At 66.8% G+C, this 113,222-nt stretch carries 112 protein-coding genes; 55 read left to right on the top strand and 57 right to left on the bottom strand.

Features of this window, described 5'->3' with window-relative positions:
- Positions 1–106 precede the first annotated feature (106 nt).
- The gene (locus ACNJ7K_RS24780; protein WP_487042367.1) at positions 107–727 is read left to right on the top strand and encodes a TetR/AcrR family transcriptional regulator; all 621 of its coding nucleotides are present in this window, start codon (positions 107–109) and stop codon (positions 725–727) included.
- 99 nt (positions 728–826) lie between these two features.
- Positions 827–1,996: an LLM class flavin-dependent oxidoreductase gene (locus ACNJ7K_RS24775; RefSeq protein WP_447816840.1), complete on the top strand. Its 1,170-nt coding sequence runs from the start codon at positions 827–829 to the stop codon at positions 1,994–1,996.
- Between the two features lie 355 nt (positions 1,997–2,351).
- Here ACNJ7K_RS24775 and ACNJ7K_RS24770 read toward each other — a convergent pair whose 3' ends face one another.
- Together ACNJ7K_RS24770 and ACNJ7K_RS24765 are read right to left on the bottom strand one after the other, a co-directional pair.
- Positions 2,352–3,155, bottom strand: a complete 804-nt coding sequence (locus ACNJ7K_RS24770) for a helix-turn-helix transcriptional regulator (RefSeq protein ID WP_487042366.1) — start codon at positions 3,153–3,155, stop codon at positions 2,352–2,354.
- Between the two features lie 104 nt (positions 3,156–3,259).
- On the bottom strand, positions 3,260–4,585 hold the full coding sequence (locus ACNJ7K_RS24765; protein WP_487042365.1) for an MFS transporter: 1,326 nt from the start codon (positions 4,583–4,585) through the stop codon (positions 3,260–3,262).
- Between the two features lie 264 nt (positions 4,586–4,849).
- On the opposite strand from ACNJ7K_RS24765, the gene ACNJ7K_RS24760 reads away from it, so the two are divergent.
- The 6 genes from ACNJ7K_RS24760 to ACNJ7K_RS24735 are packed head-to-tail and all read left to right on the top strand — an operon-like array spanning position 4,850 to position 11,171.
- Positions 4,850–6,514, top strand: coding sequence for a class I adenylate-forming enzyme family protein (locus ACNJ7K_RS24760; RefSeq protein WP_487042364.1), 1,665 nt, complete (start codon positions 4,850–4,852; stop codon positions 6,512–6,514).
- The gene (locus ACNJ7K_RS24755; protein ID WP_487042363.1) at positions 6,507–7,223 is read left to right on the top strand and encodes a TetR/AcrR family transcriptional regulator; all 717 of its coding nucleotides are present in this window, start codon (positions 6,507–6,509) and stop codon (positions 7,221–7,223) included. The genes ACNJ7K_RS24760 and ACNJ7K_RS24755 overlap by 8 nt, the downstream gene beginning before the upstream one ends.
- Positions 7,220–8,314, top strand: a complete 1,095-nt coding sequence (locus ACNJ7K_RS24750) for a phosphotransferase family protein (RefSeq protein WP_487042362.1) — start codon at positions 7,220–7,222, stop codon at positions 8,312–8,314. Before ACNJ7K_RS24755 ends, ACNJ7K_RS24750 begins: the two co-directional genes overlap by 4 nt.
- Before the next feature lie 57 nt (positions 8,315–8,371).
- The gene (locus ACNJ7K_RS24745; RefSeq protein WP_487042361.1) at positions 8,372–9,625 is read left to right on the top strand and encodes an acyl-CoA dehydrogenase family protein; all 1,254 of its coding nucleotides are present in this window, start codon (positions 8,372–8,374) and stop codon (positions 9,623–9,625) included.
- A gap of 38 nt (positions 9,626–9,663) precedes the next feature.
- Positions 9,664–10,125, top strand: coding sequence for a MaoC family dehydratase (locus ACNJ7K_RS24740; RefSeq protein WP_487042360.1), 462 nt, complete (start codon positions 9,664–9,666; stop codon positions 10,123–10,125).
- A gap of 50 nt (positions 10,126–10,175) precedes the next feature.
- Positions 10,176–11,171 (top strand): NADPH:quinone oxidoreductase family protein, encoded by a 996-nt coding sequence (locus ACNJ7K_RS24735; RefSeq protein ID WP_487042359.1) that lies wholly within the window; start codon positions 10,176–10,178, stop codon positions 11,169–11,171.
- Here the strand turns inward: ACNJ7K_RS24735 and ACNJ7K_RS24730 are convergent.
- Genes ACNJ7K_RS24730 through ACNJ7K_RS24720 form a run of 3 tightly spaced genes read right to left on the bottom strand, consistent with a single transcriptional unit; the run spans position 11,152 to position 14,675 of the window.
- Positions 11,152–12,693, bottom strand: coding sequence for an AMP-binding protein (locus ACNJ7K_RS24730; RefSeq protein ID WP_487042358.1), 1,542 nt, complete (start codon positions 12,691–12,693; stop codon positions 11,152–11,154). The genes ACNJ7K_RS24735 and ACNJ7K_RS24730 overlap by 20 nt on opposite strands.
- Positions 12,694–12,721: 28 nt before the next feature.
- Entirely contained in the window at positions 12,722–13,861 is a 1,140-nt protein-coding gene (locus ACNJ7K_RS24725; protein WP_487042357.1) for a DUF5938 domain-containing protein, read from the bottom strand.
- A 10-nt stretch (positions 13,862–13,871) separates the two neighbouring features.
- Positions 13,872–14,675 carry an SDR family NAD(P)-dependent oxidoreductase gene (locus ACNJ7K_RS24720; protein WP_487042356.1) on the bottom strand — a complete coding sequence of 268 codons (804 nt, stop codon included), beginning with the start codon at positions 14,673–14,675 and terminating at the stop codon, positions 13,872–13,874.
- Positions 14,676–14,886: 211 nt separating this feature from the next.
- Here ACNJ7K_RS24720 and ACNJ7K_RS24715 point away from each other — a divergent pair, with 211 nt between their 5' ends.
- Positions 14,887–15,558, top strand: a complete 672-nt coding sequence (locus ACNJ7K_RS24715; protein WP_487042355.1) for a TetR/AcrR family transcriptional regulator — start codon at positions 14,887–14,889, stop codon at positions 15,556–15,558.
- 16 nt (positions 15,559–15,574) lie between these two features.
- Here ACNJ7K_RS24715 and ACNJ7K_RS24710 read toward each other — a convergent pair whose 3' ends face one another.
- Complete coding sequence (locus ACNJ7K_RS24710; RefSeq protein WP_487042354.1) at positions 15,575–16,297, bottom strand: enoyl-CoA hydratase/isomerase family protein; 723 nt, start codon at positions 16,295–16,297, stop codon at positions 15,575–15,577.
- 135 nt (positions 16,298–16,432) lie between these two features.
- Here ACNJ7K_RS24710 and ACNJ7K_RS24705 point away from each other — a divergent pair, with 135 nt between their 5' ends.
- The 5 genes from ACNJ7K_RS24705 to ACNJ7K_RS24685 all read left to right on the top strand — a co-directional run bounded on the left by ACNJ7K_RS24705 (position 16,433) and on the right by ACNJ7K_RS24685 (position 22,407).
- Positions 16,433–17,974 carry an AMP-binding protein gene (locus ACNJ7K_RS24705; protein ID WP_487042353.1) on the top strand — a complete coding sequence of 514 codons (1,542 nt, stop codon included), beginning with the start codon at positions 16,433–16,435 and terminating at the stop codon, positions 17,972–17,974.
- Between the two features lie 35 nt (positions 17,975–18,009).
- Positions 18,010–19,191, top strand: coding sequence for an amidohydrolase family protein (locus ACNJ7K_RS24700; protein ID WP_159417451.1), 1,182 nt, complete (start codon positions 18,010–18,012; stop codon positions 19,189–19,191).
- Positions 19,188–20,621, top strand: a complete 1,434-nt coding sequence (locus ACNJ7K_RS24695) for a FadD3 family acyl-CoA ligase (protein WP_487042352.1) — start codon at positions 19,188–19,190, stop codon at positions 20,619–20,621. Before ACNJ7K_RS24700 ends, ACNJ7K_RS24695 begins: the two co-directional genes overlap by 4 nt.
- 29 nt (positions 20,622–20,650) lie before the next feature.
- Positions 20,651–20,944 (top strand): DUF3263 domain-containing protein, encoded by a 294-nt coding sequence (locus ACNJ7K_RS24690; RefSeq protein ID WP_487042351.1) that lies wholly within the window; start codon positions 20,651–20,653, stop codon positions 20,942–20,944.
- A 176-nt stretch (positions 20,945–21,120) separates the two neighbouring features.
- Positions 21,121–22,407, top strand: coding sequence for an MFS transporter (locus ACNJ7K_RS24685; RefSeq protein WP_487042570.1), 1,287 nt, complete (start codon positions 21,121–21,123; stop codon positions 22,405–22,407).
- 26 nt (positions 22,408–22,433) lie between these two features.
- Here ACNJ7K_RS24685 and ACNJ7K_RS24680 read toward each other — a convergent pair whose 3' ends face one another.
- From ACNJ7K_RS24680 to ACNJ7K_RS24625, 12 genes are all read right to left on the bottom strand, one after another.
- Positions 22,434–23,873 carry an MFS transporter gene (locus ACNJ7K_RS24680; RefSeq protein WP_268654654.1) on the bottom strand — a complete coding sequence of 480 codons (1,440 nt, stop codon included), beginning with the start codon at positions 23,871–23,873 and terminating at the stop codon, positions 22,434–22,436.
- A 103-nt stretch (positions 23,874–23,976) separates the two neighbouring features.
- Positions 23,977–25,548, bottom strand: a complete 1,572-nt coding sequence (locus tag ACNJ7K_RS24675) for an ABC transporter substrate-binding protein (RefSeq protein ID WP_230790516.1) — start codon at positions 25,546–25,548, stop codon at positions 23,977–23,979.
- A gap of 77 nt (positions 25,549–25,625) precedes the next feature.
- Positions 25,626–26,462 (bottom strand): SDR family NAD(P)-dependent oxidoreductase, encoded by an 837-nt coding sequence (locus ACNJ7K_RS24670; RefSeq protein WP_487042350.1) that lies wholly within the window; start codon positions 26,460–26,462, stop codon positions 25,626–25,628.
- 19 nt (positions 26,463–26,481) lie between these two features.
- Complete coding sequence (locus ACNJ7K_RS24665; RefSeq protein ID WP_120280474.1) at positions 26,482–27,519, bottom strand: ABC transporter ATP-binding protein; 1,038 nt, start codon at positions 27,517–27,519, stop codon at positions 26,482–26,484.
- Positions 27,509–28,447 (bottom strand): ABC transporter ATP-binding protein, encoded by a 939-nt coding sequence (locus tag ACNJ7K_RS24660; RefSeq protein WP_230790514.1) that lies wholly within the window; start codon positions 28,445–28,447, stop codon positions 27,509–27,511. The genes ACNJ7K_RS24665 and ACNJ7K_RS24660 overlap by 11 nt, the downstream gene beginning before the upstream one ends.
- A gap of 112 nt (positions 28,448–28,559) precedes the next feature.
- Positions 28,560–30,140, bottom strand: a complete 1,581-nt coding sequence (locus ACNJ7K_RS24655; protein WP_230790513.1) for an ABC transporter substrate-binding protein — start codon at positions 30,138–30,140, stop codon at positions 28,560–28,562.
- Positions 30,141–30,188: 48 nt separating this feature from the next.
- Entirely contained in the window at positions 30,189–31,091 is a 903-nt protein-coding gene (locus tag ACNJ7K_RS24650) for an ABC transporter permease (RefSeq protein WP_120280477.1), read from the bottom strand.
- Positions 31,088–32,041, bottom strand: coding sequence for an ABC transporter permease (locus ACNJ7K_RS24645; RefSeq protein ID WP_120280478.1), 954 nt, complete (start codon positions 32,039–32,041; stop codon positions 31,088–31,090). The genes ACNJ7K_RS24650 and ACNJ7K_RS24645 overlap by 4 nt, the downstream gene beginning before the upstream one ends.
- Before the next feature lie 300 nt (positions 32,042–32,341).
- Positions 32,342–33,499: a thiolase family protein gene (locus ACNJ7K_RS24640; protein ID WP_088898322.1), complete on the bottom strand. Its 1,158-nt coding sequence runs from the start codon at positions 33,497–33,499 to the stop codon at positions 32,342–32,344.
- Positions 33,496–34,689: an OB-fold domain-containing protein gene (locus tag ACNJ7K_RS24635; protein WP_088898323.1), complete on the bottom strand. Its 1,194-nt coding sequence runs from the start codon at positions 34,687–34,689 to the stop codon at positions 33,496–33,498. Before ACNJ7K_RS24635 ends, ACNJ7K_RS24640 begins: the two co-directional genes overlap by 4 nt.
- A gap of 31 nt (positions 34,690–34,720) precedes the next feature.
- The gene (locus tag ACNJ7K_RS24630; protein WP_120280481.1) at positions 34,721–35,926 is read right to left on the bottom strand and encodes a CaiB/BaiF CoA transferase family protein; all 1,206 of its coding nucleotides are present in this window, start codon (positions 35,924–35,926) and stop codon (positions 34,721–34,723) included.
- Positions 35,923–37,419 carry an aldehyde dehydrogenase family protein gene (locus ACNJ7K_RS24625; protein WP_487042349.1) on the bottom strand — a complete coding sequence of 499 codons (1,497 nt, stop codon included), beginning with the start codon at positions 37,417–37,419 and terminating at the stop codon, positions 35,923–35,925. Before ACNJ7K_RS24625 ends, ACNJ7K_RS24630 begins: the two co-directional genes overlap by 4 nt.
- A gap of 210 nt (positions 37,420–37,629) precedes the next feature.
- Here ACNJ7K_RS24625 and ACNJ7K_RS24620 point away from each other — a divergent pair, with 210 nt between their 5' ends.
- The 12 genes from ACNJ7K_RS24620 (at position 37,630) to ACNJ7K_RS24565 (ending at position 48,864) form a co-directional block, all read left to right on the top strand.
- A complete protein-coding gene (locus tag ACNJ7K_RS24620) occupies positions 37,630–38,439 on the top strand; it encodes a TauD/TfdA dioxygenase family protein (protein WP_487042348.1) in 810 nt (269 codons plus the stop codon).
- Entirely contained in the window at positions 38,436–39,140 is a 705-nt protein-coding gene (locus tag ACNJ7K_RS24615) for an SDR family NAD(P)-dependent oxidoreductase (RefSeq protein ID WP_088898326.1), read from the top strand. Before ACNJ7K_RS24620 ends, ACNJ7K_RS24615 begins: the two co-directional genes overlap by 4 nt.
- A gap of 41 nt (positions 39,141–39,181) precedes the next feature.
- The gene (locus ACNJ7K_RS24610) at positions 39,182–40,042 is read left to right on the top strand and encodes a mycofactocin-coupled SDR family oxidoreductase (RefSeq protein ID WP_230790507.1); all 861 of its coding nucleotides are present in this window, start codon (positions 39,182–39,184) and stop codon (positions 40,040–40,042) included.
- A gap of 82 nt (positions 40,043–40,124) precedes the next feature.
- Complete coding sequence (locus tag ACNJ7K_RS24605; RefSeq protein WP_088898328.1) at positions 40,125–40,316, top strand: ferredoxin; 192 nt, start codon at positions 40,125–40,127, stop codon at positions 40,314–40,316.
- Between the two features lie 47 nt (positions 40,317–40,363).
- Positions 40,364–41,710, top strand: a complete 1,347-nt coding sequence (locus ACNJ7K_RS24600; protein ID WP_159417439.1) for a cytochrome P450 — start codon at positions 40,364–40,366, stop codon at positions 41,708–41,710.
- A 28-nt stretch (positions 41,711–41,738) separates the two neighbouring features.
- Positions 41,739–43,424, top strand: coding sequence for a thiolase C-terminal domain-containing protein (locus ACNJ7K_RS24595; protein WP_120280485.1), 1,686 nt, complete (start codon positions 41,739–41,741; stop codon positions 43,422–43,424).
- A complete protein-coding gene (locus ACNJ7K_RS24590; protein ID WP_487042347.1) occupies positions 43,421–44,350 on the top strand; it encodes an alpha/beta hydrolase in 930 nt (309 codons plus the stop codon). The genes ACNJ7K_RS24595 and ACNJ7K_RS24590 overlap by 4 nt, the downstream gene beginning before the upstream one ends.
- A 28-nt stretch (positions 44,351–44,378) precedes the next feature.
- Positions 44,379–45,197, top strand: a complete 819-nt coding sequence (locus ACNJ7K_RS24585) for an NAD(P)-dependent oxidoreductase (protein ID WP_487042346.1) — start codon at positions 44,379–44,381, stop codon at positions 45,195–45,197.
- Positions 45,194–45,991, top strand: a complete 798-nt coding sequence (locus tag ACNJ7K_RS24580; RefSeq protein ID WP_487042345.1) for an NAD(P)-dependent oxidoreductase — start codon at positions 45,194–45,196, stop codon at positions 45,989–45,991. Before ACNJ7K_RS24585 ends, ACNJ7K_RS24580 begins: the two co-directional genes overlap by 4 nt.
- 182 nt (positions 45,992–46,173) lie before the next feature.
- Positions 46,174–46,935, top strand: coding sequence for an SDR family NAD(P)-dependent oxidoreductase (locus ACNJ7K_RS24575; RefSeq protein WP_088898334.1), 762 nt, complete (start codon positions 46,174–46,176; stop codon positions 46,933–46,935).
- Between the two features lie 68 nt (positions 46,936–47,003).
- Positions 47,004–47,435, top strand: coding sequence for a MarR family winged helix-turn-helix transcriptional regulator (locus tag ACNJ7K_RS24570; RefSeq protein ID WP_487042344.1), 432 nt, complete (start codon positions 47,004–47,006; stop codon positions 47,433–47,435).
- Entirely contained in the window at positions 47,419–48,864 is a 1,446-nt protein-coding gene (locus ACNJ7K_RS24565) for an MFS transporter (RefSeq protein WP_487042343.1), read from the top strand. Before ACNJ7K_RS24570 ends, ACNJ7K_RS24565 begins: the two co-directional genes overlap by 17 nt.
- Before the next feature lie 11 nt (positions 48,865–48,875).
- On the opposite strand, the gene ACNJ7K_RS24560 is transcribed toward ACNJ7K_RS24565, so the two are convergent.
- The 6 genes from ACNJ7K_RS24560 to ACNJ7K_RS24535 are packed head-to-tail and all read right to left on the bottom strand — an operon-like array spanning position 48,876 to position 55,414.
- On the bottom strand, positions 48,876–49,796 hold the full coding sequence (locus tag ACNJ7K_RS24560; protein WP_487042342.1) for an NAD(P)-dependent oxidoreductase: 921 nt from the start codon (positions 49,794–49,796) through the stop codon (positions 48,876–48,878).
- A complete protein-coding gene (locus ACNJ7K_RS24555; protein WP_268654665.1) occupies positions 49,793–50,248 on the bottom strand; it encodes a carboxymuconolactone decarboxylase family protein in 456 nt (151 codons plus the stop codon). The genes ACNJ7K_RS24560 and ACNJ7K_RS24555 overlap by 4 nt, the downstream gene beginning before the upstream one ends.
- 10 nt (positions 50,249–50,258) lie before the next feature.
- Positions 50,259–51,695, bottom strand: a complete 1,437-nt coding sequence (locus tag ACNJ7K_RS24550) for an aldehyde dehydrogenase family protein (protein ID WP_420826447.1) — start codon at positions 51,693–51,695, stop codon at positions 50,259–50,261.
- 1 nt (position 51,696) lies between these two features.
- Positions 51,697–52,716: an aldo/keto reductase gene (locus ACNJ7K_RS24545; protein ID WP_230790488.1), complete on the bottom strand. Its 1,020-nt coding sequence runs from the start codon at positions 52,714–52,716 to the stop codon at positions 51,697–51,699.
- Entirely contained in the window at positions 52,709–54,112 is a 1,404-nt protein-coding gene (locus ACNJ7K_RS24540; RefSeq protein ID WP_487042341.1) for an acyl-CoA reductase, read from the bottom strand. The genes ACNJ7K_RS24545 and ACNJ7K_RS24540 overlap by 8 nt, the downstream gene beginning before the upstream one ends.
- Positions 54,113–54,115: 3 nt before the next feature.
- On the bottom strand, positions 54,116–55,414 hold the full coding sequence (locus ACNJ7K_RS24535) for a hypothetical protein (RefSeq protein WP_487042340.1): 1,299 nt from the start codon (positions 55,412–55,414) through the stop codon (positions 54,116–54,118).
- Positions 55,415–55,546: 132 nt separating this feature from the next.
- On the opposite strand from ACNJ7K_RS24535, the gene ACNJ7K_RS24530 reads away from it, so the two are divergent.
- Positions 55,547–56,200 carry a TetR/AcrR family transcriptional regulator gene (locus ACNJ7K_RS24530; RefSeq protein ID WP_487042339.1) on the top strand — a complete coding sequence of 218 codons (654 nt, stop codon included), beginning with the start codon at positions 55,547–55,549 and terminating at the stop codon, positions 56,198–56,200.
- Here the strand turns inward: ACNJ7K_RS24530 and ACNJ7K_RS24525 are convergent.
- Entirely contained in the window at positions 56,186–57,028 is an 843-nt protein-coding gene (locus ACNJ7K_RS24525; RefSeq protein ID WP_487042338.1) for an SDR family oxidoreductase, read from the bottom strand. The two genes, ACNJ7K_RS24530 and ACNJ7K_RS24525, sit on opposite strands and share 15 nt — an antisense overlap.
- Positions 57,029–57,050: 22 nt before the next feature.
- Complete coding sequence (locus tag ACNJ7K_RS24520; RefSeq protein ID WP_487042337.1) at positions 57,051–57,494, bottom strand: VOC family protein; 444 nt, start codon at positions 57,492–57,494, stop codon at positions 57,051–57,053.
- 103 nt (positions 57,495–57,597) lie between these two features.
- On the opposite strand from ACNJ7K_RS24520, the gene ACNJ7K_RS24515 reads away from it, so the two are divergent.
- From ACNJ7K_RS24515 to ACNJ7K_RS24500, 4 genes are read left to right on the top strand one after another with little or no spacing between them, the layout of a single operon-like run.
- Complete coding sequence (locus ACNJ7K_RS24515) at positions 57,598–58,899, top strand: acyl-CoA dehydrogenase family protein (RefSeq protein ID WP_159417424.1); 1,302 nt, start codon at positions 57,598–57,600, stop codon at positions 58,897–58,899.
- Positions 58,896–59,918 carry a phosphotransferase family protein gene (locus ACNJ7K_RS24510; protein WP_225623654.1) on the top strand — a complete coding sequence of 341 codons (1,023 nt, stop codon included), beginning with the start codon at positions 58,896–58,898 and terminating at the stop codon, positions 59,916–59,918. Before ACNJ7K_RS24515 ends, ACNJ7K_RS24510 begins: the two co-directional genes overlap by 4 nt.
- An 11-nt stretch (positions 59,919–59,929) precedes the next feature.
- Positions 59,930–60,709 carry an enoyl-CoA hydratase-related protein gene (locus ACNJ7K_RS24505; protein ID WP_016692294.1) on the top strand — a complete coding sequence of 260 codons (780 nt, stop codon included), beginning with the start codon at positions 59,930–59,932 and terminating at the stop codon, positions 60,707–60,709.
- Positions 60,710–60,735: 26 nt separating this feature from the next.
- Complete coding sequence (locus tag ACNJ7K_RS24500) at positions 60,736–61,704, top strand: NADPH:quinone oxidoreductase family protein (protein ID WP_487042569.1); 969 nt, start codon at positions 60,736–60,738, stop codon at positions 61,702–61,704.
- Positions 61,705–61,860: 156 nt separating this feature from the next.
- Here the strand turns inward: ACNJ7K_RS24500 and ACNJ7K_RS24495 are convergent, their stop codons facing one another.
- From ACNJ7K_RS24495 to ACNJ7K_RS24460, 8 genes are all read right to left on the bottom strand, one after another.
- Positions 61,861–62,460, bottom strand: coding sequence for a hypothetical protein (locus ACNJ7K_RS24495; RefSeq protein WP_308256989.1), 600 nt, complete (start codon positions 62,458–62,460; stop codon positions 61,861–61,863).
- Positions 62,367–62,972, bottom strand: a complete 606-nt coding sequence (locus ACNJ7K_RS24490; protein ID WP_026061153.1) for a TetR/AcrR family transcriptional regulator — start codon at positions 62,970–62,972, stop codon at positions 62,367–62,369. Before ACNJ7K_RS24490 ends, ACNJ7K_RS24495 begins: the two co-directional genes overlap by 94 nt.
- Positions 62,973–63,069: 97 nt before the next feature.
- Positions 63,070–64,212, bottom strand: coding sequence for a thiolase family protein (locus tag ACNJ7K_RS24485; RefSeq protein WP_277370403.1), 1,143 nt, complete (start codon positions 64,210–64,212; stop codon positions 63,070–63,072).
- Complete coding sequence (locus ACNJ7K_RS24480; protein ID WP_159417422.1) at positions 64,205–65,041, bottom strand: enoyl-CoA hydratase/isomerase family protein; 837 nt, start codon at positions 65,039–65,041, stop codon at positions 64,205–64,207. Before ACNJ7K_RS24480 ends, ACNJ7K_RS24485 begins: the two co-directional genes overlap by 8 nt.
- Entirely contained in the window at positions 65,038–66,303 is a 1,266-nt protein-coding gene (locus ACNJ7K_RS24475; RefSeq protein WP_159417421.1) for a CaiB/BaiF CoA transferase family protein, read from the bottom strand. Before ACNJ7K_RS24475 ends, ACNJ7K_RS24480 begins: the two co-directional genes overlap by 4 nt.
- Positions 66,303–67,070, bottom strand: coding sequence for an SDR family NAD(P)-dependent oxidoreductase (locus ACNJ7K_RS24470; protein ID WP_059384039.1), 768 nt, complete (start codon positions 67,068–67,070; stop codon positions 66,303–66,305). The genes ACNJ7K_RS24475 and ACNJ7K_RS24470 overlap by 1 nt, the downstream gene beginning before the upstream one ends.
- On the bottom strand, positions 67,070–68,236 hold the full coding sequence (locus tag ACNJ7K_RS24465; protein ID WP_085470198.1) for an acyl-CoA dehydrogenase family protein: 1,167 nt from the start codon (positions 68,234–68,236) through the stop codon (positions 67,070–67,072). The genes ACNJ7K_RS24470 and ACNJ7K_RS24465 overlap by 1 nt, the downstream gene beginning before the upstream one ends.
- Positions 68,237–68,316: 80 nt before the next feature.
- The gene (locus tag ACNJ7K_RS24460) at positions 68,317–68,628 is read right to left on the bottom strand and encodes a hypothetical protein (RefSeq protein ID WP_059384038.1); all 312 of its coding nucleotides are present in this window, start codon (positions 68,626–68,628) and stop codon (positions 68,317–68,319) included.
- 295 nt (positions 68,629–68,923) lie between these two features.
- Between ACNJ7K_RS24460 and ACNJ7K_RS24455 the strand changes: the two genes are divergently transcribed.
- The 9 genes from ACNJ7K_RS24455 (at position 68,924) to ACNJ7K_RS24415 (ending at position 76,551) form a co-directional block, all read left to right on the top strand.
- Positions 68,924–69,460: a carboxymuconolactone decarboxylase family protein gene (locus tag ACNJ7K_RS24455; RefSeq protein WP_159417420.1), complete on the top strand. Its 537-nt coding sequence runs from the start codon at positions 68,924–68,926 to the stop codon at positions 69,458–69,460.
- A gap of 4 nt (positions 69,461–69,464) precedes the next feature.
- Entirely contained in the window at positions 69,465–70,733 is a 1,269-nt protein-coding gene (locus ACNJ7K_RS24450; RefSeq protein ID WP_120280520.1) for an aromatic ring-hydroxylating oxygenase subunit alpha, read from the top strand.
- Positions 70,730–71,056, top strand: coding sequence for a hypothetical protein (locus ACNJ7K_RS24445; protein WP_059384037.1), 327 nt, complete (start codon positions 70,730–70,732; stop codon positions 71,054–71,056). The genes ACNJ7K_RS24450 and ACNJ7K_RS24445 overlap by 4 nt, the downstream gene beginning before the upstream one ends.
- Before the next feature lie 303 nt (positions 71,057–71,359).
- Positions 71,360–72,652 (top strand): cytochrome P450, encoded by a 1,293-nt coding sequence (locus tag ACNJ7K_RS24440; RefSeq protein WP_085470199.1) that lies wholly within the window; start codon positions 71,360–71,362, stop codon positions 72,650–72,652.
- Entirely contained in the window at positions 72,649–72,837 is a 189-nt protein-coding gene (locus tag ACNJ7K_RS24435; RefSeq protein WP_059384035.1) for a ferredoxin, read from the top strand. Before ACNJ7K_RS24440 ends, ACNJ7K_RS24435 begins: the two co-directional genes overlap by 4 nt.
- Before the next feature lie 178 nt (positions 72,838–73,015).
- A complete protein-coding gene (locus tag ACNJ7K_RS24430) occupies positions 73,016–74,251 on the top strand; it encodes a metal-dependent hydrolase family protein (RefSeq protein ID WP_085470200.1) in 1,236 nt (411 codons plus the stop codon).
- Positions 74,238–74,663 carry a nuclear transport factor 2 family protein gene (locus ACNJ7K_RS24425; RefSeq protein ID WP_060650211.1) on the top strand — a complete coding sequence of 142 codons (426 nt, stop codon included), beginning with the start codon at positions 74,238–74,240 and terminating at the stop codon, positions 74,661–74,663. Before ACNJ7K_RS24430 ends, ACNJ7K_RS24425 begins: the two co-directional genes overlap by 14 nt.
- Positions 74,660–75,748 (top strand): acyl-CoA dehydrogenase family protein, encoded by a 1,089-nt coding sequence (locus tag ACNJ7K_RS24420; protein ID WP_159417418.1) that lies wholly within the window; start codon positions 74,660–74,662, stop codon positions 75,746–75,748. Before ACNJ7K_RS24425 ends, ACNJ7K_RS24420 begins: the two co-directional genes overlap by 4 nt.
- A 68-nt stretch (positions 75,749–75,816) precedes the next feature.
- The gene (locus ACNJ7K_RS24415) at positions 75,817–76,551 is read left to right on the top strand and encodes an acyl-CoA dehydrogenase family protein (protein WP_487042568.1); all 735 of its coding nucleotides are present in this window, start codon (positions 75,817–75,819) and stop codon (positions 76,549–76,551) included.
- Positions 76,552–76,627: 76 nt separating this feature from the next.
- Here the strand turns inward: ACNJ7K_RS24415 and ACNJ7K_RS24410 are convergent, their stop codons facing one another.
- A complete protein-coding gene (locus ACNJ7K_RS24410) occupies positions 76,628–77,062 on the bottom strand; it encodes a nuclear transport factor 2 family protein (protein WP_487042336.1) in 435 nt (144 codons plus the stop codon).
- 86 nt (positions 77,063–77,148) lie between these two features.
- Here ACNJ7K_RS24410 and ACNJ7K_RS24405 point away from each other — a divergent pair, with 86 nt between their 5' ends.
- Positions 77,149–77,916 (top strand): SDR family NAD(P)-dependent oxidoreductase, encoded by a 768-nt coding sequence (locus ACNJ7K_RS24405; RefSeq protein WP_230790435.1) that lies wholly within the window; start codon positions 77,149–77,151, stop codon positions 77,914–77,916.
- Between the two features lie 139 nt (positions 77,917–78,055).
- Here ACNJ7K_RS24405 and ACNJ7K_RS24400 read toward each other — a convergent pair whose 3' ends face one another.
- The 3 genes from ACNJ7K_RS24400 to ACNJ7K_RS24390 are packed head-to-tail and all read right to left on the bottom strand — an operon-like array spanning position 78,056 to position 80,997.
- Positions 78,056–78,847: an enoyl-CoA hydratase gene (locus ACNJ7K_RS24400; RefSeq protein WP_016695483.1), complete on the bottom strand. Its 792-nt coding sequence runs from the start codon at positions 78,845–78,847 to the stop codon at positions 78,056–78,058.
- Positions 78,840–80,015, bottom strand: a complete 1,176-nt coding sequence (locus ACNJ7K_RS24395) for an acyl-CoA dehydrogenase family protein (protein ID WP_487042335.1) — start codon at positions 80,013–80,015, stop codon at positions 78,840–78,842. The genes ACNJ7K_RS24400 and ACNJ7K_RS24395 overlap by 8 nt, the downstream gene beginning before the upstream one ends.
- The gene (locus ACNJ7K_RS24390; protein ID WP_016695481.1) at positions 79,999–80,997 is read right to left on the bottom strand and encodes an acyl-CoA dehydrogenase family protein; all 999 of its coding nucleotides are present in this window, start codon (positions 80,995–80,997) and stop codon (positions 79,999–80,001) included. Before ACNJ7K_RS24390 ends, ACNJ7K_RS24395 begins: the two co-directional genes overlap by 17 nt.
- Before the next feature lie 179 nt (positions 80,998–81,176).
- On the opposite strand from ACNJ7K_RS24390, the gene ACNJ7K_RS24385 reads away from it, so the two are divergent.
- The 3 genes from ACNJ7K_RS24385 to ACNJ7K_RS24375 are packed head-to-tail and all read left to right on the top strand — an operon-like array spanning position 81,177 to position 83,807.
- Positions 81,177–81,827 (top strand): TetR/AcrR family transcriptional regulator, encoded by a 651-nt coding sequence (locus ACNJ7K_RS24385; protein ID WP_016695480.1) that lies wholly within the window; start codon positions 81,177–81,179, stop codon positions 81,825–81,827.
- Positions 81,828–81,873: 46 nt separating this feature from the next.
- Entirely contained in the window at positions 81,874–82,689 is an 816-nt protein-coding gene (locus ACNJ7K_RS24380) for an acyl-CoA thioesterase (protein WP_016695479.1), read from the top strand.
- A 38-nt stretch (positions 82,690–82,727) separates the two neighbouring features.
- Positions 82,728–83,807 (top strand): NAD(P)H-dependent amine dehydrogenase family protein, encoded by a 1,080-nt coding sequence (locus ACNJ7K_RS24375; protein WP_277370405.1) that lies wholly within the window; start codon positions 82,728–82,730, stop codon positions 83,805–83,807.
- Between the two features lie 16 nt (positions 83,808–83,823).
- Here the strand turns inward: ACNJ7K_RS24375 and ACNJ7K_RS24370 are convergent, their stop codons facing one another.
- The 4 genes from ACNJ7K_RS24370 to ACNJ7K_RS24355 form a co-directional block, all read right to left on the bottom strand.
- Positions 83,824–84,153, bottom strand: coding sequence for a PLD nuclease N-terminal domain-containing protein (locus tag ACNJ7K_RS24370; protein WP_225623655.1), 330 nt, complete (start codon positions 84,151–84,153; stop codon positions 83,824–83,826).
- A 136-nt stretch (positions 84,154–84,289) separates the two neighbouring features.
- On the bottom strand, positions 84,290–85,174 hold the full coding sequence (meaB, locus tag ACNJ7K_RS24365; RefSeq protein ID WP_268654684.1) for a methylmalonyl Co-A mutase-associated GTPase MeaB: 885 nt from the start codon (positions 85,172–85,174) through the stop codon (positions 84,290–84,292).
- 13 nt (positions 85,175–85,187) lie between these two features.
- On the bottom strand, positions 85,188–86,327 hold the full coding sequence (locus tag ACNJ7K_RS24360) for a thiolase family protein (RefSeq protein ID WP_268654685.1): 1,140 nt from the start codon (positions 86,325–86,327) through the stop codon (positions 85,188–85,190).
- Positions 86,320–87,759 carry a class I adenylate-forming enzyme family protein gene (locus ACNJ7K_RS24355; protein WP_268654686.1) on the bottom strand — a complete coding sequence of 480 codons (1,440 nt, stop codon included), beginning with the start codon at positions 87,757–87,759 and terminating at the stop codon, positions 86,320–86,322. The genes ACNJ7K_RS24360 and ACNJ7K_RS24355 overlap by 8 nt, the downstream gene beginning before the upstream one ends.
- Here ACNJ7K_RS24355 and ACNJ7K_RS24350 point away from each other — a divergent pair.
- Together ACNJ7K_RS24350 and ACNJ7K_RS24345 are read left to right on the top strand one after the other, a co-directional pair.
- Positions 87,758–88,591, top strand: coding sequence for an SDR family oxidoreductase (locus ACNJ7K_RS24350; protein WP_268654687.1), 834 nt, complete (start codon positions 87,758–87,760; stop codon positions 88,589–88,591). The genes ACNJ7K_RS24355 and ACNJ7K_RS24350 overlap by 2 nt on opposite strands.
- Positions 88,588–89,340, top strand: coding sequence for an SDR family NAD(P)-dependent oxidoreductase (locus ACNJ7K_RS24345; RefSeq protein ID WP_230790428.1), 753 nt, complete (start codon positions 88,588–88,590; stop codon positions 89,338–89,340). The genes ACNJ7K_RS24350 and ACNJ7K_RS24345 overlap by 4 nt, the downstream gene beginning before the upstream one ends.
- A gap of 72 nt (positions 89,341–89,412) precedes the next feature.
- On the opposite strand, the gene ACNJ7K_RS24340 is transcribed toward ACNJ7K_RS24345, so the two are convergent.
- Positions 89,413–90,348 (bottom strand): zinc-binding dehydrogenase, encoded by a 936-nt coding sequence (locus ACNJ7K_RS24340; RefSeq protein ID WP_085470213.1) that lies wholly within the window; start codon positions 90,346–90,348, stop codon positions 89,413–89,415.
- A 199-nt stretch (positions 90,349–90,547) separates the two neighbouring features.
- Here ACNJ7K_RS24340 and ACNJ7K_RS24335 point away from each other — a divergent pair, with 199 nt between their 5' ends.
- Genes ACNJ7K_RS24335 through ACNJ7K_RS24315 form a run of 5 tightly spaced genes read left to right on the top strand, consistent with a single transcriptional unit; the run spans position 90,548 to position 94,601 of the window.
- Positions 90,548–90,739, top strand: a complete 192-nt coding sequence (locus ACNJ7K_RS24335; RefSeq protein ID WP_230790423.1) for a ferredoxin — start codon at positions 90,548–90,550, stop codon at positions 90,737–90,739.
- A 49-nt stretch (positions 90,740–90,788) separates the two neighbouring features.
- Positions 90,789–92,135, top strand: coding sequence for a cytochrome P450 (locus ACNJ7K_RS24330; protein WP_230790420.1), 1,347 nt, complete (start codon positions 90,789–90,791; stop codon positions 92,133–92,135).
- A gap of 28 nt (positions 92,136–92,163) precedes the next feature.
- Complete coding sequence (locus tag ACNJ7K_RS24325; protein ID WP_085470215.1) at positions 92,164–93,435, top strand: amidohydrolase family protein; 1,272 nt, start codon at positions 92,164–92,166, stop codon at positions 93,433–93,435.
- Between the two features lie 37 nt (positions 93,436–93,472).
- A complete protein-coding gene (locus ACNJ7K_RS24320) occupies positions 93,473–94,234 on the top strand; it encodes an SDR family oxidoreductase (protein WP_085470216.1) in 762 nt (253 codons plus the stop codon).
- A gap of 40 nt (positions 94,235–94,274) precedes the next feature.
- Positions 94,275–94,601, top strand: a complete 327-nt coding sequence (locus ACNJ7K_RS24315) for a DUF4286 family protein (protein ID WP_059384015.1) — start codon at positions 94,275–94,277, stop codon at positions 94,599–94,601.
- A gap of 47 nt (positions 94,602–94,648) precedes the next feature.
- Here the strand turns inward: ACNJ7K_RS24315 and ACNJ7K_RS24310 are convergent, their stop codons facing one another.
- From ACNJ7K_RS24310 to ACNJ7K_RS24290, 5 genes are read right to left on the bottom strand one after another with little or no spacing between them, the layout of a single operon-like run.
- Entirely contained in the window at positions 94,649–95,551 is a 903-nt protein-coding gene (locus ACNJ7K_RS24310; RefSeq protein WP_159417406.1) for an alpha/beta hydrolase, read from the bottom strand.
- A gap of 30 nt (positions 95,552–95,581) precedes the next feature.
- A complete protein-coding gene (locus ACNJ7K_RS24305) occupies positions 95,582–96,349 on the bottom strand; it encodes an enoyl-CoA hydratase/isomerase family protein (protein WP_085470218.1) in 768 nt (255 codons plus the stop codon).
- Position 96,350: 1 nt separating this feature from the next.
- Complete coding sequence (locus tag ACNJ7K_RS24300) at positions 96,351–97,439, bottom strand: acyl-CoA dehydrogenase family protein (RefSeq protein ID WP_268654688.1); 1,089 nt, start codon at positions 97,437–97,439, stop codon at positions 96,351–96,353.
- Positions 97,426–98,331, bottom strand: coding sequence for an acyl-CoA dehydrogenase family protein (locus ACNJ7K_RS24295; protein WP_159417404.1), 906 nt, complete (start codon positions 98,329–98,331; stop codon positions 97,426–97,428). Before ACNJ7K_RS24295 ends, ACNJ7K_RS24300 begins: the two co-directional genes overlap by 14 nt.
- Entirely contained in the window at positions 98,309–99,718 is a 1,410-nt protein-coding gene (locus tag ACNJ7K_RS24290) for a class I adenylate-forming enzyme family protein (protein ID WP_159417403.1), read from the bottom strand. The genes ACNJ7K_RS24295 and ACNJ7K_RS24290 overlap by 23 nt, the downstream gene beginning before the upstream one ends.
- A 105-nt stretch (positions 99,719–99,823) precedes the next feature.
- On the opposite strand from ACNJ7K_RS24290, the gene ACNJ7K_RS24285 reads away from it, so the two are divergent.
- The gene (locus ACNJ7K_RS24285; RefSeq protein ID WP_268654689.1) at positions 99,824–100,843 is read left to right on the top strand and encodes a ferredoxin--NADP reductase; all 1,020 of its coding nucleotides are present in this window, start codon (positions 99,824–99,826) and stop codon (positions 100,841–100,843) included.
- A gap of 52 nt (positions 100,844–100,895) precedes the next feature.
- Here the strand turns inward: ACNJ7K_RS24285 and ACNJ7K_RS24280 are convergent, their stop codons facing one another.
- A complete protein-coding gene (locus ACNJ7K_RS24280) occupies positions 100,896–101,468 on the bottom strand; it encodes a TetR/AcrR family transcriptional regulator (protein ID WP_268654690.1) in 573 nt (190 codons plus the stop codon).
- 88 nt (positions 101,469–101,556) lie between these two features.
- On the opposite strand from ACNJ7K_RS24280, the gene ACNJ7K_RS24275 reads away from it, so the two are divergent.
- Positions 101,557–102,699, top strand: coding sequence for an MFS transporter (locus ACNJ7K_RS24275; protein ID WP_268654691.1), 1,143 nt, complete (start codon positions 101,557–101,559; stop codon positions 102,697–102,699).
- On the opposite strand, the gene ACNJ7K_RS24270 is transcribed toward ACNJ7K_RS24275, so the two are convergent.
- The 5 genes from ACNJ7K_RS24270 to ACNJ7K_RS24250 form a co-directional block, all read right to left on the bottom strand.
- Entirely contained in the window at positions 102,680–104,098 is a 1,419-nt protein-coding gene (locus ACNJ7K_RS24270; protein ID WP_268654692.1) for a glycoside hydrolase family 140 protein, read from the bottom strand. The two genes, ACNJ7K_RS24275 and ACNJ7K_RS24270, sit on opposite strands and share 20 nt — an antisense overlap.
- Positions 104,099–104,196: 98 nt before the next feature.
- Positions 104,197–105,258, bottom strand: coding sequence for a CaiB/BaiF CoA transferase family protein (locus tag ACNJ7K_RS24265; RefSeq protein WP_230790399.1), 1,062 nt, complete (start codon positions 105,256–105,258; stop codon positions 104,197–104,199).
- A complete protein-coding gene (locus tag ACNJ7K_RS24260) occupies positions 105,255–106,211 on the bottom strand; it encodes an LLM class F420-dependent oxidoreductase (protein ID WP_487042334.1) in 957 nt (318 codons plus the stop codon). Before ACNJ7K_RS24260 ends, ACNJ7K_RS24265 begins: the two co-directional genes overlap by 4 nt.
- A 46-nt stretch (positions 106,212–106,257) precedes the next feature.
- Entirely contained in the window at positions 106,258–106,659 is a 402-nt protein-coding gene (locus ACNJ7K_RS24255) for a cobalamin B12-binding domain-containing protein (protein WP_230790392.1), read from the bottom strand.
- Positions 106,659–108,278 (bottom strand): methylmalonyl-CoA mutase family protein, encoded by a 1,620-nt coding sequence (locus tag ACNJ7K_RS24250; protein ID WP_230790389.1) that lies wholly within the window; start codon positions 108,276–108,278, stop codon positions 106,659–106,661. The genes ACNJ7K_RS24255 and ACNJ7K_RS24250 overlap by 1 nt, the downstream gene beginning before the upstream one ends.
- A gap of 44 nt (positions 108,279–108,322) precedes the next feature.
- Between ACNJ7K_RS24250 and ACNJ7K_RS24245 the strand changes: the two genes are divergently transcribed.
- Positions 108,323–109,156, top strand: a complete 834-nt coding sequence (locus ACNJ7K_RS24245; RefSeq protein ID WP_268654697.1) for an SDR family oxidoreductase — start codon at positions 108,323–108,325, stop codon at positions 109,154–109,156.
- Positions 109,157–109,159: 3 nt separating this feature from the next.
- On the opposite strand, the gene ACNJ7K_RS24240 is transcribed toward ACNJ7K_RS24245, so the two are convergent.
- Positions 109,160–110,041, bottom strand: coding sequence for a DMT family transporter (locus ACNJ7K_RS24240; RefSeq protein WP_145692903.1), 882 nt, complete (start codon positions 110,039–110,041; stop codon positions 109,160–109,162).
- A 37-nt stretch (positions 110,042–110,078) separates the two neighbouring features.
- Here ACNJ7K_RS24240 and ACNJ7K_RS24235 point away from each other — a divergent pair, with 37 nt between their 5' ends.
- Entirely contained in the window at positions 110,079–111,482 is a 1,404-nt protein-coding gene (locus tag ACNJ7K_RS24235) for an aminotransferase-like domain-containing protein (RefSeq protein ID WP_487042333.1), read from the top strand.
- Between the two features lie 12 nt (positions 111,483–111,494).
- Here the strand turns inward: ACNJ7K_RS24235 and ACNJ7K_RS24230 are convergent, their stop codons facing one another.
- The gene (locus tag ACNJ7K_RS24230; protein ID WP_120280549.1) at positions 111,495–111,794 is read right to left on the bottom strand and encodes a WhiB family transcriptional regulator; all 300 of its coding nucleotides are present in this window, start codon (positions 111,792–111,794) and stop codon (positions 111,495–111,497) included.
- Positions 111,795–111,797: 3 nt separating this feature from the next.
- Positions 111,798–113,222, bottom strand: a 1,425-nt coding sequence (gene pgi / locus ACNJ7K_RS24225) for a glucose-6-phosphate isomerase (RefSeq protein ID WP_487042332.1), incomplete at its 5' end; no start/stop codon positions are given.

The following is a 113,222-nucleotide window of genomic DNA, read 5'->3' as shown; positions in this document are numbered from 1 at the left end:
CGCGGACCGGGTCCGGACGGACGACGCCGAAGGCGGACTCCGTCCGGTGGTGCCGGCGGGGACGACTACGCTGACACCGATTTCGGCAGGAAGGACAGATCCAAGCATGTGCGCAGCGAAGTCGGATTCGGCGGGTGCGGGTAACGGTCGGCAGGCGATCCTCGACTCGGCGCTGCGCCACATGAACGAGCGGGGGTACCACGGAACGTCCATGCGCGACATCGCGCGAGGGGCGGATATCACCGTGGCCTCGATCTACCACCATTTCGCGTCCAAGCAGGAGATCCTGCAGGACATCATGGTCCGGGCGTTGCACGACGCGATTTCGATGACTCGAGGTGCGTTGCTGCGGGCGGGCGGCGCCCCCGAAGCCCAATTGCAGACCCTGGTACGCGCCTGGGTCATGTTCCACACCACCCGCCAGCTCGACGCCCTGGTAGGGGCAACCGAGATGCGAAGTCTCGATGAGGCGGGACGCCGGCTCATCGTCGCCTTACGGGACGAACAGGAAGGGCTGTTCCGTGACGTGATCGACCGAGGCGTCGAAGAGGGCGCTTTCGCCGTGCGGTACCCGAGAGACGCGGTTCGCGCGATCGTGAACATGGGTCAGTCGGTGTGCACGTGGTGGCGGGCCGACGGACCGCTGACACCCGACGAGTTGGCGCATCGATACGCAGATCTCGCGTTGGCGATGGTGCAGAGGGAGCCCGTGCACTCCCCCTCCTAGTTCGTTCGTCGAATGTCTACTTTCGCGGACTACCCCGTGTGTGGCGTGAGTCATAGCTTTGCCTCGTATCACTCACGTCACCGACAAAGGGAGTGCCGCATGAGCCGGTTGAAGTTCGGAACCTTCCTCGCCCCGATCCACGAGCCAGGACAGAATCCCACGTTGCTCCTGCAGCGTGATCTGGAACTGGTGCAGTATCTCGAGCAGTTGGGGTACGACGAGGCGTGGTTCGGCGAGCACCACTCGGCCGGCGCCGAGATCTATGCGTCGCCCGAGATCATGATTGCGGCCGCCGGGGAACGCACGAGCCGGATCAAGCTCGGCACGGGCGTCACGTCGGTCTCGTATCACAACCCGTTGTGGGCGGCCGAGCGCATGGTCATGCTCGATCATCTCACCCGAGGCCGGGTGTTGTTCGGACTGGGCCCCGGTTCTCTGCCCACAGATGCGGCGATGCTCGGTCTGTCGCAGATCGACACCCGCGAACTGCTTGCGGAGAACACCGACATCATCATGCGGCTGCTCCGAGGCGAGACTGTTTCCGCCAAGACACGTACGCACGAGCTGTTCGATGCCAAGATCCAGATGGCACCGTATTCGGACCCGCTCTTCGACGTCGTAGTGGCTGCGATCGCTTCTCCGACCGGTGCGCGCCTGGCCGGCAAGTACGGAATCGGCCTGCTCTCCATCGCGGCAACGTTGACCGCCGACGGTTTCAGTGCTCTGCAACATCATTGGGGCTTGCTGGAAGAATTCGCAGCCCAGGCCGGCCGCAGCGGCGAAGTGGACCGGTCCACGTGGCGTCTGGTCGGCCCGTTCCACATCGCCGAGACCAAGGAACAGGCGTACAAGGACGTCGAACACGGAATCGAGTACTGGTTCAACTACCTCCAGCACGTAGCCGCCTTCCCACAGATGGACGTCCGGGGCACGAACAAGCACGAGATGATCGACTTCATCAACACCTCGGGTATCGGCGTCATCGGCACCGCGGAGGAAGCGCGCGGACAGGTGCAGCGTCTGATCGACCAGTCCGGTGGATTCGGCACCCTGCTCATCCAGGGACACGACTGGGCCGACCCTCAGGCCACACGTCGCTCCTACGAATTGTTCGCCCAGGATGTCATGCCGTACTTCCAGGGTCAGGCACAACCGATGATCGAAGCCGCCGAGCGCGCACAGGCCGTTCGCGAGGGACAGGCCGCCGAACACGTCAAGGCCGTCGAGCACATGACGAAGAAGTACGAAGCAGAACTCGGCCGCGGGTGACGAGGGTGGACGTCGAAGCACAACCCGCTCGGCAGGAAGCCGAGGGTTTCGGCACCTTGTTCGAGCGTGTGACAGTGATGCACTCGACCGATCGGTGGGCTGCGACCGCGGGCGACCTGTCCGCGGTCCTCGGCGAACCCGAGTTCTCCGATGGAACCGGTTGGGCTGCATGGCATGTCCTCAGCATCTCCGACGAGTCCGAGGGGCCGGCGTGGTCTCTGCTCGCCCGCACGGCCGACCTCGGTGCTGTCACCGAGCGGGCCCGATCACTCGGGTGGGAAGTCGGCGACGTTTCCCGGGGCAGTCACGAGGTCCGAGTGCCTCTGAGGTCCCCCAACGGACTGAGCGTCATCGCCTACAGGCCCGCATCGGCTTCATGATCGCGGTGCTGCGCATGTGACCGTCGGTCGCGGCGCAGCACCGCAATCGCCAGCTCCGACCGATTACGGTGGCCCGTCACTTCGAAGATGCGGCTGATGTACTTCTTGATCGACAACTCCGACAGGGACAACCTCTCCGCAATCTCGGCATTGCTCAACCCGTGACCGACCAACTCCGCGACGTCGAGTTGACGCCGAGTCAGGTTGCCCAACGGGTCCACCGATTCCTCGGCGATTGCGACCGTCACCGTCCGCGAGCGCAAGTGGCGTGCAAGCACCCGCATCGCGATCAGATCGGACCGCTCCCATGAACGCACCTTGTCGAACATTCCGATCAGTGCTTCACCATCGGCGAGAGGCAGGTGGATGGCCGAAGCAGTGCCGATATCGTTCGGGCGCAGATAATCGACGACATAGGAGCGCTGCGGCGACGGCAGTCTCGGCAGCTCGTCCAGAGTCGCGAATCCACAGGAGGACAGCGTGCGACGGGACCGAGGCAGCGCGAAGACATCCTTGTCCTGCCATCGATCCCGGTACGCAGTGAGCAGTGGTGCTGCCGCGCCCGTCAGTACCGGTGCCGGATCGTCGAAGATCTCCGCGTACGTCCTGCCGTGGAAGAACGTGACATCTCGCACGCCGAAGTGAGTAGATATCGCGCACACCAGCGCTTCTTTGAAAGCCTTTCCGCCCCGGGCTTCTTCGCACTGCTCCAGCACCGACAGTATTCCCAGCACCTGCTTTCTGGAGAGCTCGTCGTGCCACGCTCGCGGTTCCATCATCGTTCCCTCCTGCTCGATGCATTCACGACCTTCGACCCGGTGACGCCGATTCGGCGGTCACCGGGCCGGACATCGATATCCGCGAGCGAGCCCGAGTTCGCCACCTACCCGGTGACGCCGGCCTTGTCCTCGGTGTCGGTGGTGTGGTTCGTGCGGATCGTCATCACCGCGAGCAGGCCGACCAAGGCCAGGGCGATGACGAAGAACGACGGAGCCAGAATGTTCCCGGTCTGCTCGACGAGCCAGACGGCGAAGAACGGCGCAGTGCCCCCGGCGATGATGACTCCGAGATTCCATCCCATGGCGACACCGGTGTATCGGGAGTGCTTGTCGAAGAGCTGAGGGAGCAACGTGTAGGCACCCACCTGTGTGGCAACAGAATTCATCATGATCACGATGAATGCGACAGCTGCGACGAACAAACTGTGCTGCATGATGCCCATCATCGGATAGGTGAGCACCACGAAACCGACGAACCCCAGTGTCATCAGCCGGTTCAGTCCTACGCGATCGCCGAGCAGACCCCCGAGCGGCATGCTCAGTGCCGCGATGCCGATGGCCAGCGTGGTCACCCAGTAGACGGGTGCTGTGTCGTAGCCGAGTTGCTTGGAGAGGTGGATTGCCATGTAGGTCAAGCCTATGTAGGCAGTTCCGTTGACCGCGGCACTGATCGCGGTGGCCTGGAGAAGCGCTCGTGGCTGCCTCCGGAAGACCGATCCGACCGGACTGTGGGCCGCCTCGGTGCTCTCCGAGACGTCGTGGGTCTCCGCTACGCGGGTCCTAACCCACAGGCAGAACAACGTGAGAGGCAGGGCGAGGAGGAACGGGATGCGCCATCCCCACGATTCCATCTGCACGTCGGTGGTGAGAGCCGAAACGATGCCTGCCACGGCCGCGGCGAGTGCGAAACCACCTGTGGAACCGAGTGGCGTGAACGATCCGTAGGTGGCTTTGAGGTGGCGCGGTGCCGATTCCGAGATGAAAGTAGCGGATCCTCCGACTTCGCCGCCGGCCGAGAATCCTTGGATCACCCGCACCAGCACGAGAAGAACGGTTGCCCAGATCCCGATCTGAGCGGGCGTCGGAAGCAGACCCATCGCCGTGCTGCCGACACCCATGCAGATCAGCGTGGCCATCAACGCCTTCTTGCGGCCGAAACGATCACCGATGTGGCCGAACACGATTCCGCCGAGGGGTCGGATCAGATACGCCGTTCCGAAGACCGCCAGTGCGGACAGCAGCGACGTCACGGGATCGTCGCTGGGGAAGAACATGGGAGCGATGACGACTGCCATATAACCGTAGAGACTGAAATCGTAGTACTCGATCAGCGTGCCGACGCCGCCTGCGAGGGCGGCTCTGCGCGACTTCCGCCGGTCCTGATCAGTCGCGGTCCGCGAGGACCGCGCTCCCACGTCTTGTGCGGTCATAGGTCGGACCTCCAGATATGAAGTGTGATCCAGGTCATTGCCCGAGATAGTTCTATGCCTAACGATCGATTGTCAACCATTTCCTGAGGAAGTGAATGTTTTGCCTGTTGAAGACGATGACACTCCTAGAATGGCAGGCATTGACAAACGATCGTTCGGTTGTAAGCATGCGGTGAGCGGAAACGGACCTCCGCTTCGCTACGCCGGAGATCACGCAGCGGGTGACGCACTCGGACACAGTCGAGGTGAAGAATGGTGAATCGGATGGATGCAGCCGTAGCCCCATGGACGAAGCGCTACCCGGCATCCGTGCCTGCCGACCTGACCGGATCGCTCCCGACGATGCTCGACGCGTGGAACGAACACGTGACCGCCCGCCCCCATCACCCCGCAGTGCACTACTTCGATGCCACCTTGTCCTTCGCGGACATCGACAGCGCAGCCGACGCACTGGCTGCCGCTCTGCACCACGACGGGGTGACATCGGGCGAGCGCGTCGCGATCTACCTGCAGAACGATCCGCAGTGGCTGGTGGCACTCCTGGCGGCGTGGAAGCTGCGCGCCGTCCCTGTCGCGGTCAATCCGATGCTGCGGGCCGGGGAGCTTCTCCACATCCTCACGGACTCCGGAGCGACAGCCCTGATCTGCCTCGGCGAGCTCTACGAATCGGTGGTTGCCGACGTACGGCCCCGGACCTCACTGCGCACCGTGGTGACCACCCATCCCCTCGACATGACGCCGAACGCGGTCATGCCAGCGGCGATCGAACCACATGTGGCGCCTCGCAGGATCTTCGACGACACATCGGACTGGCAGTCCCTGTCGGCCGAGTATCATGATCACCGCCCGCCGCCCGCGACACTCGCCTCGACCGATATCGCTTCGCTCACTTACACTTCCGGTACGACAGGGCGTTCCAAGGGTGCGATGAACCTGCACAGCGCGATGGTGCACAGCTCCACGGTCTACACCCGTTGGTGGGATCTGCACCCCGAGCGCGATGTCGTCATCGGCCTGGCACCGGTCTTCCACATCACCGGCCTCGTCGCCAGCTTCGGTGTACACATCCTCAGTGGTGCCCCGCTCGTTCTGATGCATCGTTTCGACGCCGAAACCACGTTGCGGACCATCGAGAATCGGCGGGGAACCTTCATGATCGGTGCGAGCACCGCATTCATCGCACTGACCAACCATCCCTGCCTTCGCGAGGTCGACGTCTCCTCCCTCACCAAGACACCTTCCGGTGGAGCGCCTGTCAGCCAGGCGCTCGTCGATCGAATCCATGCGGCCTCGGGGTGGACCCTGCGCGGGGCTTACGGCATGACCGAGACGACCTCTCCGACCCATCTCGGTCCACCGGATATCAACCCGCCGACCGACCCGGAAAGTGGCGCACTGTCCGTCGGAATTCCCGTTCCCGGCACGCACATCCGCATCGTCGACCCGATCGGCGGCCGGGACGTGGCCCCGGGAGAGGCGGGTGAGATCGTCGTCGCCGGACCTATGGTCGTCCCGGGCTACTGGCAACTCCCCGAGGAATCCGCCCGTGCGATCCGTGACGGATGGCTGCACACCGGCGACCTCGGCAAGATGACCGAGGACGGATGGTTGTTCGTCGTGGACCGGATCAAGGACCTGATCAACGCGGGTGGATACAAGGTCGTGCCACGCGATGTCGAAGACGTCCTCTACCAGCACCCCGCAGTGCGCGAAGCCTGCGTGGTGGGCATACCGGACGAGTATCGCGGCGAGACCGTCAGAGCATTCGTCTCCCTCGTCGCCGGTGAGGCAGCAAGCGAAGAGGAACTGATCGCGTTCTGCCGAGACAGGATGGCCGCCTACAAGTATCCGCGGTCCGTTGTCGTTCTCGACGAACTCCCCAAGAACGCCAGTGGCAAACTGTTGCGCCGGGAACTGCGCAATGGGTGAGTCGAAGCCCGTACTCCCCGACCGCCGTAACGGACCTGCGCGCCCGCAGACGGACGGCGGAACCGGCCGCGCGAACATTCTGGACGCAGCAGTCGAGAACTTCCAACGCCTCGGCTACCACGGAACCTCCGTGCGGGACATCGCTCGGGACGCGGGCATCACCCCGGCCTCGATCTACCACCATTTCTCTTCCAAGCAGATCATCCTCCAGGAGATCATGGAGAAGGTGCTCGGTGACGTCATTTCTCTGACCAGAGCGGCCGTACTGCGAGCCGACGGAACCCCCGGGTCGCAGCTCGAAGCGCTCGTGCAGACCTGGGTACTGTTCCACACGAGCCGACGCGCGGAAGCACTGATCGGCGCGTCGGAGATCCGGAGTCTCGACGAGGTGGGACGTCGCCTGGTGATCACCCTGCGCGACCATCAGGAACAATTGTTCCGCGACGTCGTGGACCGCGGGATCGCCGAGGGATCGTTCACCACTCCGTATCCGCGCGAGGCCGCAAGAGCCATCATCAACATGGGTTATTCCATCGCAAGCTGGTACCGCCCCGGTGGTGAGCTCTCCCCCGACGAACTGGCCGATCGTTACGCCGCACTTGCGCTCGGAACGGTCGGCGCAGTCCCCACCGACACACCGCCGACGGACCGCACGCCCGGACGGCCGACTCCGGATCCGACACCGATTGCCGAAAGGCCGAACACATGAGTGTGCCCACAAAGCCGAACGCGACGCAGAACACTCCACCGCCGTCCGTCTCGACATCCACTCTCGACGGCGGGCGAGTACTTCCGTGGCTTGCCGAGAACGAAACCGCCACCGTCGGAGATCGACTCACGCCACGGCTGATCGCCGGCGGGCGCTCCAACCCGACCTACGAACTCACCGACGGCACCCGCCGATGGATTCTCCGCCGCCCCCCACTCGGGCACGTCCTGGCCACGGCCCACGACATGGGTCGCGAGTATCGGGCTCTCACCGCACTACACGACAGTGCCGTTCCGGTCCCCCGCACGGTCGGACTGTGTGAGGACACCACGCTCATCGGCGCTCCCTTCTACGTCATGGAGAAGCTCGAGGGCATCACGCTCCGCACGGCGGAGGACACCGCACGTCTCACTCCCGGGCAACGGTCCGCACTGGCCGACGCAATGATCGATACTCTCGTGGCCCTTCATGGGATCGACCCTTCCGAGGTCGGGCTCGGCGACTGGGGACGCCCTGACGGTTATCTCGAACGGCAGCTGCACAGGTGGCAGCGGCAGTGGACCTCGTCCATGACGGCTCCCCGCAGGGAGGTCGACGAGCTGCACTCCCGACTCCGCGCATCGATGCCCGAAAGCCATCATCCCGGAATCGTGCACGGTGACTTCAAGATCGACAATCTGATGGTCGATGCGGTCGACCCCACCCGCATCCTGGGTGTCCTGGACTGGGAGATGTCGACGCTCGGAGACACCCTCACCGATCTCGGCATCCTGTGCTCGTTCTGGGATCACGAAGGCGAATTCCACAACCCCATCACGGCGGGGGCCACCGCACTTCCGGGCTTCCCCACCCGTGACGACCTTGTCCACGCCTACGCACAGGCCCGAGGAATCGACGTATCGGGCATCGATTGGTACCTGGTGTTCGCGGACTTCAAGATCGCAGTCATCCTCGAAGGCATCCACGCCCGGCATCTGCAGGGACACACCGAGGGCGACGGCTTCGACGGCATCGGCGACATGGTCGGCCCACTGCTCGAACGCGCTCTGGAACGCGCATCCCGGTCGTCGATTCCGGGCCTGTCCGGCTGATCCGCTCGGCCACACGATCCACCGCGCCCATCGGGCACCCCATCACGAAGGAATCCCATGACTTCTCACCTCAGCGCCCTCGGACCCACACCGGTCGACCCGACTGCCCTCGATCTTCGCCCCTCCGACACCGCTCTGGAGCTTCGCGGCAGGCTCGTCGACTTCATGCACAGCCACGTCTTCCCCGCCGAACACACGTACGAGGAGTACCGCCGGCAGGCCGGACCCGACGACCACACCGTGCCGCCCGTCGTCGAGGAACTCAAGAAGGAAGCCCGCTCGCGCGGGCTGTGGAATCTCTTCCTCCCCGCCGAATCCGGCATCGGGCAACTCGACTACGCCTCACTCGCCGAAGTGACCGGATGGAGCCTGCATCTGGCCCCCGAAGCGACCAACGGCCAGGCACCCGACACCGGGAACATGGAACTGCTCCACCTCTTCGGCACCGATGAACAGAAGAAGCAGTGGCTCGAACCCCTCCTCGACGGGGAGATCCGGTCGGCGTTCTCGATGACCGAGGTGAACGTCGCGAGTTCCGATGCCACCAACATCGAGACCCGTATCGAACGCGACGGCGACCACTACGTCATCAACGGACGCAAGTGGTGGACCAGCGGTGCCGCCGACCCACGGTGCACGATCCTGATCGTCATGGGCAAGACCGATCCCAGCGCCCCACCACACCGCCAGCAGTCCATGATCCTCGTCCCCGTCGACACCCCCGGCGTCACCGTCGTCCGCGACGTCCCGGTCTTCGGCCGTTACGACCAGCACGGTCACTGCGAGGTCGTCTACGACGACGTCCGCGTCCCCGCCGAGAACCTGCTCGGAGAAGAAGGCGCCGGCTTCGCGGTCGCGCAAGCCCGCCTGGGCCCGGGACGCATCCATCACTGCATGCGCGCCCTCGGCGCCGCCGAACGCGCGCTGGCCTTGATGACCACCCGCGCCCGCGCGCGCGTCGCCTTCGGCAAGCCACTCGCCGACCAAGGCGTGATCCAACAGCAGATCGCCGAATCCCGCATCGCGCTCGACCAGGCACGTCTGCTGTGCCAGCTCGCCGCCAAGACGATCGACGAGCACGGCAACAAGGCGGCAGCGCCGTATGTGTCCGCAGCGAAGGTCGCAGTCCCCCGCGTCGCTCTCGAAGTCATCGATCGCGCCATCCAGGTGCACGGTGGCGCCGGGGTCAGCGACGACGTGCCGCTCGCCGCGATGTACGGCTGGCACCGGGCGATGCGGATCTTCGACGGTCCCGACGAAGTGCACCTCCGCACGATCGCCAAGACCGAACTCCGCAGGTACTCGAAGTAACTCGCACGCCACAGACCTGTCCGACGAAGGAATACACCGTGCCGACCTTGACGACCACCGTCGAAGAACTCGCCGCATCGAGCCGGTACGACTTCGGTTGTACCGATTGGATGACGGTCGAGCAGCAGCGTATCGACACCTTCGCCGACGCCACGGACGACCACCAGTGGATTCACGTCGATCCACACCGAGCGGCCTCCGGTCCGTTCGGGTCCACCATCGCCCACGGATATCTCACCCTGTCACTGGTCCCCCGCCTGCTCGATCGGCTACTGACGATCTCCGACCAGGTACGCGGCACGAACTACGGCATCGACCGCGTACGGTTCACGAATCCGGTGCCCGTCGGATCGGAGATCCGTCTGGCAGCGCAATTGACGGATGTATGCGTCCGTGGCGACGGAGGAGTCCGGTACACGATCGCCGTCCGAGTCGACATTCGTGGTGAGGAAAGACCCGCCATGGTGGGAGAGTCGATCTATCTCGCATACGCGGCGTGAGATTCGCGCAGGAACCGGCCATTTCCCACCCGACAACCTGGAGTGAAGCCATGCGAGCTTTCGAACTCGGCGACTACACCGGCCCCGGCGGCCTGACCCTGACACAAGCGGAGACCCCACATCCCGCCGACAACGAGGTCCTGTTGAAGGTCGAGGCCGTAGGGGTGAACTTCCCCGATCTGCTGATGACGAAGGGGCAGTATCAGCACAAGCCCGCGCTTCCTGTAGTTCCCGGTTGCGAGGTTGCCGGCACGATCGTCGAGGCGCCCGATGGTTCGGGATGGCGGGCCGGCGACCGCGCCGCAGCATTCGTCTGGCAGGGTGGGTTCGCCGAACAAGCAGTGGTGCCGGTGAACTCGCTCGTGCGGATCCCCGATTCGGTGGGTTTCGACACGGCCGCGGCCATGGTCGTGAACTACCACACCGTGCACTTCGCACTGTCACGACGAGGCGGTCTCGCTCCCGGCGAGACAGTGCTCGTCATGGGTGCAGCGGGGGGAATCGGCACGGCCGCAATCCAGGTCGCCAAAGGCCTCGGGGCGAGAGTCGTCGCCGGGGTGTCGGGCGCCCATCGCGCGCACATCGCCGAAGCCGCCGGTGCCGACGAAACCGTTGTCTTGGAAGGGGGATTCGCATCGGTTATCCGCGACAAGACCGGCGGGCGCGGCGTCGACGTAGTGCTCGATCCCGTGGGTGACTGGTTGTTCGAGGAAGCCGTCAGGAGCCTCGCTCCCGAAGGTCGTCTGCTCGTCGTGGGCTTCGCCGCAGGTAAGATCCCTGCGCTCAAGGTCAATCGGCTCCTGCTCCGGAACATCAGCGTCGTCGGTGCTGCCTTCGGAGCCTTCCTCGAGGTCGATCCCACTCTGATGAAAGAACAGGCAGAGTCCTTGGATCGAATGATCGCCGCCGGTGTCGTCGCCCCCTACATGGGTGCCCGATTCGAATTCGAGGATCTGCCCGGCGCCCTCGACCGCCTCGACCGAGGCGAGATCGAAGGCAAGGCCGTCGTGCTCACCGGACAGCAGGTCAGCCCAGGGTCGCCTTGATCTCGTTCTTCAGTACCTTCCCCACCTTCGAGCGGGGCAGGTCGGACCGGACCACGACCTGCTTCGGAGTCTTCACCGAGCCGATGCGGTCCTTGACGAAGGCGGTGAGTTCAGCGGGGGCGACCTCGGCTCCGGGGTGCGGTTGGACGACGGCCACCACTCGTTCGCCCCACTTCTCGTCGCGCAGACCGATCACCGCGCAGTCCTGGACGGCCGGATGGGCCAGGATCGCCTGCTCCACTTCGATCGAGTACACGTTGAATCCACCGGTGATGATCATGTCCTTGGCGCGATCGACGATGAACAGCAGGCCGGAGTCGTCCAGATATCCGATGTCGCCGGTGTGGTGCCAGCCGAACCGGCTCACCTCCTCGGTGGCGTCGGGGTTCTTGTAGTAGCCGGCCATCACGAGGGACGAGCGCACGACGATCTCGCCGCGCTCCCCCGGTGGCAACAGTTCACCGCCCTGACCCATGACCGCAACGGTCACGAGCGGCGTCGGCCGGCCGGCCGACATCAGGATCTCCTCGGCGATCGAACCGTCGGGGCGGCGGTGCTCGTCGGGTGGAAGCACGGAGATCATCATCGGTGCCTCGGTCTGCCCGAAGAGCTGGGCCATCGGCCCGATCCGTTCGAGCGCCTCCGCGAGCCGCGTGGGACTCATCGGCGCGGCCCCGTACCAGAAGCATTGCAGGCTCGACAGATCCGTCGAGTCCAGGTCGGGGTGCGCAAGGACCATGTAGATCAGGGTCGGGGGCAGAAAGGTGTGGGTGACGCGATGCGCCGGCACCAGTTCGAGGAAGCGCCCCACATCGGGGCTGCGCATGATGACGATCTCGCCACCCGTGGCCAGCACGGGAAAGCACAGCACTCCCGCAGCATGCGTCAGCGGCGCGAGCGCGAGATAGACCGGACGCTCGCCTCGACCCGGGAACGGATAGCTCATGAGCGTGAGTGCCGTCATCGTCTCGAGATTCGTACCGGTGAGCATCACGCCTTTCGGTCTGCCCGTGGTACCGCCCGTGCCGACGATCATCGCGAGATCCTCGGGTGCGGACCGGTCGATCGTCTCCCTCGATCCTGCAGCCGCAGAGACGAACTCACTCCACTTGAACGAACCCTCCGCAGGATCTCCGTCGAGTTGCACCCACGTGTGGATCGCAGGCAGGTCGGGACGGATCCGTTCGACGAGTTCCCGGTACCCAGAAGCATAGAGCAGCACCTCGCAGTCGAACCGGTCGAGCAGTTCCCGGTTCTCGGCCGCCTCGTTACGGGGGTTGATCGGACACCACACTGCACCGGCCCGACTGATCCCGAACACGCACGCGAAGGCGCGAGGATCGTTGCCGGACAGCACCGCAACCTTGCCGCCCGGACGCACACCACGCGCGTCCAGCGCCCGCGCGACATCGTCGGCCACCGATTGCACTGTGGCGTACGACCAGCTGTCCCCGTCCGTCGTGAAACACGGCCGGTCCGGTCCGAGTGATGCCCCCTTGTCGAGATAGTCGACGATCCGCATCGAACCCTCCTGCGATCAGGTTCGGATCTCAGTAGTCCTGCACCGTGAGAACCGGTTTCGACACCAGGCCGAAATTGCGCAGGATGCCGAGCAGTTCGTGGTGACCGAAGGCCTGGCAGGCACTCGCGAAACCGACCCGCTTCGGGGGTTGCTGCAACAGCCAGTTCGCGGAGAACGCCTGGAGCAGCCCTGTCTGTTTGTAGTTGCTGTTGCCGTGGACGACGCAGTGCGCCCGGGCGAGCGGGCCGGAGGCGTGCACCGAGTCGAGGGACTTGTTGACCCTCGGGTTCTCCCGCGGCGGCATGACATTCATGACCTGACGGGCGGTCGCGGTGAGCGCTTCGTCACGATCCTCCGGCGACATGTCCTTGGTCGCCTCGAGTGCCTGCGCGACGATCTGCGGAACCCCGTGCATCAGGGCGGCATTGAAGACACCACCCTGCGCCTTGACGTTCGCGACACGCGGGTCGCGGCGGAACCACACCGGATGGGAGGTACCGCCCCAGGGCAACGACTGCGCCAGTTCGTGCTGGCCGGGCACGACGAGCGGGACGAGTCCCTGAGCGGGGTCGAACGGGACGTACTCGTTCTGTTCGAGGTAATGCGCGGCCGAGGTGGCAGCGTTGACGAGAATCGTCCGCGTGGACGCGATGGTCGGACTGCCACCCCAGAAGACCGCGATGTCGAGCGTGTCGAGTCCCGGTGTCTCCAGGCACAATTGGGCAGCGATCTCACCGACGGTGTACATCTGCGCGGTTCCGGGTGCGAGCAGCAGTCCCGCGGCGGCGAAGTCGGCTCCGTACTTCTCGTCGCACGTGATGAGCCAGTCCTGCTCGCCGGTGGTGTCGGTGTAGTGCGCGCCGGCAGCGAGACAAGCCCGGACGACTTCGTTCCCGAGTGTGGAGAACGGTCCGACGGTGTTCAGGACGACGGCCGCTCCACTGAACAGATCGGTCAGCGCCTCGACGGTGTGCTCGACCTGCACCACCTCGAAGTCGGCCGTCTCGATGCCGGGTACGTGCGTACGGAGCGACTCGTCGAGCTTGTCCTTGTCGCGACCCGCGGCGACGAAGGGAATACGGAACTCGCGCAGATATTCGCAGACGAGTCGCCCGGTGTAACCCGATGCGCCGTAGACGACGACGCGACGTGTGGTCGGTGTGCTCACGGATCTTCCCTCACATTCCCATGCCGCCGTCGACCGGGAGACCGGCACCGGTGACGAATCGTGCCGCGTCGGAAGCGAGGAACACCACGGCGTCCGCGATGTCCTCGACCGTCCCGAGCCGGCCGGACGGGGTCTGCTCGACGACGGCGGCGACCGCGTCGTCGGGTGAACCGAACAGACCGATGGTCGCCATGTCGTTCGCCAGTCCCGCACCCATCGCCGTCGGGACGAGTCCCGGATAGACGCAGTTGACCCGCACTCCGTAACCTAGCTTCCCGCTCTCCATCGCGGCGACCCGCGTGAGACGGTCGACGGCCGACTTGGTGGCCGAGTAGACGGAGATGCCCGGGAACGCGATCGTCGCGGCGACCGAGGCGATGTTGACGATCACACCACCGTTCCCCGCCGCACCGTCCGGACGCATCGCCCGCAGACCGTGTTTGATTCCGAGCGCGGTACCGAGGATGTTCACCTCGAGCATGCGGCGGATGTCGTCGGGCGAGACCTCGGTGATCAGGCCGGTGATCTCGATACCGGCGTTGTTCACCAGGATGTCCAGACCACCGACGGCGGTGATCGTCTCGGTGATCGCCCGTTCCCAGTCGCTCTCGGAGGTGACGTCCAGACGGGTGAAGGCGTGCTTGCGATCTCCGTCGGAGGGAAGGTCCGCGGCGATCTGTTCACCGCTGTCCTGGATGTCGGCGACCACGACGCTCGTCCCGGCACCGGCGAGGGCGCGCGCCATTCCTTCGCCGAGGCCCTGTGCCCCTCCTGTGACGAGTGCGCGACGCCCGGTCAGATCGAAAACCGTCATCGGATGGCCTCCTGAAGTGGGTGGTCCGGAGGAGCAGGGAGCGCGTGGGCCGACGGAACGTCCCGTACCGCCTCGGAAGGCGGCCCGAATGAATGTGGTCCAGGTCACAGGATCTGCCAGATCTTGACACCTGTCAAGAGGATGCCGGACGGCCGTCCTGTGCAGGTCGGCCGGTATCGCGAAGCCTGTGGCGCACCTACACTGGCGAACGATGAACCATGCGGCAGCTCCCGCCGACCGATCGCTCCGAAGCCGGCAGAACAGGTACGACGAACGTCGCACCCAGCTCGCCGAGTCCGCCCTGACGACACTCGGCGAACTCGGCTATGCGCGAACGTCACTGCGGGAGATCGCCCAGAACTCGCCGTTCTCCCACGGTGTCGTGCACTACTACTTCAAGGACAAGACCGATCTGATCCTGCACTGCGTGCGCCACTACAAGACGCGGTGCATGACGCGATACGACGAGGTGGTCGACACGGCGACGACCGCCGACGAACTCCGCCGCGGTTTCGCGTGCAAGGTGGCCGAGGCCCTCCGGGACGAGGCTCCGATGCATCGCCTCTGGTACGACCTGCGTAACCAGTCGATGTTCGATCCTACGCTGCGCGAGGATGTCTCGGCGATCGACCGGGGATTGCGCGACATGATCGACCGTGTGCTCACACGCTACGCGGAACTGTCGGGCACGAGGCCGAGATACGACCCCGACACCGCCTACGCGCTGCTCGACGGCATGTTCGTCGCGGCCCTCGTCGCGTATCTCGCCGAACACGACCGGGCGGCGACCGGATCCCCCGACACGGAATCCTCGACGACCGTCCCGGATCGAGTGCGCGACAATCTGTTCGACATTCTTCCCGACTTCGTGGACACGCGGTAACAGCGGCGCTCGGGCTCTACTTACCGCGCGAGAGAACCTTGTCGGCCGCTTCCCAGTGGGCATCGCCGATCCACAACCGCGCGAACGCGTCGACCGCTTCCTCCGGACTCGCGCCGTTCACGACATGCTTGATCGACGCGGAGGACGGATTGGCGAGGGCGCGGCCGAGAGTGCGCCACCCTTCGTCGAAGGTCTCCCGCGGGATCACCTTGTCGACGAGGCCGATGCGTTCGGCCTCCTCGGCTCGCAGGATGTCGCCGGTCCCGGCGAGCATGAGGGCACGCCCGCGTCCGACCAGCGAGGCCAGCCGTTCGGCACCGCCCCAGGCGGGCATGATCGCCAGCGACACCTGATTGAAGCCGATCTTGATGTCGTCCGCGGCGATGCGGATATCGGCGGCGACGGCCACCTCGGCACCACCGCCGAGTGCGTGACCGTTGAGCGCGGCGACGACGGGCGCCGGGAAACCTGCGATCCGGTCGCACACGGCGCGCATCTGCCGGGCCATGTCGGCGGCCTGCTCGTGGGTGCGGAGCTTGGCGAGTTCCTTCAGGTCGCCGCCGGAGACGAAGGCGCGGTCGCCACCACCACGGATCACCAGGGCACGCGCCTGCGCCTGCTCGGCCTCGTCGAGCACCTTCTCGAGCTGGTCCATCGTCTCGGGGGCGATGGCGTTGCGCGCGTGCGGGCGATCGATGGTGACGACGGCGAGTCCGTCGTCGAGCTCCAGCTCCACCATGGTCTGCTCTCCGAACTGATATTGGAATTCTACTTTTCGGAGAATACCATCTCCACATCCGGCCAAGGCCGGTCCGAACCGGTCGCGCCGCGACGAACGGCGGCGTGACGCCATCCCGGACACTGGAGCTTTCAGATGCGGCAGATCCCCTCCGAACTGGTCGAACGCTACGAGAGCGAAGGGTGGTGGACTCGCGAGACGATCGGCGACATGCTGGCGCGCGGCCTGAAGGCCGCACCCGACACCGAGTTCCGCATCCACTCGACCATCCGACCGTGGTCGGGCACCGTGAGCGAGGTCGAGCACGTCGCGCGGCGCCTCGCAGCCGGCCTGCACCGCCGCGGGGTCGGCCCCGGCGACGTGGTGGCCTTTCAGCTCCCCAACTGGATGGAGGCCGCGGCCGTCTTCTGGGCCTCGTCCTTTCTGGGCGCGACCGTCGTGCCGATCGTCCACTTCTACGGTCCCAAGGAACTCGGGTACATCCTGCGCGAGTCCGCTCCCAAGGTGTTCGTGTGTGCCGAGAAGTTCGGATACACCGAGTACCGGCCCGAACTGTGCGCCGACATCCCTGTCGTCGGTGTCGTGGGACGCGACTTCGACGACCTGCTCGACGACGAACCCTTCGAGGGCGTACTTCCCGTCGATCCCTCGCAGCCGGCACTGCTGGCGTTCACCTCCGGCACCACGAGCGATCCGAAGGGCGTGATCCACACGCACCGGACGCTCGGCTTCGAGACGAGGCAGCTCTCCGAGCGCTACCCCGACGACCGCGGCTCACAACTCACGGGGGCGCCGGTGGGTCACTTCATCGGCATGGTCAACGCCTTCCTCATCCCGATCCTCGACCACACCCCCATCAACCTGCTCGACGTCTGGGATCCGGCGCGCGCGATCGAACTGATGGAGAGCGACGGACTCGTGATCGGCGGTGGTGCAACCTATTTCATCACCAGCCTGCTAGACCACCCGAACTTCGATCCGGACCGGCACCTGCAGTACATGAAGTACGCCGGCCTGGGTGGGTCGACCGTGCCCGCCGCGGTCACCCGTCGTCTCGACGATCTCGGCATCACGGTGTTCCGCGCCTACGGCAGCACCGAGCACCCGTCGATCACGAGCTCGCTCGTCACCGATCCGGTGGACAAGCGTCTGTTCACCGACGGCAACGCGTGCCCCGGAGTGGAGATCCGCATCGCAGACGACGGCGAGATCCTCAGCCGCGGACCGGATCTGTGCATGGGATACACGAACCCGGAACTGACGGCCCGCGCGTTCGACGAGGACGGCTGGTATCACACCGGAGACGTCGCGATCGTCGACGAGGACGGCTTCCTGACGATCACCGATCGCAAGGCCGACTTCATCATCCGCGGCGGGGAGAACATCAGCGCGCTCGAGGTCGAGGAGGTGCTCCTGACCCTGCCCGCCGTGGCCGAGGCCGCCGTCGTGTCGGCACCGGACGAGCGCCTCGGAGAACATGCCGCCGCCGTGCTGCGTCTGCGGCCCGGGCACGAGATGCCGACGCTCGAGGAGATCCGCACACACTTCGGGCAGGCGGGCATCGCCAAGCAGAAGTGGCCCGAGGAACTGCATTACGTCGACGACTTCCCGCGCACCGCGAGCGGGAAGATCCAGAAGTTCCGGGTTCGTCAGGATATTGCGGCTGCGCACACATGAGAATAGTATTCTCATAACAGGAGAAGGAGGATTTGATGACCGCGAACGATTTGCCGTACCAGCTGTTCGATGCGGACAACCATCTGTACGAGACCGAGGAGGCACTGACGAAGTTCCTTCCGGAGAAGTACAAGGACGTGATCAAGTACGTGCAGGTCGACGGCCGCACGAAGATCGCGATCCGCGGTCAGATCAGCGAGTACATCCCCAACCCGACCTTCGAGGTCGTCGCCCGCCCGGGCGCCATGGAGGACTACTTCAAGAACGGCAACCCCGAGGGCAAGAGCCGTCGGGAGATCTTCGGCAAGTCCATGAAGTCGATCCCTGCTTTCCGCGAGCCGGCGGCCCGTCTCGAGCTCATGGACGAACTCCGCATCGAGCGCACGCTCATGTTCCCCACCCTCGCCAGCCTCGTCGAGGAGCGCATGCGTGACGATCCGGAGCTGATCCACGCGGTCGTGCACTCACTCAACCAGTGGCTGTACGAGACGTGGTCCTTCAACTACAAGGACCGCATCTTCACCGTGCCGGTGATCAGCCTGCCGATCGTCGACAAGGCCATCGAGGAACTCGAGTGGTGCGTCGAACGCGGCGCGAAGGCGATCCTCGTGCGCCCGGCTCCGGTTCCCGGCTACCGCGGACCGCGTTCGTTCGCCCTGCCGGAGTTCGATCCCTTCTGGAAGCGCGTCGTCGAGCTCGACGTGCTCGTGACCCAGCACTCCTCCGACAGCGGCTACGCCCGCCACACGGCGGAGTGGGACGGCGCCGACAAGGAAATGCTGCCGTTCGTCACCAACACCTTCCACATGGTCAACGAGTGGCGCCCGATCCAGGACGCGGTCGCATCGTGGGTCTGCCACGGTGCACTCCTCCGATTCCCGGAGCTGCGGATCGCGGTGATCGAGAACGGCGCGAGCTGGCTGCCCGGTCTGCTGCAGAACCTCGCCGACACCTTCAAGAAGGCCCCCGAGGGCTTCGGCATGAAGGACCCGGTCGAGGCGGTCAAGAACAGCATCCACGTCAGTCCCTTCTGGGAGGAGGACTTCAGCAAGCTCACCGCCCTCATCGGCGCCGAGCGCGTGCTGTTCGGTTCCGACTACCCGCACCCCGAGGGCCTGGCCGAGCCGACCACCTACATCCAGCACATCCAGCACCTGCCCTTCGAGGACCAGAAGCTGGTCATGGGCGGCAACCTCGCGCGGCTCCTGAAGGTATGAGCCGGCGGACCATCCCCGAGATGGTCCTCAGCGCCGGCGACCGCTTCGGTGATGCCGAAGCGGTCGTCGACGGGGACCTCCGGATCTCCTTCACCGATCTCACCGATCGAATCCGCCGCGCCGCCGGAGCATTCGCCGACGCAGGTGTCGGCAAGGGTGATCGGGTAGCGATCTGGGCCCCCAACTCCGCCGCGTGGATCGTCGCGGCCTTCGGCCTGCTCACCGCGGGTGGCGTGCTCGTCCCGGTGAACACCCGCTACCGCGAGGACGAGGCGGGCGACATCATCCGGCGCAGCGGAGCGAAGCTGACCCTCGTGCAGGACGGCTTCCTCGACCAGGAGTACGCGGTGCCGGCCGGTGTCCACCGGATCGACATCGCCTCCGGTTTCCTCGACAGCGGAAGGCCTTTCGTCCGCGAGGTGGCCGGTGAGGACATCGCCGACATCATGTACACCTCGGGCACCACCGGACGCCCCAAGGGCGTGATGATGAACCACCTGCAAACCCTCCGGATGTTCTCCGAGTGGTGCGATCTGGCCGATCTGCGACGCGGCGACCGCTACCTGCTCGTCAACCCGTTCTTCCACATGTTCGGCTACAAGGCCGGTCTCGTCGCGTCGTTCATCCGCGGCGCCACGATGATTCCCGTCCCGGTCTTCGAGACGGACACCGTCCTCGACCTGATCGAGCGAGAACATGTGACCATGCTGCCCGGACCTCCCACGCTCTACCACTCGCTCCTCGCAGCGCAGCAGGACCGGACCCACGACCTGTCGTCGCTGCGCGCGGCCGTGACCGGATCGGCCGACATCCCGGTCGATCTGATCCGGCGGATCCGGAACGAACTGCCCTTCGAGACGATCATGACGGGATACGGTCTGAGCGAGGCCGGCACCGCGACAGCCTCCCGCCGCGGCGACACCTTCGAACAGATCGCCACGACCGTCGGAAAACCCTGTGACGGTGTGGAAGTGAGCATCGCCGACGACAGCGAGGTGCTCATCCGCGGATACAACGTGATGCACGGTTATCTCGACGATCCGGAGGCCACCGCCGCAGCCGTCGATGCCGAAGGGTGGCTCCACACGGGCGATCTCGGCAAGATCGACGCCGACGGCCACCTCCGGATCATCGGACGCAAGAAGGACATGTTCGTCGTCGGCGGCTTCAACGCCTATCCCGCCGAGATCGAAGGTTTCCTGCTCGAACACCCGGCCGTCGACCAGGTGGCCGTGATCGGGATTCCCGACGACCGGCTCGGCCAGGTGGGCAAGGCGTTCGTCGTCTCGTCCGATCCCGTCCCCGCCGAGGACCTGATCGCCTGGAGCCGCACACGCATGGCGGGATTCAAGGTTCCGCGTGTCGTCGAGTACATCGACGCGCTCCCCCTCAACGCGACCGGCAAGGTCGTCAAAGAACTACTCCATTGACACATCCCCCATCAGACAGGAGTTCCGGCATGTCGGACGAAGCTGCGATGATCGCTTTCGCCGTGAAGTGGCGGCACTGGAACGGTGGGCCCGACGAGGACATCTGGGTCACCTTCGGGATCACCCCCGAGAACTACTTCCACCGCCTCCGCGGCCTGCTGACCAAGCACCGGTGGAACCAGTTGGAACCACACATCCTCGAGCAACTCGTGCGCATCTGCGACGAGCGGCTCGACACCGTCGACCTCGCCGCCGCGGCGGACCGACGTGATCGGACACGGTACGCCTCGTCGGCGCATCCCCTCAGCAAGCTGTCCGCCTGACTACGGCTTCGAGGAACTTCACGGGAATCGGTTTCGTCCTCCCTCGACTCGGGTATTCGCCGCGGCACCGAGCTCGATCGGAGGGGGCAATCGTGGAGAACGGTTCCGTCGACCCGACACCGGACGCTCACGAAGAGCAGCCGGAGACGGTACGGCGCGCCATCGGCGCGTCGGCCATGGGTAATTTCACCGAGTGGTTCGATTACGGCGTCTACGCCTACACGGCCACCTATATCGCCGATTCGTTCTTCCCCGGCGATCTCGAATCCGCGACACTGCTCACGCTGGGTGTCTTCGCGGTCTCCTTCATCATGCGGCCGCTGGGCGGTTTCGTGTGGGGTCCGCTCGGCGACCGGCTGGGTCGTCGTCAGATCCTGGCGCTCACCATCCTGCTGATGGGTGGCTCGACGGTGCTGCTCGGCGCTGTCCCCTCGTACGAATCGATCGGGTTCTGGGCGCCCCTGCTGCTCGTGCTGTTGCGCATGATCCAGGGCTTCTCCACCGGCGGTGAGTACGGTGGCGCGGCGACCTTCATGGCCGAGTACTCCCCCGACCGCAAGCGTGGTTTCTACGGCAGCTTCCTCGAGTTCGGCACGCTGGGCGGTTTCTCCGTCGGTGCGTTCCTCGTCCTGATGATCGATCTGCTGTCCACCGACGCCTTCATGGCGACCTGGGGCTGGCGACTGCCGTTCTTCGTCGCCGGCCCGCTCGCACTGGTGGGCCTCTACCTCCGTTCGAAACTCGACGAGACACCGGTCTTCAAGGAACTCGAGGAGGCGCACCAGGAGGAGGCCAGCGTCGGCGCCGAGTTCAAGGACCTGATCACCCGGTACTGGCGGCCGATCATCAAGATGATGGGTCTGGTCATCGCGCTGAACGTCTGCAACTACACGTTGCTGAGCTACATGCCGACCTATCTCGAGGATCGGATCGGTCTGACGACCACCTCGGCACTGATCCTGGTGTTGATCGGTCAGCTCGCGATGATGGCGGTCATCCCGTTCGCCGGGGCGTTGTCGGACCGGATCGGGCGCAAGCCCCTCTGGGCGGCGTCGCTGACAGGTCTGTTCGTTCTCGCCGTGCCGATGTACATGTTGATGTCGGTGGGCTTCGGCTGGGCCATCCTGGGCTTCACCGTGCTCGGCCTGCTGTACGTGATGCAGCTGTCGACGATCTCGGCGACCTTCCCCGCGATGTTCCCCACTCAGGTCCGGTTCGCCGGGTTCGCGATCTCGTACAACGTGTCCACCTCGATCTTCGGTGGTACGGCTCCCGCGATCAACGAATGGCTCGTCGAGCGGACGGGTAACGACCTCATGCCGGCCTTCTACATGATGGGCGCCTGCGCGGTCGGCCTCGTCGCCCTCTACTTCGTGGCGGAGACCGCGGGTGCATCGCTGCGTGGACGCGGCATCCCGGGTATCGACAACGAAGCACACCCCACCGCTCTGTCGCATCGTTGACGCTGTCCCCTGTCGACCGGAGCCGGTCACGGGCGGGAGGCGGATGCCGCAGGTCGTGTATCGGCCCGGTCCGCAGAGTCCACACGACGGATGGTCATGGTCGCGGCGGCCGCCAACAGGGCGGTCGCCGCGCCGATCAGCATTCCGGTGAGGAATCCGTTCTGTGAGGGGACCACGGTTCCTGCGAAGTCGACGCTCATCTGCGCGAGCACGACTCCCGCGACCGCAGCCGACGCTGTGCCTCCCACCGAACGCAACAGGGTGTTGACACTGTTGGCCGACGAGATCTGTGTCGGTGGAACCGCTCCCATGATCAAAGTGGGGATCGCTCCGTACGCCAGCCCGATTCCCGCGGCAATGACGCACGTGATCACCATCAGGCCCCAGGTCGAGCCCATCAGGAACAACGACGAGGCATACGCGGCTGCCATCATCAGACATCCGGTGCACAGGGTCGTGCGGGGCCCACGGATGGTCGTCAGCCGTGCTCCCAACGGGGAGACCGCCATCATCAGCAGTCCGGCGGGCGCGCACCACAATCCCATGACCACCATCGACTGCCCCAGCCCGTATCCCGTTTCCGTGGGCAGCATCCGGATCTGGGGAACCAGCAACGCCTGGAAATACATCGAGAAGCCGATCAGGGTCGCGACGATGTTGGTGACGAGAACCCGGTTGCCCTTCGCTACGCGAAGATCGACGAGCGGGGCCGCGGCCCGCAGTTCCCACCGGCCCCACACCACGAACACGACGAACGAGACGGCGAACAGGATCAGGACGGTCGCGCTGGTCCAGCCCCAGTCGCCACCTTTGGAGATCGCCAGCAATCCGGCTACCAGCGCCAGCGACAAACCGAGTGTGCCGAAGCCGTCGAACCGGCCCGTTTCCGGTGGAACGGGCGTGTCCCGCACGAGCCACGCGATGAGCACCGCGACGAGCACACTGAGAAGACCGACTCCCCAGAACAACATTCGCCAGCTCGTGAACTGGATGACAGCCGCTGCGAGAGGCAACCCGAGCGCTCCCCCGATCCCCAGGGACGAACTCATCAGGGCAATGGCCGAGCCGAGGCGCGCCGGTGGCACGAGGGAACGCAACGCACTGATGCCGAGGGGCACGATCCCGAATCCCGCACCCTGGAGGGCACGGCCGACGAGCATCGGCGCCAGCGACGACGACAGTGCACACAGGAACGACCCGACGATGAGCGGGATCGTGCACACCAGCAGCATCCGGCGGGCGCCGTACATGTCGCCCAGACGTCCCGTCACGGGTGTCGCTACGGCACCCGCGAGCAGGGTCACCGTAACCACCCAGGACGCATTGGACGGGCTGGTCCCGAGCAGAGCGGGCAGTTCACCGAGCAGCGGGATGACGAGGGTCGACATCACCGTGGTGACGATGCCGGCGAACACCAGTACCCAGATCGTGCGACCGGCGAAACCCGTCGTCGATGTTCCGTCCACCCCGGCGTCTCCTCGTTCCATTGTTCACGGCTCGTGCGCCGCTGCCCTCTGTATCGGCATGAGGTTCGGCTCCCGAGGTGGTGCCCCGGGAGCCGAACCGACATCAGTCCTCGATCCAGATCTCCTCGGGGCGAAGCGATCCGAGGGTGTACATCTCGATGCCCTGCACGTCGGGTGAGGCCATCAGCGAGGGCGCCGCGGCGATGTAGAAGATCGCCGGAGTGAGCTCGACGATCCGCTGCTCGGCCTCCGCGTAGACATCCTTGCGTTCGTCCGTCGACTCCGAGAGACGACCCCGATCGAGTGCCGCGTCGAGTTCGGGATCCGCAACACCGGTGAAGTTGCCCGGCGACCTGCTGTGGAATGCCGTCCACAGTGTGTAGTCGGGATCCTGCACGGCGGCGGAGGACACCATCATGTCGAAGTCGCGGGCATTCGATCGGGCCGTGACCTGGGCGTAGTCGAGCACCTCGACCTGCACGTCGACATTGTCGAAGGCGCTCAGCTGTGCCTGGATGGTCTCGCCCGTGGTCCGCGTGTCGGTCGTCGGGTACGACAGGAAGGTGAAGGAGACGGGCTTGCCCTCGGCCGAGAGTTCGTCGAACAACTTCTGGGCCTCCTCGGCATTCGCCGTCGGCCACTCCACGTCTGTGTAGAGCGGTGAACCCTCGGCGAACAGCGAGGTCGGCACGACACCGTCGCCGTTGTAGACCACGCTGTTGAGACCGTCGAGATCGAGCGCCAGAGCCACCGCACGTCGTGCACGTTCGTCGTCGAAGGGTGCGCGTCGGAGGTTCAGGGCGAGGGTCTGGCCGCCACCGACCTCGGTCACCACGGTCTGCAGTCCGGCGGCGTCCGCCTTGGCGAGATTCGACCAGTTCGCCTCCAACGAGAGGTCCGCGGCCCCGGTCGTGACAGCGTTGATCCGCTGGGGCCCGTCCGAGACACCGCGCACGACCAGCCGGTCGAGATACGGCTTCGGGGCATCCCAGTAGTCCGGGTTCTTCTCGAAGGTCATCTCGGCCTGACGGGTCCAGTTCACCAACGTGAACGGTCCGGCACCTACGGGATTCGCGTCGAACTCGGCCTGTCCCTTCTGCAGTGCGGTGGGAGAGGCGATCCAGTTGAGCGCGTTGGCGATCACGCCCTGCGCGAAGTGCGGATTGGGTTCGGCGAGTGTGATCGTCAGGGTCCCGGGATCGACCACCTCGTAACCGGTGATCTGCGCGGCCTGCCGGATGCCGCTCGAGCCGGTCGCCGGGTCGGCGATGCGCCTCCAGTTGAACTCGACCGCAGCCGCGTCGAAAGGTGTTCCGTCGGTGAAGGTCACGTCCGGTCGCAACGTGAGGGTGAAGGTGCGGCCTCCGTCGTCGGTCGTGAACCCCGTGGCGAGTCCGTACTCGACCTCGAGCGTCGTCGGGTCGTTGGTCATCAACGTCCCGTACAACGCGTTGCCCACGATCGGGTGGTGGGCCCAGGTATTGGACAGCCCTCCCGGGTCGAGGGTGCGGGGCTCGCTCAGCTGGAGTGCGACGAGTTCACCGCCCGCGACGGGATCGCCGGCCGCTGTGGTCTCATTCGCGTCTGCGGTGTCGCCACCGCCGCAACCGGACAGCAGGAGAACGCCGGCGCAGGCCGCCGCGAATCCCTTGGCGAGATGTCTCTTTCCGAACATGCGTCACCTTTCGAACACCGAACCCGGATACGGACCGGCCCTGCAGCACACAGGCACTGCAGGGCCGAGAAAGAAGATCAGGAGGAACGTGCGGTCGCGGCGAAGGAGGCCTGGCGGGCGGCGGCTTCCCGGACCGCTTCACTGCGTGTCATGGATGTCATGTCCCGCCACGCCTGTTGCAGTTGTTCCCCGACGAGATGGGTCGGCCCGTCGGCCAGATTGTCGAGCGCCTCGGCGACGACGGATGCGGGCGTCGCGAGGCCGGGAACGTCGGCGTCGAGGCTGTCGATCGCTCCGCGGGCGAAGAGGAGTCGACGCAGGGCCGGGGTGTCGGTGCGGCCCACCACGAGGGACAGGACGTCGACGCCGTGAGGCTTCAACTCGGACCACAGCCCTTCGGCCATCACCATGTCGAACGCCTTGGAGGCACCGTAGGCCACCATGTTCGCCCCACCGCGCAGACCGGCGGCGGACGACATGAGGATCAGTGCTCCCTTTCCCCGCTCGACCATGCCGTGTGCGAAGTGATGGCACACACGCATGTTCGTGATGCAGTTGCGCTGGACGAGTCCGACGGCGGTCTCGACCGGATTATCCAGGAAGGGCTGGAAATTCGGATCTGCGCCCGCGCAGTACACGACGGTGCCGATCTCGAGATCGGCCGTACCCTCCGCGATGACGTCCATGGCGTCGGGAGCGGACAGGTCGACCGCCAGGATCCTCGTCTCCACGTCGCCGTGCGAACTGATCTCGGTGGCGACCTCCTGGAGCGCCTCGGGGCGGCGGGAGAGCAGGACGACGTTCGACCCGCGCGCCGCGAACGTCCGCGCGAACTCTGCTCCCACCCCCTCCGACGCCCCGAGGATCAGCACCCACGGGCCGTATCGATCGGCGAACTCTGCAGAATCGGTCATGGAATGTTCCTTTTGTCGGTCAGGCGTCCGTACCGGCACCGACGGCGGCGGGTTCGGGAAGATCGCGTCCGGTCACGGACGGGAGCGGGAAATGGCAGGCCGCGTACTGGCCCGGACGGACCTCACGCATCTCGGGTTCCTCTTCGGCACAACGGTCCTGGGCCATCGGGCAGCGGGTGCGGAACCGGCAGCCCGTGGGAGGTGCCAGTGGCGACGGCACATCGCCGGCCAGAGGCGGTCCGGCGAAACCCTTCTCCGGGTCGGTCAGCGGCACCGAATCGAGCAGCGCGCGCGTGTAGGGATGCGCGGGGTCGTCGTACATCTCGATGGAGTCACCGAATTCGCAGACCTTGCCCAGGTACATGACCATGACCTTGTCGCTCACCGTGCGCACCACACCGAGATCGTGGGCGATGAACACGACGGTGAGGTCGAACTCCGCCTTGAGTTCCTCGATCAGGTTGAGGATCTGAGCCTGCACCGACACGTCGAGCGCCGAGACCGGTTCGTCGCAGATGAGCAGGCGGGGATTCAGGGCGAGCGCTCGCGCGATGGCGACGCGCTGTGCCTGACCACCCGAGAGCTGACGAGGCAGCATGCCGGCGAAACGTTCGCCGGGAAGGCCGACCTGTTCCAGGACCGACACCGATGTCGTCGCCCGTTCCTTCGCAGGTGTCTTCGCGACCGTCAGGCCCTCGACGACGATGTCGGCGACCGACCGGCGCGGATTGAGTGAGGCGACCGGGTCCTGGAAGATCATTTGCATGTCGCGCCGGAGGGAGCGCATGCGCTTCTCGCTCGCCTCCTCGATCCACTCGTCGCCGAACCGGATACGGCCGGAGGTGATGCGGTCCAGGCGCAGCACCGCACGACCGGTGGTCGACTTGCCGCACCCGGATTCGCCTACGATGCCGAGGGTTTCACCGGGCAGGATGTCGAAGCTGATCTTCGAGACGGCCTGCACCGTGCCGTTGTCGGTGGGATATTCGACCACCAGGTCCTGCACACTGAGCAGGGCCTCGTCGCCGCGCAGATGAGTGGCGCCACTACCGGCCATGGGATTCACCTCCGGAAACGGCCCCGACCGGAACGGTCACCGGGCTCAGACACGCAACGTGATGATCGACGCCCACCGACTCGAGCGGGGGCGGTGTGGTGTGGCATTCGTCCGACGCGTGGTTGCAGCGCGGCGCGAACCGGCAACCGTCCGGTGGCGACGTCGGGTCGGGCAGCGACCCGCCGATCACCCGCAACGGCGCATGCCGCACGTGGTCGATCGTCGGGGTCGCCCCGAGCAGTGCGTGGGTGTAGCGGTGCATCGGCTGCTCGAACACCTCACGGGTGGAACCGACCTCCGCGAGCCGACCGGCGTACATCACCGACACCCGGTCGGTACGGCCGGCGACCACCGCGAGGTCGTGACTGATGAGCATCATCGACATGCCCCGGTCCCGCTGGACGCGCCGCAGCAGGTCGAGGATCTGACGCTGGATAGTCACGTCCAGCGCGGTGGTCGGTTCGTCGGCGATGAGCAGATCCGGTTCGCACGCCAGCGCGATCGCGATCATCACGCGCTGGCGCATGCCGCCGGACATCTCGTGGGGATAGTTGCGGAGGCGTCGTTCCGGGTCGGGGACGCCCACTTCCTCGAGCAGCTTCAGCGCCCTGGTGTGCGCCTCGGACCTGCTGACCCCGAGGTGCTTGCGCATTCCCTCGGTGAGCTGCCGCTCGACCCGGACGACCGGGTTGAGCGAGCGTCCCGGATCCTGGAAGACCATCGCGATCTGTTTGCCCCAGATCTCGCGCTTCTCCGTCTTCGTCAGGGCCAGCAGGTCGCGGCCCTGGAAGGTCACCGATCCGGATCGGCCCGAGCGGGGCGGCATGAGCCCCATGATCGCCCGGGCCATCACCGACTTTCCGGAGCCCGACTCGCCGACGATACCCAGCGCCTGTCCGGAGTCCAGATCGAGCGACACGTCGTCCACTGCGCGAACGGTGCCTCGTGGCGTGCCGATGTAGGCACGGAGATTTCTCACTTCGAGAATCGGCTGAGTGGTCACGGCGAGCCGGCCCCTTCCGTCTTGTCGGCTGTATCGGCTAGTTGTTGCTGAGCCAGAACTCGGCCGGGATCGGCGATCCGAGGGTGTACAGCTGCACGCCCTGCAGATCCTTCGAGTAGGCGACCGAGGGGGTGGCCCGGACATACCACAGACCCACCACCTGATCGGCGAGGCGCTGCTGGACGACGTCGTACGCTTCCTTCCGTTCCTCGACGGTCGCGCCGAACCGGCCACGCTCGAGAGCTGCGTCGAGCTCGGGATCGTTGACACCGGTGAAGTTGCCGGTGGATGTGGAGTCGAACGCGATCGACAGCGGGAAGTCGGGGTCCTGCGTGATGGACGACGAGATGACCATGTCGAAGTCACGCGCGCCGTTCCGTGCCGTGAGCGTCGGGAAGTCGAGCACCTCGACCTTCATGTCCACATTGTCGAAAGCGGCGAGCTGAGCCTGGATCGCCTCACCGAGCGAACGGCTCTCGGTGGTGGGGTACGACAGGTAGGTGAACGAGACGGGCTTGCCTTCGGCCGCGAGTTCGTCGAACAGCTTCTGCGCTTCCTCGGCATTCGTCTCCGAGAGCTGGATGTCGGAGTAGTACGGCGAGCCCTCCGGGAACAGCGTGTGGGGTACCTCGCCCTCACCGTTGTAGACCACGGTGTTCAGCGCGTCGAGGTCGACCGCGAGCGACACGGCGCGGCGTGCGCGCTCGTCGTCGAAGGGAGCCCTGCGGAAGTTCATCGCGACGAACTGCCCACCGCCGGTCTCCGTCGCCTGGGTGGCCAGGCCTGCCGCTTCGGCACGATTGAGGCTGGTCCAGCTCGACTCCAGCGACAGGTCGGCTGCGCCGGTCGATGCAGCGTTGATCCGCTGGTTGTAGTCGGCGACCGTCCGGATCGTGAGGCGGTCGAGGTAGGGCTTCGGCGCGTCCCAGTAGGACTCGTTCTTCTCGAGTTCGACCGAATCCTGACGGGTCCAGCTGACGAGCGTGAACGGCCCTGCACCGATCGGGTTCTCGTCGAACGCCTGCTGTCCCTGTTCGAGGGCCGCCGGCGACGCGATCCAGTTCAATGCACCGGCCACGACGGCCTGGGCGAACTGTGGGTTCGGTTCGACCATCGTCACGCGGAGAGTGGTCGGGTCGACGACCTCGGTGGATTCGATCTGGACGGCCTGACGGATCGTCGTCGAGGCGAGCGCGGGATCCTTGAGACGGTCCCAGTTGAACTTCACCGCAGCGGCGTCGAGTGGTGTGCCGTCGCTGAACTTCAGGTCCGGTCGCAGCGCGAGGGTGAACGTCTTCCCGTTGTCCTCGGTCGAGAAGTCCGTCGCCATACGGTATTCGACGTCGAAGGTGTCGTTGTCCGTGATCATCAGCTCGCCGTAGAGAGCGTTGCCCAGCACCGGCTGATGGGCCCACGTGTTCGACAGCGCGGCCGGATCGAGAGAGCGCGGTTCACCGGACTGGAGGACGGTCGCGGCACCACCCGCCACGGGATCGCCGACCGCCGCGGTGTCCTGAGCCGAGGCGGTGTCGGAACCGCCCGATCCGCAAGCGCCCAGCACCAGTACGGCGGAGCAGGCCACGGCGACCGCCGCGAACATTCTTCTACGTCGAATCATGGTCGACCTTTCATCGGGATGTTCTGGGTACGAGCGCTTTTCGGGATCTCAGTCGTGCAAGGTGCGGTCGTACTTGGTACGGAGGTGGTCGCCGACCTGATTGAGGGCGAACACCGTGAAGAAGATGACGAGTGCCGGCACGAACACCAGGTGCGGCGACGTGGCGATGGCGTCCTTGCCGTCGTTGATCATTCCGCCCCAGCTGGGCTGCGGCGGCGGGATGCCCAGGCCGAGGAAGCTCAACGAGCCCTCCGCGACGATGAGCGCCGCGATCACGATGGGCATGTACGACGCGAGGGGCGCGAGGACGTTGGGCATGATCTCCCGGAACAGGATCCGCCCGCTGCCGGCACCCATGTTCTTTGCTGCCCTGACGAATTCACGCGACGACCAGGCGAGGGTATTCGCTCGCGACAGGCGGATGAACGACGGGATCGCCAGCAGACCGAGACCGAAGAGGATGGTCCGCACGCTCGGGGTGAGGATCGAGGCGAGCGCCAGGAGCAGGATCAGCGGGGGGAAGGCGAGCATCGCGTCGGCCAGCAGCGAGATCACGGCGTCGACACGCTTGCCGAAGTAACCGGCGATCATGCCGAAGAACGATCCGATCAGGAAGCCCACGAGCCCGGCGACGGCGCCGATGACGAGCGAGACCTGGGCACCGTAGACGACGCGGGACAGGATCGACCTGCCGAGGGTGTCGGTTCCCAGAAGCGTGTCGAGGGAGTCGAGGTTCGGGGGCGTCCGCGGTGGCCCGATCGGAACGCTGTACGGCGCCAGCGGAAGCACGCTTGCGAAGATCGCGGCACCGATGATGAGCACCAGCCACACGATCGACAGGTAGACCAGCACCGAGCGGGTCTTCTTGGCGGCGGGTACCTTCGGCAGATCCTGGGTGGCCGACTCGACCCGCTGTGCGTCGTCCTTCTTCTCGAGCGCAACCTGCGTCATGCTCCGACCACCTTCCTGACCCGCGGGTCGATGACTTGGTAGCTGAGGTCGACGAGGGTGTTGATGCCCACGTAGACGACGGCGATGAAGACCACGACGCCCTGCACCATGATCACGTCGCGGGAGGTGATCGAGGAGGCGACGAGCTGACCCAGACCCGGGAGGCCGAACAGGGTCTCGACGATCACCGTGCCACCGATGAGGCGGCCGAGGTTGATACCGGCGACGGTGATGAGGGAGAACGACGAGGGTCGCAGTGCGTGCCGGAACATCACGTACCAGGAGGGCATCCCCTTGGCCCGGGCTGCGGCGATGAAATCCTCGCGCAGCGTGCCGATGAGGTCGGTACGGAGCAGGCGGTGGAAGGCGGCGATCTCGGTGAGAGCGATGGCGAGTGCCGGGAGCATCGCGCTGCGCAGATTGTCGCCGAGACCATCGCCGATCCGGGACCAGCCCATCACCGGGAAGATCTGGAGCTGGATCGCGAGGAAGTAGATCAGGACGGGGCCGGCGATGAAGGCGGGCACCGAAAGGAAGACGGCCGACAGGGCGTTCATGCCGCGGTCGACGCCGCTACCCGGACGGGACGCGGAGATCACACCCATGACGAGTGCGACCACCAGTGCGATCAGCAGACCCATCGCGGCGAGCTGGAGCGTGACCGGCAACCGTTCGGCGATGGCCTCGCTCACGGATTGTCCCGTCAGCGGCGAGGTTCCGAGGTCACCCCGGACCGCGTCGGACAGCCACCCGAAGTACTGGCTCCAGAAAGGCGCGTCGAGACCGAGCTTGGCGTTCAGTTCGGCGACCGCCTGGGGAGTTGCGTTCTCCCCCAGGATGACCTGGGCGACGGAGCCGGGCGCGAGGCCGAGCAGGCCGACGACCGCGATGGTCACCAGCAGGACCACCAGCAGGCTGCGGCCCACCTTCTTCGAAACTGTGAGAAACATCCGACTCAACTTTCGTCGTACTACCGAGGCCGTGGATCGCGGCGACGCAGAACACGAGCAGAGTGCACTACCTGTGATGCCCCACACATTAGAGCCTGCGTGTGGCCGCGGCAATAAGGATTACAGAAAAGACGAATGGAGTTGCTAATTATTCAGAACGGCAATCTTGCAGTGCTGCAAGATATTCGAGATACGAGACGGAAGAGCGGTGACGGGCCGCCTCGTACGCACGACGAGGACCCGTGCACCGGACGGGTGCACGGGTCCTTGCCGATCAGCGATGCCGGATGGACGTACGGATCAGCCTCCGGGGCCCTCCAGGATCGTCACGGCGGCAACGGCCGTCGGGCCTCCGACATTGTGCGCGAGACCTGTTCGCGCACCGTCGACCTGATTGACCGCCTGTCCGCGCAGCTGCCCGAACAGTTCCACGCACTGCGCGACACCGGTCGCGCCGGGCGGGTGCCCCTTCGTATTCAGGCCACCGCTGGGATTGACCGGCAGCGATCCTCCGACCTCGGTGACTCCCGCCTCGAGGAGCTTGAAACCCTCGAAACGTTCGGCGAATCCGAGGTCCTCGTAACTGATGATCTCGATTCCGGTGAAATAGTCGTGGATCTCGGCGACGTCGATATCGCCCGGTGCTACCCCTGCCGCACCGAACGCCTGCTTCGCCGCGCGCCGGGTCGCCGCAAAGGAGGTGAGATCGCGCTTGTGCTGGTGCATCACGGCGTCGAAACCCAGACCGGTGCCGCGGATCCAGACGGGCCTGTCGGTGTAGCGGTCGACGACGTCGTCGGCCACCAGGATCAGCGCCGCCGCACCGTCGCTCTGCGGCGCGCAGTCGTAGACACCGAACGGCGTCACCACGGTGTCGGCCGCCAGTACCTCCTCCACCGTCAACTCGAATCGGCGACACGCCTTGGGGTTGTTCAACGCGTTGCGGTGGTTCTTCACCGCGACCATCGCCATGTGTTCACGGGTGGCCGGCGACTCGTACAGATAGCGGCGCATGTGCAGCGCGAAACCCGCTTGCGCGAGGCCGAGCGGGAAATCCCACGCCATGTCGCGCGTCATGGATTCCCATTCCCAGAGCATGCCCTTCGAGGCCGTCTCCCGGAGTTTGTCGGCACCCATCACGAGTGCAACGTCGCACGCCCCCGACGCGATGCCGTAGACGGCGTTGCGGATCGCGTCGTGTCCGGTCGCGCAGGAGTTCTCGACCCGCGTCACCGGAACGTCGTGCAGACCCAGGGTGTCGGCGAGGATCCCGGACGGGAAACCGTCCGTCGTCCCCATCGATCCGAACCATGCCGCGTCGATGTCCGACTTCCGCACGCCCTTGTCGACGCTCGCCGCGCAGTCGGCGAAGGCCATCGGAAGCAGGTCCCGGATGCCCAGAGCGAAATGTTCGGCGAAGGGTGTCATTCCTGCGCCGACGATCGCGACCTTTCTCATGCCGCTTCCTCCTCGTCCACGGGGTCCGAATCGGGTTCGAAGGCGTACCCGTAGTCGGGGACACCCGAGCGCACCGCGATACGGCGGAGCACCAGTCGTCCCCGGTCACCGATGTCGACGCTGCCTGCGACGGTGCCGGTGACCCGCACCAGCGCACGCACTCCGACACCGTCGAGGTCGACGACGACAAGCGAGTACGGGGTGCGCAGACCCGGCACCGGCACGTGCACGGTGACCTCGGTGTAGACCGTCCCGGTGCGCGGCAGTTCGACGAAGGTGTACTCGGTGTCGAGCGAGCCGTCCTCGTCGATCCGGTAGCGCGGCGGGAAGTCGACCTGGTCGCTGTCGAGGAAACGGCCACCCTCCCATCGCACCTTGGCTTCGAAGGCCCGCTCGTAGGCCGCCAGCGAGATCGGGATCTCGCCGGGCAGGGTCTGTGCCGAATCGAGCACGGGCCGTGCCGGTCTCTCCCGGCGACGGACCTCGGCCGTTCCCTCCGCGACGGTCAGTCCCGACAGGCTGGCCTGTTCGACTCCGACGAGAGGTCCGGTGAGACCGGACTCCGCCATCGCGGCCAGGGCGAAGAGCGCCGAACTCGCGCCCGTCGTAGGCAGATCCGTGGTCTGGGTGGCCGCGAGCGAGGCGGCGTGCTGCGCCGGGACTCCCGCCACGACGGCCGGGGTGTCCACCCAGGCCGTCGCGAGCGAGGCGAGATATCCCCGCTTCCTGAGCAGTCTCGGGTCCCCGTAGTCGTGGATGTCGCCGGAGGCGTTCCGCGTACGTACGGGCAGGCTGCGCGACACGCGTGCGGCGGTACGCACCTGCAGCCCGTGATCGGAGGTGAGGGCTGCCGCCGCACCGGCCGAGTTCAGGTCGACCCCGATGACCAGTGTCCGTGGTCGCGCCGAGCCGAGGGCGTCCAGCGTCGCCGGCGCGCCCCCGAGTCGCTCGATCACCTCGAGTTCGGGATCGAGCCCGAGTCCCGCGAGCAGGACCGCGGCGTTGCTGCTCTCGGTCAGCGGCAGATCCCGGCCGACGAGGACGACGTACTCGACGGATCCACCCGCTTCGAGCGCGGCGCGGCCCGCCTCGACGGCGAGGGTGACGGCGTCCTCGTCGTCACCGGCGATCCTGGCGTCGGGAGTACCCCAGCACGGCAGGTACGTTCCGATCGATGCGATGTAAGGCATTGGCCCTCCCTGAACCGGGTGCAGCCCCCGACTAGGTGACTGCGCCCGCTGTCTTGAGCTCGATGATGCGCTCCCAGTCCAGACCGAGCTCCTGCAGGATCTCCTCGGTCTGGGCGGCGAACTCGGGTGCCGGTCCGGTCTGCGGCGGCGTCACGTCGAACTGCACCGGATTGGCGACGAGCTCGAGTTCCCCTGCCTTGACCAGATATTCGTTGTCGCGGACCTGCGGGTCGCTCACGACCTGCAGCGAGTCCTGGACCGGTGCCCACGGCCCGGCGAGCGTGCCGAACCGCTGGACCCATTCCGCGAGCGGGCGGCTGCCGATGACCTCGCGGAGGATCTCGACGGCCTCGACGGTGTTCGCAGCGATCGACTGTGCGTCCGCGAAACGCGGATCGTCGATGAGGTCGGGGCGGTCGATGTGCGTGCACACATCGGCCCAGAACCTCGCCGGCTGCAGCATCACGAACGAGATGTAGCGTCCGTCCGCGGTGCCGTAGACACCCGAGAGCGGGTTCGTCGGGGCGCCGTGACCACCGGCCTTCGGTGCTTCCATGTGCTGCCCGAGATGCGCGGACAGTGCGATGGTGTGGCCCATCGCCCACACCCCGCTGCTGAGCAGCGAGACGTCGACCACCGAGGGTTCGCCCGTGCGTTCACGCTTGAACAACGCCGCCGCGATACCACCGGCGAGGTTCGTGCCCGAGATCGTGTCGCCGAAGGCGGGTCCGGGAGGTGCGATCATCCCCTCGATGCCGGGCGGGGTGAGCGTCGCGGCGACACCGGCGCGCGCCCAGAAGGCCGTCATGTCGTATCCGCCCTTGCCGGACTCGACGCCGCGCGGGCCGAGCGCACTCCCCCGCGCGTAGACGATCTTCGGGTTGACCGCACGGATGTCGTCGACGTCGATCTGCAGCTTGGTCCGCACCTTGGGCAGGAAACTGGTGAGGAAGACGTCGGCGGTGCGCACGAGCTCGAGCAGCACCTCACGGCCCTCGGGAATCGAGATGTCCAGGCCGAGGCTGCGCTTGCCGCGATTGGCGTGCTCGACATTCGGATTCGGATCACCTTCGACACGAAGGGTTCCCGTCTGCCGCAGACCCCGCTGCGGGTCGCCCGTCACCGCGTGCTCGATCTTGACGACGTCGGCGCCCCACTCCGCGAGCACCGCACCCGCAGAGGGAACGAAACCGTACATCGCGACCTCGACGACGCGGACGCCGTCGAGTGGCTTCACGACGTCACCACCTTCGAGAACGCCTTGAGCTGCTGGAACTCCTCGAGTCCGGCCCTGCCCATCTCACGGCCGATGCCGGACTGCTTGTAACCGCCGAACGGGACGTCGGGGCTGAAGTAGTTGCCGCCGTTGACGGAGAAGGTGCCGGTGCGGATCCGGCGTCCGATCGCGATGCCGCGCTCCTCGTCGGCGGTGAGCACACCACCGGACAGGCCGTACTTGGAGTTGTTGGCGATCCGCACGGCATCGTCGTCGCCGTCGAACGGGATGACGGCGAGGACCGGTCCGAAGACCTCCTCCTGTGCGATCTCGCTGTCGGGGTCGACGTTCGCGAGCAGGGTGGGCTTGTAGAACCAGCCCGGATCGACCTTCTCGCCACCGGTGACGAGGGTCGCGCCGTCGGCCACGGCGCGCTCGACCATGCCGTGGATCTTCTCGCGCTGCTTCTCGCTGATGACCGGGCCCATGTAGATCTTCGGGTTCGACGGATCGCCGTAGGGCACGTTCTGCATCATCCCGGCGACCTGCGCGACGATCTCGTCGTGCTTGTCGCGGGGGACGAGCAGACGCGTCGTCAGCGCGCATCCCTGTCCGGCGTGCGAGCAGATGCTGAAGGCGGCGAACTGTGCGGCGGTCGCGAAGTCGGCGTCCTCGAGCACGATGAGGGCCGACTTGCCTCCGAGCTCGAGGAAGACCTTCTTGAGCGAGTCGGCGGCGGCGGCCATGATCTTCTTGCCCACGGGGGTCGAACCGGTGAAGGTGACGACGTCGACGTCCGGATGGGTGGTCATGAGCTCACCCGGTGCGACCTGCGACGACGAGATGATGTTGACGACGCCGGCCGGGATGTCGGTGTGCTCGGCGATGACCTCGGCGAGAGCCTGGGTGACGAGCGGAGTGTCGGGTGCGCCCTTGAGCACGATCGTGCAGCCTGCGGCGAGCGCCGCGGGGAGCTTCGCCATCGCCAGCTGGGTCGGGTAGTTGTAGGCGACGATCGCGGCGACGACGCCGGCAGCCTCCTTCTCCACCCAGCGACGGTGCGGCTGTCCTCGGAAATCGACCTCGCCGAGGTCTTCGGTGAACTCGGTGGTGCGCAGCAGGTCGGCGTAGTACTTCACGATCTCGATCGGCGCGTCGAGCTGGTTGCCGTAGGTGAGAATCCGCGGGGCGCCTACCTCGGCGATCGTCAGTTCGCGCAGTTCCTCGATGTTGTCGCGCAGGGCCTGGTAGAGCTGGTCGAGGCACTTGATCCGGAACTCGACGTCGGTCGACCAGGTGGTCGTGTCGAATGCGCGTCGCGCTGCACGGATGGCGGCTTCCGCCTCTTCGACACCCGCGTCAGGGGCGTAACCCACCAGTTCACCGGTCGCCGGATTGTAGGAAGCGAAGGTGCGCTCGGTGGTGGTGAGCTTCCCGTCGATCAGCAGCCGCTTCGCCACTTCGGTGGTCGCGGCGTCGGCCACAGCGGTGGCTCCGTTCTCCTGCACTGACATCCCATCTCCTCGCATCGTGTGGAAATCACATTCTCAGATCAGAGAATTAATCTGTTCGACTTTCGAGAACTTTAGCAAGGAGCAGTCCGGCAGGATAGCCCCGGACGTGACCCGCGCCACGTGACAACAGCTCACATGGGCGAATTCTCCGGGTCTTGCGGCCCGCAATCGAGCGAGAGTATGGTTCTCGCAATCGGAAGGGAGATTCTTGTGATCAGCACTACAGCCCTCAGCCCGTCACTCGGTGTGGAAGTCACCGGCCTGGACAGCCTCGACGACGAGCGTGTGGTCGCCCAGCTGCTCGAAGCACTCAAATGGCGTGGCGTACTTCTCGTTCGCGGTATTCACCTCGACGACGAGGCCCAGCTCGCCTTCAGCCGCAAGCTCGGCAAGGTCGTCATGCCCGCCCCCGGGCAGGAGATCTTCACCGTCTCGCTCGACCCCGCCAAGACGCCGTCGGCCGAATACCTCAAAGGCACGTTCCACTGGCACATCGACGACACCACCAACGAGGTGCCGGCGAAGGCCACCACGCTCACCGCCCGCCACGTCGCAATGGTCGGTGGCGGAACGGAATTCGCCAGCACCTACGCCGCCTACGAGAATCTTCCCGACCACGAGAAGAAGCGGTACGAAGGCCTGCGCGTCGTCCACAGCTTCGAAGCCGCCCAGCGGCTCGTCTACCCCGATCCGACCGAAGAGCAGGTGGCGCGCTGGCGCGCCCTCGCGCCGCGTGAATCGTCGCTGGTGTGGGAACGCCGCGACGGTCGTCGGTCCCTCGTCATCGGTGCCACCGCAGACCACATCGTCGGCATGCGCCCCGAGGAGAGCCGCGAACTCCTCGACGAACTGCTCGCCTGGACCACCCAGGAACGCTTCTCCTACTCCCACGAATGGCAGGTCGGCGACCTCGTCGTCTGGGACAACACCGGCATGCTGCACCGGGCACTGCCCTACGACCCGTCGTCCGAGCGCCTCATGCGCCGCACCACGATCGTCGGTGACGAACCGTGGCAGTGAAGACAGCGGTCGTCACGGGCGGAAGCTCCGGAATCGGCAAGGCGATCGCCGAACGCCTGCGCAAGGACGGCCACCAGGTCGCGGTGCTCGATCTCAACCCCTCCGGTGAGGAGCTCGAGTACAAGGTCGACGTCTCCGACCGCGCACAGGTCGACGACGCCTTCACCCGGATCCGCGAACAGCTCGGCCCCGTCACGATTCTCGTCAACGGCGCGGGTCTCGAGCTCTACAAGCGCTTCCACAACATCGACTACGCGACCTGGCAGAAGGTTGTCGACGTCAACCTCGGCGGCGTCTTCCACTGCGTGCAGGCCGCCCTGCCCGACATGCTCGAGGCCGGCTGGGGACGCATCGTCAACATCTCGTCGTCGAGCGCGCAGTCGGGTCAGCAGTTCATGACCGCCTACGTCTCGTCCAAGGCCGGCGTCAACGGACTCACCAAATCACTTGCGCTGGAATACGGTCCGTCCGGCATCACCGTCAACGCCGTACCGCCGGGCTTCGTCGAGACCCCCATGCTGCACCGCTCCGCCGAGAAGGGTCTGCTCGGCGGCACCATCGACGAACACATCCAGCGCACCCCGGTCCGCCGCGTCGGGCAGCCCGAGGACATCGCCGCCGCGTGTTCCTTCCTGATCTCCGAAGAAGCCGGATACATCACCGGTCAGATCCTCGGGGTCAACGGCGGGCGCAACACCTGAGACATCCCCATCTGCCGAATCCGAACCGAAAGGACAATCCAGTGGGACGTGTAGAAGGCAAGGTCGCTTTCATCACCGGTGCAGCCCGCGGTCAGGGCCGCAGCCACGCGGTCAAGCTCGCCTCCGAAGGTGCCGACATCATCGCGGTCGACATCTGCAAGAACATCGACTCCATGGGCTACGCGATGGCGACGCCCGAGGACCTCGAGGAAACGGTGCGCCTGGTCGAGAAGGAAGGCCGACGCATCGTCGCCATCGAGGCCGACGTGCGCGACGCCGCGCAGATGAACGCCGCCGTGGAACAGGGCATCGCCGAGCTCGGCAAGCTCGACATCGTCGTCGCCCAGGCCGGCGTCGCCGGCATGAAGGGCGAACCGCAGACCCAGGCGTGGACCGATGTGGTCAACACCAATCTCGTCGGCACCATGAACGCCGTACAGGCGGCGCTCCCGCACCTGTCCGAAGGCGCATCGATCATCGCGACCGGCTCCACCGCCGCACTCATGGACGTCTCGAAGGTCGACCAGCCCGGCAAGGACCTCGGCGGCGTCGCCTACGTGTTCTCCAAGCGCGCACTGGCACAGTACATCCACACCCTCGCCACACATCTGGCTCCGCGTGGTATCCGCGCCAACACACTGCACCCCACCAACTGCAACACCGACATGTTGCAGAGCGAACCGATGTACCGGTCCTTCCGTCCCGACCTCGAAAAGCCCACCCGGCAGGATGCAGAGCCCGCTTTCGGTGTGCAGCAGGCGATGTCGATTCCGTACATCGAACCCGAGGATTCGAGCAACATGGTGCTCTTCCTCGCCTCCGACGAGTCGCGCTACGTCACCGGCATGCAGATGCGCGTCGACGGCGGCGGCTACCTCAAGTGGTACGACTTCCATATCTGACCGTCCCGTCGCGGACGGGCCCGGCGTATGCGAGGACGTTTACAGCCCGAACAAACTCACACCCTCTACCGGGAGGAACATCGTGAAGGTGAAAGTCGACCCCGAGCGCTGCCAGGGCCACACCCTGTGCGCCATGGCAGCACCGGACGTCTTCGAACTCAGTGACATCGACGGGCACGCCACCGCCGTCGTCGAAGACGTTCCCGCCCATCTGGAGGAGGCCGTGCGCGAAGCCGCCCGGTCCTGTCCTGAGCAGGCCATTCAGATCTCCTGACCACCAACGTTTCGACAGCCCCGATCGAAGCGTCAGAGAGGACAGTCATGAGCGTCGACGACGTCGTTGCCGACACATCCCACCGCACTCCGGTCTACCAGTTCGACCGGCACGCACCCGACTACCGCGACAACTTCCTTCCGATCACGGAAGAGATGCAGTCGAAATGCCCGATGGCCTGGTCGGACACCCACGGCGGCCACTGGGTCGCCGCGGGCAGCGACGAGGTGTTCAACCTCGTCCGATCCCCGAACGTCTCCAACGACCACGACATCAAAGGTGTCCGAAAAGGCTACAAGGGCATCATGATTCCGACGGCCGAACGCGCTTCCGGCGTGCGCGGCGGAATCCTGGAGATGGACGACCCCGAGCACCGGGAGTTCCGCGCCCTGCTCAACCCCTACCTCTCGCCCGCAGCGATCAAGAAGTGGATCCCCGTCATCGACGAGGTCGTGCGCGCGAGCCTCGACGAGAAGATCGAGAGCGGACGGATCGACTTCGTCGACGATCTCGCGAACATCGTGCCGGCCGTCATCACCCTCGCCATGCTCGGTGTCCCCATCAAGAAGTGGGAGGTGTACTGCGAGCCGGTCCACGCCGCGATCTACACCCCGCCGGACTCCCCGGACATCGCCCGCGTCGGCGAACTGCACCGCAACATGGGCATCGACCTGATCACGAACCTGTTCGAGATCCGCGAGAAGCCCCGCCCCGGCCTGATCAACGCGATCGCCGACGTCGAGGTGCTCGGCGAGAAGCCCGACGACATGGAGCTTCTCGGCATCCTCAGCCTGCTGATCGGTGGCGGCTTCGACACCACCACAGCGCTGACCTCGCACGCACTCGAGTGGCTGAGTCAGAACCCCGACGAGCGCGAACGTCTCAGCCGGGAACGCGACAGCCTGCTCGACAGCGCCACCGAAGAGTTCCTGCGGTACTTCACCCCGTCGCCGGGCGACGGTCGCACGTTCTCCGCCGACTGCGAGTTCAAGGGGACGCAGTTCAAGGAAGGCGAGCGCCTGTGGCTGTCGTGGGCGATGGCCAACCGCGACCCGGCACTGTTCGACGATCCGAACTCGATCGATATGGAGCGAAAGGGTAACCGCCACTTCAGCTTCGGCCTGGGAGTTCACCGGTGCATCGGCTCGAACCTGGCACGTACCGTGTTCAAGCGCATGCTCCTCGCCGTGCTCGACCGGATGCCCGACTACAAGTGCGATCCGGAGACGACGGTGCACTACGACTCCATCGGCGTCATCCAGGGCATGCGGCATCTCCCGGCGACGTTCACACCGGGCAAGCGCCTCGGCGCCGGCCTCGATGAGACGCTGGAGAAGCTGCAGGTCCAGATCGACGAGCAGGAGCTCGCCGCTCCGATCACGGCACAGAAGTAAGGAAACGGCTCAATTGGCTGACTCGACGGTGGTCGACCGTGAAAACCGGGATGGGGCGACGAAGAGATCCGGACGTCCCCTGCCCCAGCTGACGCCTCAGAACAAGTTCTTCTGGAAATCCGGTGAAGACGGCCGGTTGCGGATCCGCGAATGCGAGTCGTGCTCGGCTCTCATCCACCCTCCGCAACCGATCTGCCGTTACTGCCGGGGTCGGCAGATGGGAGTGCGCGTCGTCTCCGGCTTCGCGACCCTCATCGGGTTCACGGTCAACCACCGTTTCGGTCTGCCAGGACTGAAACCGCCGTTCGTCATCGCGCAGGTCGCACTCGAGGACGATCCTCGGGTGCACCTGACGACGAACGCGATCGAATGCGAGCCCGACGAGCTCGTACTGGGCATGCGCATGGAGGTCGTCTTCCACCAGGACGGCGACGTGTGGCTTCCGCTCTTCCGTCCGACGGCGGAGCAGGGAGAGCCTGCCCCGCTGCCGGTGGACGAGATCGAACCCGAACAGATCCGCTTCCATATCCGCCCGCCCGCGACGCAGGACAAGTTCGAGGACAAGGTCGCGATCACCGGTATCGGCGCGTCCGACCTGGGTCGCAGGTTGATGGTCGACCCCATCGAGCTGACCGTGCAGGCATGCGAACGTGCCGTCGCCGATGCAGGGTTGACGCTCGACGACATCGACGGACTGTCCACCTACCCCGGGGCCGGCCCCGTCGTCGGTTTCGGCGAGGGCGGTATCGGTGCCGTCGAAGCCGCACTCGGCCTACGACCGACCTGGTTCAACGGTGGCCTCGAAACACCCGGCCCCAGTGGGTCGGTGATCGCTGCGATGCTCGCGGTTTCCGCCGGGCTCGCCCGCCACGTGCTCTGCTACCGCACGCTGTGGGAATCCACCTACGGCGAATACGTCAAGGCCGGCGACATCAGTCCGCCCGGCGGACGCACGCCCAGCTGGATGGTGCCTTTCGGCGGCACCTCCGCCGCCCACACTCTCGCGCAGAACGCGCAACGCTACTTCCATCGCTACGGCGCGAGTCGCGAAACCCTCGGCTGGATCGCACTGAATCAGCGGGCCAACGCCGCGATCAATCCCACCGCCATCTACCGCGACCCGATGACGATGGACGACTATCTTTCGGCACGTCTCGTCACCACTCCCTTCGGTCTCTACGACTGCGACGTGCCGTGCGACGGTGCGGTCGCCGTCATCGTTTCGGCCGTCGACACCGTCGCCGACCTCGCCAAGCCCGCCATTCGCGTCGAGGCAGTGGGAACGCAGATCGTCGAACGCATCGAATGGGATCAGAGCACCCTCACCCACGAACCGCAGGTCCTCGGCCCGGCCGCGCACCTGTGGACCCGCACGTCGCTGCGACCCGACGACGTCGACGTCGCCCAGCTCTACGACGGCTTCACCTTCAACGCCCTGTCGTGGATCGAGGCGCTCGGCTTCTGCGGGATCGGCGAGGCGAAGGACTTCCTCGACGGCGGGAAGAACATCGCACGCGACGGCATCCTCCCCCTCAACACCCACGGCGGCCAGCTCTCGCACGGACGCACTCACGGCATGGGTCTCGTGCACGAAGCGGTCACGCAGCTGCGCGGCACGGCAGGAGACCGCCAGGTGCGCGACGCCCGCGTGGCCGTGGTCAGCAGTGGCGGGCTCACTCCCGGCAGCGCGATGCTGCTGCGGAGCGACGCATGAGTACCGTCCGCGCACAGTCCTCACCGATCGAGGAGGCTCACGTCGACGACGCGGGAGACGTCTCACCCGTAGCCCGCGTCGTCGATGTCGAGGGCATCCCGATGTCGGCGCTGGTCGCCGAAGCACCCGAGCCACGCGCCGTGATCGTGGCACTGCACGGTGGCGCCGCCCGCGCGGCCTACTGGGACTGTCCCGGTCATCCCGAACTGTCGATGATGCGCGAGGCCGTCACGTACGGTTTCACCGTGATCGCCCCGGATCGTCCCGGCTACGGCGAGTCGCGGCCGCACCGCGACGAGCTCGGCGACCCCGAGCGTCGCGTCGACCTGGCCTACCGCGCCGTCGACGCGCTGCTCGGCACGGCACCCCGTGGCGCCGGCCTGTTCCTGTGGGGGCACTCGGTCGGAAGCGAGCTGACGACGCGCATGGCCGTCGAGAACCGGCACGACGAGGTACTCGGCATCGAGCTGTCCGGCACGGGTCGCGAACACCATGCTCTGGCCGCCGGCATCCTCGGTACGCGCGAGCGGTACGCGAACGCCCGCGATGTCGGCGAACTGCTGTGGACACCCGCCGAGCTGTACCCGCCCGACATCGTCGGTGGCGCCGTGATCGCCGCACGCACACCCGACTACGAGGCCGACGTGACGGCCGGCTGGCCGACCGTCGACTTCCCCGCCCTCGCCGCGCAGGTCCGCGTGCCCGTGCACTTCACCGCCGCCGAGCACGAGAAGGTCTGGCGCAACGATCCGCACGCGCTCGAGGACGTCGCTGCGATGTTCACGGCGGCGCCGGGCGTGACCCTGCATCTCCATCCGGGCGGTGGACACAACCTCAGCATCGGTTTCGCCGGGCCGGCCTACCACCGGACGGTGTTCGCATTCGTCGACGAGTGCATCGCACACCAGGAGGTACCGGCCCTATGACGTCCCATCCCCGATCGGAGGCACTGTGATGCGTGTCGGATTCATCGGACTCGGAAGCCAGGGCGGGCCGATGGCACGCCGGATCGTCGAGTCGGGATACGAGACGACGCTCTGGGCCCGACGCCCGGAATCTCTTGCTCCCTATGCCGATACGGCGGCGAAGTACGCGGAGTCACCCGCCGAACTCGGCGCGGTCAGCGACCTCGTCTGCCTGTGCGTGGTGAACGACGACGACGTCCGCCAGGTGATAACCGGTAAGAACGGTGTCCTCGAGGGCATGAACGAGGGCGGCATCATCGCCGTCCACAGCACGATCCATCCGGACACCTGCCGCGAACTCGCCGCGGCCGCGCGCGAACGCGGCGTGTCGCTCGTCGACGCCCCGGTCAGCGGCGGCGGAATGGGAGCTACTGCAGGAACTTTGCTCGTCATGGTCGGTGGTGAGAGCGACGTCGTGGAACGGTGCCGGCCGGTGTTCTCCACCTACGGCGATCCGGTGGTGCACCTCGGGGAGATCGGAGCGGGCCTGGTCGCCAAGCTCCTCAACAACCTGTTGTTCACGGCGAACCTGGCGCTGGCCGAGAACACTCTGGCGCTCGGCGCGGAACTCGGCGTCGATCCCACCCGCCTCGGCGAGGTCGTCTCGCACGGCTCGGCGAACAGCTTCGCGCTCGGACGCGTCGTGTCCGCCGGGGGCAGCCTCGCCCGGATCGGCGGCCACGCCGGTGAGCTGCTGAAGAAGGACGTGAGCCTCGTGGCGGGTCTCGCCGCAGCAGCCGGGGCGGTGGGGGGCATCACCTTCACCACTGCCGATGCGAGCCTCGAGCGGATGGGGCACCCGCGATGAGCCGCGTGCACTTCGTCGGCGCCGGACGTATGGGGCTGCCGATGGTCGAACGTCTGGTGGCCGACGGACACGAGGTGCACGTGCTCGCGCGGCACGACGACGCCCGGGTGGCCGCGGAGAAGACCGGCGCAACCGCGGTCGGCGACATCACCGCCGTCGGCACCGACGCCGAGCTCGTCGTCGTCTGCGTGTTCACCGACGAGCAGGTACGCCAGGTGTGCCTCGACGACGGCGTGCTGGAGCGTATGCCGAAGGGTTCGACTCTCGTCGTCCACACCACGATCAGCCCGCGCACCGTGGAGACCCTGGCCTCCGCGGCCGAGCCGTTCGGGGTCGCGGTGATCGACGCCGCCGTGAGCGGTGGCCCGCACGACATCGCCGCCGGCGCCCTGACGCTGTTCCTCGGTGGAGCGGACGAGCCCGTCGCCGCGGTGACGCCCGTGCTGAAGAGCTACGGCGATCCCGTCCTGCACGTCGGCGCACCCGGCAGCGGGCAGAAGGTGAAGCTGGTCAACAACGCCCTGTTCGCGGCCGAGATCGGGTTGCTCGCCGAAGCGGCCGAACTCGGCCGGCAGCTCGGGGTCGACGAGGCGGCGCTGTTCTCCGCCCTCCCCCACGGCAGTTCGTCGTGCAAGGTCATGGGGAACATCGCGATGCGTGGATCGGTATCGGAATTCCGCAGTGCCGTAGGCGAATTCCTCACCAAGGACGTGGCGGTGGTGCGGGCCGCCGTGTCGGAGCTCGGAGGAGACCTCGGGGTCCTCGACACGGCCATCGACGCACACACCCGGTAGGCGGTCCGGCGAGGCGTCCCGGGTGGTGGTACTGCTCCACTGCACGGGACGCCGTCCGCACCGTCGCCTCCCGCGTTTGCACACCGGTGCGGACAGATGCACCTGGTGTACACCGAGTTTCCGTCCCCCGGGATACGCAAACGCTCACCTCGGGGCATCCCGTCGAAGCGAAAGGGCATTCCATGGAAGGTCTGAAGGACAAGATCGTGCTGGTAGCCGGTGCCGCAACGGGTCTCGGCGCCGATTCCGCCCGCCGCCTCGCCCGCGAGGGTGCCCGGGTGGTCGTCGGCGACCTCAACCACGCCGGGGCACAGAGCACCGCCGCGTCCATCACGGAGACCGGCGGCACTGCCGTCGCGGTCGAGTTCGACATCTCGGACGACGACTCCGTGCGGGCGCTCGTCGCGAAGGCGGTCGAAATGTACGGCGGGCTCGACGCCGTCCACATCAATGCCGGCGACATGGGGGCCGTCACGAAGGACACCGACGTCGTCGACATCGACCTCGAGATCTGGGACCGCACGGTCGCTGTGAATCTGCGCGGCCACATGCTCGTCACCCGCCACAGTGTCCCGAAGCTGCTCGAGCGCGGTGGCGGCGCGATCGTCTACACCTCGTCCATCGCCTCGTTCACCGGCGACCCGCAACGTCCGGCCTATTCGGCGACGAAGGCGGGCATCAATGCGCTCGCACGGCACGTCGCGTCACGATGGGGCCGGGAGGGTATCCGGGCCAACGCGGTGACCCCGGGACTGATCCTCACCGACGAGATCCGGAACGGAGCGGCACCGGAACTGCTGGCCGGCATGCTCGCGCGCACGCGCAGCACCCGACTCGGTGAGGCCGCGGACATCTCGAGCATGGTCGCCTACCTGATGTCCGACGACGGCTCGTGGATCAACGGCCAGGTGGTCAACGTGGACGGCGGCACGGTGCTCCGGTGACGGGTCTCACCGGGTGATTCGCCCGGTTAATCAACCGGGTTGATAAATCCGGTTGTATATTCGGCCGGGTGGACACGATCGAAGGAACCCTCGCCCAGTCCCTCAGGGAATCCCTGCGGCCGCTGTGGAGACAGCTCAACGCACACAAGACGCTTTCCACGGGCAAACTCGACGTCCTCGTCCACCTCGCCGAGCACGGCCGCGCCACGTCCGCGGAACTCGCGACCGCCGCGAAGATCAGCCCGCAGGCGATCGCCACCGCCGTCCGCGAGATCGAAAGTCTCGGCCTGATCACTCGCACTCCCGACGACCGCGACCGGCGTCGGGTGTGGATCGAACTCACCGACGCCGGCCGGCAGCGGCTCGCCCACGAACGCTCGATCGGCAATGCGTGGCTCGAGCGGGCGATCGCCGAGCAGCTGACCGACGACGAACAACACCTGCTCGGCGCCGCCGTCCCACTCCTGCGGAAACTGACGGGCGGTGCCGCCGTTGAGTGAGCGCACCGCCCGATCCCTGCTGCTACCCGCCCTCGTCTACACGGCGCTGACCAGCGCGATCGTCAGCTCGCTGGGTATGCTGCTCGTGCCGACCATCGCCGAGGAACTGTCGGTCTCCGTCAGCTCCGCGCAGTGGATGCTCACCATCAACCTGCTCGTCGGCGCCGTCGCCACCCCGATCATGGGGCGGCTCAGCGACGGTCCGCACAAGAAGCGACTGCTGCTCGTGTCCCTGGCGACCATCCTGGTGGGATCCGTCCTGGCGGCGTGCGCCCCGAACTTCACCGTCTTCCTCATCGGACGGGCCCTGCAGGGACTGTCCTACGGCATCGTGCCCGTGACCATCGCCCTCGCCCGCCGATACCTGGCGGAGGACACGGTGCGTGTAGGTATCTCGAGCCTGTCGGTCACCGTCTCCACCGGACTCGGAATCGGCTACCCGCTCACCGGCATCCTGGCCAGTGCCGCCGGTTTCCGCGCGGCCTTCGCGTTCGCCGCCGTCTTCCTCGTGACCGCGTCGATCGTGGTGTGGCGCATCGTCCCGAACGGACCGGACGAGCGTGGTCTGCGCACGAGGTTCGACACCCTCGGCGCCCTCCTCCTCGGTACGGGGCTCGCGGCTCTGCTCGTCGCGGTCAGCGAAGGCTCGAACTGGGGCTGGTCCTCGGCATGGACCCTCTCCTGCTTCCTCGCCGCCGCCGTTCTGCTGGCCGGGTGGGCGTTCGTCGAACTGCGCATCCCGAACCCGCTCGTGAATCTGCGGGTGGTCCGCAACAAGGACGTGCTGCTCGCCAACAGCACCGCCATCGGCCTCGGCGCCGCGATGTACATCGGGTTGTCGGTGAGCAGCCTCATCGCCCAAGCACCCACCTCCACCGGCTACGGCATCGCCCTACCGTTGTTCTGGGCGGGCTTCGTCATGCTGCCGCTGTCGGTGGGAAGCCTCGGCGCCAACCGTGTCGTGCGCGCGCTCTCACGCCGCACCCGTTTGACCACCTTCCTCCCCCTCGGCGCCGCCGTAACGACAGCCTCGGCCATCCTGCTGTGGTTCGTTCACGACCAACTCTGGGAGATCCTCGTCGGAATGTTCCTGTTCGGCATCGGCATGGGCACGACCTACGCCGCGATGCCCGCGCTCATCGCACGCAGTGTGGCCGACACCGAGCTCGGCAGCGCCGTCAGCTTCAACCAGGTCCTGCGCACCGTCGGTGGCGCCTTCGGCAGCGCCCTGTCCGGCGCCGTCCTCGCCGCGCACATGGGTGCCGACCTGCATCCGACCGACGGTGGCATCACCCTCGCATTCGCCCTCGCAGCGTGCGGCAGCGCGATCGTGTTCGCCGGGCTCGCGGTCAACCACGTCCGGTCCCGTGCCCGAAAGGGTGAGGCACCCTCCGCGAGGGTGCCTCACGACGTAACGTCCTTCCGCTGACGCGAGCCCTACTACTCGTCGAGCGACACCCCGTACACCTGCTCGAGATGCCGCACGACTGCCATCTGATCCACCCCCGGCTCCAGTGCCTCGACGGCGGCGTTCCACACCTGACCGATCGCTTCCCCGAGCACGGGGCTGATGCCCTGGTCGTGGGCGAGGTCGAGTGCGATCCCGACGTCCTTGCGCATCAGCGCCGCCGCGAACCCCGAATCGAACGTGCGGGAGAGCACGAACTTCTCGTACTTCGTCTCGGTGGCCTGGTTGCGGCCGCTGCCGGCGTTGAAGACCGAGAGCAGGGTCGCCGGGTCGATCCCGAACTTCTTCCCCACCAGCAGGGCCTCTGCCGCGACGAGCACGTTGTTCGCCGCGAGGAGATTGTTCAGTGCCTTGGCGGCATGACCCGATCCGACGGGACCGACCCGGATGATCTCGCTGCCCGTCTCCTGCAGCAGCGGAGTCACCCCGGCGACCACGGCGGCGTCGCCACCGGCCATCACGGCGAGGGTGCCCTGCTCGGCGCGCGCGACACCGCCGCTCACGGGGGCGTCGACGACGCGCACGCCCTTCTCCGCTGCGATCTCGGCGAGACGTTGCGTGCGGGTCGGCACGCTCGAGCCCATGTCGACGATGACCGAGCCGGGACGCAGGTGCTGCAGCAGACCGCCCTCGGACAGCACGACGGAGTCGACGATGTCGCTCGTGGGCAACATCAGGACGACGACGTCGCAGTCGGCGAAGTCCTCGGTGCCACCGGCACCGATTGCGGTGGGGTGCTCGTCGACGAACCGCTGCTGGGCGGCGGGATCGGCGTCGCGCACGATCAGGCTCCGGCCGCCGCGGACGAAGTTCCGGGCGATGGGGCGTCCCATCGCGCCGAGACCGATATGGCCCACGGTTCTGAGGGTCACCGGCGCACTCCGGTCGCTCATGCGCCTTCCTCCATCGTCTCGTCGGCCTGCAGCGGGCCGAGTTCCTCGACGAGGACCTGCTGCACGACGCGCATCGCGGCGATGCCCGCGGGGCATCCGACATACGCCGTCGCGTGCACCACCGTCTCGGAGATCTCCTTCCGCGACAATCCGTTCCGGATCCCTGTACGGACGTGGGTGGCGAGTTCGTTGTGCTGACCGAGGGCGATCAGCAGCGAGATCGTCACGAGCGACCGGTCGCGGCGTTCGAGACCGTCCCGGGTCCATACGCCACCCCAGACGAATTCACTGACGTACTCCTGCAGTCCCTCACCGTCGGTGCCGGCGTTGCGCGACAGCGCGGCGTCGACGTACTCGTCGCCGAGAACGTCGCGACGTACCGCGAGCCCGGAGTCGAGGACCGTCCGGTGCGCCGCCTGCACGGCATCGTCGAGCGCGACCTGTGTTGTCATCGTTGGCCTTTCACATCCGCGACGAATCGAGTTTGACGGTCACGCATTTGACCTGACCGTAATGGTGCAGCGCCTCGACGCCTTTCTCGCGCCCGTAGCCACTGTTCTTCCATCCCCCGAAGGGGGTCTGCACGGAACCGGTGGACCAGGTGTTGACGAACACCTGCCCGGTGCGCAGACGTCCGCTCACGGCGAGTGCGCGGGAGACGTCGCGGGTCCACACCCCTGCGACGAGTCCGTAGTCGGAATCGTTCGCGATCTCCACGGCGTCGTCGGCGGTGCCGAAGGGGACGACGACGAGTACCGGTCCGAAGATCTCCTCCCGCGCGATCCGCATCGAGTTGTCCACCCCGGTATAGACGGTGGGTTCGACGAAGAAGCCGCCGGTCTCCTCGGCCACGGCGGAGACCTTCCCGCCCGCCTCGAGGCGCACACCCTCCGCCTCCGCGATCCCGAAGTACTGCTGCACCTTCTCGAACTGGGCCCGGGTGATGATCGGACCGATGTCGACGCCGACACGCAGTTCCGACACGCGATCGACCACGCGGCGGACGACCTCGTCGTGCACCTCCCGCTGCACGAGCAATCGTGTCCCGGCCGAGCACACCTGGCCGGCGTTGGCGGTGAACGCCTGCACCGCGCCGGCCACGGCAGCATCGAGATCCGCATCGGCGAACACGATGTTCGCCGACTTGCCTCCGAGCTCGAGGGTGACGGGCACGATCCGGTCGGCGGCGATCCCGCCGATGACACGTCCCGTCGGCACCGATCCGGTGAAGGCCACCTTGGCCACGTCGGGGTGGTGGACGAGAGCGGCACCGGCCTCCCCACCGGTGCCCAGCACGATGCCGAGGACGCCGGGTGGGAAGCCCACCGCACTCGCGAGTTCCGCGAGGCGCACGCTCGACGCCGAAGTGTTCTCGGACGGCTTGAGCACCACGGTGTTGCCCGCCGCGAGCGCGGGGGCGCACGCCCGCGCCGACTGGTTGAGCGGCAGATTCCACGGAGTGACCACGCCGATCACCCCGTAGGGTTCCCGCACCGTGTAGACGTGCTGGTCGGGGGCGATGTCGAGGGTCTCCCCCACCGGCATGCCCACGAGACCGCCGTAGAACTCGAAGTAGATCGCCGAGTTCTCCACCTCGGCCAGCGCGACCTTCTCGGGTTTCCCGGTCTCGCTGACCTCGAGTGCGGCGAGCCTCGGTGCGTCGGCCCGGATCGCGCGTGCAAGGTCGACGAGCAGCCGGCCGCGGTCGAGTGCGGGGATCCGCAGCCACTGCGCGCCCGCTGCGGAAGCAGCGCGCACGGCCGCACCGACGTCGATGGCATTGCCCCGGGCGATACGCCGGACGGGACGGCCGGTCGCGGGATCGGTGACGTCGAGGTAGTCGCCGCCGGACGGTGCCGTCGATGCCCCGTCGATCCAATGGTCGAGTGTCTCCACGATGTCACCTCCCGCCGGTGCTCTGGAGAGCACCGGTCATCGACGGCAGAGCGTCCGGTTCGAACATCGCCCGGCGTTGCCCCAGGAAGTCGTGCGGGTATCCGGCCGAGATCGCCGAGGCCTCCTCCAGCCGCGCCAGCTGGTCGTCGCTCAACTGCAGGGACAGTGCTCCGAGATTGTCGCGGAGCTGTTGGGCCGTGCGGGCACCGACCGACAGCAGCAGCCCCTGTCGACGCACCCAGGCGAGAGCCACCCGGGCGCTGGACGTGCCGAGTTCGTCGGCGATCTCCCGGGTCACCTTCACGATGCGTTGCATCCGGAGGGTGAGAGCGGCCAGGGATTCGTCCGTGTGGTCGCGGGCCAGTGCACCCCGCGCGAGCGGACTCCACGCATACACCGGGAGTCCGAGATGCTCTGCCATCGGCAGCAGTTCGCGTTCGGGTGTACGGGCCAGGAGGGAGTACTCGACCTGCAGGGCACAGAACGACGTCCAGCCACGCAGCTCGGCGATGGCGTTCGACCGGGAGATCACCCACGCCGGGGTGTTGGAGATCCCGATCGACAGCACCGTGCCCGCCCGTACGAGATCGTCGAGCGCACGCAGAGTTTCGGCTTCCGGTGTGCAGCGATCCCACGCGTGGACCCAGAGCACGTCGAGATAGTCGGTGCCGAGTCGTCGCAGGCTCGTCTCCACACTCCGGCGCAGACTCTTCCGGTTGCTGCCGCCGGAGTTGGCGTCGCGGGGGTCGGTGGGGAGCGTGTACTTGGTGCTCACCACCACCGCGTCACGTTCGGAGGCGATGAACCGGCCGAGCATCTCCTCGCTCGCCCCGTTCGTGTAGTTGTTCGCGGTGTCGACGAAGTTGCCTCCGGCCGCGCGGTATTCGTCGTAGACCGCGCGGGACTCGGTCTCGTCGGCGCCGAAGCCCCATTCGGTGCCGAAGGTCATCGCACCGAGGCACAGTTCGCTCACGCGGATACCGGACGAACCGAGCACGCACTGCGCCATGATTCCGTCAGGCATCGTCGTCCACCACCCAGTTGACGAAGCGGTGCAGCGGGTACATGCCGTCGTGCGGGCTGCCCATGCTGCCCTTCAGCGCGCTGCCCAGGCGGACGATGCGCTGCACCCCGGCGGTGGCGAGCCGGTCGCGGATCTCGGCCTTGCGGTGGAACGGGTAGACACCGACTGTCTGGGTGGCCACGGTGGCGTAGGAGGCGGCCTCGTCGAGCGTCGAGATCGGCAGGACGTTGACGGTCTTGTTGGTCGGGTGGAAGTCCACCATCTCCGGCGAGCGCACCACGAGGCCGCTGCCGTCGGGCTTGCCCCACACCTTGTAATCCGGTTCGAGGAAGCGCATTCCCTCGACGGCGTCGCGGATCTCGGCGTCGGGCTTCGGTCCGACGGCCTCCGCGAAGTCGCGGTCCACGCCGAGTCGTTCGTGCAGCAGGGCACAGAACCGGTCGATCTGGTCGTCGTCGCCCTCGACGCAGATGTGCCGCGCCGCCAGGCACGCGTCCTGGTTGAAAATCGTCGCATCGAGGGCCGCCAGTTCGGCGACCTCGCGCAGGGTCTCCTCGGATTCGAAGGCCTCGCGGCCGACGATCGACATCGACACCTTGGGATCGAAGGAGATCAGCTGGAAACCCGGTCCGGCATAGCGCGCGGCGTTCTCGATGGCCGAGCCACCACCCCACGCGACGAGCTTGTCGAAGTACTGGGAGCGGTAGAGGATGTTCTCGACCTTCTCGTCACCACCGCGCCAGTACACGGCGGACATCGACCGCAATACCGGATGGCGGGGGGCGATGTCGGCCATGGTCCGCAGCACCGCGACGGTGGTGAACGGGTCGGCCGAGGGCATCTTGAACAGGTTGACGCCCTTGGTGAGTGCGGCGTCGGCGATGGTCGTCATCGCGGCGCTCGGCGAGTTCCCGGCCATCATGTGGACCAGGCGCGGCGGGAAGGCGCGGACGCGGCTGACGTTGCCGTTCGGGTCGGTGCGCTCGGCCCAGCCGTCGAGCACGTCGAGGCCGCCGAAGGTGCGTTCGAGCCGGTATTCGAGGGCCTGCCGGGTGAGGAACTGACCGGGCCGCGCGAAGGTGTTCTCGATGATGCGGCGCGGCAGGGCGCTCACCTGGACGGTCATCTCGAGGGATTCCTGGAGGTATTCGTTCTTCTCCAGGGTCAGGTACTGCGCGGTCTCGACGAGGAAGTCGATGATCTCGGAGATCGGCACGTCGAATGCCGGCCCGACCTCCGAGCGCGGCGCGAACAGACCGTTGTATTCGAGTTTCGGGGTGACGAAGGGGACGCCGAAGTCGCGGGAGAGGTATTCGCTGTCCTCACCCCAGACGATCTCGCCGCGGACGAAGTGCGGGACCTTGATGCGGGTACGGGCCGGTGCGGTAGTGGTCATGGATCACTCTCCCGAGAGTCCGCGGACGTAGGCGTCCATCGTTCCGGCACAGGTGATCTTGTCGTCGTCACCGAGGTCGGAGTAGCGGACGATGTTCGGCAGCACGGTCTCGCCGGGCCGGCCGCACGGGCACGTTTCGAGGTCGACGGTGATCCGGTCGCCGGAGATCGTTCCGCCCCACCGGCCGTCGACGGTGGTGTCGACGAAGGCCGCGCGTCCTTCGACGATGGTGCCCTCCCGTTCGGCGAGGGCGCTTCCGTCCTTGGTGAGGACGAACAGCACGATCTCGTCCGGCACGTGGTAGCGGCCCTCCTCGGGGCACTTGAACATGCGGTTGTTGAGTTCCTGCATCGAGTAGTAGTGCAGGAAGCGCTCCGGCACGATGTTGAGGAGCCGGTAGATCTGTTCCTGGTAGTCGGCGGGAAGGTTCGTGCCCTTCAGTCCGCCGCCGCTGGTGAGTGCGTTGTTGCCGGTGATGTCGCCGTCGCCGATGCCCTTCTCCCGCAGGATCTCGCAGAGCCGGAACAGTTGCGGGAACTGGGAACTGAAGAGGATGTCCTCGGACTTGTGCGCGATGATCCGGTCGGCGAAGTGGTGCAGTCGCCGATCCTGCTGGGCGGCGCGCTCGGCGGATTCGGCCTCGAAGCGTGCGATGTCGTCGGGGGCGGCGGTGCCGTCGGCCATCGCACGGCGCATGGCCGACAACGTGGCCATGTAACGGTGGAAGCCCTCGGCGGGCGCCCCCTCGAAAAGCGGAAGGGCGTCCGGGCGGGAGAACTCGCGGATGATCAGGTCGCGGACACCGTTGTGCTGGGTCTGGCCGGTCTCGGGACCGACCGGGATGACGTGCCAGCGCTTCTCCGGCGGCAGTCCGAGCGCGGTGAAGCAGTCGAGCAGGTTCTGCTTGTTGACCTCGAGATCACGCTGGGACTTGTTGAGGAAGGAGCCCTTGCCGCTGGTCCCGCTCGAACTCGACACCATGTGGCCGGCCTTCTCGAGGGCGGCGATCCAGTCGTCGACGTCGGTGACCCCGGAGACGTCGACGTCGTCGACCGGGCGGCTCGACAGGGAACCGAGCCAGCGGTTCATCTGCTCCCACCGGCCCTTGGCGATGAGCGTCTCGGGATAGCTCTTGTAGGTGGTGTGGGGAAAGAGCAGAGGGATCATGTCCTCGCGGGAGCGGATCTCCTCGATGCCCTGGTCGGCGGCGCGCTGTGCGAGCACGGGGACCCGGTCGCGTCGTTGCTGGAAGTACGCGTTCAGCGTCGCGACGACGTCTTTCTGCAGGGTTGTTTCTGTCATCTGGTGCCCTCCGGCCCTCTGGGTGCGGAACGTCGATAACTTGACTGGGAGGTATAGATAAAGAATTGCTGCAACCATACCCATGGGAAAAGTTTTGTGTCCAGACCCGGAACGATTTGGCACACTTCCCTCATGACCCCGACCCACAGCGAGCAGGACACACGACGCCGTGGTGGACGCCCCACCAGGGAGGAAGCGAGCCGGCTCGACGACGCGGTACGCGAGTCCGCCCTCCGGCTGTTCCTCGAGAACGGCTACGAAGGCACGACGATGAACGCCATCGCCGCGGCGGCCGGCACCACGAAACCGTCGCTGTACGCGCGTTTCCCGACCAAGGAGGACGTCTTCCGGTACGTCCTCGGCTGGGCCATGCAGCGCACCGACTGGCCCGCACCCGAACCGGAGATCCCCGACTACGACGATCTCGGGGACTCGCTGACCGCCATCGCGGAGGCCGCGGTCCGGCGCGCCCTGGACCCGTCGATGATCAAGCTGCAGCAGGTCGCCATCGCGTACGCCTCGCGCTATCCGGACATCGCCCGAAAGGCTCTCGGCCCCGGTTACTGGCCCCGCAGGAAACAGGTCGCGGATCTGCTCCGCCGGCACGCGGCGACGGGGAGCATCGTCGCCGACGACCCCGACACGCTCGCAGAACTGTTCCTGGCCATGGCATCCGGCGGTCCTGCACGCCTGGCCTCATTCGGGATCGTGCGCGGGACGGAGGACGTCGACGCCCACGTGCGGGCCGTCGTGGACCTGTTCCTGCGCGGTCTACGTCCGGACTGACGCGCGTCCGGCTTCCGAGGTGATCGAGGCGACCACACCGCCGTCGACGAGCACGTCGGTGCCGTTGACGAAACTCGCCTCGTCGGACAACAGGAAGGCGACGACGGCGGCGAGTTCCTCGGCACGGCCCGTACGGCCGAGCGGCGTCGCCCGTACCATCTCGCCCATCGACTCGTTGTGGTCCGCCTCCTGCCGGCCCTGAGGAGTATCGATGATGCCCGGCGACACGGAGCATGCGCGGGCACCGACCGCCCCGAGCCGCACGGCTTCGTCGCGTGCGAACTGCTGCACACCGTATTTCGCCCACGCATAGGCGACGCCGGGATGTTCGATCGCCTCCCCCACGACCTCCCGGAGACGGTCGAGGAAGTCCTCGGCGAGCGGATCCGCGAGCACGGCGATCTCTTCCGGCGACGGCTGCATCCGCCCGATGTTCGGTGCCATCGAGGCGAAGTAGACCGACGCGGTGCCCGCGGTCGCGAGTGGACGGAGCGCCCGGGCGAGCCGTGCGGTCCCGACCAGGTCGACGGCGAAGATCCGTCGCCAATCGGCCATCGTCGGCGAGATGCCCGCCGCATGTGCGACCGATCGCAGGGCCCCGAGTTCCGTCACGCGCGCAGCCAGTCGTTCGAGTCCGTCGACGTCGGTGACGTCGAGGACGAACGGTTCGACCCGTGTCCGATCACCGTTCAATTCGTCGGCGGTGGCGCGGACGGTGTCGGCGTCCAGGTCGACGAGCAGCACGGTGTCGACCGTGCCGATCATGCGTTGCGCGCACGCGTATCCCATTCCGCGACCGGCTCCGGTCGCGATCCCCACGGTGGTCATGACATGCAGTCCTTTCGGATCATCAGGATGCCGCCCAGCACCGTGACAGTCCGGATTCGGCGGTGCGGGTGACGAGTTCGACGAGTACGCCCCGTCGGCTGCGGGCGAATGCGAAGAACATACCGCCGTCCGGCAGCGCGCGGGTGGCCTCGACGACGAATCCTTCCTTCTCGAGAAGACGGCAGTCCGACTCGACGTCGTCCGACCAGTAGCCGAGGTGGTGGATACCGGAGGTCGCGGCCCACAGGGGTGCGTCGGGCACCGCCGAGACGATCTCGATCCGCGGTTCGGTGACCGAATAGGAGCACTGCAGATCGACGCTCCGGCCGCCGTCCGGCAGCGTCACGTCGACGGCTCCGCCCACCTGCGGTCCCCACCGGTAGCCGAGCAGCACCGAGAGTTCGTCCCGGGCGGCGCGCGGGTCGTCGGTGACGATCCCGAGGTGGAAGAGGTCTTCGGCCTTCATGTCTGCGCCTTTCGGATGTAGATGTTCCAATTGCTCTTCGGTCGTGTAAGAATGGTATTCTTGGTATCGAGATAGATATTCTCACCGATGGAAGGGAGGCGCAATGGCCTGGGACTTCGAAACCGAGCCCGAGTACCAGAAGAAGCTGGACTGGGCCGATGCGTTCGTGCGCGAGGAGGTCGAGCCTCTCGACCTCGTGTGGGAACACGAACAGTTCGTCCCTCTCGACGGACTCCGCCGCAAGGCCATCGACCCTCTCAAGGAGAAGGTTCGCGCAGAAGGTCTGTGGGCCACCCATCTCGGCCCCGAACTCGGTGGTCAGGGATACGGACAGCTGAAGCTCGCACTGCTCAACGAGATCCTCGGGCGCTCGTCGTGGGCACCGATCGTGTTCGGTTGCCAGGCACCCGATACCGGCAACGCCGAGATCATCGCCCATTTCGGCACCCCCGAGCAGAAGGAGCGCTACCTGCAGCCGCTGCTCGACGGCGAGGTGTTCTCCTCGTACTCGATGACCGAACCGCAGGGCGGTGCCGATCCCGCCCAGTTCCGGTGCCGCGCGGTCAAGGACGGCGCCCATTGGGTCATCGACGGGTGGAAGTTCTTCTCCTCCAACGCGCGCACCGCCGAATTCCTCATCGTCATGGTGGTGACGGATCCCGACGTCCCCGTGTACAAGGGCACGTCGATGTTCCTCGTCCCCACCGACACACCGGGCGTGAACATCGTGCGCAACGTCGGCCTCTACGGCGAACCGCTGAACGAGGGCACCCACGCGCTGATTCACTACGACAACGTGCGTGTGCCCGCCGACGCGCTCCTCGGCGAGGAAGGCCAGGCATTCGCCGCCGCGCAGGTGCGACTCGGTGGCGGTCGCATCCACCACGCGATGCGCACCATCGGCCTGGCCCAGAAGGCCCTGGACATGATGTGCGAACGCGCCCTCAGCCGCGAGACGGCCGGCAGCCGCCTCTCCGACAAGCAGGCTGTGCAGGGCTACATCGCCGACTCCTACGCGCAACTCGCACAGTTCCGTCTGTTCGTGCTCAGCACCGCGTGGAAGATCGACAAGTACAACGACTACAAGAAGGTCCGCAAGGACATAGCGACAGCGAAGATCATCATGCCCACCGTGCTCCACGACATCGCGTGGCGCGCCATGCAGGTGCACGGTGCACTGGGCGTCACCAACGAGATGCCGTTCTTCAAGATGATCCACGGCGCAGCGGTGATGGGCCTGGCCGACGGGCCGACCGAAGTGCACAAGACCACCGTCGCCAAGCAGGTCCTCCGCGACTACAGCCCGGTCGACGACATGTGGCCCTCGGAGTGGATCCCGAAGAAGCAGGAAGAAGCCCGGAAGAAGTACGCCGACTACATCGAACTCGAAGTGGGGAATCTGTGATCGACACCGAGCGTCTCGCCGAATGGATGGACGAGCAGGGCCTGCCCGGCAAGGGCGCGCCGCTCGACGCGAAGTATCTCTCCGGCGGTACACAGAACGAGATCTACAAGCTCACGCGCGACGACTTCACGTGCGTCATCCGCATCCCTCCGACCGGCGCGCCGGTCGACCGCGACAGCGGGATCATGCGCGAGTGGCGGATCATCCAGGGACTGGCCGGAACCGACGTCCCGCACACGAAAGCCGTAGCCGCATGTGAGGACACGTCCGTTCTCGGCCGCTCCTTCTACCTCATGGGTCACGTCGACGGATGGTCGCCGATGGATCACCGCGGCACCTGGCCCGCGCCGTTCGACACCGATCTCGACGCTCGCGCCGGCCTGGCCTACCAGCTCGCCGAGGGCATCGCCCTCTTGTCGAAGGTGGACTGGAAGGCACAGGGCCTGGAGGATCTGGGACGTCCCGACGGTTTCCACGACCGGCAGGTGAGCCGATGGACCCGCTTCTTCGAGCGGATCAAGGCCCGCGAGATCGAGGGCATGGACGTCGCGACGAAGTGGCTCGAGACCCATCGTCCGCTCGACTACATCCCCGGTCTGATGCACGGCGACTACCAGTTCGCCAACGTGATGTTCGAGCACGGCGCCCCCGCGAAGCTCGCGGCGCTCGTCGACTGGGAGATGGGTACCGTCGGCGATCCGAAGCTCGACCTCGGCTGGATGCTCATGAACTGGCCCGAGGATACGAGCGCGAACGAGGACAGCGCGGTCAGCTACGTCGACCTGACCGGGATGCCCGGTCGCGCGCAGATGCTCGCGCACTACGCCGAGGTCTCCGGCCGCCAGGTCGACGACATCGACTACTACCTGATCCTCGCCAAGTGGAAGCTCGCCATCGTCCTCGAACAGGGCTTCCAGCGGGCCGGGGACGATCCCAAGCTGCAGTCCTACGGACCGGTCATCACCAGTCTCATGAAGTCGGCCGCCGATCTCGCCGAGTCGACGGATTACAAGGGCTGAAGGGGTCTGCGATGACGACTGTCGTGGAAGGGCTGGTGGAGGAACGGCACGGACCGGTGCTCGTCCTCCGCATCGATCGGCCCGAGGCGCGTAATGCCCTCAACGGAGCCGTACTCCGCGGAATCGGCGCTGCGGCCCTTCGGGCAGAGGCGGATCCGGAGATCCGGGCAATCGTGCTCACCGGCACGGGGGACCGGGCATTCTGTGCGGGCATGGACCTGCGGGCGTTCGCGGAAGGCGAGGACATCGGCACCGACTCCGAGGAAGCCGCCGGATACGCCCGGCTGTCCAAGGGCGAACTCACCGTCCCTGTCGTCGGCGCCGCCAATGGCAGCGCTGTGGGCGGCGGGCTCGAACTCCTCCTCGGCGCCGACATCATCGTGGCGTCCTCCGAGGCGAAGTTCGGCCTGCCCGAGGTGAAGCGGGGTCTCTTCCCCGCCGGCGGCGGCACCGCCATCGGCACCCGCATCCCCGTCGGGGCGGCACTCGAGCTGACCCTGACGGGGGATCCGATCACGGCACAGCGCGGCTACGAACTCGGACTGATCAATGCCGTGGTGGCGCCCGATCAGGTCCTGGACACCGCACTCGACTACGCCCGGCGGATCGCGGCGAACGCCCCACTCGGCCTGTCCGCGGTGAAGGAACTCGTCCGGCTCGCGCAGGCCGATCCCGAGCGTGCCGGCGAGCGACTCTCCCACTGGCAGTCGGTCGTCTTCACCAGCAACGACGCGAAGGAAGGCGCCACCGCGTTCATCGAGAAGCGGGCGCCGGTCTGGCAGGGACAGTGACTGCCGCGGCCGCACCGACGAGCACCGTGCGCGCGGTCGTCTGCACCGAATACGGGGAACCCGAATCCCTTCGGATGGAGTCGCGGCCGTCGTCCCCGCTCGCCCCCGGTCACGTCCGGGTGCGTGTGGGAGCGGCCGCAGTGAACTTCCCCGACGTCCTCCTCGTGGCGAACAGGTACCAGATCAGCGTGCCTCCACCCTTCGTTCCGGGCAGCGAGTACGCGGGCACGGTCGTCGAGGTCGCGGACGATGCGGACGGATTCTCGGTGGGCGATCGTGTCACCGGCACCGGGCTGGTCGGAGCGTTCGCCGACGAGGTGGTTGCTCCCACGAAGGCCCTGAAGAAGATCCCGGACGGGATCGACGACCGGACCGCCGCATCCTTCGGAGTGGCGCACCGGACGGCCTATCACACGCTCCGGTCGGTGGCGCGCCTGAAACCCGGGGAACGACTGGTCGTCCTCGGGGCCGGAGGCGGTGTCGGCCTGGCGGCCGTGCAACTCGGTGTGGCGCTGGGCGCTTCGGTCACGGCCGTCGCCTCGTCGGCCGACAAACTCGCGGTCGCGTCGTCCTACGGCGCCGCGCACACGATCGATCACCGCACGAGCGACCTGCGTTCGGCCTTGAAGGACGCGTTGCCGGAGGGGGCCGACGTCGTCGTCGATCCGGTGGGTGGCGAACTCTCGGAGCCGGCGCTCCGGTCGCTGGTCCGCGGTGGACGTTTCGTCACCATCGGGTACGCGTCCGGTTCGATCCCGCGGATCCCTCTGAATCTCGTTCTGGTCAAGGGTATCCGGATCATGGGTTTCCAGTTCCAGGATCTCGATCCGGAGGAGTACCGGCGGAACGAGGCCGAACTCGTGGACCTGCTCGTCTCGGGCACGGCGGTTCCGCACATCGGCGCGGACTATCCGCTCGAGGACGCCGCGCGGGCGCTTCGTCACGTCGCCGACGGACGAGCGGTCGGGAAGGTCGTCATCGACATGTCCCGCTGATCGTCCTCGCGCGACGAACCGATCCTTGCGCGCCCTACACACCGAGCGAACCCCGGTTCGGCGCGCAAGGATCGACCGGCGCAGCAATTCTCTTCCGGCACTACGACTGCGGCCCGGCCTCCGAGCAAGGAGACCGGGCCGCAGTCGTCGTGGTGCTCAGGCCATGGAGACGAGGTTGCCGCGCATACGGAGCGTGTCGGCACCTCCGGTGAGGAACGATTCGGTGGCAGCGATCGCGGTCGCCGGTGCCGCGGCAGCGGCGAGGGCATGCGACTTGAAGACCTGGGCCGCGCGGCTCAGGCGGTGCTGCAGCGGCACGATGCGCGAGTCGAGTTCGGAGGGGACGTTCTCGCCCCACAGCGCAACCGTGGTGGGACTGTCCGACATCGCCTCGAGCACACCGTTGCGGATCCGCTCGTCGGACGCGTAGAGATCGGCGGCGACGGCGACCATGTCTGGCATGGGACCGTAGGGTGCAGAACTCAGAGCGGACTCGAGGTCGACCGCCTTGGTCGCGCCGAGGATCTCGAACGGACGCAGATCGGAACTCTGCGGAACGACGACCACCACTTCCCAGCCTGCCGCAACCTGGTCGTACAGCCAGCCACCGGTGTACCGGACGGCGTCGGCGACCTTGGGCGCGACGACGGCGACCCTTCGTCTCAGGATGTGGCGGCGGGCATGAGCTGTTGCTCGAGCGACTGTATGTAGTCCTCGAATATTGCGGTCAGTGGGAGCGAACGATCGAGCAGCCATGAGGTTTCCATTCCATTCAGGAAAGCGACGATCTCCACCGCTTTGACGGCTGGGTCCACATCCGTTCGATATCGCCCGGCGTGTTGTCCACGCCGGATGCCGGCTTCGACCGCGTCGAGAGCCGCCTGATACCGCCCGAGTAGGCGATCGTGCAGAGGGGCATCCGGTTCCAGGTTCTCGATGAGAAGCACCGCATACATTCCGACCAGTTCGGGCGACTCCTCGAAACGCTTCGGGAGTTTCCTGAGCTGTTCGACGAGATCCCCCGTCCGATCCACACGAGCGTCGTCGTCGTTGTCGCGGGCGTCGAGCACCGCGTGCAACAACTGGTCCTTCGACTCGAAGTGATGCAACAGCCCTGCCGGGGTCAATCCTGCTTCCCGGGCGATCTGGGCGAGGCTCGTGCTCCGCCACCCGTTCCGCGCCAGAAACCGCTGGGCAACGCTGAGAATCAGCTCCCTGCGATCCTCACCTCTGGCGAGGAGAGTGTCGTATGCACGCTGGGACAACAGCCCTCACTTCGTTGAAGAAGAACAACCTACTGAACGCACATTAGGTCATTTTCCCAAGTGTGACAAGGGTCTCATCAGATATATGTTTCGCGATGGATCACAGGAGTTCGACGACGGTCGCGTTGGCGGTCCCACCGCCCTCGCACATCGTCTGGAGACCGAAGCGGATGCCCTGATCACGCATGTGATGGATCATCCGGGTCATCAGCACCGCACCCGAACCGCCGAGCGGATGACCGAGCGCGATCGCCCCTCCGAGCGGATTCAGCTTCTCCGGATCCGCGCCCGTCTCGGCAAGCCACGCCAGCGGCACCGACGCGAATGCCTCGTTGACCTCGAAGACACCGACTTCTCCCAGTGCGATGCCGGCCTTCGCCAGGGCCTTCTCCGTCGCGGGGATGGGCCCGGTCAGCATGAGGACGGGATCGGCGCCGGCGACGACACCGGCCCGGTACCGGACCAGCGGAGTGAGCCCGAGCTCCCGGGCCTTCTCCGGCGTCGTCACGAGCAACGCCGCCGCACCATCGGAGATCTGCGACGAATTACCGGCGTGGATGACGCCGTCCTCGGCGAAGGCGGGCTTCAGACCGGCCAGCTTCTCGACGGTCGATCCCCGCCGCACCCCTTCGTCCACCGACACCACGCCCGCCTCGGTGGGCACCGGGACGATCTGTGCGTCGAACGCACCGCGGTCCAGCGCAGCGGCGGCACGCTCGTGCGAGAGCACCGAGAACTCGTCGAGACGGGTCCGGGAGAAACCCCACTTCTGAGCGATCTTCTCGGCAGAGATGCCCTGGTTGAACGAGAACCCGTCGTACCGGGCCAGCGCCTTCGGTCCGTACGGCTGACCCGACGCCCGCGCCGAACCCAGCGGCACACGGCTCATCACCTCGACACCACCGGCGACGACGACGTCCTGCTGACCGGACATCACCGCCTGCGCAGCGAAGTCGAGCGCCTGCTGGCTCGACCCGCACGCGCGGTTGATCGTCGTACCCGGGATCGATTCGGGCCAGCCGGCGGCGAGGACCGAGTACCGGCCGATGTTGCTCGACTGGTCTCCCACCTGCGAGACACAGCCCCACACGACGTCGTCGACGACCGCCGGATCGATACCCGCGCGCTCGGCGAGTGCCTGCAGGACGTGCGCCGACAGATCCGCCGGATGCTCGCCCGCCAGTCCCCCGTTGCGCTTGCCGACCGGCGTGCGGACGGCCTCGACGATGACTGCTTCACGCATGTACTTCTTCTCCACTCGTAGTCTGTGGTTCCGGAGTCTGTATTTCCGGGTTCAGTGCCCACCGGCCGGTAAAGCGGACCTCGCGCTTCTCGGCGAAGGCACGGAACGCCTCGGGGGCGTCGACGGTCCCGAAGTTGACCGCCTGGGCGCGCGCTTCACCGGCGAGAGAATCCCGCAGGCCGCGGTCGACGGCTTCGTTGAGCAATGCCTTGGTCTGGGCCAGGGCGACGGGCGGACCGGCCGACAGCCGAGCGCAGAGATCGTCGACGAACGCGTCGATGCCCCCCTCGGATTCGATCCAGGTCACCAGCCCCAGCCGGTGCGCCTCGTCGGCGTCGATGGCCTCGGCCAGCAACGCGAGTCGTTTCGCTTGCTGCAGACCGACGAGCCTCGGCAGCAACCACGTGCCGCCGAGATCGGGTGACAGTCCCCGCTTGGCGAAGATCTGCGAGAAGGTCGAGCGCGGTGTCGCGACCACCAGATCGCATCCGAGCGCCAGGTTCCAGCCGGCCCCGTAGGCGACACCGTCGACCTTCGCGACGGTGGGAACCGGAAGTTCGTGGAGCAGCAACGCGACGTCCGTCAGTTTGCGCAGCTTGCGCAAGGGATGTGCGACACCGGGATTGGCGATATCGGCGCCGGAACAGAACGCGCCGGCCGCGCCGGTGACGACGAGGACACGTACGCCCGGGTCGTCGGCGGTGTCGACGAGGACGTCGTGCAATGCCTGCCAGAGCGGACCGTCGATCGCGTTCTTGCGATGCGGCCGGTTCACCGTGAGGGTCCGGACCCCGTCGTGGTCGTCGACGAGAAGAGAATCGGTGCTCATTCGGCTGCCTCCGTGTCCGGTGCGCGGTATGCGGGACCGATCGCGCCGGTCTCGCGCAGCCGCGCGATCTCGGTGCGGGTGATCCCGAAATCCTGCAGCACCGCATCGGTGTGCTCACCGAGCCCCGGTACCGCACCCATGGGCAGTTCGAAGCCCGCGACGACCGGTGGGGGAAGCAGCGCCTCGATCGGTCCGTTGGGGGTTGCGACCTCCCGCCAGCGATCCCGGGCCTGCAGCTGGGGATGTGCGATCACGTCGCTGGGCAGGTTGTACCGGGAGTTGCCGATACCGGCCTCGTCGGCGATCTTCTGGATGTGTGCGAGGGGATGCCGGGCGCACCACTGCGCGATCGCCTCGTCGAGCACGGCGCGATGTTCGCAGCGACCGGCATTGGAGCGGAAACGCTCGTCGTCGGCCAGATCGTCGCGTTCGATGATCTCCCGTGCGAGTCGCTGCCATTCCCGGTCGTTGGTGGTGCCGAGGACGACGACCTGGTCGTCGGCGGTGCGGTACGACCCGTACGGTGAGACGGCGGGCGACGACATGCCCAGCGGTTGCTGGTTCACCCCGGAATAGCGCGTGTAGGTCAGCGGGTATCCCATGAGCTCGGTCATCGTGTCGAACAGGCTCACCGACACCTTCGACAGGCTGCCGCCGCGACCACGGTGCCGTTCCTTGCCGCACAGCAGGGCGAGGATCGACACGGCCGAGTACAGGCCGGTGGTGATGTCCGCGACGGGCGGCCCGGGTTTCGCCGGCATGCCGGGATGGCCGGTGACCGCGCACGCCCCCGATTCCGCCTGGATCAGAAGGTCGTAGGCGCGTTTGTGCGAGAGCGGACCACCGGGACCGTAACCGTCGATCTCGACCGAGATCAGTTCGGGATAGAGCTCCTCGAGCCGGTCGGGTGACAGTCCGAGCCGCGCGGTCGCGCCCGGCGCCAGATTCGACACCAGCACGTCGGAGCGGGCGAGGATCCGGTGCAGCACCGCGATCCCGTCGTCCGACTTCAGGTCGAGTGTCACCGATTCCTTGCCGCGGTTGGCCCATACGAAATGTGCTGCCATGCCACCGACGACGTCGTCGTAGTCGCGCGCGAAGTCACCACCGCGGGGGTTCTCGATCTTGATGACCCGCGCACCGAAATCGGCGAGCGTCCGCGTGCACATCGGTGCCGACACGGCCTGCTCGAGGGTGACGACGGTGACGCCCGCGAGCGGGCCGTCCGAGCCCACAGAATCTGTTGTCACCGTCTCGGTCATCACATCACCATGCCACCGTCGACCGGCAGCACCTGCCCGGTGACGAACGATGCCGCGTCGGTGGCCAGGAAGACGAACGCTCCGGCGACCTCCTCCGGGGATGCCCAGCGACGCAGCGGAATACGATTGAGCATGTTGGCGGCGAACTTCTCGTTGGTGCGGATCGTCTCCGTCATGGGAGTCGCGGCGAGCGGGGCCAGCGCGTTGACGAGGATGTTCTTGCGGGCCAGCTCGCGGGCGAGCGACTTGGTGATGCCGATGATCCCCGCTTTGGCCGCGGAGTAGTTCACCTGCCCGAGCGTGCCGGTGATGCCCGCCGAGGAGGTCACGTTGATGATGCGTCCCTTGCCGTCGGTGGCGAGGAAGGGCAGTGCCGCCTGCGAGCAGTTGAAGGCGCCGAGCACGTGGATGTCGTGGATGCGCTGGAACGAGTCGACGGTGGTGTCGGCGAACATCGCCGGGTCGGTGACACCGGCGTTGTTGACGAGGATGTGGAGCACGCCCTCGGTCAGACCGGCGGCACGCGCCATCGCGGCGTCGGCCGCCTCCCGGTCGCGGACGTCGAGCGCGGCGCTGTCGGCCTTACCACCGTTCACCGAGATCCGTTCGGCAACAGCGGCTGCGGCGTCACCGTTCACATCGGTGACGAGCACGGCCGCACCGGCGGCCGCGAGGGCTTCGGCGACGGCCGAGCCGATACCGCCGGCCGCGCCGGTCACCACGGCCGACCGCCCGGTGAGATCGAAGAGAGAATTGTTCACGGCCATCAGTAGCTCCTCGGCAGTCCCAGAGTGTGTGAGCTCAGGAAATTCAGGATCATCTCCTGGCTGATCGGTGCAATGCGCATGACGCGCGCTTCGCGGAAGTACCGCGAGACGTTGTACTCCTCCGAGTAGCCCATGCCGCCGTGCGTCTGCAGCGCACGGTCGGCAGCGGTGAATCCCGCATCGGCACAGAGGTATTTGGCGGTGTTGGCTTCCCGTCCGCACGGCTTGCCGTTGTCGTAGAGCCAGGTCGCCTTGCGCAGGACGAGTTCGGCGGCATCGAGGTGGGCGAGCGAATCGGCGAGGGGGAACTGGATTCCCTGGTTCATGCCGATCGGGCGGCCGAAGACTTCGCGTTCGTTGCCGTACCTGACCGCCTTGTCGAGCGCCACGCGACCGATGCCGAGGGCCTCGGCGGCGATGAGCATGCGCTCGGGGTTGAGGCCGTCGAGCAGATACTCGAAACCCTTCCCCTCCTCACCCACGCGGTCCTCCACCGGCACCCGCAGGTCGTCGATGAACAGCTCGTTCGACGTGACGGCGTTGCGCCCCATCTTGCGGATCGGGCGGATGTCGACGCGGCTGCGGTCGAGATCGGTGAGGAACAACGTCATGCCGTCGGTCTTCTTCTGCACCTCGTCGTACCGCTGGGTACGGGTCAGCAGCAGGATCTTCTCGGATTCCTGCGCCTTCGAGATCCACACCTTGCGGCCGTTGACGACGTAGTGGTCGCCGTCCCGCCGGGCGAAGGTGGTGATCCGCGAGGTGTCGAGGCCTGCTCCGGGCTCGGTGACACCGAAGCAGACGTGCAGGTCGCCGCTGACGATGCGCGGCAGGGTGCGGGCCTTGAGTTCGTCGGAACCGTGCTTGACGACCGGCTGCATGCCGAAGATGTTGAGGTGAATCGAGCTCGCGGCGTTCATGCCGCCGCCCGAACGCGCGACCTCCTCGAGCAACAGGGTGGCCTCGGTGATGCCGTATCCGTGCCCGCCGTACTCCTCGGGCATGGTGATACCGAGCCAACCACCGTCGGCCATGGCCTTGTAGAACTCCGAGGGGAACTCGTGGGCGAGGTCCTTCTCCATCCAGTACTGGTCGTCGAACCTCTTCGTCAGTTCGGCCACCGACTTGCGGATGAGCTCCTGATCCTCGCTGAGTTCGAAACTCATTCCGCTCATCGTCGGCACCGCCGGCCCTGCGGGCGGGGCTGCACGTCATCGAGGTTCATGGGGGGTCCCTTTCGTGTCGGTCAGTCGGAGGCGGGAAGCGGCTTCGCGGCCTTGAGAGTCATGGGGATACCGCCGTAGCCGAGTTCCCCGGGCCCCGAGGAGGTGCACAGCACCTCGACCGTGTCGTCCGCGTCGACGTAGCGCTTGCCGAGAACGGTGACGGCGTCGCCGGCCGACGGTTCGGGTCGGCCCGGCGGCGCCGGAATCATCGGGGCGCCACCGCATGTGAGTTCCTGTGCGTTCTCCGCAGGGGCGCGGACGACGACGACCCTCGTGGAGCCTTCGGCGGCGGCGAGCTGCACTCCTGGACGAAGTGGTGCGGGTGTGGTCACGGCGTACCTCTCTTTCGATCGCTCGACGGCGAGCGCGACCCCGGGTGGCTCGTGCGATGAAAACTATCCTCTCTTTTGAGGAGAATCAACCTTCGCGACGCGCCGCCCACAAGAGGAGGAGGCTCGTAGATCTCATGCATCCACCGGCAGCGTGGAGCGACAGCCGCTCCGCGCGCGAGCTTCCCACCAGCAGAAACGGGACATTTCTCGCGGAACGTTGACTATCCGGCGCGGACGTGGAAATCTATCGATCAGAAATGAGAATGCAATTCTCTCGAACAGGGAGGAGGTTGATGTGGCACTGCTATCCCCGCTGCCGGCGGAACTCTGGGACGAGGACGTCGACGCAGCACTGAAAGGTCTTATGCCCCGGCACATGAGGAATCCGGAGCAGGCCGGCACCGCGATGGCGACGCTCGTCCACCATCCGGAGTTGACCAAGGCCTTTCTCGGCTTCAGCGTGCATCTTCTGTTCCGATCCACACTCCCGGCCAGGCTGCGCGAACTCGTGATCCTGCGGGTCGCCGCACTGCACGACTGCTCGTACGAGCGGGAGCACCACATCGAGATCGCGCGCACCGAGGCCGGCCTCACGCCGGACGAGATCGCCGCGGCCGTCGACGGGTCGGCCGAGGATCCGTTCGAGCAGCGCCTGCTCGACTCCGTTCGGGAGTTGACCGAGACCTCGCGCATGTCCGAGGAGACCTGGACAGCGCTCTCGGAGCATCTCACCACCAAACAACTGATGGACCTCATCTTCACCGTGGGTGGCTACAGCCTGATGGCCATGGCCTACAACACCTTCGGTATCGAGTTCGAAGACGAAAGGTAGAACCTTGCCCCACTTCACCAAGCCGGCCGAGGGAAGCTGGACCGAGCACTATCCCGAACTCGGCACCGCACCCGTCGACTACACCGACTCCATCGATCCCGCCTTCTTCGAGGCGGAGCGCGAGGCGATCTTCAAGCGCACGTGGCTCTACATGGGTCGCGTCGAGCAGCTGCCGCGCGTCGGCAGCTACTTCACCAAGGAGATCCCGTCGGCCGGGCCCGGCACCTCGCTGGTCATCGTCAAGGGCAACGACGGCGTCATCCGCGCGTTCCACAACGTGTGCCGCCACCGCGGAAACAAGCTGGTGTGGAACGACTTCCCCAACGAGGAGACCGCCGGTAGCTGCAAGCAGTTCACCTGCAAGTACCACGCCTGGCGCTACAGCCTCGAGGGCGATCTGACCTTCGTGCAGCAGGAGGGCGAGTTCTTCGATCTCGACAAGAAGGACTTCGGACTCAAGGCGGTTCGCTGCGAGACGTGGGAAGGGTTCATCTACATCAACCTCGACGACGACGCAGCTCCGCTCGTCGACTACCTCGGCGACTTCGCCAAGGGTCTCGAAGGCTACCCCTTCGACAAGATGACCGAGGTCTACAGCTACCGCTCTGAGATCAACGCGAACTGGAAACTGTTCATCGACGCCTTCGCCGAGTTCTACCACGCACCGATCCTGCACATGAAGCAGGCGGTCAAGGACGAGGCCGAGAAGCTCGCCGGCTACGGCTACGAGGCGCTGCACTACGAGATCAAGTCGCCGCACTCGATGATCTCCTCGTGGGGCGGCATGGCCCCGCCCAAGGACCCGAACATGGTCAAGCCCATCGAGCGCGTCCTGCGTTCGGGTCTCTTCGGCCCGTGGGACGTTCCGGACATCGAGGGCCTGGCCGAGGATCAGCTGCCTCCGGCGGTCAACCCCACCAAGTTCCACAGCTGGGGCCAGGACAGCTTCGAGTTCTTCCCGAACATGACGCTGCTCATCTGGAAGCCGGGCTGGTACCTCACCTACACCTACTGGCCCACCGCCGTCGACAAGCACATCTTCGAGACGAGCCTGTACTTCGTCCCGCCGAAGAACGCTCGCGACCGCCTCGCGCAGGAACTCGCCGCGGTGACTTTCAAGGAGTACGCGCTCCAGGACGCGAACACCCTCGAAGCGACCCAGACCATGATCGGCACCCGCGCAGTGACCGATTTCCCACTCAACGACCAGGAAATCCTCCTGCGCCACCTCCACAAGACCGTCGCCGATTACGTCAAGGAGTACCAGAAGTGACGACTCTGCCCACCGAATTCGCCGACCTCGAACCGTATGCCGACTGGGCTCTGGCCACCGAGCCCGAGCGCTACGCCAAGCGGCTGGCGTCGAGCATGCCCGAGATGCAGCAGTTCTACGACGCCGCCTTCGGCCGACTCGAGGACGCCATCACCTACCTCGACAAGTTCGATCTGGACGACCTCGACGACGATGCCCGCGCGCTCATGCACCTGATGCAGTCGCTCGTGATGGTCTCGTTCCCCGTCGAGGTCTGGAAGCAGCCCCGCGTGCCGGACAGTGGCGCCGCCTGGGTCACCATCACCAAGGAACCGGTGGTGTGATGCCACCCGTCGGGACACTCCGGCGATGAGCACACCTCGCGCCCGTACCCGAACCCTCCGGGGTTCGAGTACGGGCGCGTTGTGGTTTCTTCGGTTCCACGCCGTCCGTATTTCAAGATCGAACACAGTTGGTCGATTGTCGTCACGTGATCGATCACAAGTCCGATATGCACGAAAGATCCCCTCGCGCCGGACTTTCCGACCCATGGTTGGATGTGCGGGCGAGACACGGCTTCGAGCGCGGGACGGCCGCGGGGCGAGGTCGAACTCTGCACCAGCCCACAGCCTGCCCCGGGAGGAAACATGACCGACATCGAGACGAAGAACTTCTTCACCGATCCGGATCTCGTCGAGGACCCGTACCCCTATTACGACGCCCTGCGCGAGGGATGCCCGGTCAGGCGCGAACCCCACCACAACGTCATGATGGTCACCGGCTACGAGGAGGCGATCCAGGTCCTGAGCGACGAGCAGACCTTCTCGTCGTGCATCTCGGTGACCGGCCCGTTCTCCGGCCTTCCGGCCTGCCCCGAGAGCGACGACATCACCGACTTCATCGAGGAGCACCGCCCCTCGCTGCCGATGAACGACCAGCTCCCCACCATGGATCCCCCGCAGCACACCGACCATCGCGGCCTGCTGATGCGGCTCATCACTCCCAAGCGCCTCAAGGAGAACGAGGCCTTCATCGAGCGCATCGCCGACCGGCTCCTCGACGACCTGCTCGCCCGGGGCGAGGGCGACTACATCACCGGCTTCGCTGCGCCGTTCGCGATGCTCGTCATCGCCGACCTGCTGGGCGTGCCGGAGAGCGACCACCAGGAGTTCATCGAGGGCCTGAACATCCAGGTGGAGAAGGGCTTCTCGCTCGGCAGCACCGAGGGTGAGGCACTGAAGCTCAACCCGCTCGAGTTCCTGTACAAGAAGTTCGGCCAGTACATCGAGGACCGCCGCGCGAACCCCACCGACGACGTGCTGACGGGCCTCGCCACCGCGACCTTCCCCGACGGCACCCTGCCGCCCGTCGACGACGTCCTGCGCATCGCCGCGAACGTGTTCTCCGCCGGCCAGGAGACCACCGTGCGTCTGCTGAGCTCGGCGCTGCGGATCATCGCCGAGCAGCCCGAACTCCAGAAGACCCTGCGCAGCGAGCCCGATCGCATCCCGAACTTCATCGAGGAGACGCTGCGTTTCGAGAGCCCGATCAAGGGCGACTTCCGACTCGCGAAGACCCCCACCACCATCGGCGGGGTCGACGTCTCGGCCGGCACCATCATGATGCTGGTCAACGGTGCCGCCAACCGCGACCCGCGTCAGTTCTCCGATCCGAACGACTTCGACATCGACCGCCGCAACGCCCGCACCCACATCGCGTTCGGTCGCGGTGTGCACTCGTGCCCCGGCGCCCCGCTCGCCCGCACGGAGGGGCGCGTGGGCATCCAGCGTCTGCTCGAGCGCACCAGCGAGATCCGGATCTCCGAGAAGGTGCACGGCCCCGAGAACGACCGGAAGTTCGGTTACCTGCCGACCTTCATCCTGCGCGGCCTGCTCGCGCTGCACCTCGAGTACGCGCCGGCGGAAGGTGAGTCGAAGTGAAGGTCTTCGTCGACGACGACGCCTGTCGCGGACACGGAGTCTGCCTCGCCGCCTGCCCGGAGGTCTTCGACCTGAGCGACGGCGGGTACGCGGTCACGCTCGTCTCCGAGGTCCCGGCCGAGCACGAGGAATCCGTGCGGGAGGCCGCAGCGGGTTGTCCCGAAAGGGCGATCCGGCTCGACTGAGTCACGATCGAAACCGAACACGGGCGTCGGTCCGGACCGAAAGGTCCGGGCCGACGCCCTTTTTCGTTTCTCCCATCGAGGGTCGATTGACGCCGTCCGGGGTTGTGTGAAAACCTCATAATCAAGATATGAGAGTGACATTCTCATGATGTGTCGCTCTCCGATGAAAGGACGAGCGATGCTGACCCTGAAGGCAGCCGGACTGCTCGACGTCGACACGGGCGAGATCGTCCGCCCGGGAATCATCCGCGTCGACGGCGAACGCATCGCCGGAGTGGGCGGAACCTACAGTGATAATTCGGGCGACACGCCCGAGGGTGACGTCATCGACCTCGGCGACCTGATCCTCATGCCCGGCCTGATGGACATGGAGGTCAACCTCCTCATGGGTGGACGCGGCGAGAAGCCCGTCTACTCGACGGTCCAGGACGACCCGCCCCTGCGCATGCTGCGTGCCGTCGGAAACGCCCGCCGCACCCTGCGCGCGGGATTCACCACCGTCCGCAATCTCGGACTGTTCGTCAAGACCGGCGGATACCTCCTCGACGTGGCCCTCGGAACGGCCATCGACAAGGGCTGGGTGGACGGCCCGCGCGTCGTCCCCGCCGGTCACGCCATCACCCCCACCGGCGGACACCTCGATCCGACGATGTTCGCGGCGTTCGCGCCCGGCGTCCTCGACCTCACGATCGAGGAGGGCATCGCCAACGGCGTCGACGAGGTCCGCAAGGCGGTGCGCTACCAGATCAAGCACGGCGCCCAGCTCATCAAGGTGTGCGTCTCGGGCGGCGTCATGTCGATGACCGGATCCGCAGGTGCCCAGCACTATTCGGACGAAGAGCTGCGCGCGATCGTCGACGAGGCACATCGTCGCGGGATGAAGGTCGCCTCGCACACGCACGGCGCCGAAGCCGTGCGACACGCGATCGAAGCCGGAATCGACTGCATCGAACACGGATTCCTCATCGACGACGACACCATCGACCTCATGGTCGAGCGCGGAACATGGCTCGTGCCCACCACCCGTCTCGCCGACGCGATGGACACCTCCCACGCGCCGCCGGAGCTGCAGGCCAAGGCCGCCGAGATGTTCCCCAAGGCACGCACCTCGGTGCTCGCCGCATACAAGGCCGGGGTGAAGATCGCGGTCGGCACCGACGCGCCGGCCATCCCCCACGGCAAGAACGCCGACGAGATCGTTGCCCTCGTCGACCGCGGAATCCCTCCCCTCGCGGTGATCCAGGCCGCCACGATCAATGCGGCAGAACTCATCGGCGTCGACGACCGCGGTCGCCTCGCCGAAGGTCTGCTCGCCGACATCATCGCCGTCCCCGGCGATCCCACCGAAGACATCACCGTCACCCAGAACGTGCGGTTCGTGATGAAAGGCGGAAAGGTCTATGTCCACAACTGACCGTTCGATCACCGACGACCTCGTCGAGATCAACCAGCTGCTCGCCCGCTACGCGGTGAACATGACGAAGAACGACGTCGAAGGCGTCGTCTCGGTGTTCACCCCCGACGGCACCTACAGTGCCTTCGGCGACGCGTTCCCCCTCGACCGGTTCCCCGAGCTCGTCGCGGCCGCACCGAAGGGCCTGTTCATGACGGGCACGGCCCTCATCGACATCGACGGCGACACCGCGACCGGCACCCAGCCGCTGTGCTTCGTCGAACATTCCACGCACGACATGCGGATCGGCTACTACAACGACACCTACGTCCGCACGGCCGACGGCTGGCGACTGCGCACCCGCGCGATGACCTTCATCCGCCGCAGCGGAACCCACGACTCCGGCATCCCCCACGCCTTCGAACCGGCATGAACGTCACCGAATTCAGGACCGCCGTCCGAACCTGGCTCGACGAGAACGATCTGACCCCCGGACCGGATCACTCGTTCGACGCGCAGGTCGAACAACTCGCCCGCGTGCGGCGGGAACTCTACGACGCGGGCTGGATGCGCTACGGCTGGCCCGAGGAGGTCGGCGGACTCGGCGGCGAGGCCGTCCTGCGTGCCGTGCTCGGCGAGGAGGTCGCGACCCGCGACCTCGCCGAGCCGGGCATCTATTCGATGATCGAGGTGCTCGCGCCCACCATGATCTCCTACGCGCGACCCGAACTCGCGGCGGAGATGGTGCCGAAACTGCTCCGCGGTGAGGAACAGTGGTGCCAGGGCTTCTCGGAGCCCGGCTCGGGCAGCGACCTCGCGTCGCTGTCCACCCGGGCCGAGCAACGCGGCGACGAGTGGGTGATCAACGGGCAGAAGGTCTGGACGTCGCTCGCCCAGTTCGCCTCCCGCTGCGTGCTGCTCACCCGTACCGCGCCGGGGCACAAGGGCATCACCGCCTTCTTCGTCGACATGGACACCCCGGGCATCACCGTCCGGCCGCTGCGCACGATGCACGGCGTCGACGAGTTCGCCGAGGTGTACTTCGACGACGTCGTCGTGCCGGCCGACCGTATGCTGGGCAATCCCGGCGACGGCTGGAAGCTTGCGATGGATCTGCTTCCGCACGAACGGTCGACATGCTTCTGGCATCGCATCGCCTATCTGTTCACCCGGTTGGATCGACTTGTGGACGAGACTGATTCGACGACCGACGACGAACTCGGCGCGGCCTACCTCGCGCTGCACACCGTGCGGTGCCGGTCGCTCGCCACCCAGCAGCGACTGGCGTCGGGCGCGTCGCTCGGCCCCGAGACCTCCGTCGACAAGATCCTCCTCGCGACCGCCGAACAGCAGTTGTTCGACACCGCGCGGGATCTGCTTCCCGGCGTACTCGAACTGTCCGACACCGAATGGCGGACCGAATTCCTGTATTCCCGTGCGGCGACGATCTACGGCGGCACCGCCGAGATCCAACGCAACATCGTCGCGCGCCGACTTCTCGATCTGGGGGCGGAGTGACGACCTACAGCACTGCACCGGCGCCGGATTCGGACCTCGGCCTGCTCGAGGACGCACTGCGCAAGACCATGGAGAGCACGACCGGTGCCACACTCGACGCGGCGCTGGTCGATCTGGGCTGGCACGACATGCTCACCGAGATGCCCGACGACACGATCCCCATGGTGTTCCGGCTGCTCGGCGAGACCGGCGCGCACGCCCCGGTGATCAACGACGTCGTGCTCGTCGACGCGGGTCGTGAGGCCGGTGGGGTCGTACCCCTCCCCTACACCGGCCGACAGTGGATCGAGTGGGCACGCGAGGACCGGGACACCACCGCGCTCGACGCGGAACTGCCGATCGCGACGGTCGGATCCGGTGATCCGGTGCCGGTCGCAGCGGCACGTCGTGCGCTCGGCTGGTGGCTGGTCGGAACGAGCCGAGCGATGCTCGACTCGGCCCGTACCCACGCTCTCGACCGCACGCAGTTCGGCAAGCCGATCGCCGGCTTCCAGGCGGTGCGGCACCGGCTCGCGGAGACGTACGTCGCCGTCGAGGGCGCGGAGGCCACCCTGCGTGCCGCCACCGACGAGCTCGGTTCCCTGCTCGCGAAGGCCGTCGCGGGTCGCGCGGCGATCATCGCGGCACGGCACTGCCAGCAGGTCCTCGGCGGTATCGGCTTCACCGCCGAGCACGACCTGCACCGACACATCAAGCGGGCACTGGTGCTCGACGGTCTGCTCGGCAGCTCACGCGAGCTGACCCGCGAGGCCGGCGCCCTCATCCGCGCGGAGGGTTCGGCGCCGCGCCTGGTGCACCTCTGACCGTCCGTCCACACGAAGCAGACGGGGACGCCCTGTCGTGCAGGGTGTCCTCGTCTTTCGTCCTCCGGACGCGCGGCTACAGGTTCTTCGACGGATCGGGATGATTGGAGAACCACAGGCTCTCCTCGGTGAGGCGGCAGCTCTTCCAGCCCTCGGAGGTCCGCACGACCTCGTGGTGGTAGTTGCCCCCGCAATAGGTCAGGCCGTCGACGCCGGGGAGTTGCATGGGGTTGTAGAACATCGCCCGTACCGTCGCACGGTCGCCGTCGAGGTCGACCTCGACGTTGGTGACGAAGTGCTGCGACATCGGCAGGTACGACAGCGCCTTCTGCAGCTGCGCGAGCACTTCGTCCCTCGGTCCGGGCTGGTATCCCACGGAGCTGTAGTCGAGATGGGCGTCCTCGGTGAAGACCGATTCCATCTTCTTCCAATCCTTGGTGTCCACCGCCGTCGCATAGCGGTAGAGGAGTTCGGTGATGGCGTACTTGTCGCACAGCTCGTCGGGCGTCATGAGGCTCCTTCGACTTCGTCCGGAACTTCATTCTTTCAGAAGAGAACCCCCTTTCCAATACCCTTGTTCTGAGGCATGATCCGTATATGGGACAACTTGACTCTCTTCACGATCTGAGCGGGAAAACTGCTGTCGTCACAGGTGGTTCGCGTGGCATCGGCCGCGCCATCGCGCAGATCCTCGCCGAACACGGCGCCGACGTCGTCGTCGCCTCCCGCAAGCTCGACGCGTGCGAACTCGCCGCTAAGGAGATCGAGGCATCGACCGGCAGCAAGGTGCTCCCCGTCGCCTGCCATGTCGGACAGTGGGACGACTGCAACACGCTCGTCGACACGACCCTCGACCATTTCGGGCGTCTCGACATCCTCGTCAACAATGCCGGAATGTCGCCGCTCTACCAGGATCTCGAATCCATCACCGAAGAGCTGTACGACAAGACCTTCGGCGTGAACCTCAAGGGCCCGTTCCGGCTTGCGGTCCGCGCCGGCACGTACATGGCGGAGCACGACGGCGGGTCGATCGTCAACATCGGCACCGCCGGGTCGCTCACGGCGAGTGTGCGCGAACTCCCCTACGCGTGCGCGAAGGCCGGCCTGAACGCCCTCACGGTGGGCCTGGCAGAGGCTTACGCACCGAAAGTGCGTGTCAATTCGATCCTTCCGGGTCCGTTCCGCACCGACCTGTCGAAGGCATGGGCTCCGCCGGAAGACGAGGAGGCATCCTTCGTGCCGTTGCGTCGCATGGGCCGGCCCGAGGAGGTCGCGCCACTCGCACTCCATCTGGCCAGCGACGCGTCGAGTTTCACCACCGGCGCGATCATCCGCGTCGACGGTGGTGTCACCCGTAAGGTCTGAGACACACGCGTGCGGGGCCGCCTCCGGGATTCGGAGGCGGCCCCACACGTAACTGCGTTGTCCATCGGCTACCGGAATCGCCATACGCTACAACAATTTCCGCGGCGAATGGCGAAAGCGGTAGCGAATGCCCCGTGCGCTAGCGGATGTTGTCCTTCATCTCGTCGAGATTCATCAGGACCGGCCACCCACTGTCGCTGAGGGCGTTGCCGTGTCCCGTCTGGTGGATGTCGAAGACCGACTGGATCGCGGCGTAGAAGCCCTGCACGTCGAGGGTCTGGTTGACGGCCCGCTTGGCCTGCCGCAGGCCGAAGGGATGCATCTTCGCGATCTGCTCTGCGAGCGTGCGTACTTCGGTGTCGAGATCGGCGCGGGGCACGACGCGGTTCACCATGCCCGTCTGCTCCGCTTCCTCCGCGGTGACCGGTCGGCCGGTGAAGAGGATCTCCTTGGCCTTGCGTGGGCCGAGTTCCCAGGTGTGCCCGTGATATTCGACGCCGCCGATACCCATGAGGACCACAGGATCGGAGAACGACGCGTCGTCGGCCGCGACGATGAGATCGCACGGCCAGCACAGCAGGAGGCCACCGGAGATGCACCGGCCCTGCACCGCGGCGATGGACGGCTTCGGGATGTTGCGCCACCGCAGCGAATACTCGAGATAACGCCGGGACTCGTTGCGGTAGATCATCTCGAGGGTGATCTTGTCGGGGACAGGTTCTCCGCTGCGGAGATCGTGCCCGGCCGAGAAGTGCTTGCCCTCGGCGCGGAGCACGATCACGGAGACCTCGGGATCGTCGCCGGCGCGGGTCCAGGCGGCGTCCAGTTCGTCCAGGAGGGCGCCGTTCTGCGCGTTGGCGACCTCCGGCCGGTTCAGTGTGATGGTCGCGATCCGGTCGGAGGTCTCGTACCCGATGTACTTGTCAGCCACGGGGCAAGCCAAGGACGCGTTCGGCGATGATGTTGCGTTGGATCTCGGACGTGCCACCCGCGATGGTGCCGGCGAAGCTCCGGACGAACCTCTCGAACCAGCTCGACGAGAAGTTGTCGAGATTCCACGGCACATATGCCGATGTCGTCGCCGGATGGACGAGACCGTCCTGGCCGGACGCGTCGAGGGCGTGTTCGGCGGCGGTCTGGACCGCCTCGGATCCGAGGAGCTTGAGTACCGACAGGGCGGGAACGTCCTGCGCTCCGCGGGATTCGCGGACGAGGGCGGCCGAGCCGAGCAGCTTCAGTGCCTGGTGGTCCATCACGAGTGTGGCGTAGCGGTCGCGGTCGAGGACCGTGCGGGGGCGGAAGTCCTCGACGAGGTCCTGCAGGCGGTCGGCGAAACTGAGCCACAGCAGGGTGCGTTCGTGCCCGAGCGATCCGTTCGCGACCGACCAGCCGCCGTTCAGCTCGCCGATGAGGTTTTCGGCGGGCACGCGCACGTCGGTGAAGAACACCTCGTTGAAGTCGCGGTCGTCGCCGTCGGCGACCGACGGGAACGGCCTGCGGACGACGCCGGGCAGATCGGTGGGGATGAGCAGGACGCTGATCCCCTTGTGCTTCGGAGCATCCGGATCGGTACGGACGAAGGTCAGGAGCACGTCGGCGTCGTGGGCACCGGAGGTCCATACCTTCTGGCCGTTGACGACGAAGTGGTCGCCGTCGCGCACCGCCCGGGTGCGCAGGGAGGCGAGGTCGGATCCCGCGCCGGGTTCGCTCATCCCGAGAGCTGCGGTGATCTCCGCTCGGAGGATGGGCACCGCCCAGCCTTGCTTCTGTTCGTCCGTGCCGAACGACAGCAGCGAGGCCGCGATGATGCCGAGCCCCTGCGGGTTGAAGCTGTGGTAGATCCGCCGCTTCGACAGTTCCTCGAGGTGGACGTACTGCTGCAGGATCGTCGCGTTGCGGCCGCCGAACTCGGGTGGATTGCCGGGCAGCAGCCAACCGTGCTCGAACTGGACCCGCTGCCAGCGGCGTGCCCATTCGGGGACGTCGGCGCTCGACCGGGCGCGGACGGTGGCCTCGGACGGATCGGGCAGATGCTCGTCGAGGAAGGCCACGAACTCGGCGCGGAACTCCTCGACGTCGGAATCAAACGAGAGTTGCACGGTACTCCTCGGCGATCAGTGCGCGGTGCTCCGCGGCGGATCCGAGCATGTGCTCCCCCGCCCGGGCACGCTTGAGCGCGAACTGCAGGTCGTTCTCCCAGGTGAAGCCCATGGCGCCGAACAACTGCAGACCGCTGCGGAAGACCGTCGACTGGCATTCTCCCGCAGCGGCTTTGGCCATGGAGGCGGCGAGGCGACGGCGCGGGTCGTCCTCCGCGATCGTCAGTGCCGCGAAATACGCGAGAGCGCGGGCACGTTCGACGGCGACGTGCATGTCGGCGGCGCGATGCTTGACGGCCTGGAACGACCCGATCGGCACACCGAACTGCTGGCGGTTGCGCACGTGGTCGAGCGCGAGATCCAGGATGCGGCGGCAGGCACCGACCATGGTGACGGCGAGTCCCGCGAGGGCGACGTGCCGTGCCTTCTCCACGTCGACGTCGGTGTCCGGGTCCGTCTCGACCCGCACGTCGTCGAAGACGATGTCGGCCAGGTGCAGGACCGGATCGAAGGCGGAGGTGCGGCGGGCCGACACCTGATCGGCCCGGACGGTGAACACACCTGCATCGGTGACGACGGCGATGTCGTCGGCGCGGTCGCCGTCGAGCACCCGGTGTGCGGTGCCGCGGAGCAGCCAGCCGTCCGCGTCGCGCACGGCGGAGATGCCCTCGTAGACGGCGGCGCCCGCACGATCGGGCCGGGTCCGGCCGGCGACGAGCGGGGCGAATTGGGTGGTGGTGGCGAGAAAGGGGGTCGGGTCGGTTGCCCGGCCGAGTTCCTCCAGGACGATCGCGAGCTCCACCGCGGCCTCGGACTCGACCAGTTCCGTCCATCCCAGGCCCACGTAGGTCTTCCACAACGGGGCCGGATCGGCGCCGTTGTCGACGACGGTGCGGACGAGTGTCGACGGGCATTCCTTCGCCGTCACTTCCCGGACGGTCTTCTGCCACAACTGCTGATCGGAGTCGAACTCGAAAAGCATTCCGACTTGCCTCCTTCCTGGCACTGAGCCTGGTATCGCGATGAGAATAACATTCTCTTTTCAAGATAGTAATAGTCTCTGATCGGTGCGGGAAACGGAAGGACAGTCCCGCAATGCGCCCCTACCCTCCGGTACAGTGCTCCTATGTCCACTCCACGCGACACAGGGCGATCCGGGCAGTGACGGGCGCCAGCGAAGAACCGGCCTGGAAGCAACGCGCAGTCGAGCGCTCCATCCGGACCGCCAAACTGCGCGCCGAACAGCGCGTACAGCGCTTCCTCGACGCAGCGCAGGCGATCATCACGGAAAAGGGCAGCACCGACTTCACGGTCCAGGAGGTCGTCGACCGTTCGAAGCAGTCGCTTCGCAGCTTCTACCTGCAGTTCGACGGTAAGCACGAGCTGTTGCTCGCGCTCTTCGAAGATGCTCTGAGTCGCTCTGCCGATCAGATCCGTGCGGCTGCCGCCGGCGAGAAGGCCCCTCTCGACCAGTTGCGCGTCGCGGTGGAACTGCTGTTCGAGTCGTCCCGGCCCGACCCGACGGCCCAGCGACCGCTGTTCACCGACTTCGCGCCGCAGCTGCTTCTCACCCACCCCGCCGAGGTGAAGGTCGCGCACGCACCGATGCTCGCGCTGTTCACGGAGCTGATGGAGAAGGTCGACGCCGAGGGCAGCCTCCGCGAGGGACTGAACCCGAAACGGATGGCCGCCATGACGATGCAGACCGTGATGTTCATCGCTCAGTCGAGCGGAGGCGACGACAGCACGACCCGTCCCATCACGGCCGACGAGGTCTGGAACTTCTGCTCTCAGGGTTTCGCCGCCCACTGACGAGAACACCATTCTCAAATCGGAGTAGTTCACTTACACTCGGCTCGTGACCGAGTTGTGGAACGACCTCCTCGCCTGTCTCGATCTGCGCTCGTCCCCCGGGGACGAGGAGCGCCCCGAGCCGGTGGTGTTCGAGGGCAGCAATCAGCACCTCGAATACCACCGGCTCTTCGGAGGCCAGTTGCTCGGTCAGTTCGTGCGTGCCGCCGAGCTGACCTGCCCAGAGAAGAGCATCAAATCCCTGCACACCGTCTTCGCCCGTGAAGGACGCGCCGACGAGCCCGTCCGCTACGAGATCACCCGCCTGCACGAGGGCCGGACCTTCGCCACGTTGACGGCGGTCGCGCGCCAGTCGAAGGGCGTCCTCGCCACGGCATCGGTGTCCATGCACGTCGGCGAGGACGGCCCCGAGGTGCAGACCGTGCCGTCCGTACCCCAGGTGTTCGACGAGAGCACACGCACCCCGTTCTCGTTGATCCCGTGGGAGACCCGCACGACGACCGACCTCGAGGATCGCGGAGTCTCCGCACCCGAGTTCGAGATGTGGATGCGCACCCCCGAGGTCGACGAGGCGTATGCGCCGGCGCTCGCCGCCTACGCCACCGACCTCAACCTCATCGGTACCGCGCTTCTTGCCGTCGACGGCTTCGACCACACCGGCAACGGAACGGCGTTCACGTCTGCGGTCACCTCGCACAATCTGTGGTTCCACCGCCCGTTCCGCAGCGACGACTGGTTGCTTCTGCGACAGCACAGTCCCCTCGTCGCCCACGGACGGTGCTTCGGCCGCGGCGACCTGCTCACCGAGAAGGGTTCCCTCGTCGCCTCTTTCGCCCAGGAAGCCCTGCTGCGTCTGCCCTGACGGTTCTTCCCACGAACACCGATCGAGATCGAGGTGTCATGCAACAACAGTCCGCCCCCGACAATGCCGTCGTCGAGACTCCGACACCCCGCCCTCTGCGCGTGGTGCAGTGGGCGACCGGAACGATCGGCGCCCGCGCGCTGCGCGCGGTGATCGACCACCCCTCCGTCGAACTCGTCGGCGTGTACGTGCACAGCGACGACAAGGCCGGTCGCGACGCGGGCGAGCTGTGCGGGCGCGAGCCGGTCGGCGTACGCGCCACGAACGACGCCGACGAGATCGTCGATCTCGGGGCCGACTGCGTGCTGTACATGCCGCTGCTGTTCGACCTCGACGAAGTGTGCCGAATCCTCGCCTCCGGCACGAATATCGTCACCACCCGTGGAGAGTTCCACCGCCCGGCGGGCATGGATCCGGTGGTGCGTGAAGCCGTGGAAGCCGCGTGCGCACTCGGCGGTACGTCGATCCACAGCACCGGCAGCAGTCCCGGTTTCGTCACGGAGGCTGTGCCACTCGTGCTGACCTCCATCCAGCGGAGGATGGACCACCTCGCCATCGACGAGTACGCCGACCTCTCCCAGCGGAACTCCCCCGGAATCCTGTTCGACGTCATGGGATTCGGTGGTGATGCAGGAGAATTCGCCGACGTCCGGCTCGCCCACGTGGAATCCAATTTCGGACCGTCGCTGGCCGCCCTGGCCGACGCGCTCGGCCTCACCCTCGACACGATCCGAACGACGGGCGAACTCGCCACGGCACGCTCGACGGTCACCATCGCCGCCGGCACGATCGAGGCGGGAACGGTGGCCGCGCAACGCATCACGGTGTCGGGCATCCGCGACGGCCGCGAGCTGATGCGATTCCGGCCCACCTGGTACTGCACGGATCAGCTCGATGCCGATTGGGACCTGCACGCCACCGGCTGGCACATCACCGTCGACGGTGACGCACCCCTCGACATCGACATGCGTTTCCCCATCCCGCTCGAGCGGATGAGCGAGATCTCCCCGTCCTACACCGCCAATTGTGCAGTGAACTCGATCGCGGCGGTGTGCGCGGCGCGGTCCGGGATCCGGACGACGGTCGAACTCCCGCTCGTGGTCCCCGTTCTGACCTGAGATCGAAACTGCGCTGTCACTCGGCGCTCTCGTCGCCCTCGTCCCGCCGGCGCTGCTCCTGCGCGAGCCGCCGTTGCTGCTCGACCCGCGCACGGAAGCGCCGCTGGAACTCCTCGTCGTTCTCGGGATCGACGGCAGGGCGGAATCGACTCGGGTGCTGGGGAGTGGACCTGGACGTCAGCATGTCCACCACCCCCTGCGGTCGCCCGAGGACCAGCCAGAGCCCCGACCCGATCAACGGCAGGAAGAGAACGATCGTCACCCAGAGCAGTTTGGGCAGACGCCGGACCCGTTGCTCGTCGGCGCAGATCACGTCGACGAGGCATCCCACCCACAACACTGTCACGATCAATCCGAGATACGGCACCTTCGCAAGCTAACAGGCCGTGCGGACTCACGCCGCCGCTCGGGTAGGCCCCGGTTACGCCGAAATGGTTGTTCCGACCGCGCATGACGCCGTCGGAACAACCGGATCGAGCACGCTAGTGGGACGAAACCCCGGCGCCCACACCGTCGACGAGTCGTGCGGCCGCCGAGTACGGATCGTCGCGACCGTCCGCGACGGCCTCTGCCAGAGCATCCAACTCCGAGTGGTTGCGCAGGAGGGTGTGTGCCAGCGACAGGATCTGGCTGCGGGCCCGCGCGGTGCGACGTTCCGCGGTGTCAGCCCGCTGGTGCGCCTCGATCGCGTCGACGAGGTCGTCGACACCGTGGCCGGTCGCGGCGACGAGCTTGAGGATCGGGACCTTCACGTCGCCACGGAGATCGCGCACCGTCTGATCCGCACCGTCGCGGTCGGCCTTGTTGACCACGACGAGATCGGCGACCTCGAGCAGTCCGGCCTTGGCGGCCTGGACGGCATCGCCCCCACCCGGATTGAGGATGACGACGGTGGGTTCGGCGACCGACGCGATCTCGATCTCCGACTGCCCCACCCCGACGGATTCGAGCAGGATCACGTCGTAACCCAAGGCTGCCAGCAACCGGATCGACGCGGGGACGGCGGCCGCGAGTCCGCCGAGATGTCCGCGGGAGGCCACCGACCGGACGAACACACCCGAGTCGCCGACGTGCGCGGCCATGCGGATGCGGTCGCCGAGCAGCGCACCGCCGCTGTAGGGGGACGACGGGTCGACGGCCAGCACCGCGATCCGCAGTCCCCGTTCGCGGTAGGCGGTGGTGAGCGCCCCGACGGTGGTGGACTTGCCGGCCCCGGGTGGGCCGGTGAATCCGACGACCCGTGCGCGGGCGGGTTCGAGCAGCTCGAGTACCTCGTCCCGGCGCGGTCCTTCGACGAGGGTCAGCAATCGACCCGCGGCACGCGGGGAGCCCCCGCGTGCCGCGTCGATCAGTTCACCGATGTTCACGGCGTATCCCGGTTCACGGTGCCGGCACCTCGATCACGACGGCCGAGCCCATGCCACCACCCGCGCACATCGACGCGACACCGATGCCACCGCCGCGGCGGCGCAGTTCGTGGGTGAGGGTGACGAGCATGCGGGCGCCGGTCGCGGCGACCGGATGGCCGAGGGAGCAGCCGCTACCGTTGACGTTGACCTTCTCGGGGTCGATCTCGAGCAGCTTGATGCACGCGACGCACTGCGCGGCGAACGCTTCGTTGATCTCGAACAGGTCGATGTCGCCGATGGACAGACCGGCGCGCTGGAGGGCCTTCGGGATCGCCTCGACCGGCGCGAGTCCGGTGATCGCGGGGTCGACACCCACCGACGCCCACGACAGGACCTTGCCGAGCGCGGGCAGACCCAGATCGCTGCTCGCGATGGCCAGCGCGGCCGCCGCATCGTTGCCGCCGCAGGCGTTGCCGGCGGTGATGCTGAAGCCCTCGATCTCCGGGTGCAGCACCTTCAGGGACGCGAGCTTCTCGAGGCTCGTCTCCCGGCGCGGGTGTTCGTCGGTGTCGAACAGGCCGTGCGGGGTGTCGATCGGGACGATCTCCTCCTTGAAGCGGCCCTCGTCGATGGCGCGGATCGCGACCTGGTGCGAGCGCAGCACCCAGGCGTCCATTTCCTCGCGGCCGATACCGGCCTTCACCGCGGCGTTCCAGCCGACGGTGATGGACATGTCGCGGTTGGGGGCCTCGGGGCTGTCGGGGTGGCTGGGCGACATCCACGGCACCCACTCCTCGCCCTTCCGGATGAGCGATCGAGGCGAGGTCGACGCGGAGTTGACGCCACCGGCGATCACGATGCGGTCCATGCCGGAGCGGATGCTCGCCGCGGCGGACTGCACGGTCGACAGGCTCGCCGCGCAGTGCCGGTTCTGTGCGAGACCGGGCACGTGGGTCAGGCCGGCGGTGAGGGCCGCGTGGCGGGCGATCACGCCGCCGCCGTACAGGCCCTCGCCGAGGATCACGTCGTCGATCAGGTTCTTGTCGAGGTCCTCGGTGGTCGCGGTGACGATGCGCTCCGCGAGGGCGAACGCGTCGGTGTCGCGGAGCGTGCCCTTGACGGCGGTGCCGACCGGGGTGCGCAGGGCGGAAACGATCACGGCATCAGGCATGGGTGGCCTCCAGTTCGGCGAGAAGGGTGCGACGCAAGAGCTTTCCGGTCTCGGTCTTGGGCAGTTCGTCCCGGAAGACGATGTTGTCGGGGGTCTTCGAGGAACGCAGGCGTTCCTTCACCCACTGTCGGATCTCGTCCGGATCGCCGTCGCCGACGAGGACCGCGACGATGCGTTGTCCCCATTCGGTATCCGACACACCGATGACGGCGGCCTCGGTGATGCCCGGATGGGCGAGCAGGACGTCCTCGATCTCGGCGGGGGCGATGTTCTCGCCGCCGCGGATGATCGTGTCGTCGGAGCGGCCCTCGACGTACAGATATCCGTCGGCGTCGAGCCGGCCGAGATCGCGGGTGGAGAACCATCCCTCGGCGTCGAGGACGCTGCGGTTGCCGTATTCGCCCGAGATCTGTTCGCCGCGGACGAAGATCAGGCCGGTCTCGCCGGCCGGGACGGGTTCGCCCTCCTCGGAACGGATCTCGATCTCGATGCCGGGGAGCGGGCGACCCACCGAACCGAGGCGGTCGCGGACGGCCGGATCGGTGGAGTCGAAGGCGGTGCGGTGGTCGTCGGGTCCGAGAACCGCCACGGACGAAGCGGTTTCGGTGAGACCGTAGGCGTTGACGAAGCCGGTGTCGGGGAAGGCGCGCAGCGCATGTTCGAGGACCGGGCGCGGCGTGCGCGACCCGCCGTAGGCGAGACTCGCCAGCGTGGGGGTGTCGGCCGTGTCGTCGCCGAGGGCGGTCACGATGCGGGCGAGCATGGTCGGGACGAGCATCGCGTGGGTGACGCGTTCGCGTCGGACCGTCTCGAGCCAGACCTGCGGGTCGAAGGCCGGCAGGTACACCACCCGGCGGCCGGTGTAGAAGTTCGACAGCAGGTTGGTCAGGCCGGCGATGTGGTACGGCGGAACCGAGACGAGCGATGCGTCGGTCTCGGCGGCCGAACCGAACTCCATGGTGTTGAGCACGTAGGCGAGCAGGTGCCGGTGCCGCAGGATCGCGGGCTTCGGATCCGAGGTGGTGCCGCTGGTGTAGATGATCGCGGCGACCGTGTCGCCGTCCCACTGAGGTTCGAGTGGCGGTTCGGGGTCGCCTGTGGCGTAGGAGTCGTCGACGAGGGCGTCGAGGTCGTCCTGCTCGAGTACGAGCGCACCGGGGTGCTTGGCCTTCAGCGCACCGAGTTGTTGTTCGCCGAGCCGGTAGTTGAGCGGCACGAAAGGAACCCCGGCCAGTGCCGAACCGAACAGCGCCACCGGATACGCGAGGTGGTTGGACCCCAGGTAGAGCACCGCCGGATGATTCCGGAACTGCGCGGCGGCACGACGTGCGAGGGCGTCGAGACCGGCAGCGGTGAGGGTCCGGTTCCCGACGGTCGCAACTGCTCGCTCGCCGGTGCTTGCGGCCATTTCTAGAATCATGCTTAGGTTCATGAGAACATTATTCTCACAGACAGAGAGCTTTACTTTCAAGAGCTCGAATCTCGAAGGAGGCAGCATGCAGGTAGCAGGAAGCTCCGTGATCGTCGTCGGCGGCACGGGTGGCCTCGGGCAGGCCACCGTCCGGCGTCTCCACGAGGCGGGTGCGAAGGTCGTCGTCGCCGACGTCAACGACGAGAAGGGCAAGGAACTCGAGCAGGAACTCGGTGTGCGGTACGTGCGCACCGACGCCGGCAGCGAAGAATCCGTCTCGGCCGCCATCGCGGAAGCGGACTCGCTCGCGCCGCTGCGCATCTCCGTCGACTGCCACGGTGGCCCGGCCGGTGGCGGACGCCTCGTCGGCAAGGACGGCAGCGCCATGCCGCTCGAGAACTTCACCAAGACCATCGAGTCGTACCTGACGTCGTCGTTCAACGTCATGCGCCTGGCCGCCGCCGCCATCGCCAAGCAGGACCCCTTCGACGACGAGGGCTCCCGCGGCGTCATCGTGAACACCGCGTCCATCGCCGGTTACGAAGGCCAGATCGGGCAGCTCCCCTACGCGGCCGCGAAGGGCGGCGTCATCGGCATGACGCTGGTCGCCGCACGCGACCTGTCGCCGCTCGGCATCCGCGTCAACACCATCGCGCCGGGCACGATCCTCACCCCCGCCTACGGCAAGGCCGGCGACCAGCTCGAGGCGTACTGGGGCCCACAGATCCCGCATCCCAAGCGCATGGGCCGCCCCGCCGAGTACGCGACGCTCGTCGCGTCGATCGTCGAGAACGACTACCTCAACGGCGAGGTCATCCGCCTCGACGGTGCACTGAGGTTCCCGCCGAAGTGAGCCCCCTCGCAGGGAAGGTCGCGTTCGTCGCCGGTGCCAGTCGTGGCATCGGCGCGGCGATCGCCGTCGCTCTCGCCGAGGCGGGAGCCTCTGTGGCGGTCGCGGCACGCTCCGAGCAGGAGGGCAAGCTGCCCGGCACCATCGGCTCGGTCGCCGAGCGGATCACCGACGCCGGCGGCCGGGCTCTCCCGGTGCCGTGCGACGTCACCGACGAGCAGTCCGTCGACGCCGCGATCGCCGCGACGGTCGCCGAGTTCGGCGGGCTCGACATCCTCGTCGCGAACGCCGGAGTGCTGTGGATGGGGCCGATCGAGACGACGCCCGCGAAACGCTGGCAGCTGTGCCTGGACGTGAACCTGACGGGCGTGTTCACCGTGACGAAGGCAGCGATCCCACACCTGCGTGAACGCGGCGGCGGGTCGATGATCGCGGTGACCACCAGCGGCGTGACGATGACCGACCGCGGCTCGAACGCCTACTGGGTGTCCAAGGCCGCGGTGGAACGGCTCTACGTCGGACTCGCGGCCGACCTGCGGCAGGACAACATCGCGGTCAACTGCCTCGCGCCGTCACGGGTCGTCCTCACCGAGGGCTGGACCGCCGGCGGTGGCGGACGGGAGATCCCGCCCGAGATGGTGGAACCACCGGAGACGATGGGCGCCGCCGCGGTGCTGCTCGCGCAGCAGGACGCGAACGGGATCTCCGGCACCGTGCAGCGTTCGGAGAGCCTCGTGTCCGCGAGGGGATGAGGTTGCCGCACGAAGGGAGGTCCGGCACCGGGCCTCCCTTCGTGCTTCCGGGTGCGAATCCGCTTCGACGGTTCAGCGGTCCAACCGCGCGACGAGCCGTCCGGTCACCTCGTTGCGACGAAGGCGTTCCAGGCCATCACCGATCTCCTCGAAGCCGATCTCGGTGTATGCGGGTTCGATCTCCCGTCTCACGAACAGGTCGTACACCTCCTCGATGTCTTCGACGGTCCCACCGAGGGAACCCACGAGCGTCCTGCCGAGGAGCGTCGGCGTCTTCACGGTGAACGTCGGCAGGCCCAGACCGACCTGCACCACGGTGCCGCCCCGGGCGACGGCGTCGATCGCCTTCTGTGTGGTGTCGAAACCCGCGTAGTCGACCACGAGGTCGAATCCTCGGCCCGCCCATTCGGCCGCGTCCCGCACGACGTCCGTCGCGCCGGCCTGCCGGGCGAGATCCCATGCCGATTCCTTCGTCTCGGCCACGTGCACCTCCGCACCGGCCAGCACGGCCGCACGGGTTCCGATCTGCCCCAGACCGCCGTAGCCGATCACACCGACCTTCATCCCCGTCGACGCACCACCGACCTTGATGATGGCGTGGTACGAGGTCATTCCCGCATCCGTCGCGAGGGCGGCCAGTGACAGGTCCAGCCCTTCGGGCACCCGGGCGAGATCGCGGGCATCGGCGACCAGTTTGTCGGCGAACCCACCGTGGGAGAACATGCCGAGCGGCGGACGCACGCCCGACGAGCAGACGCCGACGACGTCACCGATGCTCCAGCCCTCGACGCCGTCGCCCAGTGCGCTGATGACGCCGGCGTTCTCGTGTCCCTGCGTCATGGGCAGGAACGGCATCGTCTCCTCTCCGACCTCCATGTACATCAGGTCGCTGTGACACAGTCCGGCCGCCGCGACGTCGATCACCACCTCGCCCGGGCCGGGTTCCGGTTCCGGAACCTCGTTCAACGAGATCGGTCGCCCGGCTCCTTCGAACTGCCATGCCCTCATATCCGCACCGCCCTCATGCTCTGCTTCTTCGATCGCACCTCTTGCAGGCCGACACCCGTGACATTACTGTTCTCACCAACCGGAACGGCATTCTTGGAACGAAGATCGTGAAAATGTTTACAGGGAACACGAATCGAGTCGCGGTGCAGTTCCGAACCGACTGCAGAACAACAGAATTCGCCGACGATCGGAGAACGTCATGAAGGTGGAAGTCGATCCTCACCGCTGCCAAGGACACACACTGTGCGCCATGGCCGCCCCCACGCTCTTCGAACTGAGCGACATCGACGGGCACGCCACGGCCGTCGACACCGAAGTACCCGCCGACTTCGCAGAATCCGCACGCGAGGCCTACCGCAGTTGCCCCGAACAGGCGATCTCGGTTCTGTGACACCACCCGACCGCACCACCATCCATCGGACGCACGAGAGGGCAACACCGTGAGCGCTGACGAGGCCGTCGTCGACACCGAGCACCGGACACCGGTCTATCAGTTCGACAGGCACGCACCGGACTACCGCGACCGTTTCTCGGAGATCACCACGGAGATGCACTCGAAGTGCCCCGTGGCATGGTCCGACACCCACGGAGGTCACTGGGTCGCCGCAGGCGGCGAGGCAGTATTCACCCTCGCACGCTCGGCGAACATCTCGAACGACCACGACGTGAAGGGAGTACGGCGCGGCTACAAGGGCATCATGATCCCCACGGCCGTCCGGGCATCCGGCGTGCGCGGTGGGATCCTGGAGATGGACGACCCCGAACACCGGGAATTCCGAAGCGTACTCAATCCGTATCTGTCTCCCGCTGCTGTGAAGAAGTGGGTTCCCCTCATCGACGAGGTGATCCGCGCGTGCCTCGACGAGAAGATCGAGACCGGCAGCATCGACTTCATCGACGATATGGTGAACATCGTTCCCGCCGTCATCACCCTCGCGATGCTCGGGATTCCGGTCGCCAAGTGGAACGTCTACTGCGAGCCCGTCCACGCCGCGATGTACACGCCGCCGGACTCGCCCGATGTCCACCGCGTCGCCGAACTGCACCGGTTGATGGGAATGGATCTTCTCGCCAGCCTCCACGAGATCCGGGAAAACCCCCGTCCCGGAATGGTCGACGCCGTCGCCCGCGCCACCATCGACGGGGAGACGCCCGACGATCTCGAACTGCTCGGTGTGCTGAGCCTGCTCATCGGCGGTGGTTTCGACACGACGACGGCGTTGACCTCGCACGCACTCGAGTGGCTGTCACAGAACCCCGACCAGCGCGAAATCCTCAGCGCCGAGCGGGACACGCTGCTCGATTCGGCAACAGAAGAATTCCTGCGCTTCTACTGTCCGTCGGCCGGGGACGGCCGCACGTTCTCCGCCGACACCGAACTCGACGGCGTCGAGTTCAAGGAGGGCGAACGCATCTGGCTGTCGTGGGCGATGGCGAACCGCGATCCCGAACTGTTCACGGATCCGAACGAGATCGACCTGGAACGCAAGGGCAACCGGCACTTCAGCTTCGGACTCGGGGTGCACCGCTGCATCGGATCCAACCTGGCGCGAACCATGTTCAAGCGGATGCTGACCGCGGTACTCGACCGGATGCCGGACTACCGCTGCGACCCCGAAGGCACGGTCCACTACGAGTCCATCGGCGTCATCCAGGGCATGCGGCAGCTTCCGGCCACTTTCACACCCGGTCCGCGCCTCGGCGACGGACTCGACGAGACCCTCGACCGGATCCAGAAGATCGTCGACGAGCAGGGAATCGCAGCGCCGGTGACGGCACAGAAGTAACCGGCACCGGCTGCGGAAAGGGATCCTCATGAAGACCGAAGACATGGTGATGATCAGCATCGACGACCACGTCGTCGAACCCGCGGACATCTTCGAGAAGCACTTCCCCAAGAGCCTGATGGACCAGGCTCCCAAACTCACCGCCCACCCCCGTAATCCCCGGGTGCAGGCCTGGCAGTTCCAGGGCACCGTCGTCGGCAGCTCAGGCCTCAACGCCGTGGTGTCGTGGCCCAAGCACGAATGGGGCATGGACCCCACCGGGTACGCGGAGATGCGGCCCGCCGTCTACGACATGGATATGCGCGTGCGCGACATGGACGCCAACGGCACCCTCGCCGCGACACTGTTCGCCACCTTCCCCGGCTTCGCCGGCACCCACCTGGCGAGCCTGCCCGACAAGAAGCTCTCCCTCGCCGCGTGCAGGGCTTTCAACGACTGGGTCGTCGGTGAGGTCCCGGACGCACACCCGGGCCGGTTCATACCGATCGGCATCATCCCCTTCTTCGATGCGGACGAATCCGTTGCCGAGGTTCACCGGATCGCAGCCATGGGGTGTCGCTCCATCAGCATCCCCGAAACTCCCTACGGTGTTGGGGAAGGGTTCCCCGACTTCAAGTCCGGCTACTGGGACCCGATCTTCAAGGCGTGCGTCGAACACAACATCGTGCTGTCCCTGCACATCGGAGGCGGCATCAACCTGGTCAAGCGGCCCGAGGGGTTCGACATCGACAACATGCTGATGCTCACGCCGCTCATCTCGACGATCGCGGCCACCGACATGATGCTCAGCGGCGCGTTCAAGAAGTTCCCCGACCTCAAGGTCGCTATGAGTGAGGGCGGCGTCGGATGGGTGGCGCCGTGGCTGGACCGCCTCGACCGGCACATCGTCAACCAGTCCTGGACCGGAACGAGCTTTCTTCCCGACGGGATGAGCCCGACCGACGTGTGGCGCAAGAACTTCCTCGCCTGCTACATCACCGAACCCAGCGGACTGAACAACCGTCACCGGCTCGGCATCGACACCATTGCGTGGGAATGCGACTACCCGCACTCGGATTCCACTTGGCCGCACTCACCCGAGATCCTGAAGAGCGAGCTGGACGCCGCTCGGTGCACCGACGAAGAGATCGACAAGATCACCTTCGCCAACGCCGCGCGGTTCTTCGACTGGGATCCGTTCGCGCACACCCTGCGTGAGCAGGCCACCGTCGGCGCGCTGCGGGCACGCGCCACCGATGTGGACATCAGCGAGACCTCCAAGGAGGAGTACCGCCGCCGCTACGAGCTCGCCAATTCGTGAGCCGACCGGAACATCCGCTTCGACCGACAGGAAAGAAATGACAGACAGCCCCCAACTGGACGGCAAGGTCGCCATCGTCACCGGCGCCGGAGGTGGGATCGGCCGCGCCTACTCCCGTGGTCTCGCCGAGGCGGGTGCCGCAGTAGTGCTCGCAGACGTCAACCTCGAGGCTGCCACCGCCGCCGCGAAGGAGCTCGAAACGGACGGCCATCGCGTGCTGGCCGTCGGCGTCGACGTCCGCGACGAGGCCAGTACGACCGAAATGGCAGCTGCCGCAGCCGAACACTTCGGCTCCGTCGACATCCTCGTCAACAATGCCGGCCTGATGGCCGAGGTGGTCGGCGAAGGGTCCCTCACGACGATGGACATCGAGCTGTGGAACCGTACCCTCGCCGTCAACCTGACCGGCCCGCTCCTGTGCACCCGCGCCGTGGTGCCGTACATGAAGGAGCGCGGCTACGGCAAGATCGTGAACCAGTCCTCGAGCGGCGCGTTCATGGCCGCGCAGGCCTACGGCATCACCAAACTCGGTCTCGTGAGCATGACGGTCTCGCTGTCACGCGAGTTGGCGCCGTTCGGTATCCGCGTGAACGCGATCGCTCCCGGCATGGTCAACACCGAGGCCGGTTCGATCGCGTCGCCGCCCGAGCTCAAGGAGATGGTCAAGCATGCCATCCCGTTCCCGTTCGGTGAGCCCGAGGAACTGATCCCCGGTCTGCTGTACCTCGTGTCGTCCGGCAGCGACTGGGTCACCGGACACACCCTCAACATCGACGGCGGCTGGGTCGTCCGGGTCTGAAGCTCCAGTAGACCAACCCTTCTCACAGACAGGACCACGCATGAAGCACTACTTGCTCGTCGAGTCGTACCCGTCACATCCCGAGCGGCTGGAAGAGTTCAACAAGTGGTACGACGAGGTGCACATCCCCGAAGTGGTGGCCCTCGACGGATTCGTCGGTGCCACACGGCTGTCCCCCGCCGACGCGGACGGCGGCCCGTCGGTCACCCTCTACGAACTCGAGGGTGATCCCGCGGCGGCCAAGGCCAACGTCCACGCCGCGGCGGCAGCGAAGCAGCTGAACATGTCGGACTCGCTCAGCTACGGCCCCATCCCGAAGATGCGGATCATGGAAGTGAAGTCGGAGTACGTCAAGCCCCGTTCGTGAACGGAGCACGGAAGCCGTAGGGCCGCTGCCGGGATCCGGCAGCGACCCTACGAGCATTCCAGGGAGAGCGCATTTTCCAGGGTGGCGCACTGTTCGTCGAAGAATCCGCGCGCGACCCCCGTGCGCGAGGCCACCGAATCGAAGCCGTGGAAGGCTCCGTCGACGATGTGCAGAGCACACGGGACACCCGCCGCCTGTAGCCGTTCCGCGTACGCGCGGTCCTCGTCGAGGAACAGATCGTGCGTGCCCACCCCGATCCAGGCCGGGGGCAGGCCCGACAGATCGGTGCGACGCGCCGGCGCCACGACCTCCGGATCGGCCGAACCCAGGTAACTCGCCCAGCCGAACCGGTTGCTGAACGCATCCCACATCCGGGTGTGTGCGGGACCGTCGCCGGTGCGGTCGTCCAGCATCGGATAGGCCAGCAGCTGGAAGGCCGGTGCCGGCAGTTCCCTGTCCCGGAGCAGAAGTGCCAGTGCCGCAACCAGACCCGCCCCGGCGCTCGCACCTCCGATCGCGATACGCGCCGGATCGACCTCCGGCCGGCTCCGCAACCACTCGTAGGCGCGCAGACAGTCCTCGAGCGGAGTCGGATAGGGATGCTCGGGTGCCAATCGGTAATCGACCGAGGCCACGGCGATACCGAGCCGGTCGGCGAACCGCCGGCACAACGCGTCGTCCTGCGCGGCCCGGCCGAAGACGTACCCGCCACCGTGGATCCACAACAGGGCCGCACCGGGTTCGGTGCCTGCGCGGTCCGGAGCACCGAACCAGCGGACCGACACCCCCGGTTCGAAGACGTACACGTCCGGGTCGGTGCCCCGGATCGCGCGGGTGAGCATGCGCATCACCGGCAACGATCGCGGGGTCACCGCACGACGTGGAGCGAGCAGCGCCACCGCCCGCAGATCGGGATGGAAGCTCGACAGCGAACGCAACCGTCCGATCACACGGCCTCTCCGATCACCCGGCGTCTCCGATCACGATTTTCCTGCGGTCATCCTCGCGATGTTCGCACGGAAGTCGTCGCTCTGGAAGGTCATCTCCTCGGCACTCATCGCGTAGTCGAGGCTCGCGAGCACCGCCCGCTCGAGGTGGATGTTGAGCAGCCGCTTGGTGGCCTCCACAGCCTTCTGCGGTTGCTCCACGAGACGCTTGGCGCATGTGAGTGCCTCGGCGAGCGGATCGGCGACGACATGGTTCGCCAGGCCGAGTTCGCGGGCCCGCTCCGCGGGGATCCGCTCCCCGAAGAAGGCGAACTCCTTCGCGTGCAGCAGGCTGATCTGCAGCGGCCAGGTCAGCGGACCACCGTCGGCCGCGACCAGCCCGACCTGCACGTGGGGATCGGCGAGATAGGTGCCCTCCCCCATGTAGACGACGTCGCTCAGGGCGACCAGGCTGCACCCGAGTCCCACCGCCGGGCCGTTGACCGCAGCGACCACAGGCACGCGGCAGCGCGCCATACCCAGGACGATCTCGCGTCCGTCGGCGATGGTCTTCGCCCGCAGTTCGGCGTCCTGCCCCAGTTCGGCGAGATAGTCGAGATCCCCGCCGGCGGAGAACGCCTTGCCGGCACCGGTGAGCACCACGGCGCGGACCTCGCGGTCGGCGCTCAGCTGCGGCCACAGCCGGGCGAGTCCCGCGTGCAGCGGATCGTTGACCGCGTTGTACTTCGACGGCCGGTTGAGCGTGACGATCCGCAGCGGCCCCTCGGCGCGGACCTCGATCTCGTCGGGCATGCCGTACATGTCAGACCCCCAATCCGAGGATGCGCGAAGCGATGATGTTCTTCTGGATCTGCGACGTGCCGCCCATGACGGACTGGGCGCGGCTGTACATGTACGAGCCGAGGAGTTCCTCGTCGCGGCTGCCCGCGACTGCCAGGGCCGCGTGTCCGACCGACTGGTCCACCCACGTCATGAGCAGCTTGTCGAGCGACCCCTCGGAGCCGTGCGAGACACCGTCGAGCTGCTCGGACAGTCGCCGCCGCACGTGCAGACGCAGCATCTCCGACTGCACCGCCGCCCAGGCCAGATCCTGCGGAGGCGGACCGTCGACGCGCTTGGCGAGCTGACGCACGAGTTTGCCGTAGCGGGCGGCGAATCCGAGGGTGGACGGTTCGCGCTCGTGGCCGACGACGGTCATCGCGACCCGCCAGCCCTCCCCGGGAACCCCGACCATGCGGCTTGCCGGCACGCGGGCACCGTCGAACAGCACCTGGCCGAACTCCTTGGTGACACCGCTGATCATCTTCAACGGTCGCTGCTCGATGCCGTCCTGGTGCATCGAGACGATGAACGCCGAGATACCGCGGTGCCGCGGCGCATCCGGATCGGTGCGGGCGAGCAGCAGGCACCAGTCGGCGACGTCGGAGTAACTCGTCCAGACCTTGTGGCCGTAGATGACGTAGTCGTCGCCGTCGCGGGTCGCCGTGGTGGTGAGCGACGCGAGGTCGGAGCCGGCACCGGGTTCGCTGAATCCCTGGCACCACCGTTCGGTGCCGTCGATCATGCCGGGCAGGAACCGTTCGCACAGTTCGTCACTGGCATGGTGGCCGAGGCCGACCACGAGATATCCCAGGCTCGGGCGCGGCGGGCATCCGGCGACGGCGAGTTCCTCGTCGAGGATCACATCGTAGACGGGCGGAAGATCCTGCCCGCCGTACTTCTTCGGCCACGACAGACCGAAGAACCCTGCGCTGTAGAGCGCCTGATGCCATTCGCCCTGCCGAGCCCAGTACTCGTCACCCGAGGTGGGGAACTTTCCGGCCTGATCGGCGAGCCAGGTCCGCAGCCGGGCGCGGAATGCGGCTTCTTCCGGCGAGTCACGAAAGTCCAAGGTCGATCTCCTCCAGGCTCACGGGGAACAGTTCGGTGGACGTCAGGGCCCGCCGTAGGTACACGTGCTCGATGCACTCCCAGGTGTTGCCGATCCCGCCGTGCACCTGAACGGCGGTCTCGCAGACGGTGCGCGCGGCGCGCGCGGTGTAGATCTTGGCGATGCGCGCGGCGCGGATCGCGTCCTCGGGCGTCAGCTCGTCGACGGCCCACGCCGCGTGCCGCAGCACGCTGATCGAGCCTTCGATGAGGGCTTCGCTCTCGGCCAGCATGTGCGCGACCGCCTGGTACGACCCGATCGTGTTTCCGTACTGCTCACGGATCTTCGCGTAGTCGACGGCCACCGCCTGCGCGCCCCGCGACACCCCGACGAGGTCGGCGCACGTGACGACGAGCGCGAGAGCATGTGCGCGGTCGGCGTTCTCGGAGGAGAGTTCGCCGAGCGTCTCGTCCGGTTCGGCGAACGTCGCGAACGAACGGGTCAGGTCCGCACCGGGCGCGGGCTCACCGACGGCCGCGGTCGACACCGTCCGGTCCCGGAGGACGAGGACGCGATCGAGGCCGTGCGCGTCGAAGGCGTCGGCACCGACGGCGATGGCGCGCGTCGGCTGGTCGTCGGAGAAATGCCGGTGCAGGTCGTCGGCGAGCACCGGACCGAAGAACGGCACGTCGACGAGTCCGCGCCCGAATTCCTCTGCCACGATGGCGACTTCGACTCCCGACGCGCCGTCGGAGCGCAGGGAGCGCCAGCCCGTCGAGGCGACGGTCTTCTCCAGCCGTGCCCGGCGTGCCGCGTCGTCCAGATCCGACACCGAGCGGGCACCCAGATCGTCGGCCAGTTTGGCGGCGGCGTCGCGCAACTGCTGTTGTTCAATGGTCAGACGTACGTCCATGGCGCTCCTCGAGTTGTCGGCGCAAGACCTTGCCGGACGGCAGGCGGGGAATGTCGGGCACGAAGATCACGCGTCCCGGTCGCTTGTACGACGCGAGTCGTTCGGCCACATAGGTGGAGATGTCGTCGGGATCGAGTGTCGCGGTGGTGGCGATCGCCGCGACGACCGTCTCGCCGGCCGCACCGTTCTTCGTTCCGAAGACGGCGCAGTCGGCGATGTCGGGGTGGCCGTGCAGCACCGCTTCGACCTCGGCGGGAGCGACCTGGAATCCGTTGACCTTGATCATGTCCTTGGCACGGTCGGTGATCCGCAACCGGCCGTCGGCGTCGAGCCATCCGACGTCGCCGGTGCGGTACCAGCCGTCGCAGAACGCCCCGGCGGTCGCGTCGTCGGGCAGGTATCCGGCCATGGCCGAGGCCGACCGCACCTGGATCTCTCCGGTCTCGCCGGCCGGGACCTCCCGGCCGGTCCCGAGTTCGACGATCCGCAGTTCGAGGCCGGGCGCAGGTACGCCGACGCTGTCGAGGCGGGCGTCGCCCACCGGATTGCAGGTGATGACGGGGACCTCGCTGGCTCCGTAGGCCGGCAACCAGGTCACGCCGGTGCGCCGGGTGACGGTCTCCGCGACACTCGCGGTGACGGGTGTGGCGCCCCACATGATGTAGCGCAGCGACGACAGGTCGAACGATTCGAGATCCGGGTGCGAGGCGATCGCGAGGGCGATCGGTGCGACGGCCATCTCGACGGTGATCCGGTCGCGCTCGATGGATTTCAGCATCGCGTCGAGGTCGAATCGCCGGTGCAGCCGCATCCATCCGCCGGCGTCGAGCACGGTGGCGATGTTGAGCAGGCCGAGGATGTGCGAGGGAGGGGTGACGATCTGGAGCCGGTCGCCGGCGGTGAGTCCGAGGACCTGCCGCCAGTGCGCCACGGCCGCGGCGAACGAGGAGCGGGTGTGCCGCACGGCCTTCGGCAGGCCCGTCGTACCGGAACTGAAGACGAGCAGTGCATCGGCGTCGGGGTCCACGGGGGTTGCGGTGAGGTCGCCGTGATCGGGTTCGATCGGGTCGTCGAGGTGGAGCATCGGCATCGCGGCGGCGAGGACGGGGTTGTCGCCGACGGCGAAGGCCGGTTCGGTGAGCCGGAGGGCGTGCTCGACCTCGCCGCTTTTCCAGGCCGGGCTCAGCAGGACGACGACGGCGCCGAGCCTGTCGATGGCCCGGTAGGCCACGACGAATTCGGGGCGGTTGGACGACATGAGTGCCACGCGGTCGCCGGGACCCACGCCGCGATCTGCCAGGACACGAGCGAGTCCGCAGGTGAGCGCATCGAGTTCCGCGAGGGTGCACTCGCGGTCTTCGAAGGCCAACACGGTGGGCTCTGTCATGGTGCTCTCTCGCGTCGCAGCAATACCGGTCGAGAGGTCTTGCTCTCCTGAATGAGAATAGTACTCTCCTTCTTGCAGAACATTGATACCAGGAGGAGACGGTCCATGGCGAGACCACCTTTGTTTCAACGCGCGACCGTGACCCGGATCGTGAAGGAGACCGACGACGCCCGCACCTACGTGCTCGCTCCCCTCGACGGGCCCTTCACCTACAAGTCAGGGCAGTTCTGCACCTTCAAGGTGAAGGTCGACGGCACCGATCTGTATCGCTCGTACTCGATGTCGAGCGCGCCCGAGACCGACACCGAGATGATGACCACCGTCAAGCGGGTCACCGGCGGAGCCGTCTCGAACTGGTTGCACGACAACATCGCGGAAGGCGACGAGGTCGAGATCACCCGACCCGCAGGCACGTTCATCCTCCGCGACGCAGCCGGTCCGGTGCTCGGCTTCGCCGGCGGAAGCGGCATCACGCCGATCCTGTCGCTCGCCAAGAGCGCACTCGCGACGACCGACCGGCCGGTGCGCCTGCTGATCGCCGACCGCGACCGCGCGTCCGCGATCTTCGCGAGCCTCACCGACGAACTCGTCGACCGGTACGCGGGTCGCCTCGAGGTGGTGCGGCACTTCGACGACGAGAGCGGACTGCTCACTCCCGACGCCGTGCGCGCCTTCGTCGGATCCGACGGCGGCGCCGACAGCTACCTGTGCGGCCCGGAAGCGTTCATGGACATGGTCGAGGCCGCGCTCCCCGGCCCCGGCAACATCTACAGCGAACGGTTCGGCAGCGCAGCCGAACCCATCAAGGCCGAGGACGCCCAGGAGGCGGAGTCCGCCCCGAGCGGGGAGGTGAAGGGCACCGTCTCGATCCGCCTCGGCAACCAGCGCGTCTCCGTGCCCCGGCACGCCGGTGAGACACTGCTCGAGAGCGCGCGTCGCGCGGGCCTGGCGCCGCCGTTCTCGTGCGAGGCCGGCAACTGCGCGACCTGCATCGCCAAGGTCACCCACGGCAGCGCGACGATGCGTGTCAACGACGCACTGTCCGAGGAGGAGATCGCCGACGGTTACATCCTCACCTGCCAGGGTGTGCCCGACAGCGAGAACATCAAGGTCAAGTACGTCTGATGCCGATTCGGTTGTTTCGACGGCGTCATACGCGGTCGAAACAACCGGATTTTCACTGGTAGGTCAGGGCGGCCGAATGCGCCACCCTGCGACCCACCTCGATCGGTGACGACGGCCGGCCGCGCAGGAAGCCCGCGAGGGCTCCGTTGTAGGCGGTGAGCACGTCGTCGGCGAGATCCTGCGCGTTCGACCCGGCCACCGGTTTCGCAAGGTGCAGGAGTCGCTCGGCGAGCAGGTCGCTGTCCGCCGCGAGCATCTCGCCGATCTCGTCGGTGGGGTCGGGGAACTCCGTCGCGGTCGCGAGGAAAGCGCACCAGCGGGCAGGGGATTCCGAGTCGTCGCGGTACGCAGCGAGGGCGTCGAAGATCGCCAGCAGACGTCCGATGTCGTCGTCGGCATCGACCACGTGCCGGTCCCACACCGCGCGCCATTCCGCCAACCGGACCCGCAGCGCCTCGGCGACCAGGGATTCCTTGCTGCCGAAGTGCGTGTACAGGGACGCTGCGGAGGCTTCGGCCCGGCGCAGCAGATCGTCGACGGGCGTCGCCCTGATTCCCCGGTCGAAGAGCATCTCCTCGGCGGCCCGGAGCAGACGGGTACGTGCAGCAGGACGAGCCGTGGACATGACCACACTGTAACGCTCGCTCTGCTGAAACGATCGTTTCAGCGTAGAGTAACGATCGTTCTGGTCATCGATCCGTTCGGGGGACACGATGCATCCACTCGTCATCGCCGGCACAGTCCTGATCGCGACCACCTACGGGCTGGCGCGGTTCGGCTACGGACTCTTCCTGCCCCAGTTCACCGACTCGTTCGGGATGGGCTCGACGGTCGCCGGTGCCGTCCAGGCCGGCAGTTTCCTCTCGTACTGTCTCGCGGCGATCGTCGCGTCGAGGACGAGCGGACGCCCACGTCTCGTCGTGGCCTGCGCCGGAGCCACGGCGGCGATCGGTGCGCTGGGGGTGGCGGCGTCGACGCACACGGTCGTCTTCGCGCTGAGCGTGATTGTCGCCGGAGCCGGGGCCGGTTTCGCCACTCCCGGGCTGGTGACGCTCGTCGAACGCAATGTCGCTCCCGACCGGCAGGAGAACGCGCAGACGATCGTCAATTCGGGAACGGGGGTAGGTCTCGTCGCCGCCGGAGCTCTGGTGCTCGCCACCGCAGGCCAGTGGCGTGTGGGATGGGTCGTCATCGCGATCCTCACCGCCGGGGTCGCTCTCACCGTCCTCCGCACCGACCGACGTTCCGACGATCGACGGGATCGTTCACACACCACGCCTGTGCGGATCGGCGAACTGTCCCCGCTGATCCGTCCCCTCCTCGCCGCAGCACTGGCCGGTGCGTCGAGCGCGGCGATCTGGACGTTCGGCCGGTCCGTCATGAGCGACGGGCCCGGCGGGGAGACCTACTCGGTGCTCGCGTGGATGGCCCTGGGCGCCTTCGGGGTGCTGGGGGCGACCGCGGGCCGGATCGTGCAGACCTGGAACCTGCCGGTCGCGTGGACGCTCACCACCACAGCCATGTCGGTGGCCACCGTTCTGCTGGGCCTGCTGCCCGGAACACCGATCCCCGCCTACCTCTCCGTCGCCTTGTTCGGCGCGAGCTACATCGCGATGAGCGGGGTGCTCATCGTGTGGGCCGTGCGTTCGGTCGCCGAACGCGCAGCCGAGGGCACCGTGGCGTTGTTCATCGCCCTGGCCGTGGGCCAGGCCGCCGGATCGGTCGTGTTCGGAGCCCTGCTGGGTTCGACGTCGACCGCGACCGCCTTCGTGGTGGCGGGCATCGTCGGTCTTCTCGCGGTGGTGCCGGCCGTGTCGCTCCCCCGGTCCCGCACTCTCACACCTGTCGGTCGGTGATCACGAGAAGCCAATCCTCATCTCCGTCCGTATTCGGCCCAGGTGTGGAGATGTCGCCGTTCTCGTCGGGAGTCGCCGGCTGCCGAGGCCCGGTCGCGTCGGCGGGGTCGATCCACTCGAGGGTCGCCGACTCCGGTACCAGAGCAGGATCGAGCCGGATCGTGCGCTGCGTCGGAACATAGACGACGGCGAGTGAACCGTCCGGTGTCCGGGCTGCGGTGACGTACTCGTCGTCGAGGACGTCGATCATCTCGTCGCTCGTCCACGGGGTGCCTCGACCTGCGACGACGAGCGGTTCGTCGACATCCGGCACGAGTTCCCACCACGGCCACGACTGCCACAGCTCGCGTATCGCCCGCAGTTGCGCGACGGCGGAGGTGTCCAGTCGGGATTCCCACCCGTCCGGGAACTCCCAATCGTCGGAACCCCGGAACTCGCCGGGTGAACCGGAGGTCAGTGCCCACAACGCCTGACGTCGGAGCGTCTCGTCGGTGGTCGGCGCCGTGTCCTCCTGGTTGTTCTCGCCTTCGTAGTTGCCCTCCGAGAACAGTGCGGGTCGCGGGTCGCGGGTTCCGTCGGCACGCTCGTAGGCCTGCAGGACCGCCTGATAAGTCGGCGCGTAGGTGTAGACGAAGTTCCAGTCCACGATCGGCTCCCAGAACGGATGATCCGTCGAGAGCAGCTTGTCCCAGCCCAGCTGGATCGTGAACGGTGCGTCGGAGCCTGCATCACGGATCCCGTCGAGCATCGCGCGCAGCACGAGGTCCGACTCGGCACCGGCCGCGAGATCCTCCGCCTCCGGCGAGTAGTCCCCACCGGTCATCCAGACGATGTTCGGGAACTCCGCGTACCGCTGCGCGAATCTCCGCCCGTATTCGAAGGCTTCCTCGGGTGTGGTCGAGGCGAACACGTGGGTGAGATTCCATCCGTCCATCGGATACAGGAACACCGTGTTCCCGTGGCGGCACGCGATCCGGAGATAGTCGTCGACGCGCGACCAGTACGCCTCGTTCCACTGCGTGATGTCGCCGTCGACGAACGGTTCGATGCCGTCGAAGGTGGCGCCTTCATAGCTCGGCCCGCCGTTCACCGGCACGACGATCGCCGACATGATCGACGCGTTGAACCCGTTGCTCTCGCGGTCGGTGAAGTACAGCTCGGCCTGTTCGGGTGACCAGTCGGCCATCCCGGACCACGGCGAGTCGCCGCGGACGAGGACGGGATCGCCGTACTGATCCTCGAAATGGCGACCGTCGGCGCTGACGGACGCGACGAATCGATGGTCGGCGGCGTCGCATTCCGCATCCACCGCCGGGACATTCGTCGGCTGCTGCTGGTCTCCGGCATCGGAGCAGGCCGCGACCAGGAGCAACACCATCGCCAGGACTGCTCGTTTCATCGCCACCCCCACCGCGCCCGTGGTACGTCCAGGCTACGGAGGAGGCGGCGCTGCGGAGCAGAATCACGGAACGCAGAATCACGGAACCCGCCGTCGGATCAGGCAGGTCCCACGGTCACCGGCGCGTCGGTGTGCTCACCCAGCTTCGGAGGCGGTCCGTACTGCGGTTCGTACCCGATCACCCGGATCGGGCTACCCACCAGACGGAAATCACCGGCGGTGACGACCATCTCGGGAGTCGCGTCGAGGGCGTCGGGCAGCGAACGGACCGCGGCCGCCGGCACCCCGAGCGGACGGAGACGGGCCTCCCAGCCGGCAGCGGTGTCGCGCGAGAGCGCCTCGGTGACCACCGCGAGCACCTCGTCGCGTCGCTGTGCGCGTTCGGCCATGGTCGGGAACCCGTCGATCCCTGCCTCGGCCGCGAAGATCCGCCAGAAGCCGTCGTGCGTGACGAACAGCGCAAGCGTGCCCTCGGCGGTCGGGAACAATTGCGCGGGAACGTAGTACGAGTGTGCCCCGTTCGGCATGCGTCGCGGCTCGGTGCCCTCGTTCAGATATGCCGAGGCGCGGTAATTGAGCTGCGACAGCATGACGTCGCGCAGCGACACGTCGACCTGTCCCCCGCGACCGGACACGATCTGCGCGAGCAGACCGAGCGCGGCGGTCATGCCCGTGGAGTTGTCGGCCGCCGAGTAACCGGGCAGCATCGGCGGGCCGTCGGGGTCGCCGGTCAGCGACGCGACACCGGTCTGGGCCTGCACGACGTAGTCGAAGGCCGGATCGTCGCCACCGTCGAGCCCGTATCCCGTGATCGCGACGCAGACGATCGTCTCGTTCCATCTGCGCAGCGCGTCGTAGGTCAGGCCGAACTTCCGGATGGCCGACGGTTTGAGATTGACGAGCAGCGCATGAGATTCGGCAGCAAGCTCGCCGAGGCGGCGCATGCCGTCGTCGGTCATCAGGTCGAGGCAGATACTGCGTTTCCCCCGGTTGAGACTCGCGAAGTAGGCGTCGCTCACCTGGCGGGAGAGATCCCCGGTGGGCGGCTCGATCTTCGTCACCTCGGCCCCGAGATCGGCCAGCAACATCGTCGCGTACGGGCCCGCGAGGATGTGGCCGACCTCGAGGATCCTGATCCCCGCGAGCGGACCTGCCGTCACCGCAGTTCCTTCACGAGTTCGGCGACGACCTCGCGGGTGCGGTACTTCGACGCGACCAGCTCGTCGCGGGTGTTGCCGATGGGCAGCAGCCGCATCGACAGGTCGGTGACGCCGGCCTCCTCGTAGCGGCGGAAACCGGCGAGGATCGCGTCCTCGTCGCCGACGATGGCCATGTCGCCGATGTCCTTCGCCTGCCCGTGTTCGAGGAGCCGCTGGTAGTTGGGCGAGATCTCCGCTTCGGCGAGAATGCGATTGGCGCGCTCGCGGGCGACATCGACCTCCGACGGTGCGCACAGGCAGACCGGCACGCCGGCGACGATCCGCGGCTTCGGTTTACCCGCTTCCTCGGCCGCCTTGGTGATGCGCGGGGCGATGTGTTCGGCGATGGCGCGTTCGTCGGCCATCCACAGCACGGTGCCGTCGGCGAGTTCGCCGGCGATCTTCAGCATGACCGGGCCGAGCGCCGCGACGAGCACCGGCATGGGCGCGACCGGCGCGATGTCGAGCGGATTGTGGACCTTGAAGGTGTCGTTCTCGACGTCGATCGATCCCGGCAGGTCGCGCGCGGCACCCAGCACCTCGAGATAGTCGCGCGTGTACTTCGCGGGCTTGTCGTAGGGCAGGCCGAGCATGTCCTGCACGATCCAGTGGTGCGACGGGCCGACACCGAGGGCGAGGCGGCCGCCGAGCGCGGCGTGCGTCGACAGCGACTGCCGTACCAGGTGGACCGGGTGTTGTGCCTGCAGAGGCACGACGGCCGTACCGATCTCGATACGCGACGTCCGCGTGCCCATCAGGGCGACGGCTGTCAATGCGTCGAAGTCGGTGGGGATCTGCGGCACCCACACGGTGTCGAGGTCGGCCGATTCGGCCCACTCGACGTCCTTCAGCATGCGGTCGACCTTGCGGTTGGTGTCGCCCTGTTCCGGGCCGACCATCACTCCGATACGCACGATTCCTCCAGGTTCCCGAACTCGATGATGTGGGTGTGTACCGGGCTCAGGACGTCTCGGACGTCCCGGTGAGCTTGCGGATCTCGGTGACGAGCACGTCCAGCGGTGTGCTCGTGGGGAACACCGCCGCGGCACCGGCATCGAGCAGTTTCGGAACGTCGCCCTGGGGGATCGTTCCGCCGACGATGACGTCGATGTCGCCGGCGTCCGCCGCTCGCAGGCCTTCGACGACCTTCGTGGTGAGTGCGACGTGGGCACCCGACAGGATGCTCAGGCCGACCACCGCGACGTCCTCCTGCACGGCGATCGAGACGATGTCCTCGACCTTCTGGCGGATGCCGGTGTAGACGACCTCGAAACCGGCGTCGCGCAGGGCACGCGCGACGATCTTCGCACCGCGGTCGTGTCCGTCGAGTCCGGGCTTGGCGACGAGAATGCGGGCGGTCATCAGAACACCACCGGCTGCTGGAACTCGCCCCACACGTTCTTCAGCGCGGAGACCATCTCTCCCACCGTGCAATACGCGTTGGCGCAATCGATCAGGGCATGCATGAGGTTGTCGGTTCCTTCCGCTGCGCGGGACAGGGCCGCGAGTGTGGTGCGCACCGCGTCGGGGTCGCGTTCGGCCTTGACCTTCGCGAGTCGCTTCAGCTGCATCTCGCGGCCTTCGGCGTCGAGTTCGTAGGTGGAGATCTCGGGTTGCGGTTCGTCGGAGACGAACTTGTTCACACCGACCACCGGCCGGTCGCCGTTCTCGATCTCCTGGTGGATCTTGTAGGCCTCGTCGGCGATGAGGCCCTGCAGGTAGCCGTCCTCGATCGCACGGACCATGCCGCCGTGCTTCTCGAGATCGGCCATGATCTCGACGATGCGCTCCTCGGTCGCGTCGGTGAGCGCCTCGACGAAGTACGACCCACCGAGCGGGTCGGCGACGCGGGTCACGCCGGTCTCGTAGGCGAGGATCTGCTGCGTGCGCAACGCGAGGGTCGCCGATTCCTCACTGGGCAGGGCGAACGGTTCGTCCCAGGCGGCGGTGAACATCGACTGCACGCCGCCGAGCACCGACGCCATGGACTCGTAGGCGACGCGCACGAGATTGTTCTGCGCCTGCGGCGCATACAGCGAAGCGCCACCGGCGACGCATCCGAAGCGGAACATCGACGCCTTGTCGGTGGTGGCGCCGTAGCGCTCGCGCACGATCGTCGCCCAACGGCGGCGTCCGGCACGATATTTGGCGATCTCCTCGAAGAAGTCGCCGTGGGTGTAGAAGAAGAACGAGATCTGCGGGGCGAACTGGTCGATGGTCATCCGCCCGCGTTCGACCACCGTGTCGCAGTAGGCGACACCGTCGGCGAGGGTGAACGCCATCTCCTGCACCGCGTTGGCGCCGGCATCGCGGAAGTGGGCGCCGGCCACCGAGATCGCGTTGAAGCGCGGCACTTCCGCGGCGCAGAACTCGATGGTGTCGGCGATGAGACGGAGCGACGGTTCGGGCGGCCAGATCCATGTGCCGCGGGAGGCGTACTCCTTGAGGATGTCGTTCTGGATGGTGCCGGTGAGTTTCTCGCGCGGCACCCCCTTCTTCTCGGCGGCGGCGACGTAGAAGGCGAGCAGGATGGCGGCGGTGCCGTTGATGGTGAAACTCGTGCTGATCTTGTCGAGCGGGATGCCGTCGAACAGCACCTCCGCATCGGCGAGGGTGTCGACGGCGACGCCGACGCGGCCGACCTCCTCACCGACCTCGGGGTCGTCGGAGTCGTAGCCGCACTGGGTCGGTAGATCCAGCGCGACCGACAGTCCGGTTCCGCCCTGCTCGAGCAGGTAGCGGTAGCGGCGGTTGGACTCCTCCGCAGTACCGAACCCGGAGTACTGCCGAAACGTCCACAACCGGCCCCGATAACCGTTGGGGAAGTTCCCGCGCGTGAAGGGGAAGCTTCCCGGCGCCGGCGGTTCGGCAGCGCGGTCGCCCGGCCCGTAGACAGGCTCGAGCGGGATACCCGACGAGGTTTCTGCGAAGTCGTTCACGGCGGATACATTACTTGCAGAAAAAGAGAATGCCAATATCATTGCGGAGAACAGAGCTGGATAATCGAAGGCGACCAGGGAGAACGATGTCGAGTCAGAATGCCCTCAGCGACCGCACCATGGTCATCTCCGGCGCGAGCCGCGGTATCGGACTGGCCATCGCGGTCGCCGCCGCCCGTCAGGGCGCGAACGCGGTGCTCCTGGCGAAGACCGCCGAACCCCACCCGAAACTGAAGGGGACGGTGCACACCGCCGTCGCCGACATCGAGGCCGCCGGCGGCAAAGCTGTCGCGGTGGTGGGCGACGTCCGGAAGGAGGACGATGTCCAGCGGGCCGTCGACACAGCGCTCGAACGGTTCGGCGGCGTGGACATCTGCGTCAACAACGCCAGCGCCATCGCCACCGAACCCACCGAATCCCTCTCGGTGAAGAAGTACGACCTGATGCAGGAGATCAACTGCCGCGGAACGTTCCTGCTCTCCAAGGCGGCGCTGCCGCACCTGCGGGAGTCGTCCAACCCGCACATCCTCACCATCGCCCCACCGGTCAACATGAACCCGCACTGGCTCGGCGTGCACCCCTCGTACACGCTGTCGAAGTACGGAATGTCGCTGCTCACTCTGGGATTCGCGGCCGAATACGCCGACGCCGGCGTCGCGGCGAACTGCCTGTGGCCCGAGACCTACATCGCGACCTCCGCCGTGGCCAACACCCCCGACGGTGAAGCACTGCTCGCCGCCTCCCGCAGCCCGGAGATCATGGCCGACGCCGCGGTCGAGATCCTCTCGCGACCGGCGAAGACGACCACCGGACAGTGCTTCGTCGACGCCGACGTCCTGGCCGACGCCGGAGTGACGGATCTGTCGCGTTACGGCGGCGGCGACAACCCGCGCTGGGACTTCTTCCTCGACAAGGACTGACGTTCAGTTCCGACGAACGCGGACGGCGGTGCCGGCACACAGCACGACGACGGCACCGCCCGCCACCACCGCCCAGGTCAACGGCTCTCCCAGCAACCAGGCCGCCCAGCCGACCGTCATGATCGGCTGGGTCAGTTGCACCTGCCCCACCCGCGCCATCGGCCCGATCGCCAGACCTCGGTACCACGCGAAGAACCCGAGGAACATGCTGACGATGCCGAGATAGGCGAACGACGCCCAGTGCGTCATTTCACCCTGCGGCAGTCCGTCGGCGAACGAGACCAGGGTGAGTGTCACCATCAGCGGCGACCCCAGCACCAGCGCCCACGAGATCGTCTGCCACGCGCCGATCTCCCGCGCCAGCAGTCCGCCCTCCGCATAGCCGAGGGCCGCGGCGACCACCGCGCCGAGCAACAGCAGATCGGCTCGGCCGAATCCCGCGAAACCTCCGCCACGCAGGCCCGCGAAGGCCATGACGGCGACCGTCCCCGCACCCGCCGCGACCCAGAACGGGATCGGCGGCCGTTCGTGGGCCCACAACACCGCGACCACCGCGGTTGCGGCCGGAAGGATCGCGATGACGATCGCGCTGTGATTCGCCGGTGCCGTGGTCAGGGCGTACGAGGTGAGCGTGGGAAATCCGATCACCACCCCACCCGTGACGACGGCGATCCTGCGCCACTGATGCGTGTTCGGGAGTCGTTGCCCCGTGAATGCCAGTGCCAGAGCGGCGAGAACCGCCGCGACGACCGCGCGGCCGGCGGCGACGAACAGCGGTGACATCGCTCCACTTTCGACGGCGATGCGGGTGAGCGGCACGGTCAGGGAGAAACCTGCGACGCCGAGCAGACCCCAGGCGAGCCCGCGAGGATCGGGCGATAGCACTGGCCGGTCGGATACGATAGCGCTACTCTGTACTCTCATGTCGAACAGTAGCAGTTCCCAACTCGTTACGGAACTGACCCGGTGGATCGCTACCGCCGCACCCGGGGCCCGGTTGCCGTCGACGAGATCACTCGTCGCGCAGTACGCCGTCAGCCCCGTCACGGTGCAGAAGGCACTGAAGACACTCCAGACCCGGGGACTCGTGGAGAGCCGCACGGGAGTCGGCACCTTCGTCCGGCAGATCCGCACGTCGAACACGATCGACCACAGCTGGCAGACGGAAGCACTCGGAACGGCACCGCCGCTCCCCCGCGCCTCCGCCGCGCTGCGCACCGTGCCCAACGACGTGATCACACTCCACTCCGGCTACCCCGACCGCACACTGCTCCCCGAACGCCTTGTCCGCGGAGCATATTCACGCGCATCTCGCAGTGATGCCGCCGTCGGACGGACACCCGCAGCCGGGCTGCCCGAACTGCAGGCGTGGTTCGCCGCGGAACTGACGGAAGCGACGGATGCCCGCACCGCCCCGCCGTCCGCGGGCGACGTGATCATCACCCCCGGCAGTCAGAGCGGACTCGGGTCGATCTTCCGCGCGCTCGTCGGCGCCGGCAATCCCCTCGTCGTGGAGTCACCGACCTATTGGGGTGCGATCCTCGCGGCCACGAAGGCGGGTGTGCAGCTCGTCCCGGTTTCCAGCGGCCCCAATGGACCCGATCCCGACGAACTGGCCCGCGCCTTCGACCGGACCCGGGCCCGCGCCTTCTACGCGCAACCGAACTTCGCGAATCCCACCGGGGCGCAATGGTCGTCGTCGACCGGCGATCGGGTCCTCGACGTCGTGCGCGATGCGGGAGCATTCGTCATCGAGGACGACTGGGCCCACGACTTCGGGATCTCGACCGAGTCCGTTCCGCTCTTCGCACGCGACGACTCCGGCCACGTCGTCTACGTCCGCTCGCTGACCAAGAGTGTCGCGCCGTCGGTGCGGGTCGCGGCGATCGTCGCGCGAGGACCCGCTCGCGAACGCATCCTCGCCGACGCGCAGGCCGAATCCGTCTATGTGAGCGGCGTTCTCCAGATGGTCGCGCTCGACGTCGTCACCCAGCCGGCATGGCAGACCCACTTGCGGGCCGTTCGTCGCGAGCTCGAATCGCGCCGCAACCTCCTCGCGAGCGAACTTCGCGAGCTTGCACCGGATGTGGATGTCGACGGGCTGCCGCCCGGTGGGCTCAACCTGTGGGGCAGGCTCCCGGACGACGTCGACGCCGAGACCGTCGCGCGCGACTGCGAGGCAGCCGGGGTGCTCGTCGCAGCGGGTGGCGAATGGTTCCCAGCGGAGCCCACCGGCCCGTACCTCCGTCTCAACTTCGCCGGCCCGAACCCGGCGGCCTTCCGGGAGGCCGCCCGGGTCATCGGACGGGTTGTCTCCGGCGGGTGAGGACGGTCGACGTCACCGGCTCGTGCGGCGCCGGTGGGCCCTCCTCACCCGGGTGCGTTCGTCCTCCGTGAGCCCACCCCAGATCCCGTACCGTTCACCGGAATCGAGGGCGTACTGCAGGCACTTCTCTCGGACCGGACAACGAGCGCAGACCTTCTTGGCCGAGGCCATGCGATTCTCCCTCGCGTCGCCCCGCTCGTTGTCCGGGTGGAAGAACAACGAGCCGTCCGCGTCGCGACAAGCCGCATCCATCTGCCAATCCCATTCCTCGGCAACGGGAGGCGGCAGATAGAGCAACTTCAGCGCGGGCATGTCCTACCTCTCTCCGTCGCGGAGGCGGCGGTAGACCTCGATCAGATGGTCGGTGGACGCGTCTCCGGTATCGGGGGTGCCCTGGCCGGCGAGCACCGCCTGCAGGGCGGTGGCCTGGGTCTTGCCGAGCTCGACACCCCACTGATCGAACGAATCGATCCCCCACACAATGCCCTGGACGAAGGTCTGGTGCTCGTAGAACGCGATGATCTGCCCGACCACCGACGGGGTCAGTTCCGGGGCGAGGATCGTCGTCGACGGCCGATCGCCGGGCATCACCTTGTGCGCCACCACCGCCTCGTCGACGCCTTCGGCACGCACCTCGTCGGCATCACGGCCGAAGGCCAATACTTTGGCCTGGGCGAACATGTTCGCCAGCACCAGCACCTGCATGCTGGTCTGCCCATCGCGGGCCGGCAGATCGTCGCCGGAACGGGCCAGGCCGAGGAAGTCGACGGGGACGATCTCGGTGCCCTGGTGCAGCAACTGGAAGAAGGCATGCTGACCGTTGGTACCGGGCTCACCCCAGAACACCTCCCCGGTCGGACACGAGACCGCGGTGCCGTCGGCGCGCACGGACTTGCCGTTCGATTCCATGGTCAGCTGCTGCAGATAGGCCGGCAACCGCGCCAGATCCTGCGCATAGGGCACCACCGCGCGCGAGCGATAACCGAGGACGCTCGCATTCCACACCCCGATCAACCCCGCCAACAGCGGTGCGTTCTGTGCCGGGTCGGCGGTGGCGAAGTGTTCGTCGAGGGCGTGCATGCCGGCGAGGAACTCGCCGAACCGCTGCCGGCCGATGGCGCACATGACCGCCAGCCCGATCGCCGAACCCACCGAATACCGCCCACCGACCCAGTCCCAGAACTCGAACATGTTCGCCGGATCGATGCCGAACTCGACCACCCGCTCCGTGTGCGTCGACACCGCCACGAAATGCTGGGCCACCGCATCCTCGCCGAGAGCGTCGACGAGCCAGCGGCGCGCGGCGGTGGCGTTCGACAGGGTTTCGAGGGTGGAGAAGGTTTTCGACGCGACGATGAACACGGTGGTGGCCGGGTCCAGATCGGCCAGCGCCGCGGTCAGATCCGCCGGGTCGACGTTGGAGACGAACCGCGCCGCCGGCCCGTCGTGAAAACGCCGCAGCGCGCGGGTGACCATCGCCGGGCCGAGATCGGAGCCACCGATGCCGATGTTGACCACCGTGGCGATCTTCTCGCCGGTGGCGCCGCGCCAGTCGCCGCTGCGGAGGCGGTCGGTGAACTGGCCCATCCGGTCGAGCACGGCGTGAACGTCGGCGACGACATCGACCCCGTCCACGATCAGTTCCGCATCGCGGGGCAGGCGCAGGGCGGTGTGCAGCACCGCGCGGTCCTCGGTGACGTTGATGTGCGCACCCGAGAACATCGCCTCCCGAGCCGCGGC

Origin of the sequence: Rhodococcus shunpengi (assembly GCF_048381395.1) — a bacterium.
Taxonomy (GTDB): domain Bacteria; phylum Actinomycetota; class Actinomycetes; order Mycobacteriales; family Mycobacteriaceae; genus Rhodococcus.
Note: the sequence above shows the minus strand (reverse complement) of the source record. Positions and strands in the feature narration are given on the sequence as shown.

Excerpts from the sequence above, each read along its gene's own strand:
- ACNJ7K_RS24780 (WP_487042367.1), top strand. The coding sequence starts at position 107 with ATGTGCGCAGCGAAGTCGGATTCGGCGGGTGCGGGTAACGGTCGGCAG.
- ACNJ7K_RS24775 (WP_447816840.1), top strand. The coding sequence starts at position 827 with ATGAGCCGGTTGAAGTTCGGAACCTTCCTCGCCCCGATCCACGAGCCA.
- ACNJ7K_RS24770 (WP_487042366.1), bottom strand. The coding sequence starts at position 3,155 with ATGATGGAACCGCGAGCGTGGCACGACGAGCTCTCCAGAAAGCAGGTG.
- ACNJ7K_RS24765 (WP_487042365.1), bottom strand. The coding sequence starts at position 4,585 with ATGACCGCACAAGACGTGGGAGCGCGGTCCTCGCGGACCGCGACTGAT.
- ACNJ7K_RS24760 (WP_487042364.1), top strand. The coding sequence starts at position 4,850 with ATGGATGCAGCCGTAGCCCCATGGACGAAGCGCTACCCGGCATCCGTG.
- ACNJ7K_RS24755 (WP_487042363.1), top strand. The coding sequence starts at position 6,507 with ATGGGTGAGTCGAAGCCCGTACTCCCCGACCGCCGTAACGGACCTGCG.
- ACNJ7K_RS24750 (WP_487042362.1), top strand. The coding sequence starts at position 7,220 with ATGAGTGTGCCCACAAAGCCGAACGCGACGCAGAACACTCCACCGCCG.
- ACNJ7K_RS24745 (WP_487042361.1), top strand. The coding sequence starts at position 8,372 with ATGACTTCTCACCTCAGCGCCCTCGGACCCACACCGGTCGACCCGACT.
- ACNJ7K_RS24735 (WP_487042359.1), top strand. The coding sequence starts at position 10,176 with ATGCGAGCTTTCGAACTCGGCGACTACACCGGCCCCGGCGGCCTGACC.
- ACNJ7K_RS24730 (WP_487042358.1), bottom strand. The coding sequence starts at position 12,693 with ATGCGGATCGTCGACTATCTCGACAAGGGGGCATCACTCGGACCGGAC.
- ACNJ7K_RS24720 (WP_487042356.1), bottom strand. The coding sequence starts at position 14,675 with ATGACGGTTTTCGATCTGACCGGGCGTCGCGCACTCGTCACAGGAGGG.
- ACNJ7K_RS24715 (WP_487042355.1), top strand. The coding sequence starts at position 14,887 with ATGAACCATGCGGCAGCTCCCGCCGACCGATCGCTCCGAAGCCGGCAG.
- ACNJ7K_RS24710 (WP_487042354.1), bottom strand. The coding sequence starts at position 16,297 with ATGGTGGAGCTGGAGCTCGACGACGGACTCGCCGTCGTCACCATCGAT.
- ACNJ7K_RS24705 (WP_487042353.1), top strand. The coding sequence starts at position 16,433 with ATGCGGCAGATCCCCTCCGAACTGGTCGAACGCTACGAGAGCGAAGGG.
- ACNJ7K_RS24700 (WP_159417451.1), top strand. The coding sequence starts at position 18,010 with ATGACCGCGAACGATTTGCCGTACCAGCTGTTCGATGCGGACAACCAT.
- ACNJ7K_RS24695 (WP_487042352.1), top strand. The coding sequence starts at position 19,188 with ATGAGCCGGCGGACCATCCCCGAGATGGTCCTCAGCGCCGGCGACCGC.
- ACNJ7K_RS24690 (WP_487042351.1), top strand. The coding sequence starts at position 20,651 with ATGTCGGACGAAGCTGCGATGATCGCTTTCGCCGTGAAGTGGCGGCAC.
- ACNJ7K_RS24685 (WP_487042570.1), top strand. The coding sequence starts at position 21,121 with ATGGGTAATTTCACCGAGTGGTTCGATTACGGCGTCTACGCCTACACG.
- ACNJ7K_RS24675 (WP_230790516.1), bottom strand. The coding sequence starts at position 25,548 with ATGTTCGGAAAGAGACATCTCGCCAAGGGATTCGCGGCGGCCTGCGCC.
- ACNJ7K_RS24670 (WP_487042350.1), bottom strand. The coding sequence starts at position 26,462 with ATGACCGATTCTGCAGAGTTCGCCGATCGATACGGCCCGTGGGTGCTG.
- ACNJ7K_RS24665 (WP_120280474.1), bottom strand. The coding sequence starts at position 27,519 with ATGGCCGGTAGTGGCGCCACTCATCTGCGCGGCGACGAGGCCCTGCTC.
- ACNJ7K_RS24655 (WP_230790513.1), bottom strand. The coding sequence starts at position 30,140 with ATGATTCGACGTAGAAGAATGTTCGCGGCGGTCGCCGTGGCCTGCTCC.
- ACNJ7K_RS24650 (WP_120280477.1), bottom strand. The coding sequence starts at position 31,091 with ATGACGCAGGTTGCGCTCGAGAAGAAGGACGACGCACAGCGGGTCGAG.
- ACNJ7K_RS24645 (WP_120280478.1), bottom strand. The coding sequence starts at position 32,041 with ATGTTTCTCACAGTTTCGAAGAAGGTGGGCCGCAGCCTGCTGGTGGTC.
- ACNJ7K_RS24640 (WP_088898322.1), bottom strand. The coding sequence starts at position 33,499 with ATGAGAAAGGTCGCGATCGTCGGCGCAGGAATGACACCCTTCGCCGAA.
- ACNJ7K_RS24635 (WP_088898323.1), bottom strand. The coding sequence starts at position 34,689 with ATGCCTTACATCGCATCGATCGGAACGTACCTGCCGTGCTGGGGTACT.
- ACNJ7K_RS24625 (WP_487042349.1), bottom strand. The coding sequence starts at position 37,419 with ATGTCAGTGCAGGAGAACGGAGCCACCGCTGTGGCCGACGCCGCGACC.
- ACNJ7K_RS24600 (WP_159417439.1), top strand. The coding sequence starts at position 40,364 with ATGAGCGTCGACGACGTCGTTGCCGACACATCCCACCGCACTCCGGTC.
- ACNJ7K_RS24590 (WP_487042347.1), top strand. The coding sequence starts at position 43,421 with ATGAGTACCGTCCGCGCACAGTCCTCACCGATCGAGGAGGCTCACGTC.
- ACNJ7K_RS24585 (WP_487042346.1), top strand. The coding sequence starts at position 44,379 with ATGCGTGTCGGATTCATCGGACTCGGAAGCCAGGGCGGGCCGATGGCA.
- ACNJ7K_RS24580 (WP_487042345.1), top strand. The coding sequence starts at position 45,194 with ATGAGCCGCGTGCACTTCGTCGGCGCCGGACGTATGGGGCTGCCGATG.
- ACNJ7K_RS24575 (WP_088898334.1), top strand. The coding sequence starts at position 46,174 with ATGGAAGGTCTGAAGGACAAGATCGTGCTGGTAGCCGGTGCCGCAACG.
- ACNJ7K_RS24560 (WP_487042342.1), bottom strand. The coding sequence starts at position 49,796 with ATGAGCGACCGGAGTGCGCCGGTGACCCTCAGAACCGTGGGCCATATC.
- ACNJ7K_RS24555 (WP_268654665.1), bottom strand. The coding sequence starts at position 50,248 with ATGACAACACAGGTCGCGCTCGACGATGCCGTGCAGGCGGCGCACCGG.
- ACNJ7K_RS24545 (WP_230790488.1), bottom strand. The coding sequence starts at position 52,716 with ATGCCTGACGGAATCATGGCGCAGTGCGTGCTCGGTTCGTCCGGTATC.
- ACNJ7K_RS24540 (WP_487042341.1), bottom strand. The coding sequence starts at position 54,112 with ATGACCACTACCGCACCGGCCCGTACCCGCATCAAGGTCCCGCACTTC.
- ACNJ7K_RS24535 (WP_487042340.1), bottom strand. The coding sequence starts at position 55,414 with ATGACAGAAACAACCCTGCAGAAAGACGTCGTCGCGACGCTGAACGCG.
- ACNJ7K_RS24530 (WP_487042339.1), top strand. The coding sequence starts at position 55,547 with ATGACCCCGACCCACAGCGAGCAGGACACACGACGCCGTGGTGGACGC.
- ACNJ7K_RS24525 (WP_487042338.1), bottom strand. The coding sequence starts at position 57,028 with ATGACCACCGTGGGGATCGCGACCGGAGCCGGTCGCGGAATGGGATAC.
- ACNJ7K_RS24520 (WP_487042337.1), bottom strand. The coding sequence starts at position 57,494 with ATGAAGGCCGAAGACCTCTTCCACCTCGGGATCGTCACCGACGACCCG.
- ACNJ7K_RS24515 (WP_159417424.1), top strand. The coding sequence starts at position 57,598 with ATGGCCTGGGACTTCGAAACCGAGCCCGAGTACCAGAAGAAGCTGGAC.
- ACNJ7K_RS24505 (WP_016692294.1), top strand. The coding sequence starts at position 59,930 with ATGACGACTGTCGTGGAAGGGCTGGTGGAGGAACGGCACGGACCGGTG.
- ACNJ7K_RS24495 (WP_308256989.1), bottom strand. The coding sequence starts at position 62,460 with ATGGCTGCTCGATCGTTCGCTCCCACTGACCGCAATATTCGAGGACTA.
- ACNJ7K_RS24485 (WP_277370403.1), bottom strand. The coding sequence starts at position 64,212 with ATGCGTGAAGCAGTCATCGTCGAGGCCGTCCGCACGCCGGTCGGCAAG.
- ACNJ7K_RS24480 (WP_159417422.1), bottom strand. The coding sequence starts at position 65,041 with ATGAGCACCGATTCTCTTCTCGTCGACGACCACGACGGGGTCCGGACC.
- ACNJ7K_RS24475 (WP_159417421.1), bottom strand. The coding sequence starts at position 66,303 with ATGACCGAGACGGTGACAACAGATTCTGTGGGCTCGGACGGCCCGCTC.
- ACNJ7K_RS24470 (WP_059384039.1), bottom strand. The coding sequence starts at position 67,070 with ATGGCCGTGAACAATTCTCTCTTCGATCTCACCGGGCGGTCGGCCGTG.
- ACNJ7K_RS24465 (WP_085470198.1), bottom strand. The coding sequence starts at position 68,236 with ATGAGTTTCGAACTCAGCGAGGATCAGGAGCTCATCCGCAAGTCGGTG.
- ACNJ7K_RS24440 (WP_085470199.1), top strand. The coding sequence starts at position 71,360 with ATGACCGACATCGAGACGAAGAACTTCTTCACCGATCCGGATCTCGTC.
- ACNJ7K_RS24430 (WP_085470200.1), top strand. The coding sequence starts at position 73,016 with ATGCTGACCCTGAAGGCAGCCGGACTGCTCGACGTCGACACGGGCGAG.
- ACNJ7K_RS24425 (WP_060650211.1), top strand. The coding sequence starts at position 74,238 with ATGTCCACAACTGACCGTTCGATCACCGACGACCTCGTCGAGATCAAC.
- ACNJ7K_RS24420 (WP_159417418.1), top strand. The coding sequence starts at position 74,660 with ATGAACGTCACCGAATTCAGGACCGCCGTCCGAACCTGGCTCGACGAG.
- ACNJ7K_RS24415 (WP_487042568.1), top strand. The coding sequence starts at position 75,817 with ATGGAGAGCACGACCGGTGCCACACTCGACGCGGCGCTGGTCGATCTG.
- ACNJ7K_RS24410 (WP_487042336.1), bottom strand. The coding sequence starts at position 77,062 with ATGACGCCCGACGAGCTGTGCGACAAGTACGCCATCACCGAACTCCTC.
- ACNJ7K_RS24405 (WP_230790435.1), top strand. The coding sequence starts at position 77,149 with ATGGGACAACTTGACTCTCTTCACGATCTGAGCGGGAAAACTGCTGTC.
- ACNJ7K_RS24390 (WP_016695481.1), bottom strand. The coding sequence starts at position 80,997 with ATGCTTTTCGAGTTCGACTCCGATCAGCAGTTGTGGCAGAAGACCGTC.
- ACNJ7K_RS24375 (WP_277370405.1), top strand. The coding sequence starts at position 82,728 with ATGCAACAACAGTCCGCCCCCGACAATGCCGTCGTCGAGACTCCGACA.
- ACNJ7K_RS24360 (WP_268654685.1), bottom strand. The coding sequence starts at position 86,327 with ATGCCTGATGCCGTGATCGTTTCCGCCCTGCGCACCCCGGTCGGCACC.
- ACNJ7K_RS24350 (WP_268654687.1), top strand. The coding sequence starts at position 87,758 with ATGAGAACATTATTCTCACAGACAGAGAGCTTTACTTTCAAGAGCTCG.
- ACNJ7K_RS24355 (WP_268654686.1), bottom strand. The coding sequence starts at position 87,759 with ATGAACCTAAGCATGATTCTAGAAATGGCCGCAAGCACCGGCGAGCGA.
- ACNJ7K_RS24340 (WP_085470213.1), bottom strand. The coding sequence starts at position 90,348 with ATGAGGGCATGGCAGTTCGAAGGAGCCGGGCGACCGATCTCGTTGAAC.
- ACNJ7K_RS24335 (WP_230790423.1), top strand. The coding sequence starts at position 90,548 with ATGAAGGTGGAAGTCGATCCTCACCGCTGCCAAGGACACACACTGTGC.
- ACNJ7K_RS24325 (WP_085470215.1), top strand. The coding sequence starts at position 92,164 with ATGAAGACCGAAGACATGGTGATGATCAGCATCGACGACCACGTCGTC.
- ACNJ7K_RS24320 (WP_085470216.1), top strand. The coding sequence starts at position 93,473 with ATGACAGACAGCCCCCAACTGGACGGCAAGGTCGCCATCGTCACCGGC.
- ACNJ7K_RS24315 (WP_059384015.1), top strand. The coding sequence starts at position 94,275 with ATGAAGCACTACTTGCTCGTCGAGTCGTACCCGTCACATCCCGAGCGG.
- ACNJ7K_RS24305 (WP_085470218.1), bottom strand. The coding sequence starts at position 96,349 with ATGTACGGCATGCCCGACGAGATCGAGGTCCGCGCCGAGGGGCCGCTG.
- ACNJ7K_RS24295 (WP_159417404.1), bottom strand. The coding sequence starts at position 98,331 with ATGGACGTACGTCTGACCATTGAACAACAGCAGTTGCGCGACGCCGCC.
- ACNJ7K_RS24290 (WP_159417403.1), bottom strand. The coding sequence starts at position 99,718 with ATGACAGAGCCCACCGTGTTGGCCTTCGAAGACCGCGAGTGCACCCTC.
- ACNJ7K_RS24285 (WP_268654689.1), top strand. The coding sequence starts at position 99,824 with ATGGCGAGACCACCTTTGTTTCAACGCGCGACCGTGACCCGGATCGTG.
- ACNJ7K_RS24280 (WP_268654690.1), bottom strand. The coding sequence starts at position 101,468 with ATGTCCACGGCTCGTCCTGCTGCACGTACCCGTCTGCTCCGGGCCGCC.
- ACNJ7K_RS24275 (WP_268654691.1), top strand. The coding sequence starts at position 101,557 with ATGCATCCACTCGTCATCGCCGGCACAGTCCTGATCGCGACCACCTAC.
- ACNJ7K_RS24270 (WP_268654692.1), bottom strand. The coding sequence starts at position 104,098 with ATGAAACGAGCAGTCCTGGCGATGGTGTTGCTCCTGGTCGCGGCCTGC.
- ACNJ7K_RS24255 (WP_230790392.1), bottom strand. The coding sequence starts at position 106,659 with ATGACCGCCCGCATTCTCGTCGCCAAGCCCGGACTCGACGGACACGAC.
- ACNJ7K_RS24250 (WP_230790389.1), bottom strand. The coding sequence starts at position 108,278 with ATGATATTGGCATTCTCTTTTTCTGCAAGTAATGTATCCGCCGTGAAC.
- ACNJ7K_RS24245 (WP_268654697.1), top strand. The coding sequence starts at position 108,323 with ATGTCGAGTCAGAATGCCCTCAGCGACCGCACCATGGTCATCTCCGGC.
- ACNJ7K_RS24235 (WP_487042333.1), top strand. The coding sequence starts at position 110,079 with ATGTCGAACAGTAGCAGTTCCCAACTCGTTACGGAACTGACCCGGTGG.
- ACNJ7K_RS24230 (WP_120280549.1), bottom strand. The coding sequence starts at position 111,794 with ATGCCCGCGCTGAAGTTGCTCTATCTGCCGCCTCCCGTTGCCGAGGAA.